This window comes from Exiguobacterium sp. s166 (assembly GCF_018618855.1).
Lineage (GTDB): Bacteria > Bacillota > Bacilli > Exiguobacteriales > Exiguobacteriaceae > Exiguobacterium_A.
On the sequence record NZ_JACSMU010000002.1, the window covers coordinates 228459 to 343801 of the forward strand.

Genomic DNA, 115343 nt, shown 5'->3' on the forward strand with positions numbered 1-115343 from the left:
AGTTAACTGTCGGGTTACAGACAGCTGTGAAGGCACGGGCGTGCTTCAGGATACCGGCTGTGAACGCACGGGCATCATCCGACAATTGCATGTTGCTGTTCGCTTCGTCGAAGAAGACGTTTTCGTTGCCTTTAAAGAGAGACATGTTGGCGTGCATTCCTGAACCGTTGACACCGTAAAGCGGTTTTGGCATGAATGTCGCGTGTAAGTTATGTTTCGCTGCAATCGTCTTAACAACGAGTTTGAACGTTTGGATGTTATCCGCCGTTGTGATCGCGTCAGCGTATTTGAAGTCGATTTCGTGTTGTCCCGGTGCGACTTCATGGTGAGATGCTTCGATTTCAAAGCCCATGTTTTCAAGCTCGATGACGATTTCCTTACGGCAGTTTTCACCGAGATCGACTGGTGCTAAGTCAAAGTAACCGCCTTGGTCATTGAGTTCAAGCGTCGGACGGCCGTTAGCATCCTTCTTGAACAAGAAGAATTCCGGTTCTGGACCGACGTTGAATGAAGTGAAGCCAAGCTCTTCCATTTCTTTAAGTACACGTTTGAGTTGACCACGCGGATCTCCAGCAAACGGTGTGCCATCCGGATTGTAGATGTCACAGATGAGACGTGCGACTTTACCCGTTCCGTCTTCTGTCCATGGGAAGACCACCCATGTGTTGAGGTCTGGGAAGAGATACATATCTGATTCTTCAATGCGGACGAATCCTTCGATTGACGAACCATCGAACATCATTTTGTTATCAAGTGCTTTTTCCAATTGGCTCACTGGAATTTCAACGTTCTTGATCGTACCGAGGATATCTGTGAACTGTAAACGAATAAAACGTACATCCTCAGCTTTAGCGATTTTCATAATGTCTTCTCGTGTAATGTTGCGACGTGTCATGTGACAAATCCCCTCTCCGGCTCTTTTTTATATGGTAACAGGTGCTTACTTGAAAAATCGTCCGAGCTCACCTTGGATGAGTGACGTTTTCCCATGTCGCCCTGCTTCCTGCAATTCATTTTTCAGGAGTTTATACAATTCGCCATCTGATAATTCCGGACGGGCCGTAACGACCTTCTCCGCAACTCGTTCGCGCTTGACAAGATCATTGTCAAAAATCATTTTGATCCCTGCGATATTCAATCCCTGGTCCAGATATTCCTTGATCGATAACAAGCGATCGACATCGTTGAACGAATAGAGGCGACGTTTCGTCTCTGTCCGCTCCGGCTTGATCAATCCTTGTTCTTCGTAATATCGGATTTGTCGGGCAGATAACGCGGTCAACTCTTGAACGACTCCGATGGGGAATAGTGGCTTGGACTGTCGTGATAAGTCTGCCATTTCGTTCCTCCTTTTTCCTTACCTCATGAGAATAAACCTCTGTGAGGCAAGTTGTCAAGAGATGTAAGGAAAGTTAACATGACTTTCTTACAAGTCAGACGTCCTGCGTAACAGAGGTCTTTTCACATCAAGCTATTTTTTTAAACCTGTTGCGGTTGAATCAATTGTTGTTCCATTAATTGATTGACGGCCGAGACAATCGCGATTCTGACGTGACTGTAAGTCAGTCCGCCCTGGACATAGGCCGTGTACGGTGCCCGGATCGGACCATCTGCCGATAACTCGATCGATGATCCTTGAATGAACGTTCCGGCAGCCATGATGACATCATCTGCATATCCCGGCATATAATCCGGAATCGGCAAGGCTTGCGCATTGACGGGAGACGCCGCTTGAATCGCCTGACAAAAGGCAATCATCGGCTCAGGTGCATGGAAAGAGACCGACTGGATCAAATCCGTCCGTTCTGCTGCATAGTGCGGTGCTGTATCGAATCCGAACTGTTCCATCATGCTCGAGGTGAACATCGCCCCCATCAGTGCCTGACTGACCGTATGCGGGGCCATGAAGAACCCTTGATACATGTCCTGCAGCGAATAAAGCGACGGACCGGCCTCGGCACCGATTCCCGGTGTCGTCATTCGGAACGACGCCCGTTCAATCAAATCGCGGCGTCCGACGAGATAACCGCCTGTCTTCGCGAGACCGCCACCCGGATTCTTGATCAGTGAGCCGGCCATCAAATCCGCTCCGACATGGGTCGGTTCGATCGTTTCAACGAATTCGCCGTAACAGTTGTCGACGAAGACGATAACGTGCGGATGTTGCGCCTTGATGGCTTCAATCGCTTGACCGATTTCTGCGACAGGCAAGCTCCGGCGTGTCGCATACCCTTTTGAACGCTGGATCCCGACGACTTTTGTCTTGTCCGTGATTCGGGCGAGGACAGCATCCAGATCAATCGTCTCTGCCTGTTTCATCTCGACGACGTCATACGTGACACCGAGTTCTTTTAACGAGCCGCGGCCGTCACCGCGGATACCGACGATTTCTTCGAGTGTATCGTACGGTTTACCGGTGATGTACAGCAGTTCGTCTCCCGGTAACAGCAAACCGAACAACGCGATGCCGATCGCGTGGGTCCCGCTGATGATCTGCGCCCGGCAGAGTCCGGCTTCCGCTCCGAAGACCGCTGCGTAAATCCGTTCGAGATTATCGCGGCCCTCATCGTTGTAGCCGTAACCTGTCGACGGCATGAAGTGAAAGTCACTCACTTTATGCTCACGGAAGGCATTCAGGACACGGAACTGATTCTGTTCCGCGACTTGTTGTGCCTTGCGAATACCGGGTGCGATTTTTTCTTCCGCCCGCTCGACGAACGGACGGATTGTTTCATAATGCGTTAACTCTGTAAACATGCTTACACCTCGTATTTTTTCAATGTCGAGTACAGACGTGTATCTTTGCGCAAGTAGCCTTTCAAGGTCACGGAGCCGTCCTCTTCATATTGTTCTGTTAAATTCATCATGACTTCTTTTGCCGGATTGTAATGGGCAAATGCGTTGACCGGAATCCGGATCTCGAGATATTCGAGAATCTCACTGATCGCTTTTTCGATTTCGACGGTCAGGCGTTCGATATCTGCCGGATCGAGTGCCGAAATCAACAGTTTTCCACCTGTGAACAAGTTCGTTAACCGGTCTTTTTTATTGAAGACTTCAAGTTGCGGGATATCCCCGGCACCGAGCTCATCGAGAACATCATTGGTCGTCTGCATCTGATTGAGATAATGTTCGCTTGACGCATCGATGACATGAATGATCAGGTCTGCCTCAAGCACTTCTTCGAGTGTCGACCGGAATGCGGCAATTAGTTTCGTCGGCAAATCCTGAATGAATCCGACGGTATCGGTCAGGAGGATCTGTCCGCCTTCCGGTAAGTCGAACTGACGCGTCAACGGATCGAGTGTCGCGAATAATTCATTTTTTTCGTACGTGTCGGCATTGGTCAACCGGTTGAAGATGGTAGACTTCCCGGCATTCGTATATCCGACAAGGGCGATTTGGAACGTCTGGTTTTCTTTCCGGCGTTCGCGGTAGCGGGCACGGTGGGCAACCGACGTTTCGAGCTGTTTCTTGATTTCGTCGACACGGCGGCGGATGTGCCGGCGGTCTGTCTCAAGTTTTGATTCACCGGGACCACGAGTCCCGATCCCGCCGCCGAGGCGGGACAATTGTGTTCCTTGTCCGCTTAAGCGCGGCAACAGGTAACTCATCTGGGCGAGTTCGACCTGGAGCTTCCCTTCCCGCGACTGGGCACGGCCGGCGAAGATGTCGAGAATCAACTGGGTCCGGTCGATCAATTTGATCGATTCCGGATCTTCGAGGGCAATCCGGATGTTTTTCATCTGCCCCGGCGTGACTTCGGCATTAAAAATAATCAAATCCGGTTCGAGTTCCTGTGCCAATGCAACCAGTTCCTCAACCTTCCCTTTTCCAATAAACGTGCGGCGGTCGATCGATTGACGTTTTTGATCGAGTCGTCCTACCACGACGGCGTGCGCAGTCGTAACGAGTGCTTCGAGCTCCGCGACCGATTCTTCATAAATATGATCCGGTACACCGGGGAGCTGACAACCGACGACGATAACGCGTTCTGACATAGAATCATTCCTTTCAAAATAACAAACCTTCTGCGTCCCTAATCATACCACACGGACCTGCCGTCTGAACATTTTTGGACAGGAAACATCCGTTCGGTTTATGATAAAGAAAAGTACTTTACACAGGAGGTCCGTGATGGCACGAGAACGACTCGACTATACCTTGCCGGAATTCATCGAACGGTATCTGTTTTTCCTCAGCGCGAGCGGCAGACAGGACTCGACGATCCGACGGTACCGTTACGATTTAATTGAAATTCATCGTTATATGACGGAAGTCGATCAGCCGCTCGAGACGATCGACGATTTCAAGGCAATTCCGCTCGAAACGTGGAAAACGTTCATCAACGACTATCTGATCGAGGAAAAATTGTACCAACAGGCGACGGTCGCCCGGATTGTCACCGTCCTCAATCAGCTGAACTACCAGATTCGTCAGACAAAATCGAAACTGATCGAGTATGCCCAGCCGACGCACGAGTTGACGCCGCAGCATGTTGCGTCCCTTGCCGAATATGAGCAACTGATCCGGACGAACCGGTCCGACCGGGGTTTGACGGACCATCAGCTCGTTGCGCGGCCGTATCTGATCGACCGCAATGAATTGATTTTACGACTCTTTTACCGGTATGGTCTTCGCGTCCACCATATCATTGGTCTGAAGATGCAGGACTTGAACTTTGCCCAACGGGAGATGACGGTTCATGACCGGCTCGGTAATGCCTACCTGCTTCACCTCGAGCGGGACGATCAGGATCTGATGCTCGCGTATTTAAAGACGATCCCGGAACCGGTTCGTCCGCGGTATCATTCGACCGATCCATTTTTTGTCGCTTTTGATTTCTCACGGATGACGTTCCGCTGGGTCTACAGCAAAAATGCCCCGAAACAATTGTCGATTGTCATGATCACGAAGATGATGCGTCAGTTAAACGAACGGTCGGACAATAAGCGGATCATCACCCCATCGATGTTGCGGAACAGTTTCATTCTCGGAACGTATCTCGAGGAGTTGACGAAAGAGGAACGGTTGACGAAGACCTGTCTGTATAAGGAAGTCTCCCTCCGTCGGTATGCGGAAGCAGTCGACGAACTGAAAGATTTACTGTAACAAAAAAAGGAACAACGCCATGGCGTTGTCCCATCGAGTAGGCGGCCCCCCGGCCGTCTTTTTTTAACGTGTGACTTCTTCCGTTTCCGCCTCTTGTTCATACAGCGTCACATTCCGTGCCGGTGCGAATGTCGAGATGGCATGCTTGTAAATCAATTGTTGTTTGCCTTCTGATTCCAAAATGACGGTGAAGTTATCAAACGACTTGATCAATCCCCGTAACTGATACCCGCTGATTAAAAATACTGTCGTCGGAACTGAATCTTTACGCAATTGATTTAGGAAATAGTCTTGAATGTTGTACGTTGCCTTCATAAGCCCCCGTGCCCCCTCTATTTTTATCTGTTTTTTTTACTTCAGGCTATTCCGATTTAACCGCTTTCAGAAACCCTACTGTTCTATCATAGATAATTTTGAAGTTTTCTTCAAATGAAAGCCTTCCCATTTCAATCCAATTTCCGTCAAATTGATGGCGGAACCATGTTAATTGCCGTTTTGCGAAGCGTCGGGTATTCCGTTTCAGTTGCTCAACAGCCGGTTCGAGCGGCGCGCCTTCAAGAACCGGGACGATTTCCTTGTAGCCGATTGCCTGCATCGCTTTGGTTTCTTTATAACCAGCTGCGACTAACTGTCCGACTTCAGGGACGAGCCCTTGATCGAGCATCAGATCGACCCGTTGATCGATCCGCGTGTACAGCTGTTCCCGGTCTTCCATATGTAAGACGAACAACAGACTGTCATACAAACTCGGTTCACTGCCGGACGTCTGCGTTTGTCCGCTCATTGCGACCTCAATTGCCCGGACGACCCGTTGAATATTGTTCGGGTGGATCTCGTCCGCCCGTTTCGCGTCCAGTTGCCGCAGGCGGTCATGAAGAGCTGCAGCTCCTTCCGCTTGTGCAAACTGTTCCAGTTCCTCGCGCAAGACCTTATTTTCTGCCTGAACGGTAAATTGATAATCATACAGGATCGCACGGATATAAAGTCCGGTTCCGCCGACGATGATCGGTAACTTGCCTTTTGCCGCAATCTCATCGATCGCCGTCCGGGCTAACGTCTGAAAACGGGCGACACTCATCTCGTCGTCCGGATCAACCAGATCGAGCAGATGGTGCGGTATCCCGTCCATTTCTTCATAGGTCACCTTCGCGGATCCGATATTCATCTGTTTATAGACCTGAACGGAATCCCCTGAAATGATTTCTCCGTTTAACCGTTTTGCTAATTCAATTCCTGTCTTGGTTTTTCCGACGGCAGTCGGTCCAACGATGACAATGACGGGCTGTTTACTCAATGACATCACCATTCCTAGTTCATACATTTTTGTAGTCAGTGTATCATATCCGGACAAGCGGACGACAGGACAAAAAAACGTCTCCCACTAAGGAAGACGACTCAGTTGCTTCTGTTAGACCCGACGAATAAAGTCGTCATATACTGCACTAAATACACACCATCCGCAAATCACTAAACCGGTCAGCATGATTCCCCAATCTGTCATGTCGGGCACCTCCTCGTTGTCTTTAGATACCTTTTGACAAATCCGGGATTTCGTAAACCCTTTCAAGCAGGTTTGACACCAATTACTGGAATCGCTATGATAAAAGTACGATTGTTACGTAGCGCAGAAGCTGACCTGCATCGGCTTCTTTTAAGAGGGATTCCCCTCTTGATTCCACGCAGATGCCCGACATCTGCAAAAAGTCCCTTTTCCATTACGGAGAAGGGACTTTTTTTCATTCAGGTTAAAATCAGTACATATCTTTTTGCGTAAAGTTCCAAAACGCGACGACCAATGCTCCAATTGTCCAGCAGAGGAGAACGGCGAGCGAGAACGGTAACGTCATCCCTTCGATTGGTGGTGCTTGTCCATCCAGGTAGTTGATTAATCCGAAGTTGACGTTAACGAGATATTTCGAACTCGTCCAACTAGAACCGAGTGTCGTCAACAAGGTACCGGAAATCAGGACAGCCATCATGATGCCGATCCCGGTTGCCGTGTTTTTGACCAATACGGACACCATCAAGGCAATCGTCGCAACGACTGCGGTCACAATCCAGGCAAGGCCAATCGCCATCAACAGATACTCCCACATCGGAATCGTATGCACGAATTCGGTCGAGAACGTTCCGCTCGGTGACGCTTGGAACCCGGTCAGAATCGGTGCGGTCCATCCGTCATATCCGAGGACGATACCGGAAATCGCATAACAGACGGCGGCAGTCAACGCCATCAGCATCGACGTATACAGCAACGTCGTCAGCCATTTCGCCATTAAGATTTTCCAGCGCCTTACGGGACGGGACAGCAACGTCTTAATCGTTCCGTCATTTTGCTCCCCGCTGACGATATCGGCCATGATGACGATGATGAACAGCGGCAGAATCAACGTCAATCCTTGCGAGAAGAAAATCCGGATGAAGGTCGGTGCCCCCGGATAGTTCGGATTGATATCATTATCGAGATAATACTGGTTTTGTTTTAAATCAAACTCCAAAAATTGTCGGAATTCGTCTTGAATACTGCTTGATGCCAAACGGTTTTGTGTGTCGACGATATCCTGTTGCAGTTCGACCCGCCAGTCGAGTGTGCCCTGTTTCTTGATTTGCTCCTGAATATCACGGTACTGGGCATACGTAAACATTGAAACGAGGACGACCAGGATGATCGCAACGACGGCAAAACGTTTTTTCGAAGCAATCTTCATGACTTCGTTTTGAATCAAGCCGAGCATGTTCGGATTACGCAATATGATCTCCTCCTGTCAGTGTGATGAAGAGATCTTCGAGTGTCTGGACTTTACGTTCGATCGTCCACACTTCGACACCCGCTTCGAACAGCTGTTTATTTAAGGATGGTGTCTTGCTGGCATCCATCAATGTATGGACCGTATTGGCATCGACGATTTCCGAGACCTGGACGTCAGGCGACGCCGACAGGATTTCGTTTGCTTTGAACGCATCGTCGACACGCCAGTCGACACCAGGTGCGAGCGACTCGACCAGTTCCTTGACCGTTCCGACCTGGACGATTTTTCCGTAACTCATGATGGCGACACGATCCGCCAGCATTTCGATCTCCGCCAGGATATGACTCGAGACGAGCACGGATAAACCGGTCTCATCAACCAGCTTCCGGATGAATTGTCGTAAATCACGAATTCCCATCGGATCCAGCCCATTCGTCGGTTCATCGAGAATCAGGACATCGGGACGTCCGAGCAGGGCTTGGGCAATCCCGAGACGCTGACGCATCCCGAGCGAATACGTCCGGACTTGATCATCGACCCGTGCTGTCAAATCGACCAGATCAATGACTTCTTGAATCCGGGCATCGTCAACACCTGGCAACATCCGTGAAAACACTTGTAAATTTTCACGTCCCGTCAAATATTTATACAGCTCGGGATTTTCAACGATCGAGCCAATTCGTTGCATCGCTTGGACAAACTGTTTCCGGACATCAAAGTCGCAGACCGTGATTTTACCGGATGTCGGTTTAATTAACCCGACAAGCATCCGGATCGTCGTCGTTTTCCCGGCACCGTTCGGGCCGAGGAATCCGAATACTTCACCGGGGAAGATTTCAAATGAAATATTGTCGATGATTGTCTTTTTTCCAATGACTTTTGTGACTGATTCTAATTTTACAGTTGGTTTCACGTCTCTCACCTCTTAGTATCCATTCTAGCGGAATAATGAATGATTTACCTTATCGGAACACTTCAAAACCGCACATTCCAAAAAGGTTTGCTACAATCATAGTAACAGCAAAAGGAGGAACGGTTCATGAAACGATATCTTTGGCCACTTTTTTTAGTAGTTTCTCTAATTTTAACGGCAGTCTTCGGGTACGGTTTCGCCAGTGCCTATAACGATGTCGTCAATCCACCGAAACGGGCCGTCTTGACGCCGACAAAGGAAGAACCCGTCAAAAAAGGCGGGACGTATGTCGCGCTCGGTGATTCATTGACGCGTGGTGTCGGTGCCTCAAACGGAAACAGTTATGCAGCCATCGTTGGTCGCGACCTTGTCAAAAACGACCGCGTCGAACGTTTCCAAAATCTTGCCGTCAGCGGTGCACGGACGGAAAATCTCTTAAAACAATTGGAACAAAAAGAAGTCCGTCGTACGTTGTCCCAAGCAAAAGTCATTTCCGTGACGATTGGCGGAAACGATTTGTTTAACCGTGGCGAAGGTGTCGCAAACTTTAATGCAAAAAAAACGGCCGCCACGATTGAAAAGGCTCAAGACAATCTGGCAAAAACGTTCCGCATTTTACGTGAAGAAAATCCGGATGCCGTCATTTTCTATGTCGGACTCTATAATCCGTTCCGCGCCAGCGAAAACGGAGAAGCATTTGACGCAATCGTTCAAGAGTGGAACGCTAAATCCCGGACACTTGGTCTAAAACATGATATCGAAATCATCGATACGTTTAACCTCGTCCGTGACGTCAAACGTGATCTTTCAAGCGACCAGTTCCACCCGAACGACTCGACATACGAAGACATTGCGAATGCAGCCATCCTCGCCGTCGAAAAACGGTTTTAATGGAACAACAAAAAAGGGTTACCCGGTGCGATTCAACTGCTCCCGGTAACCCTTTTGTCTCTTCATTTTAAGCGTTTAGCAAAAGCAATCAAGACCCACTGTAACGGCAAACGGCCCCATAATCCCCAAGCCGGCAATGTTTTCCCGTTAATCGGTTTCGGATTGACCGCCATGTTGATATTTGCCGGTAAAACGGCATATAAAAACGCCGGTAACGTCTTCCGGACGAGATCAACGCCACGTCCGGACAGCAACATCAAACCGTACAGAATTTCGATGACCCCCGTCACCTGGACGAAAAAACGTTTGAACGGGATGAAAGCGGGCATAATCTTAACAAATCCCTTTTCATTCCGGAAATGACCGATTCCGGCGAACAATAAACCGGCACCATATAAAATACGCAGTACATACTTCATCTGAATCTCTCCCTTTGCGACTAAGTCGGTTGCTTAAGTACGAAACACACTCAGTGTACCGAACTGACCGGCTCGACTCAACTGTTTGAGATTGTTGTCGAATTATGGGGAATGATGAGGCATTTTGGAAAAACCACCGTAATTTCATTCCGTTCGGTGAAATCTGATACATTAATCTTAGAAAAGACACCACATGAAGGGATGGATTTCGATGGCAGGAAAAACAAGACAACTCTTACCAGGACTTACCGGAGGCATCATCGGTGCTGTACTTACCGCGACGGTCGCCTTTCCGATTTTAATGGACCAAGAACAGCAAGTCGCCGATACACCACTCTCAAACGGCATGCCAAAACAAGTTTCGACGACAACAAGCGATCCGGTGACGAACGCTGTAGCGACAGCGCAAAAAGCCGTCGTTACGGTCACGAACTATCAGGCGGGTAATGCGATGAGTCAGGAAAAAGCAGCCGCAGGTTCCGGCTCAGGTGTCATCTATAAAAAAGCAGACGGCAAAGCCTACATCATTACGAATCACCATGTCGTCGACGGTGCGTCCAAACTCGAAGTCACGTTAAACAACGGAAAAACACTCAGTGCCAAATTATTGGGTAGTGACGAAACATATGATTTAGCCGTGTTGGAAGTCAACGCCAGTGACGTCCCGTCCGTCATCCCCCTCGGAAAATCGGCTGACTTAAAAGCCGGTCAAACCGTCCTTGCGATCGGGAATCCGCTCGGTGAGTTCCAAAACTCCGTCACCCGCGGAATCGTGAGCTCAAACGACCGGACCGTTCCCGTCGATACGAACAAGGATGGACAGGATGATTTCAATACGACGGTCATCCAGACCGACGCCGCTATCAATCCGGGGAACTCCGGTGGTGCCCTGATCAATGAACAAGGGCAACTGGTCGGAATCAACTCGATGAAGATTGCCGAGACCGGTGTCGAAGGAGTCGGTTTCAGCATCCCGATTGATGACGCTCTGCCGATTTTGAAACAGCTCGAAACAAACGGTGAAGTGAAACACCCGACGCTGGGTGTGTCCCTGCAGGACGTCTCGGCTTTCCCGGCCGGCTATCTGCTTGATCAAGTTAAATTACCGGAGTCCCAAAAAACAGGTGTCGTCGTCATGTCGGTTGAACCGAACAGCCCTGCTGCTTCCGCTAAATTAAAAACCGGAGACGTCATCACGAAAATCAACAAGGAAGAGATTAAAAGTTTTGTTGATATCAAGACGGCACTCATCAAATCTGACGGTAACGTCACCTTGACCATCATCCGTGACGGCAAACAAATGACAGTGTCGACGCAAACGACAATGACGGATCAACTGTAAAGAACTGACAAGATACGTTTCAACACCCTCCCATATCGGGTATTGTTTTATAACAATATCGATTGGGAGGCTTTTTTTATGTATGATTTGATTGGCGTAGGTATCGGACCGATGAATTTAGGCTTAAGTGCCCTGGCTCATCCGACACCTTTACGGACATTATTTTTTGATGAAAGCGAACAATTTTCCTGGCATCCCGGGATGATGATTAAGGATTCAATGATGCAGACGAGCTTCATTTCCGATCTCGTCACACTGGCTGATCCGACCAGTCCTTTTACGTATCTCAACTACTTACGATCCATCAACCGGTTGCATACGTTTTATTTTTATGAAAAACTACTTATTTCCCGACAAGAATATAATGCGTACTTGAAATGGGTTTCAACGCAGCTCGATGATTTACATTTTTCGACCCGTGTCATCGACATCCAGGATACAGGGGACAGTTACGAAGTATTGGTGGAAGAAGTCGCCACCGGGAAACGGACGACTTATGAAACACGCAACGTCGTGCTTGGAACCGGTTCAAAACCGTCGATTCCGGAGAGCTTCGATAAAGGTGTCATTCATAACACCCAATACGTCATGGAAAAAGAGACCATCCTGCAACAGGATAAAGTAAGTATCGTCGGTTCCGGTCAAAGTGCCGCCGAAATCTTCCTTGATCTGTTAACGAGTGACCGGAAAGAGACATTCGAACTCGAATGGATTTCCCGCTCGACGATTTTTGAAACGCTCGAAACCGGTAAACTGGGTGAAGAAATCTTCTCTCCGAGTTACGTCCGTTATTTCAACAGTCTGCCGTTAGCTGTCAGACAAGAAGCCGTCACAAAATTCGCTCGGTCGCAAAACGGGATTAGCCCGGAAACGTTGCAAGCTATCTATGAACATTTGTATGATCTATCAAATGAAGAACAGAATCGCGTAAAGATCCGTGCCAATTTGGAAGTCGATCAGATTTCGTACGAGAACGACTTTACCATCACGATGCGGCATACCGAACTGAATGACCAACGGACTTCAACAACCGGTGCCGTCGTCGCTGCGACCGGCTTCGTCCCGTCTCTCCCCCGCTTCATCAACCGACTCGAGATCGAGTTTGAAGGGGAACAAGCGTGGAAGGTCGATGCCAACTACCGGATCAGCCGAAGCGTTTCGGCGAATCATCACTTGTATGCGACAACGAACCTCGAACTGTCACACGGTCCGGCAGCCGATAACCTCGGCATGTCCGTTTCGCGCAATCAACTCATCTTAAATGATGTCGCCGGCAAAGAATTGTATCCGGTGGAACAACATGCCACCTTCACGACGTTTGATTAATCAGCAGACACACCAAAGGATCCTCGGTTGATTTTCCGAGGATCCTTTTGGGCTGTTGTTTTCATGGTTTTTTCGTCAGTTCCAGCGTCGCTAAAATCAGTAAGGCCGATTGCAGACGACTTTTGCCGCTTTTCGCGAGCAACAGATGAAACGCAATCAACCAGTTGACCTCATCTGAAAAGCGATTGCGGGACCGCTCCCGGTCGACGACACGCGTCACATAAATCATATCAACCCGTTCGGTCGTCTCAAGTAACGCCAGTAACGGAAAAATCCGATCCCAAATCCGGAGCTCCCGTTCTTCCATCATTTCGCACCAGACCTGAATCCGTTTTTTTTGACTGTCAATTGCGTTGGATGCAGCTAAAATCTGAGCTGTTATCAAACGTTCGCTTGAAGGGTTCATCCATCGTTCCAGCCATTTTTCGGCCTGTTCGACGGTTTCAACGAAAGAGTCAGGTAATTGCCCTGTCTCCATCAGCGTCGAAGTCACCACATATTGTTTTGCCAGATTGAGGACGGGACGTGTCTGTCGCAGTTGTTCCACGATCGGAAAGGCGTCGATTCCCTGCTCACGGTTTAAGACTTCACCAAGTGCAAAGAACGGTCGGACTGCCTTTTCTTTAATGAAGCGTCGTTTGATGTGTCGCTCCGCCTCGATGACCCGTTCGAGCAATCGCTCCGGTTCAGGACTGTTTAACTGGATATGTGAGATCAAGAGCGGCGTATACCGGCTGCGTAAGGCTGAAAACCGGGTCGTCTTTTGTTTGACGATCTGCATCATCCGATCAAACGCGGTTTTGTCAAAGACTGTATCATGAATCGTATAAGATAAGGCAAAAAAACGGTGGAAATCATGTGAAGATTCCCCGTGTAACGTCGAATAGGTCTCATCATAGTTTTCGCAAAACAAACCATACATCTTCCCATCCTCCCTTCCCTTATATGTTCCCGGTTCTTGTGAAATCATTCCGCCTTTCTTCCACGCTAATTAAAAAGATGACAAAACCGGAAGCCATGATCATCCTGATGATGAGTTGACTTCCGGTTTTTCAGACGCGTTGCCGGTCAAGGAGTCGTGAGAAATATCCTCCGTTTTCGACCAATTCTTCATGTGTCCCGTCTTCGACGATTCCATCTTTCGTCACGACCAGGATGCGGTCTGCTTGACGAATCGTCGCCAGGCGGTGCGCGATGATCAGCGTCGTCCGATTTTTAGATAATTCAGCAAGTGACTCCTGGATAATGGCTTCCGTCTCGGTATCAAGAGCTGACGTCGCCTCATCAAGAATCAGGATTGGCGGATTTTTCAAGAACATCCGTGCAATCGCCAGCCGTTGTTTTTGCCCGCCGGACAGCTTCAACCCCCGCTCACCAATCTCGGTATCGTATCCATCCGGTAAATCGGCAATCATCTGTCCAAGATGCGCCCGTTCTGCCGCCTGGATGATGTCCGTCCGGCTTGCCGTCAAATCCCCGTAGGCGATATTGTCAGCAATCGTCCCCGAAAACAGGAAGACATCCTGTTGAACGATTCCGATTTGTTGCCGCAACGACGACTTCGTCATCTGGCGGATGTCGATTCCGTCAATCGTAATCGCACCGTCCGTGACATCATAAAACCGCGGAATTAACGAACAGATCGTTGTTTTCCCCGCACCCGACGTCCCGACGAAGGCAATCGTCTGTCCCGGTTCGATGGACAGGCTGATGTCTTTTAAAATCAACCGTTCGGCTTCATAACCGAAGCTGACGTCATCAAACCGAATCGCCCCGCGTAATGCCGACACATGAATGGCATCCGGTGCATCCTTCAGTTCTTCGTCATGATCAATCATCTCGAGAAAACGTTTGAAGCCGGCCATCCCTTTCGGATAAAGTTCCAAAAGTGCCGTAATTTTATCAATCGGTTTCAGCAGGATATTCATATAAAGAATGAATCCAACGAGTTCCCCGTAAGTGAGTTTCTCTGTATAGCTGAGATAGGCACCGACGACGAGGACAGCAAGCGTCATCAGACGTGTCGTCAGATAAATGCCGGATAAACTTGTACTCATCACTTTATAGGCATTGATCTTTGATTGCCGGAACGTCGCATTATCTTTTTCGAACCGTGCGACCTCATGGGCTTCATTCGTAAACGATTGAACGACACGGATTCCGGACACACTGTCCTCAACCCGCGAATTGACTTCGGCAATGTTACCGTACATCCGGTCCCATGACCGGTTCATCCGGACATTGGCATAACTGATCAGCCAGATTAGGAACGGTACGGCAATGATCGTGACGAGTGCGAGAGGCACATTGATCGTCATCATGATCGAAAAGGCACCGAGCAGTGTCATGACGGCAATGAAAGCATCTTCCGGACCATGGTGAGCCAGTTCACCGATATCAAACAAATCGTTCGTAATCCGGCTCATGATATGCCCCGTTTTGGTGTTGTCAAAAAAACGGAATGATTGCTTTTGGACGTGACCAAACAATTGCCGCCGCATATCCGTCTCGATGTTGATGCCGAGCTTATGCCCGAAGTAGTTGACGACGAACTGCATCAGCGTACTGATGACATACAAGCCGAGCAATCCGACACTAACTAAAATAATCCAGTTCAACTCTCCATCTGGTAGCAATGAGTCGATGAACCATTTGACAGCAAGCGGAAAAGCCAACTCGAGCAGGCCGACGAATAAGGCGGACGAAAAATCAAGCCAAAACAACCGTTTGTGCGGTATGTAATACTGATAAAACCGTTTTAACATGCGAGTCCTCCTTTCAAATTACCTTTAGTGTACAGGATTACTGAAAATAATTCTCGTTTACAAACCGTCGTTCTTTTTTTGAAAACGAATCGAATTTCTTTCTCAAAAAATATATTTTAAAATCAGGTGAATTCCCGGCTTCTTATGACAAAATGGTAACAACGATTCGATCCATGATCGAACTAGATTCATCATTTGGAAGGGAGCCACACTACGTGAAAAAGACTTTTCTCACTTTGACGACACTTGCGCTGATCAGTTCAGCCACTGGCGTCGAAGCCGCATCAACGACACTCATCTTGACAGACAACGTCAATATCCGGACTGCTGCCACTACTTCCGCTCCTGTCATTACGACTCTCAAAAAAGGAACGACGGTCACCGCAGTCAAGAAGACCGGTTCCTGGTACGAGATTCGTCATCAATCCAAAAAAGCCTTTATCACTGCCGCTTACGTCAAAACCATTCCAGCAAAAGCACCGACAACCACGACCTACATAACGAACACCTCATCCGTCAACGTGCGCGAGAAAGCAACGACCACTTCGAAATCGCTTGGTAAACTTGCGAAGAATGTCAGTCTTTCCGTTAAAAAGAAAACCGGTGAATGGTACGAAATCAATTACAAAAATAAGTCCGCTTATGTCCATACGACACTCGTCACAGCTAAAACATCGACAGTGACGACAGGATCAAAACCTCCGGTCACGAAGCCGGTGACACCGCCTGTTTCCACTGCCGTCAAAGCAGTCGATTCGTCCAAACAATATGAAGTCAATGCAAAAGAAGGGTTAAATGCCCGTCTGTCAGCGTCAACGACCGCTAAAATTTACAAGACGTTAGCACATAAAACCGTTTTAAAAGTAACTGGATCGCTTGATAAATGGTATCAAATCCAGCTCGATGGAAAAGATCTGTATGTCGCTTCGAGTTATGTTTCAGCGACGGCCAAGGAGACACCACCGCCTACACCGGGTGTCTCGGTCACACCGGTCGATCAATCGAAGACGTATAAAGTGGATGCGCCGACCGGCTTAAATGTCCGGACGGCTCCAAGTACAACTTCGACGGTCTTTACGCAACTCGCACACGGATCAACTGTTCAAGTCTCCGGTGAAACGACGGGAGCATCTGCCGGCTGGTACCAGATTAAAATCGGCACTGCGTATTACTACGTCGCCAAAACTTACATTACGACAGGATCCGTCACGGCTCCTGTGACACCACCGGTCACGCCGCCAACGACGACAATTCCAGCGTCCGGCATCATGGAAAAAGCCATCTCCATCGGACAACAATATCTCGGTACTCCGTACGTTTGGGGTTCAAGCAGTCCCGTTAACGGTGGTTTTGATTGCTCCGGTTTCATCAACTATGCGTTGAATACGGCCGGCTACAAAGTGGCCCGAACCAATGTCAACGGTTACTGGAACAACGACGGCTACCTTGGTCAAAAGTTATCGAAATTACGCCAACCGGTCCGCGGCGATATCATTTTCTTCGAAAATACGTATGCAGCCGGTCCGACTCACATTGGCATCATGTTGAACAACGATCAGTTCATTCATGCCAATACACCGTCACTCGGGATCAGTCGCCTGTCTGAAAAATACTGGACACAAAAGTTACTTGGTTTTAAAGCACTTTAATCCAACAGGACCAATCGGGATGATACCCGGTTGGTCCTTTTTTCTTACGTTAATGCTGTCAAGGTTTGTTCAATTTTTTGTTTGAAATGACCGGGTGACAGTTGTGTTGTCAATTCTTCTACTTCTGCTTGACGGTCCAGTCCAACTCCGGCCCGCATGGCAAACGCGAGCGCATATAACATCATCGCATGATCGTACTCACCACCAGCCCGCCATAAGTGTGCATTCCTCCAAATTTTAGAAACGGCGCTTTGCAGGTCAAATGTGAGTTCCTCTTTTGAATCATTCCACAAACAAAGGTAGACTTCGAAATACCCGATGTAATGAAGGCAGGCTTCAATCTTGACTTCGATCAGCCGTTCCCGTGCCTCACGAATTCCGGCGTAATCCTTCCGGTGGACCGCGATGGATCCTTTTGTCAGGTCGACAAGGATTTGATCAAACGCTGTCGCTTCCGTAAATAAAAAGAAGTGCCGCAATTTTTCGAGTTCAAATTCTGCTGCTTCATAGTCCTCTTCTAAGCTTAAAAATAAGGCGAGGAGCCGGTGGTAGTTCCTGACATCACTGTAGACGCCCTTTTCCCGCATATAGCTGATCCCTTCCCGTAAGAAAACGATTGACTGACTCCAGTTATCGTTAATCACACTGACACGAATCGCCTGTAACATTTGATAGTCCAAAAACGTTTCGTGCGCGAGCGGGACATCCTGAAAAATCATCATCCCGTCAATCTTTCGGTACGCTTCTTCATAACGGCGCAGGAAAAATAAAAAATAGACTTTTGAAATCTGTACTTTAATCTGTTCATCCCGCAATCCGAGCTGTTTAAATACGTCTTCTGCCAGATCGAAGTAATGTAAGCCTTTTTCCTTATCGGAAAAACGTAAAGCACTTCCATACTCGTAATATATTTGTCCTTGCCAGTAAGAATTGATGGCGGGCTCCAAATACGGTGCGAGCATCATCGCAATCTGTCCCTCTGCATAATAACCGCTTGCGGTCGAATTGATTTTTTCAATCACTTGCTTCATTTCAACGGCGCGCGGATCAATCAATAACTCGTCGATTGAGACATGCAGACGATTGGCAATCGACTGTAAGGCCGGTAAGGACGGTGTCGCCTTTCCGTTCTCGATCATACTGAGCATCGACTTCGTCATGATGCCGTCTGCGACATCAGACTGCGTCATTTTTTTTGCTTTCCGTAAACTTTTAATGCGTTTTCCCAGCATCGTTGTCACCTCAATATATTAAATAAGTTAAATTAAATTTAACTTTTACATTTACAATCTTTCCCTATTCCTCTAGTATAAAGGAAAGTTCAATTTAATTGAACAAAAAGGAGGAATTATGACGTCTAAAAATTTACAAAGGTTATTATTCGGTAAGTTTTGTTCATTGTTCGCCGCCAGTCTGTTTACGTTCGTCGCCGGTCTGACTGTTTTAGGGGAAACGTCATCCGGGCTTCAATTCGCACTTGTCTTACTCGCAGGGACACTGCCGCGGATTCTGTTATCTCCCGTTGCCGGCGTTCTGTCTGATCGCTGGAACCGGAAAAAAATCATCGTCACGACCGAGGTATCAAGTGCCTTCATACTTGCCATATTTGCAGGTTACGCGACCTTTTTCCCTGTCCACACGATGCATTACATGATCGTCAGCGCCCTTTTGACTGCTCTTTCAACTTTCCTTTCCGTCACCTTAATGAGTTCGTTGACACGATTGCTTGATGATGCGGAATTACAGCGTGGTAATTCCCTCATTTCAAGTATCAGTTCCCTTTCATCAATTGTTGCTCCGATGCTTGCCGGTTTCCTGTTAGCCTTTGCACCGATTCATCTCTTCACCCTCTTACCGTTAAGCTTGTTTTCCTTCGCCGCACTTTGGAACATGCGGCTGACGTTCCGGGTCATCCCTTTTGCCCGTGAAGAAAGTTCGCCTTCACTCTGGACAGACTTTCAATCAGGCTACCGTTATTTGTTCAAACAACGTGTCCTGACGACGCTCATCTTAATGGCCCTTGTTTTGAATTTCTTTTTCATCGCCTTGGAAGTCATCTATCCGATCATTTTACTCGATCATCTCAAATTTACACCCTTCCAGTTCGGAACAATTGAAGCCGCTTTAGGTGCTGGTCTCTTACTTAGTTCACTGATGCTTGCTCTGCCTCGCTTTACGATCAAACGTCCGTTGATGACTTTATTTCAGTCAATCGCTTTAGTCGGTATGCTGTTTCTTTCACCTCTGTTGCCGTTACTCGACATCGTTCCATCGAACTGGACATTTGGTTATTTTCTCATTTTCTCCTTCACGGTAGGGTTCATCATCCTCCGCTCAAACATTCCGATTCAACTGCTCGTTCAACGTCAAACAGACCCTGCATACTTAGGTCGTGTCATGGGTGTCATGGAATCACTCGCGATGGGGATCATTCCGCTCGGTATGTTGTTATTCGGCTTCTTAAGTGATCACGTCTCGCTCACTCTGATACTCGGGATCAGTTCATTCGGTTTACTCGTGACCGTCAGTATCGGATTCTTTCATTTGCGGCATGATGTTCGGGCAGAACGCTCAGAAGAACTCACGTCGCTTGAAACAAAAAAAACGTCCACCTCAGCGAACTGAGATGAACGTCCTTGATCACATTATTCGTTTAAACCTTTGCTTTGACTGCGTCCATGATCAGACGGAGTGAGTCTTGTTTCGCTTTTTTATCGGCAATCATCGAAGCAATCATCACTTCATCTGTTCCGTACGAATCGGCGAGATTCTGTAACTGACGCGCGACGTCTTCCGGATTTCCGACGATCATCCGTTTCCGATTTTCGGCAATACGGAACTGGTCTTGGAACGAGTACTGGTAAGCGGCTGCTTCTTCCGGAGTCGGTGTGCCTGTTGACGAGATACCTTTCTCAAGCAGGAGCAATGACAAATCAAGACTCGAAGCCAATCGTTCCGCTTCTTCCGTTGTCTCCGCACATGTCACGAAAATCGAGACGAGCGTTTGCGGTGTCTCGTTGAACGACGTCGCCATGAAGTTATGACGGTAGTAATCCATTACTTCCTGACCGCCCTGTCCGTTGATGAAGTGGGCAAAGGCGAATCCGAATCCGCGCTGCGCCGCATTCAAGGCACTGCCGCCGCTTGATCCGAGCAACCAGGCTTCCGGTGTCGTATCGATTTCCGGTGTTGCGACGAGTCCTGCAAACCGGTGATCAGCCGGGGCCCCGTCTTTTAAATAATCGACGAGATCATCCAGTTGTGCCCCGTAGTCTGCTCCGCCGAATCGTGGGGACGATCCTTCCTGGAGTGCACGGGTTGCGAGCGGCATACCGCCCGGTGCCCGGCCTAGTCCTAAATCAATCCGGTTTGGTGCCAGTCCTTCGAGGACACGGAAGTTCTCTGCGACTTTGTACGGACTGTAATGTGGTAACATGACGCCCCCTGAACCGAGACGAATCTGTTTCGTGACCGCTGCCATGTAAGCGATTAAGACTTCCGGGCTTGATCCGGCAAGTGTTTTGGCAAAGTGGTGTTCCGATACCCATAATCGTGTATATCCGAGTTCATCGGCAATCTTCGCAAGTTCAACTGTTTCATGTAAAGCTTCTGACGGGGTCTGTCCTTTTGAGACCGGTGATTGGTCTAAAATACTTAATTTCAATATAATCTCTCCTCTGGTGTTGACTTCATGTCTAAACTGTACGCCTGTCTGATAATCGAATGCAATTAAACTGCCTGTTTACCCGATGGCGACGTTTTCAATTTGAAATTCAGGGAACATTCTTAAAGTAGCAGCAATTAAAACTTAGAGGATGAGGTGTTTTTCATGTCAACGAACCATACATCAAATCAAGAAGCCGTTGAAACGGTCAAAAAATTAATCGATAAAATCGAAACAGCCATGCTGACGACGATCTCTGATGAAGGTCTTGTCTCACGTCCGATGCAAACTCAGGATATCGAGTTCGATGGCGATCTCTGGTTCCTTACATCAAAAGATACAGGCAAATATAATGAAATTCTTAAAAATCCGAACGTCAACGTCGCCTACGTTGATAAATCTTACGTTTCGATTCGCGGGAAAGCAGAATTCGTCGAAGACGTGGCCCGTAAAAAAGAATTATGGAGCCCGCGTTATGAAGCGTATCTCGGAACGACATATGAAGATCCAAAAGTCGTCTTGATCAAGGTCAACACGGAAGGCGCTGAATATTGGGAAACCGGCAACACAACAAAATCCGTTAAGCAACTGTTGAAAAAAGCAGTCGGCAACGATGACTCGAACGAAATCAACAAAAAAGTAGATTTGACATAAGTCTCTTTTAGACCAAATCGTCTTTCGGCGATTTGGTCTTTTTTTGTTTGAATTGGTTTTATCGGGACCATCTGGTGTAACATACTACTATTAGTAATCAAGTTTATTAGCTAAAGGAGACGCATCATGGGAGAATTCATTACATTATTAAAACGGGGCAATCGTTCTGCTCTGACGGCCGGCATCGTCAACTCGGTCATCGCCATCATCAAAGCCGTCGCTTATGTCTTAACCGGCAACGTCGCGATGTTTGCGGAAATGATGCACACGATTGGGGACGCCGCCAACCAATTTTTTGTTTTCATCGGTTCCGCCCTCAGTAAAAAGGCACCGACGAAACGGTTCCCGAACGGGTTTGGCCGTCTCGTCAACCTCGTGTTGCTCGGCGCGATTTTATTCGTCGGCATCATGGCCTACGAAACGATTCATGAAGGAATTGCTCACATCATCCAACCAACCGAATCAACCGGTTTCTGGATTACCTTGTCCGTCTTATTCGTCGGTGTCGTCCTTGAAAGTGGTGTCTTTTATAAAGCGATGCAGGAAATCGCACATGATGCCCGTATCACGACAAAAGGTCCGAAATTGATTCTCGACAGTTTCCGTGCCTTAAAGCAGGCAAAACCGGCGACACGCCTTGTCTTCCTCGAAGATTTAGTCGCAACGGCCGGCGGACTTGTCGCAATGATTGCCGTCATCATCTCGCATCTGACACCGTTTCATCAGGCGGAAGGCATTGCCTCGATCATCATCGGACTGATGATGTTTTATGTCGTCGGCAACGTCTTTTTACAAAATGCAGCCGGCGCCCTCGGAGAAGCAGACGAAACGATGGCAGCACGGCTCGGCGGGCTTATCATGCAAGATGCCGATGTCCGGGACATCAGCAAACTCGAAGTCATCAAGGAAGGCGATCATTTCCATGTCGAAGTCGAGATTGAAGTCGATCCGGCGTTGACGATTGCCCAGGCCGATGACATCAAAGACCGGCTCGAACTGCAAATCCGGCTTCAGCAAGGAATCACTGATGTCACGATTGGATTTGACGAAGATGACAAGATTCAACAATACATCGTCTCGACCAACGAAACCCCTTGATTCCGTTCACACAAGAAGTCGTTGAGGTCATTCGTTCAATTCCGGCAGGACGCGTCATGACGTACGGTCAAATCGCCCGCCTTGCCGGAAATCCGCGGGCTGCCCGACAAGTGGCCCGGATTCTTCACAGCCTCAGCCGGACGGAACAGTTGCCCTGGCACCGCGTCTTGAATGCGAAAGGTGAGATTTCACTCGACGGTGACGAACAGCAACTGGCACTCGAGGCGGAAGGCGTCGTCTTTGAGCATCCCGGGAAACTATCATTATCCCGTTATCAGGTCTAACAAAAAGGAAGTAAACCGCATCGATGCGGCTTACTTCCTTTTTTTATGCTTTTTCCTTCATTTGGCGTACTACTTCTGCCTCGAGCTGCGGTTCCGGCGGCAACCAGCCGTCCGGTTTCATGACCTTTTGGTCGGATTCCCGGAAAATCGGCTGACCGTCCGGACCCAGTTTCGCCATGTTCGCCTGTTGGACGATTTCAAACAACGGACCCGGTTCAAGACCTGCTTCAACAAAACTGCCCATGATGAAGTACAGGGCATCCGTCAACGCATCGCCTTGACCGACCAACCGTTCGACTTCCGTCGTCGGGTAGGTTTCCTTCAATGATTTTTGAACCGCCTGATCAAGTCCTGTCTTAAACGTCTCGATGGCTGCCAAAAAATCGGTTTCGTTTTGCGACGACTGGTGGAGAAACTCAACGACTGCTTCTTCCGCTGTCCAGGTCGCCCGTTTGACACCCCGTTCGAGCGGAATCGCTGTCGGCTGTTCAGCACCCGGATGACGGAACGTCTGATGAAATTGTTTGACGTCCTGATAATAATTCGGTTGTTTCATATCGATCACTCCCCTGTTCCGTATCACTTTCACACGGTTTCCATTCTAACAGGTTTCAGGAGATTTCTCGATGCCTGAATTACCGGACAAAATCCAGCAGGCGCATTCCGCGGCTGATCAGCTCGTCCCGTTCGGCCGACGTCTGCTTCAGACGGTCTAAATCCGCGATTAACCGGGGCTGATCGACTTCATCCGCCAGTTCCAGTAATTCAAGACGCAACAACCAGGCATCCGGTAATTGAGTCAACGTCCGGTCAATCAGTTGCGGCAACAGTTGACGATCGGCCCGTCCTTCCCGCATTTCCCGAATGGCTTCAAAAATCGGATCAGCAGCTGTCAACGGACGTTCGATCCGTTCGAATTCGACTGTCTCCGGAATCGGTTTTAACGCTTCGACTTCTGTTCCCGGGAAAGCCGACGTGATGTCTCCGACGACTAACTCCATCCGGTCCATTGCCGTCGTTTGACCGTCGTTCGTTAATTGAGCGTCTTCCAAGACGACGAGTGCCCGGTGACCGTTGACGTTTTGAATCGCTGAAATTTGTCCTGTGACGTGAACTGCACCTTCTGTCCAGTCCAGCTCTTCCCCGACTTTGACCTGGAGCAAGACTTCGTTCAGCTCCGGTCCGTGAAGGAGTGTAAATCCTTCTGGATGATCAGCCAGCCCTTGACCTGTCATGACTTCACCTTTCGCAGCCAGCGCCGTCGGACCGGTCAGCTTGACGATGTGCAGGGTTTCATGGATTTCCTGTGTTGCCGGTACACCGACGAGCGAGACGCCGCTGTCAAAGACAAGCGTCGAAAGGTTGCCTGACTCGACGGCTTTCGTTAATCCGTGGATGCCACCGCGGACGTATGACATCGTCTGCGCGAACTCTTCCAGGGCTTCCCGGAGCTGTTCGAATGATTCGCAGACAAACAGTTCTTTTTGCATGCTCGTGACGTCATGTTTCGTCGCCAGTGCTTTTTCAAGTGAAAACGGATGTTTGACGACCGCGTCTGTCAGACAGTGACGGCTCTCGCCGACCGATGACAGGAGACCAGCTCCGTAGATTTGTGGATTGTCGATATCGCCAATCAGACCGAATTCGACCGTCCACCAGAACAGACGTGAAATTTCATTCGCTTCCGAGATTCCCGTCACATGGGTCCGGGTTTCAGCAAGGGCGATTTCCGCCTGCTCGATGTCAGCCGGTGTCGAAAACGGGCTTTCTTTGACAATCGTCAATTTTTTTAACGCTTTGAAGACGTCGTGCTCCGCTTTATGGTTAAAGGCATGGGCACCGATCTCACCGAACCGGCGAACGAATTCTGCGTACGTCGGATTCATCAGGATTGGTGCATGTCCCGCTGCTTCGTGCAAGATGTCCGGTGCCGGTGTGTAGAGAATGTTATCGATCTTGCGGATATCCGTTGCGATCGGTAACAAGCCGTGTCCCTGGAAGTCAAAGAATGCGACGCCCGGTATCAGACCGTCAACGGCGACCGTTCCCCAGCCGCCCCGGCTCAAGTTGGCCGTCATCTCCCGGACATCCGGAATCCGTTCCGGACTGATGCCGGATGCAGCGAGTCCTTCGAGGTATGCCGGATGGGCTGTATCTTGTAACGTCTTTAAATTCAGTCGCATGACGTAACGCCAGACCGCGTGATCCGTCGGCGTGTAATCGTCGTAGTGTTGCGGTGCAACGTGTGGTTGTAAGTGACTTGGAATGATTGGTGTAGACATATGAATTCCCCCTTGAAAGTAGATGAACAACAAAAAGTCCCTGCCGAACAAAGATGTTCGACAGGGACGACAAAAGGCCGCGGTACCACCCTGATAATCTACGTAGACATAGATCGCTTCATTACGGGATAACGGTTTTCTCCGCTTGCATGGCAAGAGACTCGGAAACTGTAATTCGATTCAATCTGTGTACACGTTCGCAGCGCCACGTGCTCTCTGAAACAGGGAGATTGTTTCTACTTCGGTTTCGTCTTCGTCCAACTTCTTTTGTTCTGTTATGCTGTTATGCTGTTAGCAACTAAAGTGTTGTTAAGAAGGACTATACGCTTACTTTTGACTTTCGTCAATCGCTTTTTTTCGTTTAAAGCGGTTAAAGGTTTTATCACGGACTGATTTCTGTTCGATCGACAGCGACGTCACATGGCGACGAAGCGCCCCGTTCAGCCGTTTCTCAAACAATTCCAGTTCCTGAATCCATTCGTTCATCGCAACGACGATCGGCAGGATTTCCATGATGATTTCTTCTTCCAGTTCATCCCGGTCGAGAAACGAGTGTTTGACGAAAGCGATATTTTCTTTGACGAGGTCTTCCATCGCGAGTGGTTCTTCCGTCAGTAACAGATCGTACGTCAGCAAGACTTTTTCCTGACGCTGGGCAATATGCATCAGGTGATAGAACAATTCGCTCCGTAACTCGTCAGCAATCGAATTCAACGCCTTCTCCCGCTCCCGGAACCGTTCAGCGGTCGCAACCCCCCGTTCCAGACACGACTGCATATGTTGCAAAATGATCAAATTCCGCAATAACGAGACGTGCCGTTGCCGGGATCCGCGAATTTCTTCCCGGTGCAGATTAAATAACGTCTTTGTCTCGAGCATCGAACGGCTCATTTTGTCGATCGCTGACCGGTACGGTGTGACTTTCCCTTCAAAGGCAATTGCCCGGGTCACGACAAGCAGCTTCTCGAACAGTTTCGAGGCTTTCTGATAATAGACGTTCCCGTAACGCGGCGGGAAAATCAGCGCATTGACACCGAGGGCACAACCGATCCCGAGCATGACGAGTAAGTAACGGATCAGGACGATTTGCCACAACGGATCCGTCGCCCCTTCAATACTTTCCAGGATGACGATGATCATCAAGACGACGTGGGGAATCGTCCGGCCGAAACCAAATGCCAGTAAAATCGAGATGGCAGCCATGATGACGATTCCGATTGCCAGTGGATTGGCCGGGTTGTCACCTAGAATCCATAACGAGACGAGTGTCAGGAAGGCTCCGATCAGGTTGGCTTCCGCTTCCTCGAGGAATTGTTTCCATGTCTGATACACGGACGGTAATAACGTTGTAGCTGCCGAAATCGCAGGTAGGATCGGGCTTAGATTAAACAGGTTACTGATAATCAGCGCCAAGATGACCGCAAGTCCGGTCTTGATGGTACGTGGTCCGATTTGTAAAGACTGACCGCCCATATACAAACCTCCTTCATAGTGGGGATACGCCCCCTATTCTTGCTCTAATACCCGAAAAAGGCAATTAAAAAATCACTCCAAGAAGTCTTGGAGTGATTTTTATCGAATCTTTTTTTCTTATGAAGCTTTTGTTCCCGTACCAGAAGTCATTTCTTTTTTCGCAACTTCTTGATCGACGAGCGGTTTTTTCAAGATCGAGAGGATAGCGGCTCCGACAAGTGATCCGATTAAGATGGCACCTGCGTAGCTGAGAACGGCCATCCATGTGCCTGATGGTCCGTCAAGTAATGGGAAGACGAACACACCGCCGTGTGGTGCCGGAAGCAACACACCGAAGACGATTGTCAATGCACCGGCGATTGCTGAACCGATGACGCTTGCCGGGATGACACGAAGTGGATCGGCTGCTGCGAATGGAATCGCACCTTCTGTGACGAATGACGCACCCATTGCGTAAGCAGCGATACCCGCTTCGCGTTCTTGCGGTGTAAATTTCTTACGTGCGAACAATGTGGAAGAGAAAGCGACGAGAAGCGGTGGAACCATACCACCTGCCATGACGGCTGCCATGACTTCCGTGTTTCCTGCTGTTAAAGCGGCTGTTCCGAAGACGTAGGCCGTTTTGTTGATTGGACCACCCATATCGATTGCCATCATTGCTGCGACGAGCATACCGAGCAGGATGGCGTTACCGCCACTTAGACCGTTGAGTGAATCTGTTAACCATGTCATGAAAGCAGCGATTGGCTCGTTGATGACAAGCAACATGATCATACCTGTGATGAATGAACCGAACAGCGGGTAAAGCAAGACCGGTTTGATCCCTTCAAGAGCTTTCGGAAGACCTTGCAAGACTTTGATCAGTAAGAGAACAACATAACCGGCAAGGAAACCGGCGATCAATCCACCGAGGAATCCGGCATTCCCTTGGCTTGCGAGGAATCCGGCAATCAAACCTGGTGCAAGACCCGGTTTATCGGCGATCGACATCGCTATGAATCCGGCAAGAATCGGAATCAGAAGACCAAAGGCTGCTTTACCGATCGACATCAATTGAGCGGCAAATTCGTTGTATGATGGATCTTCCGGGTTCGCTGAGTTGATGCCCCAGAAGAAGCTGATTGCGATTAAGAGTCCGCCGGCAACGACGAGTGGCAACATGGCGGAAACCCCGCTCATCAGGTGTTTGTAGAAACCGCCACGGGCTGGTTTCGAGCTATCGCTTGATCCACTGCCTTTATACACCGGTGCATCCTGTTTAACGGCACGGTCAATCAGTTCTTTTGGTTTCCGGATTCCCTGAGCGACCGGAACTTCAACAACGTGTTTCCCGTTGAAACGATCCATCTCGACAGCTTTATCCGCAGCGACGATGATTGCTGTCGCTTCTTGAATATCTTGACTTGTCAGACCGTTTTTCACGCCGGTCGAACCGTTTGTTTCGACTTTGATGCGGACACCCATTTCTTCCGCTTTTTGACGGAGAGCATCTGCTGCCATATACGTATGGGCGATACCGGTCGGACACGCTGTGACGGCAAGAATGTATGGTGCGTCCTGTGCGACGTTTGGCGATGAGACGTCGACCGGACCTTCTTCTTCCCGTTCTTTTGCTTCGATCGCAGCGATGACTTCATCTTCCGAACGGGCGGAAAGAATCGTATCACGGAACTTCATGTCCATCAGGTAGACAGAAAGTTTTGATAATGTTTCAAGGTGCGCGTTGTCGGCATTTTCGCCGGCAGCAATCATGAAGAACAAGCGGCTTGGTTGTCCGTCGAGTGCTTCGTAATCGATTCCTGTCGAACGTCCAAAAGCGATGGCCGGTGATTTGACGGCTGCCGTCTTCGCATGCGGAATCGCGATTCCTTCACCGAGTCCGGTCGTACTTTGTGCTTCCCGGGCCAGGATGGCTTCGCGGTAAGCCGAGCGGTCATTTAATTTCCCGGCACGATCGAGTACATCCACCAATTCATCGATGACAGCTGCTTTATTCGACGAACGTAAATCGAGTTGGATCGTATCACGGGTTAACAGATCTGTAATTTTCATGAGTTTGTCACTCCTTTTAGGATTGAATGAGTTCAACGACTTGGACATCGGTCAATAAACGGTCAATATCTTCTTTTGTACATAAACCAAATGAGTAAGCGGACGCACTGCCTGTCGTGACCGCATAGCGAAAAGCTTCTTCCGGCGATCGCCCGAGGGCGTAACTGGCGACGAATCCTGCGACGAGTGAATCTCCGGCACCGACTGAATTAATCAGCTTACCGGCCGGTGTGTTCGCCGTGTAGGCCCCTTGCTTGTTGACAAGTAACGCTCCGTCACCTGCAAAAGAGATGATGACATTTTCCGCACCGCGTTCAACGAGTTGTTGCGCATACGGGACAGCCATTTCTTTTGACGTGATGTCGACATCAAAAATTTCACCGAGTTCATGATGGTTCGGCTTGATCATGAACGGACCGAGCGGTAAGACTTCAAGCATGGCTTCCTTCGTCGTATCGACAGCGAACTTCACGCCTCGTTCCGTCAGGACTTGCGCAATCTTCCGGTATAAATCCTGCGGCAGACTGCTTGGAATGCTGCCGGCGAAGACGACGATGTCACCCGGCTGCATCGTTTCGAACGCTGCCAGTAACTCCTGCAATTCTTCATCCTTGATTTGAGGACCTGCCGCATTAAGTTCCGATTCCTGATCGGCACGGATCTTAACGTTGATCCGCGTTTCATCGGCAATCGGTGTGAAGGCTGTCAGGACGCCTTGTTTTTCCAGTTCGTCACGAATGAACTTTCCCGTACTGCCACCTAAAAATCCAAGAGCTTCCGTCTCGACGTCGTAATTTCTTAAGACCAACGAGACATTGATTCCTTTACCGCCTGCTACTTTTTCCGCTTTTTCCACACGATTGACTTGTCCGGCCTCAAATACGGGCAACGTGACGTAATAATCGATCGATGGGTTGAGTGTCAGTGTATAAATCATTTCGCGTTCACCACCTCTGTATATTGACTGTATTTCGCTTCCTGTTCACTGGATGTCATCGTGATAATCGTTGCCGCCCGCAGTGACGCGACCCGGCTGAAACTGATGTCATCCAGTTTCGTCTCATCGACTAATACATAAGACTTTTTCGCTAACTCAATCGCGGTCTTCTTAACGAGTGCCTCTTCCGGATCTGGTGTCGTGAAACCTTGAGTCGGATGAACACCGTTCATCCCAAGGAAAGCGACATCAAAATGGTAAATCAACATTCCTTCACGCGCATTGTAACCAACAAGTGCTTGGGTCGAATGCTTGAGTTGCCCTCCGACGACGAACGTCGGGATACGGTGATAGAGTAACGTGTTCGCTAGAGGAAGACTGTTCGTCACGACTGTAATCGCCTTTTGTTCGAGATAAGGGACGATGGCTAGTGTCGTCGTTCCTGCATCGAGATACACGTACATTCCGTCTTCGATCAGGTCGGCCGCTGCTTTTGCGATCCGGTCCTTCTCTTCGACGAAACGGTCACTTTTCTCGAAATAACTCGGTTCATCAATCTGCATATGGTTGGCGGTTGCCCCGCCGTGAACCCGCCGTAAGTGACCAGCCGATTCAAGTTGTGATAAGTCGCGGCGAATCGTTGATTCACTGGCTCCCGTCTGATCAACAATGGTTTGCATTTTGACGACTTCTTCCCGGGCGAGCAGCTCGAGAATCAGTTGATGGCGTTTTTTCGTTAACATGAGTTTCCCTCCACATCCTTAATATAAAGCGTTTACATTCAAAAATCAATCAAAAACATTCACTTTTTTATGTTTTTCGTTAAAAAACCTTCAAAATATGACTTTATTCGACAATAACATCTTGTTATACGTCTATTATACATCAAAAACGGTCATAATATGACCGTTTACGCAAAAAAACCGCTCATTCTCTGAGCGGTTTTAAACAAGACGGTCATCAAGTATTCATTTTTAGGCTTTGACGTGATTTTGCAGATGACCGATTCCTTCAATCGAAACATCCACGACGTCCCCATCCTGAAGATACGTCGGCGGCTTCATCCCGTGTCCAACGCCGGCCGGTGTTCCTGTTGCAATGATATCCCCTGCTTCAAGGGTCATCCCGCGGGAAACTTCCGTTAAAATCGTCACGACATCCCGGAGCATCAGCTTCGTCGAACCCGATTGCCGCAGTTGACCGTTGACGCGCGTCTCAACCAGTACATCGGCCGGATCAAAACTGTCTTCCGTCACGATGACCGGCCCGAACGGACAAAAACCGTCGAGTGATTTACCGCGGAAAAATTGAACATGCTCTTTTTGCAGATCACGTGCCGTCACATCATTGACGATACTGTAGCCGAAGACATGATCCAATGCATTTTCCGGTGTCAGGTCACGACCGGTTGTCCCGATGATGATTGCGAGCTCTCCTTCATAGTCGAGTTGCTGTGTCAGATCAGCATGCCGTTCGATTGCCTCAAACGGACCGACGATGGAACTCGGTGCTTTCGTAAATAAAACGAACTTCCCGGCACCTGCCGTATCCATCTCCTTGATATGATCGGCATAGTTCTTCCCGACACAAATCACATTACGAGGCGGTATGTACGGTGCGAGTAACCGGATCTCATGGTTCAGCCTCGGTGCGACATCCAAATCAAGATCCATCTCGAAGCCCCGTGCGATGACTTCAAGCAACGAATCCGTATAGACCTGCGCTGTCACGTCATACCGGTAACCTGCTTCCTCGATCCCAATCCGTGACTCTCCTTCTTGCTCAAACCGAAACCATTTCATGACTATTCCCCCTTTTTTTCCAGTATACCGAAAAGTCTCTCCAATCGTCTGCTTTCACGAAAAAAGAACCATCCGAAATACGTCTCGGACGGTTCCTCTTCAGGCGATGCGACGGGCTAACCGGTCAACAAGCGCCTGTGATTCTTCATTTAAGGAAACCAAGTCGACTGACACACCTGCCGCCTGATATTTCAAGACGACCGTTTCAATCGCCTCCGTTGCCGAATCATCAAACAGATGGGCTTGCGTAAAATCAAGCGTAATCTGTTCGAAGTCGCGATCTGCCGGCAAATCGAATTGTCCGACGAACGCCGTCGTCGACGCAAAGAAGATCGGTCCGTTGATCCGGTAGACGACGTTTTTCTCTTCGGCATGTCGTTTCACATCAATCCGCGAAATTTTCGACGCGAACAGAATCGCGGCGAGCAGAATCCCGACCAGCACACCCATCGACAAATCATGTGTCAGGACGGTCACGAGGACCGTCGCCAGCATGACGGCAGAGTCACTTTTCGGAGAATTTTTCAGCATTTTAAAGGATCCCCAGTCAAATGTCGCATAGGACACGAAGAACATGACACCAACGAGTGCCCCCATCGGAATCGTCATCAGTAAATCATTCATCGTCACCATCAACAGCATCAGGAAAGCCCCTGCCGTAAACGTCGACAATCGGCCCCGTCCGCCTGACGTGACATTGATGACCGATTGACCGATCATTGCACAGCCCGGCATACCGCCAAAGAATCCGGCCACGATGTTGGCGATTCCTTGTCCGCGTGACTCGGTCGCTTTATTCGATGTCGTATCAGTCATCTCATCGACAATCCGCGCCGTCAACAACGATTCAATCAGACCGACGAATGCGAGTGACAAGGCATACGGGAAGATGATTTGCAGTGTCTCAAGCGAAAACGGAACATTCGGCAGGAAGAAACTTGGGAGTGAAGCTGAAATTTGTCCCATGTCGCCGATGACGCGGGTATCCAGCGAAAAGGCAACCGTCAGGATCGTCATGATTGTAATCGCGACGAGCGGTGCCGGAATCACTTTCGTAAACCGCGGGAAAATCAGGATGATGGCGAGAGATGCCGCGACCATCGCATACATGATCCAGTTCTGTCCTTCAAACTGCGGCAATTGTGCCGAAAAAATTAAGATCGCCAAGGCATTGACGAATCCGACCATGACGGCGCGGGGAATAAAACGCAATAACTTGGCGACACCGGCGACGCCTAAAAGAATCTGGAAGATTCCGGCGAGAATTCCTGCTGCCAGTAAATAATCCACACCATGATCTTTGACGAGTTGGACGACGACAAGTGCCATCGCACCGGTCGCTGCCGAGATCATCCCCGGGCGGCCGCCGGCAATCGAGATGATGATGGCAATGATGACGGACGCATATAAGCCGACCATCGGGTTGACGCCGGCAATCAAGGAAAACGCGATGGCTTCCGGAACCAGTGCCAAGGCAACCACGATTCCGGATAACAAATCCGCCTTCGGTTGCAGGACCCATTCTTTTCTCCATTGTGATAACATCTAATTCCTCATTTCTTGGTTTGAACATATTTTTTCATTATAAGACGTTTCACCTGAAGCGATAAGCCCTTATTGTAACAGTGTCCGGATCCGGACGATTTCGTCGACCATGTCCTGATAACGGACCATGATTTCCTGACCGGTGAAGATCGGATCTTCCTGCAACGTTTCGAGTGCCCGCTTCAACAGATGGATCTTCGGTTTTTTCCGTTCCAGTAATTCTTCATAAATGAAATCGAGCACTTCATCATGCGCTTCTTTTGATTCGTCTGAAATCGCGGACAGCGTGATCAGCCGCTTCATATGGGCATTCGTCTTTTCGAATAAATCTTTCCGGATGACGACCTCATCTTGCGGACGATCGAGCCAGACCGATAAAAACCGCGGCGGAATCAATTGTTCTTCCGTCCGGCTGACATCTTCGACGAGATGGGTCAACCGGTTAAAGACATACCGGACGACCCGTTCCGGTTGCGTGTTTGGTTCCGATTGCCGGAAGAAGTACATCGCATACTGTAACATTCCGGTATAGATGACAGCTAAATCGAGCAGATACGGTGTTTTCGCTTCCCCGAATAAATCACGCAGACGATGGTACGTCCATTCGATTTCAAGCAACCGGTTATTTTCCATGAATGCTTTTAATTCTTTTTCATTAGAAGCAATCGCTTCTTCAAACAACGTATACAGTTTATATTTCTGCATCAATTCGAGGTAACAGTTCCCTTGCCGGATAAACGTTTCATAATCCGAGACGTCTCGGCCGACTAAAATTTCTTTGCGGGCATTACGCATCTTTTCGAAAACCGTATTGAAGACATCAATGAACAATTCATTTTTTGATGAAAAGTAATTATAGAACGTTCCTTTGGAGACGACACTTTGATCGAGTATGTCCTGGATCGAAGTCGACTGGTAACCTTTTTCGACGAACAGTTGGTAGGCAGCATCAAGGAGCTGTTTCTTTTTCGGGTTCATAACATTATCCTTTTCTTTAAATGATCTGTTTTTCAAAAACCACTCATTTACTTTAGTGTATAAAGCAAATAATTTGTAATGTTTTGCTTGAGACGGTAAGATAGCTAAGTTGTAGAATCAGTGTATAACAAACTAGACTTACTGTACAAAAGGAGCATAACGAAATGCAATCAACGAAGCAATCATCTCGTCTTTATTTAATTTTAGCGGTCTTGATGGCCGGCGCCTTCGTCGCTGTCCTGAACTCGACGCTGTTAAATATCGCTTTACCATCCATCATGAAATCATTCAACATTGAAGCAAGCACCGCTCAATGGCTGACAACGGGTTACATGCTCGTCAACGGAATCATGATTCCGACGTCCGCCTTTCTTGTTCAAAAGTTTTCGACACGCCAATTGTTCTTAACGGCAATGGGATTGTTCTCGATCGGCACAATCGTCGCCGGTCAAGCCGATCTGTTTCCGGTCCTGCTTGGTTCGCGGATGTTGCAAGCATCCGGTTCCGCCATCATGATGCCGCTTCTCATGAACGTTCTGTTAAACGGCTTCCCGATTGAGAAACGTGGACAAGCGATGGGCATCTTCGGTCTTGTCATCACGTTTGCTCCCGCCATTGGCCCGACGTTGTCCGGCTGGGTGCTTGAACATTACGAATGGCGGATGCTGTTCCATATCGTTACACCGATTTCCCTGCTGGTCCTCGTCATCGGATTCTTCTTATTAAAGAAAGAAGTCGTCACGAGTACACTGCGTCTTGAAAAACTTTCACTGGTCTTATCAAGCTTCGGCTTCGGCGGATTACTGTACGGTTTCAGTTCAGCCGGGTCTGCCGGTTGGGGATCTTGGACCGTCATCGGTGCTCTCGCCATTGGTGTGATCAGTCTCGCTTCGTTCATTATACGCCAATTCCGGCTCGATGAACCGATGCTTGAGTTCCGAATCTTTAAATACCCGATGTTCGCTCTATCGCAAGGCATTTCAATGGTCTTGAACATGTCGATGTTCTCCGCCATGATCCTGATGCCGATTTACGTCCAGACGATTCGCGGTATTTCACCGTTCCATTCCGGTCTCTTGATGTTGCCGGGTGCACTCGTCATGGCATTCATGTCACCAATTACCGGTCGTCTGTTTGACCGCTTTGGTGCCCGGGTCCTTGCCATGATCGGTCTGTCTTTGACCGTCCTGACAACTTTCTTCTTCAGTCGTCTGACGGCGGATACAGCGTATTCGTTCCTCGTCATCATGTACACATTACGCTTCCTCGGGATCTCAATGGTCATGATGCCGGTTATGACAAACGGATTGAACCATATCCCGCAACATTTGACACCGCACGGAACGGCACTTAACAATACGTTGTCGCAAGTATCCGGTGCGATCGGTTCAGGACTGCTCGTTACGGTCATGACATCACGGACCGCTGACTATGCCAAAGAACTGACGGCAAATGCAACGCCCGGGACGAATCCGCAAACGATCATCACACAATCGATGGTCGAAGGCATCAATGATACGTTCTTCATCGCCACGTTGCTCGCCTTACTGGCTTTAGGATTATCGTTCTTCATTAAGAAACGGAAAGTCGAGCAAGACGTCGTTCACATTGATGAAGCACGTGAAAAGAAATATGCTTAAACCTCAAACAGGTCGTTTCCTCTCTATCATGAGAAGAAACGACCTGTTTTTTATCCTAGAAAAGTCTGAAGCTGTTCCCTCGTCAAGATACGTTGATTCGTACTGCCACGAATCGACAGGGAAGAATCATGAAGGGTTTTGATATACCGCCCGTCAACTAAACCATCAATCTGTGACAGAATCTGTCGGGCTTGCGCATCTTCCAGCAACTGTTCAATCCGGTAACCGGTAAACAGATAGATGTCGCAGCCGGCTAACGCGTGAACCAGTTCTGCCAGGGCAGTACGTTGCAAAAACGGTTCCCCGCCGGAAATCGTAATCCGGCGTGAACCGATGCCTTCAATCTGTTCCAGGACTTGGCGAACCGTGTAGTCTGCGCCGCCATCCATCGCCCAAGACTCCGGATTATGGCACCCCGCACACTGGTGGGGACAACCGGCAAAAAAGATGACCGTCCGGAGGCCGGGTCCGTCGACGACGGAATCAGCGAGAATGTGGAGTAGTCGCATGTTTCACCCGATCCCGTTCTTCCGCCCGCTTCGCAGGATTCCACCGGTCCATCGTTCCGACCAGGTATCCGGTAATCCGGCGAATCCGTTCAATCTCTGTTCCGCCGCACACCGGACAGGAGGTTTCAATCGTCTGCTCCGTCCGGCACGTCAGACAGCGGTCAATCGGATGATTGATCGACCCGTATCCGATACCGGCTTCTGCCATCAGGCGGACGATGTCTTCGATTGCTTTTGGATTTTCCGCGAGAGCCCCGTCCGTCTCGACATACGTGATATGTCCACCGTTGCATAAGGCATGAAATGGTGCTTCCAAACGAATTTTTTCACGGATGGTCACCGTCGTATCGACCGGCAGATGAAATGAGTTCGTATAATACGGTTTATCGGTCACACGTTCCATTACACCAAATCGCTCGGCATCCGCGGCCGTGAATTTTCCGGATAGTCCTTCCGCCGGTGTTGCGAGCAGAGAAAAATTCAGTCCGGTTTTTTCCCCGTACTGATCGACAACCGTCCGCATCAATCGAATCAAGGCTTGACCGATTTCGTGGGCAAGTTTCGACTCCCCGTGATGTTGCCCCGTCAGGACGATCAACGCTTCCGCCAAACCGATGAACCCGACGGATAACGTTCCTTGCCGTAAGACCGGTTCGACCCGGTCTGATTCAGCCAGCGTCTGTCCGTCCCGCCAGATATGCCGATATAAAAAGGTAAACTCGTCTGCCGTCCGGTTGGCTTGGTAATGATAGCGTTCCAGTAATTGTTCGCAAATCACTGCCGTATAAGCGGAGACCGCTTCAAACATCCGATCGAGACTCTGCGTCATCAAGGCAAGGCGTACAAGATTCAGACTCGTAAATGACAGATTTCCCCGTCCGACGACAGAAGCTCGACCTTGCCGGTTCTCAAGCACACGTGTCCGGCACCCCATGTAGGCCACTTCTTCGTCCGGTGTACCAGTCGATTGGTTAAACGGCGCATCGAGAAAAGCAAAGTTCGGAAACAGACGTTTCCCGGTCACTTCCGTCGCCAGTTGAAACAAATCATAGTTCGGGTCCTCCGACTGAAAATTGACTCCTGTTTTAACCTTAAAAATCTGGATCGGAAAAATCGGCGTCTCCCCTTTTCCAAGTCCTGCCCGAGTGGCTTCAAGCAGTGCCCGAATCAACAGCCGGCCGAACGTTGAGGTATCTGTTCCGTAATTGATGGAAATGAACGGCACTTGGCCGCCACCGCGTGAATGCATCGAATTCGTATTATGAATAAACGCTTCACATGCTTGATAGGTCATCTCATATGTTTCAGACATCGCATAGGCCCGCTTGCGTCGATTTGACCATTTCGGAACCAGTTCCCGGATTTTCTTCAGTTGCCGCTGAAAGGTTTTTTCGACAAACGGAGCCAGATCATAATCAAACATCGGATAGGACTGTCCGCCGTGTTGCATATTTTGATTCGCCTGCATGATGATGGCAGCGAGTGCCAGGGCCGACCGGATATCCTGTGCCGGACGGATCGATCCGTGGGTCATCGTAAAACCGTCCGTTAACAATCGCCCGAGCGGCAGTTGAACACAGGTCGTCGTCCCGGTCACATAATAGTCGGCATCGTGGACATAGATGATATTTTCAACAAGTGCCTGTTTCGCTTCTGCTGATAACAACATGTCCTGCATCATCTGTTTTGCCGCGACACCGGCAAGACGGTTCAGCTTTCCGAGCGGCGATTTCCCATCGACATTCGCATTTTCCTGCATCTCATCCGTTGACGGATCCTGAACGATTTGTTCATATAACGTCTGTATGTCCATCTTCATCTCTCCCTAAATCGTGTGGTTTCTATCTGTATCCCCACTATAGCGAGAGCTTTCCAAGACCGACAATCCCTGCATATCTGAAACGATTTGCAAGGAAAACAGCCGTTTCGTCACCAAATGTTTTCAGAAAATCGCATGGAATTTGCTCTCATCCACTTTTCTTCTATCCTCTCCCGGTATGAGAAACCTCACTGTTCACGAAAAACAGGACAGGATACGCGGATGATTCTTTTCCGCACTTCCTGCCCTGTCCTATTTGATTTAATTCATTTCAATCAATGTATCGGAGACACTTGGTAACAACACCTTAAACACGGTACCTTCCCCTAAAATGGATTCGACATCAATATTGCCGTCATGTGCCCGGACAATTTCTTTACAGATCGAGAGACCTAAGCCCGTTCCGCCGATTTTACGGCTGTCGGAATTGTCGACCCGGTAAAACTTGCTGAACAGATGTGGCATCGCACTGCTTGGAATCCCTAATCCAAAGTCACGGACACTTAACTCAATCTGATTGTGGTGATGCGTCAGCGAGATGACGACATCGCCGCCGTCCGGTGAATATTTGATTGCATTATGAAGTAAATTACCGAGCAGTTGTTTCATGCTGTTTTTATCCGCATGAATCAAAAACTCATGGTTCTCATCGACATCCAGCTGCAGACGATGTTGTTCGGTTGACGCCTGATAAAAACGTGTCTGTTCCCGGACCGTATCAATCAGATCAAACACTTCTTTATCGTAGGACTGTTTCCCGGACTCCATCCGTTGAACATTTAAGAAATCGCTGACAAGATCCGTCAATCGTTTCGATTCATCATGAATCGTCTGCAGGTAGCGTTTGTTCCGTTCCGGATCCAACTTCCGTTTCAGCATCAGTTCCGTGAACCCGTAAATGGAAGAGAGCGGTGTCCGCAGTTCATGTGAGACGGTCGAGACAAGTTCCGACTTCATCCGGTCAACTTCCGTTTCCGCCGTCACGTCCCGGAACACAAGAATCGTTCCTTTCGCTTGTTCACTGAGCATGATTTCTTCCGCGTAGACCTGAATGAAGTATTCCCCTTGATCAATCGATAACGAAAACATCCCTTCCGGAATCTGACCCGATAAGACTTCTTCAAAATACGCTTCAAATGCCTCTTTTTGATCGACCTGCTCAAACATCGTCTCCGGCCGTACTTCGAGGAATGTCATCGAATCGTTGTCTTCTTCGATCTGTAACGATTCGAAGATATCAAATAACGCCTGATTTCCAAGAATCGTTTTTTCGTCATGTTTGATATAGAGGATGGCTTCCCGGACTGAATTCAGCAGTTGGGCTGTCTCTTTTCGTTCGTATTCCATTTGTTCATACAGTGACATCCGCATCAAGGAAATTGCAATCTGTTTCGAAAACGATTCCAGTTCATTCAATTCTTTTATGTTAAAGGATTGATCGAACCGTGCCAGATAGAGACAGGCAATCAGTTCATCTTTCGCCTGATCCATGACGGGGATGACGGCTTCATAAATGTAATACGGGAAACCAATCAAACTGTCATTGGCGACTTTTTTCGAAGAATTGGCACGTTCTTTCGAAATCATGACCCGTTTGAGCAGTAACGATTCGGTTTTCAGGCTCTCCTGCTGTTCTTCCGTCATTTCTTTTGGAACAACGGATGAGATCACATTGTTTTTAATCAATAACAGGGCTCCAAACTCGGTTTTCGTCAAACGGACAATCGTACTGATGACCGATGAATAATCAAACAAACTTTCCTTCGAAGCAAGTGTTTCAATCAGTTCATTGCGGTCCTGCAGATGCAGTTCGTTCGAACGTGTGACTTCGAGTGCCTGTTCCAGTTCCGTTTGTTTACTTTTAAGGGCTTCTTGATTCTGTTCCATCAACTGATTTTTTCGTGACAGCTCCGTGTGTTGCGAGGAGATTGAACGGGCCATCCGATAAAAGGATTCCGTCAGCTGTCCGACTTCGTTCTCCACCAGTACATCGTGTTCAAGCGAAATTGATTTTCCTTCCGCGAGCCGCTGACTTTTGATATTCAGTTCATGTAACTGCATCGTCAGCCGGCCAATCAACGGTCGGACGATGAATAATAAGCATAAAAGAAAAATCAATAAGTTCAAAAACCAGAACCACTGGGTTTGTTGAAGTTGAGCAAGTACTTGTTCCTTCGTCTGACCAGCTGAATTGTCGATATAAAGATAACTGGCGACAGATGTGAGTACACTCCAGGCAAACACGCTGTAAAATACCGCCATCAGCTGTCTCCCTAGTTTTTCAGTCATCCATTGTTTCATATTGCTAAAGCCTCCTACTAAAACTATAAAAATAAAGGTGTGATGCGAGACTTTCGTTTCGCATCACACCTTTATTTCCCTCAATCCTGCCGTTTCAATCCTGTCTCTTACGCTCCGTGGCGGCAATAACCGGAGATTACAGACTAATCCGATGGCATCGACGATTTGCTGTTTCGACATCCCTTCCGTCTGGACATGATGCGAGAAGAGCGGATGGGAAAGCTCACGCAACCGGTCCTCGGCTTGTTTCCCGCCCCAGGACTGTCCGCGTTCAAACCGGCTTCGCAACCGTCGTCTGACGGTTTTCGGACTCGCCATCAATGCTACATGGTGAACATGGTGTCCGTTTTTTCTTAACGTCCCGATGATTTCTTCAAAATACGTACTATTTGTTAACGTCATCGGTACGATGATGACGGCAGAACCTTGATCCAGTTGTTCGAGCATTAACAAATTCAACCGGCGCCAAAGCGGCTCATCTTGAAAATCATCAGCCTGGTTCTCTTGGGGAAGCTGTTGGCGTAACAGTTGACCTGTCAACTCAGGGTCAAATAAATACGAGCCTGTGATTCGTTGCTGTAATCCTCGGGCAGCCGTCGTTTTACCGACACCGAATGTACCATTGACCCAAATAATCATTGTCCGGATATACCACCTTTATCTTTCCTTGGCAGGAGTTTCCTTTAATATACAATTTGAATGATCCACGGTGCAAGGACGCTGGCGAGAATTGCCGTCAAAATCATCGTCAGTAAACCAACCGCCCCTTCCCGCTGATCGAGACTCATTGATTTCGTCGCTCCCATGACATGGGCAATCGATGCCAGTCCGACACCGCGTCCGACAAAATGACGAATCCGGAGCCCTGTCATCAGGCGCGGACCGACAATCGAACCGACAAGCCCTGTCACAAGAACAAAGGTCGCGGTTAAAGCAAGCGTGCCGCCGGATCGTTCCGAAATCGCCAAAGCAACAGGCAATGTCACCGACTTTGGTAACAAAGCAAGATTGGTCGTCCGACCAAGATGCAATAACAGACCAAGCAGTAAGTCGGATGTCAGGGCAATGATGGTTCCAATCCCGACACCAAGTGCGATTTCCGGTAAAAACTTCCGGACATGATGCCGGACCTGATACAACGGAATCGCAAATGCTGTAATGGCCGGTCCGAGCATCCGTGATAAATACTGTCCGCCTGACATGTATACAGCGTGCGTCGTACCGCTGAGCGATAAGATGACAATCACGGCCGCCGTCACGGTCAAAATCGGCAGCGTCCAGACAAACGGAAACGCCCGGTACAACCAAAACGCGCCGCCAAACAGCAAAGTCGTCAATACCAGCCAAAATAGTCCTTCACTCATGGGCATCGACCCCCTCTTTGCGTCGGGCCAATCGATCGACGAGAAAAGCGGATCCGGTTAATGTCAACAGACTGCTGATGATCAGGATGATCAGGACCTGAAGGCCGGATTGACGCATGAAAACCGTGTAATCCATGATACCGGATAAGGCCGGTACAAAAAATAGCGGCATGACGAGCAACAGGACCCGTCCCCCGTGCTCGACGTAGCTGATTTTGAGCAGCCGGCTTTTTAATGCCAGATACAATAAAATCAAGCCGATGATATTTCCGGGTAACGGCAACTGCAGTCCTGTACTCACAACATCCCCGATCATGGCGAAACAGGAAATGAGGACAATCTGCAGTAGGATTGTCACACTCAATAATAATTTTGAACGCATAATGATTTCCCCTTGTTTAACGTATTCGGGTCCTATTATCCGCCTCAGTTTGTGAACAATCAATGAAATTACCCGGATTTATATAAGTAACCGTTCTCACAGCAGTTCCCTTCTTTTTCTGTCCTAGCACAAAAAAAGAAGAGCCTCCTGTCGTAAGACAGATGCCTCTTCTTTCGTCACATAATCCGTTTAAACAGTTTTTCGAGTTCATACGTCGTCCATTCGATGATGACCGGTCGGCCGTGCGGACAAGTGAACGGCATCTCGGTTTTAGCGAGGTCGACGATCAACTGCCGCATCATCTCATGATTCAGCGGATGATTGGCTTTGATCGATTTTTTACATGCCATCATGATCGCCGCATCTTCCCGGTACGTTTCCAGGTCGACTTTTCGTTTCATCAGGGCTTCATCCATCAATTCCTGGATTGTCTCTTCCTGCCGGTGCGACGGGAACCAGGTCGGGACTTCCCGGACGATGAAGCTTTGTGGACCAAAAGCTTCGAGTTCGATCCCGACATCACGCAGTAGCGGCAAAACTTCCTCCATCCGCCGCATATCGTCACTCGCAATCTCAAAAGTATACGGCAACAACAACTGTTGCTTCTGCTCAAGCGGACGACCGAACATGACCTTATAGGTCTCATATTTAATCCGTTCCTGCGCGGCATGCTGATCAATCAGATACATCCCGTCCGCTCCCGAACAGACGATATAAGACGAATGGAGCTGTCCGATGACATCGAGATGCGGAAACTTCGGACCCGTCGCGGCCGGCTGTTCCACTTGTTCCGGGACTGGTTCATGCAGTACTTCGATTGATTGGTCCGGTTTTTGAATCCGGCTGCCTGACGGGACAGGCTCGTTCCCGGCTTCGGTCCGTTTCGGAATCGGATAATTCCAGACAGACCGGGAAGACAATTCCTCGACCGGCTCCGCCACATAGGAAAATTCTAATTTTTCCTGCGCACTCGGATCTTTTTTAGGTTTCGGCGGTGTCACTTTCGGAATCAACGTCTGCCGGCTGAGCGTTAAGCGGATTGTCTCCTGAATCAATTGACAGAGTTCCGCCTCCTTTGACAGACGGACTTCCCGTTTCGCCGGGTGGACATTGACATCAATCAACAACGGATCCATCGTCACTTCGATGACAGCAATCGGAAAACGCCCAATCGGCAACAACGTGTGATAGCCGTTTAAAACGGCTTGCGTCAGGGCAAAGTTTTTGACCGAACGTCCGTTTAAGATCAAGGTGATGTAATTTTTCGATGCCCGGGTCACTTCCGGCTTCACAAGATGACACGTCAACTGATAATCAGCCGTCGTACCGGTTGCGACAAGCGTTCCCTGAATCGTCTGATGCCCGTAGACACTGGCAAGTGCCTGCCGGACGTCACCCGAACCATTGGTCTGAATCAAGACTTTTCCTTCGTGAACCGCGTACAGTTTGACTTCCGGATGGGCAAAAGCGACCCGGTTCAAAATGTCCGTGATGGCGGCCAGTTCCGTATGTGTCGTCTTCAAATACTTCAGTCGGGCCGGTGTATTAAAGAACAGTTGCTCGACCGTCAGCTCCGTCCCCCGGTTCATGGCAATCGCCGACCGATTCGTCAGCCGTCCGCAGTCAAGTGTCAGCTGAATCCCTTCCTGCTCTTCCCGTTTCGTCTTTAAGGTGACTTTACTGACAGATGCAATCGACGCCAAGGCTTCGCCGCGGAATCCAAGCGTCTTGATGCGGAATAAATCGTGTTCATCCTTTATTTTGCTTGTCGCGTGCCGGACAAACGCCAGTTCCGCGTCTTCCGGATAAAAACCGTGTCCGTTGTCGCGGATCGTCATCCGCTTCATTCCCGCTTCTTCCAGTTCGACATCGATTTGTGTCGCACCCGCATCGAGCGCATTTTCAACCAGTTCCTTGACGACGGAGGCAGGGCGTTCGACGACCTCACCTGCCGCAATCCGGTTCGCAAGCGAATCGGATAGTTCCCGAATGATTCCCATGCCTGACGTCCTCCTTATTTTCTCGCTTCCGCCTGCAGACGGTACAGCGTGTTTAATGCTTCAAGTGGTGTCATATTGATTAAATCCAGTGTCTGTACCGTCTCCCGGACCGGATCCGTCTCAGCAAAGAGACTCAGTTGATCAACGGGTTCCGCCTGAACTGTCGTTTGTTTGGGTGGTACGACCATCCTTTCATCGGCTTGTTCAAATTCAGATAACAGTACTTCCGCCCGGGCAATCAAGGCATCCGGTAAATCGGCTAAGCGCGCGACATGGATACCGTACGATTGATCGGCTTTCCCGTCCCGGACTTCGTGTAAGAATACGACCCGTCCATCCTGTTCGACAGCCCGGACATGGACATTCGCGAGACGCGGCATCGAGTCCTCAAGGACCGTCAGTTCATGATAATGGGTCGAGAACAAGGTTTTTGCGCCGACGTGCTCTGCAATATGTTCGACGATGGCCTGTGCGAGCGCCATTCCATCGTACGTCGACGTTCCTCGGCCAATCTCGTCCAGGAGAATCAACGATTTATCGGTTGCCCGTGTCAACGCTTCTTGCGTTTCGACCATCTCGACCATGAAGGTCGATTGACCGCTGACTAAATCGTCCGCTGCCCCGATTCGCGTGAAGATTTGATCGAAAATCGGTAACTCGGCCCGGCTTGCCGGGACGAATGATCCGATTTGATGCAGTAAGGCAATCAAGGCAAACTGGCGCATATACGTCGATTTACCGGACATGTTCGGTCCTGTGATTAACAGCATTTCCCGGTCTTCATTCAGATTGATGCCGTTCGCAACATACTCCCCGCGTGGCAATACCGTCTCGATGACGGGATGTCGCCCGTTTTCGATCGTTACATTCCGGCCGGTCAACGTGATTGGTCGGACGTAATCATACCGTTCGGCGGTTTCCGCCAAAGCGACGAGAACATCGAGTTCGGCAATCCGCCGGCTGACCCGTTGCAGACTTTCGATGTGTGTCTTCACCTGATCACGGACCTGACAGAACAGTTCGTATTCCAACGTGATACTTTTTTCCTCAGCTCCGAGAATCAGTGCTTCCTTCTCTTTCAGTTCCGGCGTCACATACCGTTCCGCATTCGCAAGTGTCTGTTTCCGTTCATAACGCCCTTCCGGCAACAGTTTGGCATTGGCCCGTGATACTTCGATGTAATAACCGAAGACGCGGTTGTATCCGATTTTCAACGTCTTAATCCCCGTCGCTTGCCGTTCGCTTGCTTCAAGCGTCGCCAGCCACGTCTTCCCGTCTTTTGACGCCACCAGTAATTCGTCTAGCGCCGGATCAAATCCTGTCCGGATCATTCCGCCATCTTTCGTCGAAATCGGTGGAGCCTCGACAAAAGCACGGTCGAGCAGATCGGTTAATTCATCGTGCGGATCAAGTCCAAGTGCAAGCTGTCCGAGCCGGTCACTGAGTAATTCTTCAAGTGCCGCTTGAATCCGCGGAATCAGACGCAGCGTTGACTTCAACTGGACAAGATCGCGGGCGGAAGCGGTCCCGTACCCGACTTTTGCGACCAATCGTTCCAAGTCATAAACTTCCCGCAATGTATCCTTCAACTGTTGTCGCTCGAAATAATGTGCCAGCAGTTCTTCGACGGCGTCCAGCCGCTCGGCAATCGTGTGTTGTGACAGCAACGGTTTTTCGAGCCAACGCTTCAGCATCCGGCCGCCCATTGCCGTACCCGTGACGTCAAGCAGTCCCAGTAACGATCCCTTTTTATCGCCGGTCCGGGCAGACCGGACCAGCTCCAGATTTTTGACCGTATTCGGTTCGAGCTGCATGAAGTCGGCCGCTTCGTAAACGATGGCCGGTTGCAAGTGGGCAAGCGACCGTTTTTGCGTATCATGCATGTAGGCATAGAGCACAGCAAAGGCGTCTGCTTGTGCCGTATCAATCGCCCGGTCACCGTGAGGATGGTTTTCCCGGCGTGCACTCTGCGTCAATGGAATCTGTAAATGGCTGAGTGCTGCCTCATGTTCACTTGTCGTCACGATGATTTCTCGCGGCAGGATGATGCTCAGCTCCTTCGCGACCGCATCAAGCGTCGCAACGCTCGTCAAGGCACTTTCGCCGGTCGAGACGTCTCCGCGGGCAATACCGAACCGTCCATCCTGCTCGACGACGGCGACCAGGTAGCGGTTTTCTTTTTCCGTCAACGATGACATCAAGGTTCCCGGTGTGATGACTTGGACGACTTCGCGTTTGACGAGCCCTTTCGTCAACTTCGGATCTTCGACCTGGTCACACAGCGCCACCTTGTATCCCCGTTCAATCAATTGTTCGATGTAACCGTTCGCTGCGTGATGCGGGACACCGCACATCGGAATCGGATGTTCGGCATTTTTGCCGTTTTTCGCTGTCAGCGTCAATTCGAGTTCATGTGCGACTTGTTTCGCATCTTCGAAAAATAATTCGTAAAAATCACCTAACCGATAAAACAAGAAGGCATCCGGATAGTCGGCCTTAATCGAAAAATATTGTTTCATCATCGGCGTGTTATGGACTGCTTCCATGCTGTTCACCTCATTCGCGTAAAAAGCCGACGGGAATCCGTCGGCTTTTCCAATTCAATTCATTGATTAATAGCCGCAACCGCCGCTTTTATTTTCTGCATCCATGCCGCTGCCTGTTTTCCCCGCCAAGACATCGCCGTCAGTCGCTTCGATGATTTGATCCGTGATGCCGTTTGAAATCGTCACCGTCACGTATTGAAGAAGTCCGTTTACTTCTTCCTGTGATTCCTGGAATTGTTGCACGACGGGCATTTCGTCGAGTTCAGCGAATAATTTATCCAGTTTTGCTTCGACACGTGCCAAGGCTTCCGTTTTACCGTAATGCTGGCAGTTAACAGCTTCTTTTTGCAGGAACTTGATTTGTTTCATCATCTTTTGAACTTTTTCGTTCCCGTTGATGTTTGCTTCAGCAGCTTTGAATCGTTCTACTTCTGATGTCTCAGAAATCATTTTCGCGATCTCATTGGCCTTTTCGATGATTTGTTCATCTGTGTACATAAACATTCGTCCCCTCTATCGGAAGCGGTGATCCCGCTACGCTTATCATATCTACAAACGATGACTCGTTCTTAACGCATTTATTATACCGTTCTCTTAGAGGGGTGACAAGAATAGTTCCTTATTCAATCGAGCGCCACAGCAGATAGGCGGCGTGACTACGGTATGGGGCAAATTCTTCCGCCAGTGAAACTGCCTCTTCAACACTCGGCCGGGTCCCGTGCAAGTGCTCAAACGCCCGTAAAATGCCGATGTCCGACGCTGGAAACAGGTCCTCCCGTCCGTATCCGAACATCAAAACGTTTTGTACCGTCCAGGGACCGACTCCTTTTAAGGCAATCAATGTCTCCGCGATCGTTGCGTCGGATGCTTCCGTCAACCGGTCAAAATCAATCCCGGCCCGCGCTGCTCCCAGGAGGTACTCGACTTTTCGTCCGGACAGTTGCAGTACCCGAAGCTGTTCCGGTTCAAGCTTCCGTAATCGGTCTGCCGTCGGGGGGAAAATCACCCCGTCCTGTTCCGTTCCGAATGTCCGGCAAAACCGTTCCATCAGGACTTGCGCAAAGGCCAGATTGATTTGTTGATGGATGATTGACCGGATGAGTGCAGTGAACGGACTAATATCCAGCACAAGCCGCTCCGCTCCGAACGTGGCCACGACTTCTGAAAGCGAGGTGTTTGATAAGTGCTGGCTTGGATTCGTCGTATCCAGACGAAACCGGCGGCGCAATTGCTGCACCATCGGTTTCTGTGGACCGTTTCCGGACAAGAGCAGTGTCCGCGGACCGGATGCTTCCATCTGACCGATGAAGTTTCCTTCCGGCAACAAGAGCGGAACAAACAACCGACCGTCCTGTTCGACCTGTAACCGGTCACCCCGAAGGCGTTTCCGGATACCGGCAAAGTCATAGTCGTCTTCTAACAGTAACTGTTCCTGCCACATACAATCGCTCCCTCAACCAATGAATAGTTTGATCCCACCAAGAATCAGACCAATGAAAAATCCGCAAATCGCGCCGTTGACGCGAATCCATTGCAAATCGTTCCCCACCTTGTCTTCAATCATATGAATCAACGTTTCCGTATCAAAACGGTTTAAGTTTTCCCGGACCAGGCCGCCGATTTTTTGGTGGTTTTGATCCACGAACCGTACGAGCTGATCTTTCATCCAGCGGTCACTTTCTTCTTTGAACGTCGGATGCTGATCCCACTCGTTCAGCGCTTGGTTCATCAACGGTAAAGCACGATTTTCCCAGAAAGAATCAGATGCCAAGTACGTTTTCAGCTCCTCGATTCCTGCCGTGTAGGCCCGGTTCAAGACCGGTTGCAAATCAAAACGATCAACTTCTGCTGCTTTCCATTGATCAATTTTTGCAAGCCGCTCTTCATCTTGCGTCAATTGCGCCAAATTCCGGCGTACATGATCAAGAATCGCCAGACGGTTCGGGTGATGCACCTGCTTCATATCTTCAATCACACTCAGCAGGACGGATTGAATGACAAGGCTCAACCGTTCTTCCGAGTAGACTTTTTGTACCGTCTTCGCCGTAACGCGTAAAAAGGTGTTTTTTTCCTGATCAATCATGGCGTGATACGCCAAACGGCCAATTTGATCACGGATCACGGGATCTTCGAGCAACCGTTGCCCGTACCCGAGCAATTGGTCGATGGCGAGTTCATCAAGACGCCGTTCCTCGTTTAATCCCATCAGCCGTTCTGCCAATCGTTTGGATGGATACGCTTTGACCGTGTCGGAAATCCGTTCATCGACGACCTTCAGGATCGCTTCTTTCGGCAGTTTGTGTAGAATACCGGCCAACAGTTCCGTGACCGTCGAACGAAACGCCGGTAACAGGACAATTGAACGCAACAATTTGATGAAACGGTCGGCGAGCGTCATATGCCGTAACTTTTCAACGATACTCTCTTTATTGAGCAAGTCTTTTTCGAGCATCTGGACGATCGACTCGATGACCCGCTCCCGGTTTTTCGGCAATAGGTTCGTATGGGGAATTTTCAATCCGAGCGGGTGCCGGAATAATGCCGTGATGGCAAACCAGTCTGCAATTCCGCCGACAAGCCCTGCTTCAAAACCGCTCTGCAACCAAAATATCCAATCGTTTTCTTTAAACGGCAATGAGGCGATAAAGCCGACTGCCATGAAAATCAAGGACACGGTCGCCAGACGCCGGGTCGATGATTTTGGTTTTAATTGTTGTTGCAAGATGGTTCCTCCTTCTCGCTGCATGTTTTGTCATACTTCGTATACGTTCAAAAACGCATCCAAGTTTCGACATGAAAGAGTCCCAGCCTCAACCGGACTGGGACTCATTATGTAGTTAAAACGTAAATTCACCGAAATTTTCGCCGTCCCATGTTGCTGTCGCTGTCGACACAAAGTAGACGAGTCCGTTTCCAAATGTATTTTCCATCAATGAAACGATTTGATGACCGGCTGTCTGTTCGACGAACGCCAATCGGACTTCTTCTTTTCCTTGATAAATTCGTTCATATACGCTTAATCCCCGGGCATTGATGAAGGTGCGGGCGTTTGTAAAAATCAACGGACCAGCTTCCGGGCGACGTTCTTGAATGAAATCTTGACACTTGTCTTCAAACTGATTCAATCTCGTTCACTCCTTCTCTCTCTTTTTTCGCTCATGAATAACTACTTCCCGTCTCGCCTCAATCATAATCCTGTTCTCAAAAAAAAGCGACCATCCGGCCGCTTCTTTCATTATTTCCCAAACTCTTTTCTAAATCTTCACACCGAACTCCCGGGCCACATGAATGGCGGAAGTCGTCGCTCCGATTGTTCCGGCACCCGGAAATACAGTATCGCCGATGATATAAAGTCCCGGGACACCCGTCCGAAACGAGGCAGCGCGAAACAAACTTGTCGACGGCAATTGCGGATATCCGCCGACACCGCCATCCGGACGTGATGTATAGCGGACCCAGGCACCCGGTCCACCGGGATGGCGTTCAATGACTTGATCTTGAAAACCGGGGAATTCTTGTTCTAAAATCGTTTCGAATTTTTCCTGCATGGTTTCGACTTGCCGGTCATATTGCGCGCGGTCGTCGCGTGTGAACTGACCGATCGGAATATGGCAGGACATCGTCAACGTCCGACACCCGATTGGTGCCCGCTCGATGTCTCCCGTCCGGGATAAGGAGATGAACGCATGACCCGACGGTAGAAGCGGATCGTGAATTTGCCGAAAGGCGTGATCCTCTTGAATGATTGTCTCAGGAATCGCTGCGTAATACGTAAATGTTGCCCACTGCGTTAAGTCAGCTTGTCGCTTGTACGTCCGGCCCAATGCAAGTCGCAATGACGGTTCGACCAGTTTCTGCATCGCTTCGATCGGCAAGGCACCGATGACGGCATCGGCAAGTAAAAGTCGTCCCCGCCGGTCTTCCAGTAAAAATCCATCCGCCGTTTGACGGACAGAGGTGATTTTACGACCGAGCAATACTGTTGCTCCGTCCGCTTCAGCAGTAGCTTTCAGACGTTCTGCGACTTGATACAGTCCACCCGGAACGTAATACGCGCCGTCATGATAAATCGACAATGCAACGGCTCCAAGCAACGCCGAAGCTTCTTTTCCCGTCTGCATGCTATCGAGTAAAATCCCGTCGATCAGTTGTGCAAAAACCGTCCCGTCCAACTGATGTTTCCGGAGAATGTCACCAACCGTCCGCGCCAGATAGGGGAGTAGCGGCAGACTTGCTTTTGTTTCCCGGACAATCATCCGCGCATCACGCAACGTTTTGAGCGGTAACGCCGGTAATGCCTGCATTAACGGTTGGACGTGTTGCTGGATCCGGTCCAGTTCATCAAAAAAGTGTTGAATCGCATCTGCCTGCTCAGGAAACTGGTCCTTTAAATGCGCAATGAAACGGTCCCGTTCCCGATAATAGAAGATATCATGCCCGTCCAACTTGATTGTCATGACGGTTTCGAGTAATTCGACAGGCTGGTCGATTTGCAGGTGCTGCAGCACCCGGTCATGAATACCGCCGGACTCAAAACCCATTCCGAGTGTCGCACCGACCGGATAGGTAAAGTCTTTGCGGGTAAACTTACCCGCTGACCCGCCCCATTCACGGCTTCCTTCGTACAAAGTCACATCATGCCCGTTTCGAGCGAGTAACGCCGCAGCGGTGACTCCCGCTATTCCGCCTCCGATGATGACAATCCGTTTCATGACGGTTCCTCCTCTGTCTCTGTGACCAAATTTTCTTTAAACAAAAAATTGCGGACTTCTTTGAAAACCGGTTCCCGGCGATGGATCGTAAAATGATCATACTTATAGGATTTCGTTTGAATGTTATCCGTATACGCATCAAGCGCAAACGAGCTTTTGAGCGGAATCAAATTGAAGTCTCCACCTTTCGCTCCAAAAGAATAGACCAGCACATCCCGGGGCCATGTCTCCAAACGATCCTTCAGATTTTTCATCGCCGCCGAGTTTTCAGCCAAATCCTGAATCGCCGGACTGTTTGTATTCGTACCGAACGGAGCAAGCGTCAGCCCGAGCGTCGCATAATCCGAGCCGCTGATTGGTGCATCGAGCGTCACGACTTTTCGGACATGGTACGGGATATCTTCTTTCAGTATATAGGCGACGACATCGACTCCGCCCATACTGTGACCGACGAGTTGGATGTCCGTAAACGTCGCCTGTTGCTTTTGGTCATATTGTTCAATTGCTGTACTGAGCCATTTTTGTTGATTAGCAAGACTTGCTTCATCGTCTTCAAAGACAATCCGGACAAGCGGATAACCGGTCGTAGACGGTTTGACGTCACAAACTACTTTCCCATTTCGTGACACATCACATCGTCCGCCGTCATCTGCCAGCTTCTTTTTCGTGAAGTTCTCCATCATCGGCAGGAAGGTCCGCTCTGTCCCGAACAGACCGTGAACCATGAATGTCGGCGTGATTTCGCCGACCTGTTGCGCGACAATCTGTTTTGTCGGCGGTGGTGCACTCGACGTCTCGTCGGCAAAGAACCACCAGGCACTGCCACCGACAAGCAGACAGACGAGTACCGAGATACCTATGGTCTGCAGTTGTTTGCGGCGTAATTTCCGGACGTGATGAACAATCCAAAAGATAAGCAGACAAACCCCGATCAACAAAACGATTCCCGTGACGATCCAGCCGGTCGGATTCGGAACATAGGCGATCAGCTGTAACTCGTTAGCCTTTGTCCCGTACAGTTTCCACGAGACATTATTATGATTCGACCAGTCGATTTTTTCCCCATTTTGCAGACCAATCACTTTCGGTCCATGAAGATTGATTTCAATATCTGCCTGCCGGAGATAACGATCGGCTAATTTTTTAACCTGTCCGGTCGGCTGATAGCCTTTGATGTTCAACCGGTCGATACTTAAATCAATGTTCGTATCCAGTCGATACGTATTAAACCAAAATCCTTTTTCCTGTTTGACTTCATACGTCGTATCCGGCGGGATGAGGATACCACCGATCCCTGTTTTCCATTCATCTTTAATCGTTGCCAAATCTTCGAATTTGGCAAATTTCTTTTCCATCCGGATGCCTTCGTAATCATCCTGCGTCTTGAACGTCTTTGCCGCGTACCCGTTCTTCTCAGCCTGTTTGACATACGTATTCCAGTCCGGGTTCAGATTAAGTAATCGCGCTACAGGATGCTCTTTTGCCGCGTATGTCGTTTTCAAGGTGACACTTTTGTCGGTATGGACCGTCGCATCGTATTGGATCCGGATACATCCGCCAAGTACCATTGCCATCAACGCGAACGACAGGACAATAAGTTTTTTTCGTTTGCTGATCAAATCGTCACACGCCCTTTCTCTCTGCTATCAGCTCGTTTTTCTTTTCCCTAACTCGGAAGTCCTCATGCTTCAAAATGAGAATGTCCAAAAAAATGTAACAGACTTTAAGCCGTCACGCTCTAGTTGTTTATACATGAAGAAGTCACTTCAGTCTTTGTCCTTCTACTTTTCCAGAAAAATATCCGACGCTTGTATCTGTTGTGAACAAATACATTCATTCAACTTCTAATCATTTAAATTCTGTTGTTTTTATGATTATATCAGCTGATTTGACCGTTATCAGCAAGTGATTGCTGCTTTATTAACATATGAATTTTGTAAAATACTTCGAGATTTTTATTTCCGTATAGTTTATAGAAATAAAAAATCGGAAAGTTCAGCAAACAAAAATTGTCATTGCATCTCCAATTTTTGTTTGCTATCATTCAACTTGAAGATGACAATGATAATCATTATCAGTTAATTCGTGAAAGAAAAACACATACATATTCACGTTTGATGCATTGTCTAAAACCAAAAGGAGATGAATTAAAATGGGGACACTCAAAACATCGATGGTGATGAGCTCACTCGCCGTCTTACTTGCCGCTTGCGGCACAGCGAACGAAACGACTACAGACAGTAAACAATCTGCTACAAAAACGGTCGAAATCACGGATGCACACGGTACGGTCAAGGTACCCGTACAACCGAAGAAAGTCGTTGCACTCGATAACCGGACATTCGAGACACTCGCTGCCTGGGACGTCGAGCTCGCTGCCGCTCCGGTCGGACTGTTGCCGGCTGAATCGCCGTACGCCAAAGACAAGGAAATCGTCGACGTCGGCATGCACTTCGAACCAAACCTCGAAGCCATCGCCGGTGTCAATCCGGATGTCGTCATCGTCGGTCAACGTTTTGCGGATTACTACGACGAGATCAAAAAGTTAGTCCCGGAAGCTGCCGTCATCGATTTGGACATCGAATTGCCTGAAACATCCGGAACACCGGGTGAACTGTTAGTCAAAGGTCTTGAAGATACGACACACACTCTCGGTCAAATCTTTGCCAAGAAAAAAGAAGCCGACCAACTCGTCTCGACCTTCGAACAGTCGATTCAGGATGTGAAAAAATCCTATAACGGAAAAGACAGCGTCATGTCGGTCATCGTCTCGGGTGGAGACATCGGTTTCTCCGCTCCGATGAGCGGTCGTGTCTTTGGACCGATGTATGACATCTTCGGCTGGAAACCGGCACTTGAAGTCAAGCAGAAATCAGGTAACGATCAAGGAGACGAAGTGTCGGTCGAAGCCATCGCGCAAAGCAATCCGGACCGTTTGCTTGTCTTAGACCGTGACGCTCCGCTCGGAAACGCCAAAGATGCTGTTCCGGCGGAAGATGTCATCGATCGTGCTCCGGCGCTTCAAAAGACGACAGCCGTCAAAGAAGACCGGATTGTGTATACACCAAAGGACATGTACTTAAACGAATCAATTCAGACCTATTCAGAATTTTTTCAAAGTGTGTCGAAAGCATTTGTGAAGTAAATGGACCAGATCAAGCCGCAACAAGTGAATGGAAGTGTTGAGCCGATTGCTCGACCTTCCTTTTCTGTCGTTTGGACGCCACCGTTTATCATCGCCCTGCTGATCATCGGTCTCCTTGCCGTTACTTCCCTGTTTACCGGAGTCTATGATCTCGGGAACACGGCAAATGACTTTTCTATGTTTTGGATTACACGTGTCCCGAGGACGATTGCCCTGATGCTGACAGGTGCAGCCATGGCGATGGCGGGACTCGTCATGCAACTGATTACACAGAACCGGCTCGTCGAACCGACGACGACCGGCACGATTGAATGGGCGGGACTTGGACTATTGACCGTCTATCTGCTTGTTCCGGCACCGACATTGATGATGCGGATGACCGGTGCGATCGTGTTCGCTTTCGCCGGCACGATGGTGTTCTTTTGGTTCCTGCGTTCAGTCCAGCTCCGTTCTTCATTGATCGTACCGATCATCGGACTCATGCTCGGCGCTGTCATCTCAGCCATTTCCACCTTCTTAGGTTTATATTTCCGGGCGAGCCAGGCGCTGGAGGGATGGTTTGTCGGATCGTTTTCATCCGTCCAGATCGGGCGCTATGAATACTTATGGATTATTGTCGGGGTCACGATGTGTATTTTCTTTCTCGCCAATCGTTTGACAGTAGTCGGTCTCGGCGAGGATATCGCGACGAGTCTCGGCATTCATTACAACCGTCTGATGATCATTGCAACGGGTCTGATCGCCTTGTCCGTCGGCATCGTCGCGACGGTTATCGGAAACTTACCGTTTCTCGGTCTGATCGTGCCGAATCTCGTCTCGATGATGCGCGGGGATGACTTGCGCAGTAACTTGCCGTGGGTCTGTATCATCGGGATGGGGACGGTTCTCGTCAGTGATTTAATTTCGCGGACGTTGATTCAACCCTTTGAATTGCCGGTCTCACTGATTCTCGGAACGGTTGGTGCAGCCGTCTTCATTCTCATCCTGTTGCGGCAACGAAAAAGAGGAGGTATTCGATGAGTACAGTCATGCACAGAAAACCGAAACCTTCCCCAGCTGAACGAACGACCGCTCATAAGAGCAGCCGGAATGCTTCGGCCTTCCCTTCTAAGCGACTTGCGCGCCGCTACTGGATTTTATTGTCCCTGTTTTTGTCCGGTGGACTGCTCTGTTCGCTTGGTCTCCTGCTCTACAACAATCCGGTTCCCGTTCAATCACCGTCCTTTTGGCCGGTCGTCGAACGCCGGATCACAGCCATCGTGACAATGGCGATTGCCGCACTCTGCCAAAGCCTTGCCACCGTCGCCTTTCATTCGGTCACGAATAACCGGATTATCACACCGTCCCTGCTTGGATTCGATGCGCTGTACTCGACGATTCAAACGTCGATGATCTTTTTCTTTGGTGCAGGGGCTCTGATCGGTTTTTCAGGGACGGGAGCATTTTTGACCCAAGTCGGTCTCATGCTCGTGATGAGTCTGCTCCTCTATGGATGGCTATTATCCGGAAAATATGCCGATTTACAGCTCATGTTGCTGATCGGCATCATCCTCGGCACCGGACTGAATTCTCTCGCAAGCTTCATGAGACGAATGCTCGATCCGTCTGAATTCGATATTCTGCAGGCGCGACTGTTCGGTTCAGTCACAAATGCCGATGCTGCCTATTTTCCAATCGTTATTCCGGTCGTTCTGATCGTCAGTATCTTGTTGTTTCTGTCGGCGAACCGTCTGAATGTCATCGCCCTTGGAAAAGACGTCGCGACCTCGTTCGGCGTCAATCACCGCCGAAGTGTCATCTATGTCCTCATCCTCATTTCCTTACTCATGTCGATGTCGACGGCACTGATTGGACCACTGACGTTTTTCGGTTTTCTCGTTGCCACACTCAGTTATCAGGTCGCTTCTACATACGACCATAAATACGTCTTACCGATGGCATTTTCGATCGGCTTTCTCGTTCTGACGAGTGCCTATTTCTTCATGTATCATATATTCAATGCACCGAGCGTCGTCTCCGTCATCATTGAACTCTTTGGCGGTCTGATTTTCTTAACGGTGTTATTACGAAAGAGGTCCCTATGATTAAATTAACGCAAGTCAAAAAAACGTATTCGGATCATGTCCAAATCGGTCCGCTTGAACTTGAAATCCCGCAAGCCGGGCTGACCGCACTGATCGGACCGAACGGCGCCGGTAAATCGACGACACTGATGATGATCGGTCGTCTGTTGCATCTCGACGAAGGACAGATCCAGGTCGCAGGACTCGATGTCTCAAGTACGAAGTCCAAGGATCTGGCAAAAATCCTGACGATTCTTCGTCAGGAAAATCATTTTGTAACCCGGTTGACGGTTCGCCAACTGGTCGGGTTCGGCCGTTTCCCCTACTCCCAGGGGCGCATGACGCCGGACGACGAAGCCATCACATCAAAATACATCGACTTTCTTGACCTGACACCACTCGAGAACCGTTATCTCGACGAACTGTCAGGCGGACAACGTCAACGGGCTTATGTCGCAATGGTCTTATGTCAGGAGACGGATTACGTGTTGCTGGATGAACCGCTCAACAATCTCGATATCGCCCGGTCCGTCCAAATGATGGGGTATCTTCGTCATGTCGCGGATGAGCTCGGACGAACAATCATTACCGTCTTACACGACATCAATTTTGCAGCGAAATATGCCGACCATATTTGTGCCATGAAACATGGACAGATTGCTGCGTTCGGTACGGTACAGGAAATCATGGTCGCGGACACGCTATCCGATATTTTTGAGACCGATCTCGAAATCATGGATGGACCATACGGACCGATTGCCGTTTACTGAGATAATCCAGCAGGAAACATATCAAAAAGAAGGACGGCGCATCGAGTGATGGCCGTCCTTCTTTTTAGTTTCAGACTTTCTTATTTAATCAATTCTAACTCTTGTCCGACTTGCTTAAATGCTTCGAGTGCCTGCTCTAAATCTTCGCGTTTGTGTTCCGCTGTGACGATTGTCCGGACACGCGCTTTGCCTTTCGCGACCGTCGGGAAAGCAATCCCTTGTGCAAAGACACCGTGTTGACGCAGACGGTCTGACAGCTGATGACATAATGCTTCATCACCGACGATGACCGGTGTGATCGGCGTCGTTGACGTGCCGATATTAAAGCCGAGTTCACGCAAACCATGTTTGAAGAATTCCGTGTTTTCCCAGAGACGGTCAAACAGTTCCGTTTCTTCTTCCATGACGCGGAGCGCTTCCCGGTTCGCTTCGACGACTGCCGGTGGATGCGACGTCGAGAACAGGAACGGACGGCCTTTATGGATCAGATAGTCTTTGACGTGTTGTTCACACGCAACATATCCCCCGAGAACACCAATCGCTTTTGAGAGTGTCCCGACCTGTAAGGCGACTCGTCCGTCGAGACCGAAGTGATTAACGGTTCCACGGCCACTTTTTCCGAGAACACCGGATGCATGGGCATCATCGACCATGACGAGGGCATCGTATTTTTCAGCCAGTTCGACGATTTCCGGGAGTGGCGCAATGTTACCGTCCATCGAGAAGACGCCGTCCGTTACGACGAGACGTGTCCGCGCATCTTGTGTTTCCTGCAGCGCCGCTTCCAGGTCCGCAAGATCAACATGATTATAAATACGGCGTTTCGCTTTTGTCAGACGAATTCCGTCGATGATTGACGCATGGTTCAAGGCATCAGAAATGACGACGTCTTCCGGTCCGAGCAAGGCTGACAACACACCGAGGTTTGTTGCGAATCCGGATTGGAAGACAAGTGCCGCTTCCGTATGTTTAAAGGTCGCCAGTTCCCGTTCGAACGCCTGGTGCATTTCGAGTGTTCCGGCAATCGTCCGGACCGATCCTGTTCCGGCACCGAATTCAAGTGCTGCGTCCGCTGCCCGCTTCGCGAGACGCGGGTGCGCTGCGAGTCCGAGATAGTTGTTCGACGACAGTTGAATCAATTCTTTCCCGTCGACCGTCACCCGGTTGTGCTGGGCACTCTCAAGTGCGACGAGTTCGCGGAACGTTCCCGCTTGTTTCATCTCTTCTACTTCTGTCCGTAAATGCTCAAAACCCATTAATTTGTCCCCCTTGGTTGTAGTACGACCTTTCCACATTTCCCTTGTCGCATCAATTCGAATCCTTCTTCAAACCGTTCGAGTGGTAACGTATGCGTAATCAACGGTTTCACATCGACTTTTCCGCTCGACAGGAAAGCGGACACCTGACTCCATGTCTCATACATCTTCCGCCCGGTAATCCCCTGAACGCGGACTCCTTTGAAGACGACATGGTTCGTCAAATCGATTTCAACCGGTTTGACCGGCAGACTCAAGATGTTAACGTCTCCTCCTGCTGTCACCATCTCGAATGCTTGACCGATCGCGACCGGATGACCGCTCATTTCGCAGACGACATCAATGCCGTCTCCGTCCGTCATCAAACGGACCCGTTCTAGGACATCTTCATGACGCGAATCGATGACGACATCTGCACCCATCGTCTTCGCAAGTTCCAAGCGGTACGGATTGACATCGATTGCGATGACTTCCGCAGCGCCTGCCGCTTTCGCGACGGATACGGCCATCAGACCGATTGGACCACAGCCGACGACTGCCACCGTTTTCGCACTGACATCACTTGCAAGAACCGTATGGACGGCATTGCCCATCGGCTCTTGAATCGATGCGATGCTGGCCGGCATGTCGTCCGGATTGACCCAGAGATTTTCTTCAGGCATGACGACGTACTCCGCGAAACAGCCTTGCGTATCGACCCCGATGATTTTTGTGTTTTTACAAATATGATATTGACCACGTAAACATTGTTTACATTGATGACAGACGATATGTGTTTCCGCCGAGACGTGGTCCCCGAGCTTCAGACGTTTTGTCCCTTCCCCGAGTTCCACGACTTCGCCTGAAAACTCATGTCCGAAGACGTACGGTGGATTGACACGGGACGCTGCCCAGGCATCCCATTCGTAAATATGGACATCCGTCCCGCAAATTGAAGTCGCCTCGACGCGGATCAAGACTTCACCGCGTTTTGGTGACGGAACCGCCACTTCTTTTAAAACGGCGCCAAATCCCCGTTCTTCTTTGACGAGTGCCCGCATCGTTTTTACTTTCGTCGTGTCTTCTACAGCTGTCACTAGTTTTGTCATCATTCCCCGACTCCTTCGTGGTCCTTGCCTCTTTCTCTAATCGGTCCAGACCAAGTATTGAGCATCCCCAACTAACCAAACAATCATTCACTTCTAGTTTACATGAATTCAGCCGCAAGTTTACCAAATGTTTCTTCATTCATGTCGAGATTTGCAAAAGTCAGCCCCTGATCGGCATACCCGTCGATTTGGGACTGATAATCCGGACGCGAATCGTCCTGATAAATCAAGCCCATGACGAGACCGTTATGTTCGTGGACGATCCGTTTCGCGAGATCAAGATTCGTCGCATCATAGTCATCGAGATCATCCAGTTTCGTCAGATTCTGTTTGAACCAGTCGTACGTGTTGACTTTATTGAACGTCACACACGGACTGAACACGTTGATAAAGGCAAATCCTTTATGTTGCGTCGCCTGTTCAATCAGACTCGTCAATCCTTTCAAGTCATTCGAAAAGCTTTGGGCAACGAATGTTGCGCCTGCCGTCAATGCTAGTTCGACCGGTGAGACACTTTTTTCGATGGATCCTTTCGGTGTCGACTTCGTCTTAAAACCGAGCGCCGACGTCGGGGATGTCTGTCCTTTTGTCAAACCATAGATTTGATTGTCCATGACGATGTACGTCATATCGACATTTCGTTTGAATGCATGAATCGTATGTCCCATCCCGATGGCGAATCCGTCCCCGTCACCGCCGGACGCGATGACCGTCAACTCACGGTTCGCCATCTTGACGCCCTGGGCAATCGGTAACGACCGGCCGTGGACACCATGAAATCCATACGTATTGATATAACCGGAAATCCGTCCCGAACAGCCGATACCGGAAATCAAAGCCAGTTCCTCCGGCTCCAGTCCGACGTTTGCGACCGCCCGTTGAATGGCCGCCTGAATCGAAAAGTCACCGCAGCCGGGACACCAGTTCGGTTTGACATCGTTTCTGAAATCTTTAAAGGTTGCCATGGAAAACCCCTCCTGCAACGACTTGTTCCACCACTTCCGCCGGATAGAACGGATCGCCGTTGAATTTTAAAATATGTTCAATTTTTTCTGCAAAACCGCAGTTCATCTGAATCAGTTTCGCCAGTTGTCCCGTCGCATTGTATTCGACGACGACGACCTGTTTGGCCCGCTCGAGGTGCGGACGGACGAGTTCACTCGGAAACGGATGCATCTGCCGGATATGGAGATGATCGACATGAATGCCCTGTTCTTCAAGACGCGGCATCACTTCTTCAATCGTTCCGCGCGTCGAGTTAAAACCGACAAACAGAATATCCGGTGTGGCATGCTGTTCTGTGACAAGGACGGCATCCTTCATCCGGAACCGGTTTAACTTGCGGAGACGTTTCGTCATTTGATCGACCCGATTCTTCGTCGCTTCCGACGGACGGCCTTCTTCGTTATGTTCGACTCCCGTCACATGATGAATACCGTGTTTCGTACCCGGGACGACACGCGGACTGATTCCGTCTTCCGTCACTTCATAGCGTTTGAAGTACGCTTTTCCTTCAAGTTCCGGCAGTTCATCAAGCATCAATTTCCCGCGGCGGATTTCAACGCGGTTGACATCAAGCGGTTCGACAGACTGTTTCCCGAGCGATAACATCAAATCCGTCAAGAGAATGACCGGACATTGGTATTCTTCCGCGATGTTGAATGCTTCCGCTGCATCATAAAAAGCTTCCTCGACTGTCGACGGCGCCAAGACGACTTTCGGAATCTCACCGTGTGTGCTGTAAATCATCGCCATCAAGTCGGACTGTTCCTGTTTCGTCGGCAGTCCGGTCGAAGGCCCCCCCCGTTGTGTATCAATGATGACAAGCGGCGTTTCCGTCATTCCGGACAAACCGATTGCTTCTGCCATCAGCGACAGACCGGGTCCGGCTGATGCCGTCAAGGCCCGGACGCCGGCGTAGTTGGCACCAATTGCCATCGTAACTGCGGCCAGCTCATCTTCCGTCTGAACGACGGTTCCGCCGAACTGCGGTAATTTTTTAATTAAGTACTCCATGATTTCCGACGACGGAGTAATCGGATAAGCTGCCATCAGACGGGCACCCCCTGCAACTGCACCAAGCGCAATCGCATCATTGCCGATCATAAACATCCGTTGCTGTCCGTCTGCCGGATCGAGGACGAAACGTTCCGCTGTTCCAGCCATCGCTTCAAATGCCGCTGCCCCTTCGCGAATCGCCGATAAGTTTTTCTCGACCATTTCCGGTCCTTTGCGGCCAAAAATCTGTTCCACGACCGCCTGGAAACGTTCCGGTGCAATCCCGAGAATCGCACTCGATGCCCCGATGGCAACCATGTTTTTCATCAACGACGTTCCGAGTCCGGACGCAATTTCCGTAAAAGGAATCGGATACAGGACGGCACGTGTCTGATCCGGGTTGGTCGGATTGAACTTCGCATCGGCAATGATGATTGCCCCTTGACGCAACTCATGGAAATTGACATCGATCGTTTCCTGGTCAAAGGCAACCAGAATATCGAGATCGTCGGCGACGGTCCGGACTTCGTGTGTCGCGACCCGGATTTTGTTGTTCGTATGTCCACCTTTGATGCGTGAAGAAAAATGACGGTATCCGTATAAGTAATAACCAAGGCGGTTCAAGGCAATGGCAAAGATCTCACCCGTCGATTCGATCCCTTCCCCCTGCTGACCGCCTACTTTCCATGACAATTGATTGTACATCGACGTTCGCTCCTTTAATCCCCTGAAATGATTGAAGCTGTCTGCTTCACTATCCTCCCCCATGATACCGATTTCCCGATGCTTGTACAATGCTCCGCTGACGAATCCGTTGATTTTTTCCTGTAATCCGTCATAAAAAAAGGCCATCTACTCCAACGAGTAAATGGTCTGGTTTAGCGTAGGACCTATGTCCAATGATGCATCATCGTGGTTCAATGATTAATTTGATTGCCGTCCGTTCCTCGCCATCAATCATGATGTCGGTAAATGCCGGAATACAGATCAAATCCATGCCTGACGGTGCGACAAATCCTCTTGCGATTGCAACCGCTTTGACGGATTGATTGAGTGCACCTGCTCCGATTGCCTGAATTTCGACAGAACCTTTCTCTCGAAGTACACCTGCGAGCGCTCCGGCGACCGCATTCGGATTCGATTTAGCTGATACTTTCAGGACGTCCATGCATGTACCTCCCAATCAAAAATCAAAACTCAATCAAAGAAAATCGATTGATCCGTTAAATGGATGCGTTCAATCTTCGTTGCTTTTTTTGATACATCATCAATATGAATCAAGACTCCATTTAATTGTTCCCGTCCTTCAGCAACTTCAAACCGGGTTGGGAGCTGTGTTTTAAATTTTCGCAAGACATCTTCTTTGCGCATCCCGAGAACACCGTCGAGTGGACCTGTCATGCCGACATCCGTGATGTAAGCCGTTCCACCTTCAAGAATCCGTTCATCCGCCGTCTGGACGTGCGTATGTGTCCCGACAACCGCCTGGACACGACCTGCCAAGTGATAGCCCATCGCGATTTTTTCACTCGTTGCTTCCGCATGAACGTCAACGAAGATTGCATCGACTTCACCCTCGACTTCAGCAATCAGTTCATCGACTGTCCGGAATGGATCGCCGAGCGGCGGTAAGAAGACCGTCCCTTGAACGTTGATGACGGCGATTTTCTTGTTGCCGACTTTTAAGACCATCATGCCACGACCCGGTGTACCTTCCGGATAGTTCGCCGGACGGACGATCCGATCCGCGTCATCGATCCAGTCAAAGATGTCCCGGTTATCAAACGTATGGTTCCCCATCGTCACACCATGGAATCCAAGTTCAAGTAACTGATGATAAATCGATTTCGTGATCCCGCGGCCATGCGCTGCATTTTCTCCATTGACGAGCATGACAGTCGGATTATATTTGGATTTAATGCGTGCTGTAAACTGCTGTAAGATATGACGGCCGGGTGCTCCGACGACATCTCCGATAAATAAGATTTTCATGAAACATTCCTCCAAGTAATTAAAAAAAGTGGCGGTCGCCCGCCACTTTGCTTATTTTGCGTATTCGACCGCTCGTGTTTCCCGAATGACCGTGACTTTGATATGACCCGGATAATCGAGTTCTTCTTCGATTTTTTTCCGGATATCGCTTGCCATCTTATGGGCAAGGACATCGTCGACGACATCAGGACGAACGATAATCCGTACTTCACGACCTGCTTGAATCGCAAAGGACTTCTCTACCCCGTCAAATGATTCTGAGATTTCTTCCAGACGTTCGAGACGTCGGATGTAACTCTCGAGTGTTTCTTGACGTGCACCTGGACGGGCGGCAGATAAGGCATCTGCTGCTGCGACCAGAACGGAAATGACAGATGTCGCTTCCGTATCCCCGTGGTGGGAAGCAATCGCATTGATGACGGTTGGATGTTCTTTGTACTTCGTACCAAGTTCCACTCCGATTTCAACGTGACTTCCTTCCACTTCGTGGTCAATCGCTTTCCCGATATCGTGGAGGAGACCAGCGCGTTTCGCAAGTGTTACATCCTCACCGAGCTCTGCTGCCATCATACCGGCAAGATGAGCGACTTCGAGTGAGTGGAACAATACGTTTTGACCATAACTTGTCCGATACTTCAAGCGGCCGAGAATTTTGACGAGATCCGGATGAATCCCGTGAATCCCGACATCATATGTCGCTTCTTCACCGATTTCACGAATCCGTTCGTCGACTTCCCGACGTGATTTGTCGACCATCTCTTCAATTCGTGCCGGGTGAATCCGACCGTCTTGAACGAGTTTTTCAAGGGCCATCTTCGCCACTTCGCGGCGAATCGGATCAAATCCGGACAAGATGACCGCTTCCGGTGTGTCATCGATGATTAAATCGATACCCGTTAACGTTTCGAGGGTCCGGATGTTACGGCCTTCACGACCGATGATCCGGCCTTTCATCTCGTCATTCGGCAAGTTGACGACCGAAACCGTCGTCTCTGCGATATGTTCCGCGGCGAACCGTTGAATCGCAAGTGAAAGGATGTTGCGTGCTTTTTTGTCTGCTTCTTCTTTTGCTTTTTGTTCGATTTCTTTTTGAAGAATGGCTGCATCGTGCATGGCAGCTTGTTTCGTCTCATCCATGATGATAGCTCTGGCTTCGTCTTGCGAAAGATTCGCAACACGTACGAGCTCTTGGCGTCCCTGTTCATACAGGTCCTCTACTTTGCGTTCTAACTCTTCAGCTTGATGCTTCCGTTTCGCGATCTCTGCATCACGCGTATTGATTTGTTCTTCCTTGCGGTCGATGGAATCAACACGGCGATCGAGTGTCTCTTCTTTTTGGAGCAATCGTCCTTCTTGTTTCGTTAACTCTTGACGACGTTCACGAAGCTCTTTTTCGACTTCATTCCGAAGTTTAAAGGCTTCATCTTTCGCTTCGAGCAATGCTTCTTTTTTCGTTGCTTCCGCTGATACTTGTGCACGTTCCACGATTTTCGTCGCTTCTGTTTCCGCGCCTTGAATCTTTGCTTCTGCAATCGATTTCCGCAAGAAGTAGCCTACGATGAATGCGATCAGTATTGCGAGGAGAAGTATGACAATCCAAGTTGTTGTACCCATGGGTTCACCTCCCCTTTACAAGGTGTTTCTTAGTTCATTTCGGTTATTCATCGAAGCTGTCTAAAAAACGTACATCTATATTGTAAGGATAGCACTCGTTCATTGTCAACGAACGGGCGGGAAAGAATTCCTATGTTTTCCTCTTTTCAACAAAAAAAGAGCAGAATCTGAATCGATTCCACTCTCTTTCGGCTTATTCTGCAAACAGATCTTCGTCTTGACCTTCTTCAAAGTCAACCGGTTCTTTCCGATCGACGAGACCGTGATGTTCACGAATCAATCGTTCGACCTCATCCGCAACATCCGGATGTTCGATCATGTATTGTTTTGCATTTTCACGTCCTTGACCAAGACGCTCTGAATTGTATGAATACCAAGCACCACTTTTTTGGACGATATCAAGTTCTGTTCCAAGATCAATCAATTCACCAAATTTCGAGATACCTTGTCCATACATGATATCGACTTCCGCTTGTTTGAACGGCGGAGCGATTTTGTTTTTAACGACTTTCAGTTTCGTCCGGTTTCCGACGATATCTGTACCGTTTTTCAAGGCTTCTGCACGACGGACTTCAAGACGGACAGATGAGTAGAACTTCAAGGCACGTCCACCTGGAGTCGTTTCCGGGTTACCGAACATAACACCAATTTTTTCACGAATCTGGTTGATGAAGATGACGATTGTTTTTGATTTGTTTGTCGCACCCGACAATTTACGTAACGCCTGACTCATCAAACGGGCTTGCAGACCCATATGCGAGTCACCCATTTCGCCTTCGATCTCGGCTTTCGGAACAAGTGCAGCTACTGAGTCGACAACGAGGATATCGACAGCTCCCGAACGGACTAAAGCTTCCGCGATTTCAAGTGCCTGTTCTCCTGTATCCGGTTGCGATAACAGTAACTCATCGATGTTGACACCGAGTTTGCTGGCATAAGCAGGATCTAGTGCATGCTCGGCATCGATGAATGCTGCCTGCCCGCCTTGTTTTTGAACTTCAGCAATCGCATGAAGCGAGACTGTCGTTTTACCAGAAGATTCCGGACCATAGACTTCGATTACCCGTCCACGTGGATATCCACCTGCACCGAGCGCTATATCTAATGTGATGGATCCAGAAGAGATTACGGATACTCTCTGATCTGGACTTTCACCTAGTTTCATGATTGAACCTTTACCAAATTGTTTCTCAATCTGGCGTAATGCCATCTCAAGTGCTGCTTTACGATCACTCACGTAGCAGGCCTCCTTTTATTTATCTTACTGAGATTATTGTACTTCTTTTGAGACCGAATAACAAGCTTTTTACGAACATTTATTCGCATAGTTGAAAGAAATCATCTTTTGCCTATTTCGTCCGTCAGGCTGATATTTTGAATGAGCATGAAGTACGCATCTTTGACAGAACGTAATCTAATCATACCACGGTCGAAGGCGGGATATGTCAGTTCAAGTACTTCCGTACCGCCTGAATGTGCCAGGGCACAATAGACCGTCCCAACCGCTCGTCCGCTGTTGCTCGTCGGACCTGCTTCACCGGTTAAAGCGATCGCGAGATCCGTTTGATACAGTTTGCGTGCCCCTTCCGCCATGGCAACGGCAACTTCTCTGCTGACGGCAGTCTGTTCATCAAGTAAGGTATGCGGTACACCTAAGACGTTCACTTTAGCGGTATCCGCATAGACGACGGCACTGCCGCGGAAAACATCACTTGCGCCTTGAATATCGGTCAAACCGCTCGCAAAAGCACCTCCGGTCAGTGACTCCGCTGCAGACAGGGTCAGACCGGCTTTCCGGCAGCGGTCGAGGACGACCTCGGGTAAACTCGTTTCGCCGTAACCGTAAAAGTGACTCCCGACTTCGGCAAGTATCTGCTGCTCCAGCGTGTCAAGCATACCAAGGGCGACTTGTTCATCAAGCGCCTTTGCCGTCAAACGAAGACGGACTTCTGCTAATTCGGCATACGGTGCGACGGAAGGATTACGGGCGGTCCGGATGAGATTCGCCAACTGATCGTTTAATGCCGACTCTCCGATGCCGAAGAAACGTAATGTTCTCGATTTAATCGTTTCCTTGCCTAAAAGATGATCGAAATGGTCCGCAATGATCCGTTTCATTTCCCGCGGAACACCCGGTAGCAGAATGTATTGATGGTCCGGTGTATGAACGGACATACCCGGTGCAAGTCCCGCCTGGTTCGTCAAAACATCGGCTTGATCGATGACAAGAGCCTGTTTTTTTTCGTTCTCCGTCATCGTGCGTCCCCGCGTTTTTAAAAATGCCTCAATCCGGTCGTAGGCCGGTTGATCCACATGAAGCGTCCGTCCGAGCAGGTCCGCCACGACCTCTTTCGTCAAGTCATCTTCCGTCGGTCCAAGTCCTCCGGTAATGACAATCAATTCCGCCCGTTCCTGGGCCCGTGTGACGACTTCGACCATCCGGTCCCGGTTATCTCCGACGACCGTATGGTAATGCACGTCAATGCCGCATGTCGCAAGCCACTCCGATAAATACTGGGCATTCGTATTCGCAATTTCCCCTAACAACAATTCACTTCCGACAGCAATGATTTCTGCTTTCATCCTACATCCCCGCTTTCTTAACTATACGAAAAGACTGTTCGGTTTGACGAACAGTCTTGTTTGATCCACCTTACATGGATTTCGTAATTAATTTGATATTTTTCGAGAAATACTCGAGACCTGAATAAATTGTTAAAATCAACGCCAACCACATCGTGATTTCCGCAAAAGGAATGTTGAATAACGCAAATCCGATATCGTGCAGTAAAAAGGCGATGATGGATGTCAACTGGACCCAGGTCTTTGCTTTTCCAGAATTTCCGGCCGCAAGGACGATCCCTTCATCTGAAGCGACAAGACGGAGTCCTGTCACAGCAAATTCACGGCATAAGATGATGACGACGACCCAGGCAGCTACGAATCCGAGTTCGACTAAATAGACGAGTGCCGCAGCGACAAGCATCTTGTCGGCGAGTGGATCCATAAATTTACCGAAGTTCGTGACCAATTTGTTTTTCCGGGCAATATACCCGTCGAGCCAATCGGTGATGGCGGCGACGGAAAAGATCATCGCGGCGACGAAGTGGGAAACCGGGAGTTCCGCTCCTAAGACATCCCACTGTCCCCAGTCTGGATTGATGGCTAAGACGGCAACGAACACGGGAATCAGTAACACGCGTAAGACCGTCAATTGATTGGGCAAGTTCATTCTCGTATCCCTCCTTTTCGGGTTATGTATGTCAGCAAAACGGCTGACATGAAGAAGACACGCCTTATGGCGTGGCTACTTTCTTCAAGTAAATATTTTGAACGAGGAGGGAGCGGTTAAGCTTAAGCTCCTGATTGTTGACGAGAATCCGGTCGATTCCTTTGATGGAGCCGACCCGAATCCGAATCACGTCCGTTTTGGCATTTTTGACGACGATCGGGTTTGGATCTGACGCATTGATATGGTCAGGTGCGAGTGCTTGTCCTTCTAAAGAAGTATCCCGTACACCGACGAACGGTGACGGTGATGCATCTTTTTTGATCCGGATGGATACACTCATTGTACCATCTGTCGGGACTTCATAGGTGATGTCTTGACCGACTGTCGTCTTGACTGCCAATGGTTTTTTCGTTTCTTTTTTTACAGGTTCTTCTTTTTTCGCCGGTTCGTCTTTCGGTTCTTCCGCTACCGGCGCGTCTGCTTCCTCACTCGGTGCGTCACCTTCATCAATCGTGACCTCACTTTGTTTCGGTGTCGCCGTTTTCGTTCCGTCACCATCCTGGAACGCCTGGAATCCGTAATACAAGGCTACCCCGATTGCAAAAATCAAGGCAATGATGATGATATTCGGAATCCACCGTTTGGCGACACTTTTCTTCGGTGCCGTTGATTTCGAATACGTCGCACGCCGGGACAGCTCAACGACAGGTTGCGCTTCCGGTTCCGGCAAATCACGTTTGTAAGTCGTAAACACTTCATCGACATCAAGACCGAGTGCTTCCGCGTATGTCTTGATAAAGGCACGTGCATAAAACGCACCCGGCAATTGTTTATAGTCGCCCTCTTCAATCGCAACAATGTAACGTTTTTGAATTTTTGTTGTACTTTGAATTTGTTCAAGAGAGATTCCTAGCGTCTCCCGTTGTTCCTTTAAGTAGGTTCCGAGCTCAGTCATCGGTAACACACCTTCCATTTTCAATACTTATTCGAAATTGAACCAATCGTTCCCGCCATGGGCACGAGGTGGTTCGGTGACAATGATTTCTTCTGTCGAGTTGCGTAATTCAATGATGTAATCAAAATCATCCCACGTGTATTCGCTCGATTTAACAAAAGCATCTGGATGTTCAACGATTTTTGTAGCGGGAAGTCGCATGACTTCACGTAAAATCTGCCAATGCCGCTCGTCGAAATGGCGCTGTGAGACAAGCGCATCGATGATATAAACATAATCGCCTGTCCGTTCATCATCGAACAACGAAGTCCGGACCGTCTGTTTGATTAACGTCGATGAAAGAAATAACCATTTTTTATTGGCACTGACACTCGCCGCAACGATTGATTCGGTTTTCCCGACACGCGGCATACCGCGAACGCCAATCAACAGATGTCCATCCTGTTTGCAGAGTTCGGCCATGAAATCGACGAGAATCCCTAAATCTTCCCGGACAAAACGGAACGTCTTGATTTCGCCGCTGCTGTGGTCGATGTAACGACCATGGCGAATCGCAATCCGGTCCCGGAGTTTCGGTTTACGAAGTTTGATCACGTCAATCGTCGTCATCGTCTTCAGGATGGCTGCGAGTCGCGGGATTTGATCCGGTTGCTTGGTTTGAAGCAACATGCCCCGACGCTGGTGATCGACACCGTTAATCGTGACAATCGAAATATGTAGCATCCCCATGAGTGACGCGATGTCCCCTAATATACCAGGACGATTGACGTTCAGTTCGTACTCCAGATACCACTGTTCGAATTCACTCACGCGCCCAGCCTCCTCTTCAAATCGATTATCCATCCCTCATGTTAAATGATTTTTTGAAAAATGAAAAGCATTCCCCTAAGCAAATTTCACCGGATTACATCCAACCTCCGTCAATTTTGAGAACGGCACCATTCATATACGCCGAATCTTGTCCCATTAAATACGTTATGGCGGATGCCACTTCCTCGACCCGTCCAAAGCGACCGGCAGGTATTTCAGCGAGTGCCAGGTCCCGGTCTTCTGCGGAAAAGACGGCATTCATCGGGGTCTCGATCCAGCCCGGCGTAACGGCATTCACCCGTCCATTCATCGCACCGAGCTCCTTACTGTATGACTTGACGAAACCGAGTTGTGCCGCCTTACAGGTCGAATAGACGACTTCACCGGCGGCACCGAATTCACCTAATACACTGCTGACGACGACGATCGAAAGTGATGCTGAAAAAGCTTTTCGGCTCGTCAAAGTCTGGGCAATCCGAATCAGGGATTCGACATGCAAAGTCATCATCGCCTCGATCGAGGAACGGGACTGATCAACAAGCAGACCACTGAAACTCGTTCCGGCAATGTGAACGAATCCTTCAACGGACGGTAATTTCTCACAAAATGCCGTCAAGTTCCTCCGGTCAGACAGATCGCCTGTGACGATCTCCGCCGTCACAGGCAACTGCTTCACCATCTGTTCAAGCTCATGTTGTTTTTGGTGGGTGTGGAGGACGAGTTCATGCCCTTCCGCCGCTAAGCGGAAGGCTGTCGCCCGACCAATTGCTCCGCTTGCCCCCGTAATTAAAATCCGCATCGGTCAAGCATACGGTTTAACGATGGAAATCGCACGATTTTCAAGCGCGAACAATTCATCGAACCGGGCTTCGATTTCTTCTTTTGTAATCGATGCAATCAAAGTCGGTAACGTAAACAGATTCGTTCCGGCAAGAGCATGACGTGAGAATTGATTTGCGATGAATTCCGGTGAGTTCAACGAACGGAGGAACTTCCCTTGCATCATGTTCCGCTTCCGGACGACTTCTGTTTCTTCAAAGTCGGGACGGACAGCCAACAGTTTTTCATAGGCTGTGATGAAACGGTCCGGATCTTCCGTCTCCATTCCGAATGTCGCGAAGGCAAATTCTTCTTCACTCGAATAATCAAAGCTGAACGTATCGTCGATCAAACCGTCTTCGTACAACTCGAGATATGTGGATGACGTCTGGTCAAATAACAGGTGTAACAACAGTTCGCTTGTCAGTTCACGACGCAATTGTTCCTGTCCGCCGAGTGAACTGTCTTTATAACCGATCAAGACTTTTGGTGTCTTGACGTCCAGCTCAAGTTCAAATCGTTTACGGAAGACATTGTCTGGTTCGACGCCGTAATCGCGTTCGATCGCCGGACGATCCGTATAATCTTTTTTCGCCTGGTTCGCTTTGATCAAGGCAAGCGTCTCGGCAGGATCGATATTACCGACGACGAACAGCACCATATTGGACGGATGATAGAACGTCCGGTAACACGTATAAAGATCATCCGCTGTAATCTGATCGATTGATTCCGGTGTCCCGGCGATATCGATCCGGACCGGATGTTTCGCATACATCGATTCGATCAGACCGAAGAATAAGCGCCATCCCGGATTATCCTGATACATCTGAATTTCCTGAGTGATGATGCCTTTTTCTTTTTCGACACTCTCTTCCGTGAAATACGGATCCTGGACGAAATCAATCAGCGTTTCAAGATTTTGTTCAATCAACGATGTCGCCGAGAACAGATACGCAGTCCGCGAGAACGATGTAAAGGCGTTTGCCGATGCACCGAGGCGTCCGAATTCTTGGAAAACATCCCCTTGCTCCGACTCAAACATCTTGTGCTCGAGAAAATGCGCGATACCGTCCGGAACATTGACCCACTGTCCATCCTTTTTAAAGCGGTTATCGATTGATCCGTAACGCGTCGTAAACGTCGCATACGTCTTTTCGTAGCCTTTTTTCTGAAGTAAATAGACAGCAAGTCCGTTATCGAGCTGTTCAAAAAATACTGTTTCGTCTGTATCGTGATACGTCAACTGTTCCATTATTCTTCACCTCGCAATAGATAAACTGCCTCAAGCTCGATCGTTGCCGCTAAACGGACGACATCCTCACGTGTTGCCGTCTCGATGAGATGAATCTCATCTTCAAGCGTCAGTCCGCGCATCTTTGATCCATTCAACCAGCCGATTAATTGTCCCGGCTGATCCAGAATTTGCCGACGGGCATTGATTAACATCGCCTTCGTCTGCGTCAGTTCCTGATCCGTGAACTGCCCTGCCTTGAGATCCTTCAGTTGTTCGCCGATAATCGTCTCGGCCCGTTCCGCCTGTTTCGTCTCTACGCCGGCATAGACATACAATGCACTGTTCAGTGCGGCATAACGGGATGCCGCGTAATAGGCGAGACTTTCTTTTTCACGGACATTCATGAACAGCTTCGAATGCGGGAATCCTCCGAATAGGCCGTTCACGATTTGCATCCGAATCGAATCGACGGACGTCGGATCGACACTGACACGATATCCTAAATGCAATTTACCTTGTTTGATCGGTTGCGTCTCTGACGAACGTTTGACACCTGCCACCTGTTTTTGAGCCGGAATGTAGTGACTCGCCTTTTCATCATGGGAAGGTAAGAACGATAAGGCATCTTCCATCTCATTTTGCGTGACATGACCGACGACAAATACATCAATCCGGTCCTGTTCGACCATCGAGCGGTATGTATCACGTAAGGAAACCGGCGTGATTTGTTCGAGTGCTTCAAGTGTACCAAGTGAAGATAATGAAACCGCTTCTCCCGGTGCCATCAGCTCGAGCAAACGCTGCTGGGCAAAACGCATCTTATCATCGTATAACGAGCTGATCCGGAGAGCATGCAACCGTTTTTCTTGTTTGACGAACTGTTCCCGGAATCCACCCTCTGTCAAGTCCGGATAAAAAATCATCTGCTCCAGTAAATCGAGCGCTTCTTCAAGCAGCGTCTCATGACGTACAAGGTCACCGCGGACGACATCGAGCTGGAACGAGATGACGTGTTCTTCCCCGAATTTCGAAGCATCGGCATACAGACCTGCGTCATATAATGTTTCGAGCGGCTCACGTAATGCCTTCATCGAAGGATAGGCAGCTGTCGACTTTTCCATGATGTAGGGCAATAAGGCGCGGCTCGTCAGTGTCTTCTCTTCGAGTGGTGCTGAAAACGTCACGAGGACCGTCGTCGTCTTGAATTTATCGGTTGGAACGAGATGAAAGGTCGTTCCTTGTTTGTTCCACGTTTGAAATGACTGACTCATGCTTCTCCATCCTTTCGTTTAAACACATGGGCACTGCGTAAATATTCGATGTCCGCTTTTTCATTGACCGCATTTTCATAACGGGCCGCTGTAAAGAAGAAATCGCTTAGACGGTTGATGAACGGTAACAAATGATGTGCCTGTTCGACATCTATCATCGCCCGTTCGACACGCCGACAGACCGTACGGGCAACGTGCAGGCAAGCCGCTGCTTCCGTGCCTCCCGGTAAGATGAATTTATCGAGCGGCGGCGACAATTCCGTCAGACTGTCAATCCAGCTTTCGAGATCTTCCGTCGCAGTCGTGCTCAGACGGGATGCTTTCGGTTCGACGTACATCAAGTCACTCCCGCAATCGAACAGGACATGCTGGATGACCGTCAATTGTTCTTTGACTTCGATTGATGTCGCTTTTGTCCGGGCCAGTCCGACAAAACTGTTCAGTTCGTCCAGTTCGCCCATCAGCGTAATCCGCACATCATTTTTTTTGACACGTCCACCGACGAGTGACGTATCTCCCTCATCACCTGATTTAGTATAGATTTTCAAACGACTCACTCCTATAGCGAAAGGAAGCGAATCATAAAGTTCGCTTCCTTTGTTTTTTTGGTAATTGAATTCGGAAAACGGATCCTTTGCCCAGTTCACTTTCGACCTGGACTTCTCCATCGTGCGACCGGACGACGTTTGCAACAATCGCGAGACCGATTCCGGTCCCTGTCTTGCCGCGTGTCCGGGCTTTGTCCGCCTTGTAAAAACGGTCAAAGACAAACGGGACATCCTCTTCCGGAATACCGTCCCCTGAATCAATTACAGATAAAGATATAGTTTCCCTATCTTCTGTGATTTCAATCTTGATTTGTCCATCTTCCGTATACCGTAACGCATTTCCAAGCAGATTTGTCATCACCTGATCCATTTGATCCGGATCAGCTTCAAACTGCACGTCGGGACCGGTCACTTCAAACGATACCCGCTTTTCAAGTCCCATCTGCTTAAACTTCTTGATCATCCGGTTCGCGAACGGAACGGCATCAATCGGTTCAACCCGTTTTTCCTGATATCCGGCTTCCATCCGTGCCAGATCGAGCAAATCATTGACGAGGCGGGACAACCGTTGCGACTCATCGTATATGATGGACGCAAACTCTTTTGTCGCTTCATCACTTTCGGTCATACCGTCGACAATCGCTTCCGAATAACCTTGCAGCATGACAAGCGGTGTCCGCAGTTCGTGGCTGACGTTTGCGACGAAGTCGGCACGCATCTTCTCGAGTTGCTGCGCTTCCGTCATATCACGCAGGACAGCAACTGCTCCGATTTGTTCTTCCTGCTCAAGCAACGGACTGACGATGATGATATAAAAGCGGCCTTCCCGTTCAAAGGAAACCGTCATTTCTTTTTCTTTGCGCATGACCGTCTGGAACAACTCAATCAACTCATCCGGAACCGGTCCACCTGCCAGGAACGCTTCGGCCGGCGGATTAGTAGCCAGTAACTCACCTGATTCCGAGAAGGTCAAGACACCGTCCGCCATACACCTTAAGATGGACGATAACAAATGACGTTCCTTATCAAGATCCGTGACGTACTGATTGAGCTGACTGCTCATCTCATTAAACGCAAGCGCCAAATCCCCAATTTCGTCGCGCGAGCGCTGGGTCAGACTCTGATCAAACTTTCCTTCACCGGCCTCGACGACCGCTTGACGAATCGTTCGGAGCGGAGCCGTAATCCGGGTCGACAGGAAGAAGGCAAAGACGGTCGTTCCGATGATGGCCAGCAGGACACAAAGCTGAATGATTTGACGCGCTCCTTCATTGGCCTGTTCGATGTTCGTCAACTGTTCGATCAGATACATCGTCCCGCTTCCGCTTTCCGTGATGAACGGAGCACGGTAAGCAAGAGCTGCTTTTCCGTTAAACGTCTCGTAGTTCCCGATCGCGGTCTCCCCTTCTTCACCGTCAACGGCTTTCCAGTTCTGACGTTCGAGTTCCTTGATGATCCGCTTTGCTTTTGTTTCCGAGATATTCGTTTCGACCGTATTATCCTTCGTCGTCGCAATCAAGGTCGCCCCGTAAATATCGGTAATCTCGATCGCGGTCGCAGATCCTTCTTCGAGACCGCTGTGGGCCTGGAAGACCGTTTCGACCTGTTGCCCGAGTTTTGCCAAATGGCCCCGTTCCTGTTCGATATGGAACGAGTTGAAAAATTCGAGTAATAAAATCGTCAAGGCAATCAAGACGACGGAAACGAGTAATAAAATCGTTCCCCACAATTTAATGACGACGCTCTGTAACCATTTCATCGTCAGGCGGGATTATTCTCGAACTTGTAACCGACACCCCAAACCGTCGTAATCATTTGGGCTGCATTTGGTGACAGACGGTTCAGTTTTTCACGCAGTCGTTTGACATGTGTGTCAACGGTCCGTAAGTCGCCGAAAAACTCATAGTTCCAGACTTCTTTTAATAACTGTTCCCGCGAAAAGACTTTGTCCGTCTGCTTCGCCAGGAAATACAGCAATTCATATTCTTTTGGTGTCAAATTGACTTCCTGCGATTCGACTGTGACACGGTGGGCATCATTATCAATCGTCAAGTGCGGGAAGACGATGACATCTTTTGTTTTCGCATCCGTATGCAGGAACTTCGTTGCGCTTGCCCGGCGCAGGATTGCCTTGACACGTAAGACGACTTCGCGGGGACTGAATGGTTTGACGATATAATCGTCCGCCCCCATTTCAAAACCGTGGACCCGGTTCGTCTCTTCGCCTTTTGCCGTCAGCATGACGATTGGTGTCGCTTTCGTTTTCCGCAGTTCTTCACAGACCTGCATGCCATCGAGCTTCGGCATCATCAAATCAAGTAGAATCACATCATATTCCGTTTCAAGTGCCATCTCGAGAGCCGTTTCTCCATTGTCGGCTTCTTCAATCGTAAAGTTCTCACGTTCGAGATACATTTTTAATAAACGTCGAATCCGTTCTTCGTCATCGACGACTAAAATACGCGCTTCTTCTGACATCAGTTGATTCCTCCCATAAACTAATCTGTCTCACTCTATCCTACTACTCTTCTAGTATACTATGAAACAAAAGAAATAGCGTCTCTGACCGTGGAAATCAATCGTCTCGCCTAAAAAAGGATGGACAGCGGAAGTTTCCTTCCACCGTCCATCCTTGACTGATGATTCCAGTAATTGATTTCGTTACTTACGCGTAAGAGTGAAGACCTGCAACGACCAAGTTGACGAAAACGAGGTTGAACATGATGACGGCAAATCCGCCGACACACAACCACGCTGATTTTTTACCAATCCAGCCGCGCTGGATCCGCATGTGCAGGTAGAAGACATAGAACAGCATCGTGATCAAGGCCCATACTTCTTTCGGGTCCCAACCCCAATAACGGCTCCAAGCCATCTGTGCCCAAATCATCGCGAAGATCAATCCACCGAGAATGAAGACCGGCAAACCAATCGCAATCGCACGGTAGCTGATTTCATCTGCTGTCTCGAGATCAATCTTACGGGCGATCGGTTTCAGGCTCTCCGCCAAACGTTTCCGTAAAATGACGAAGCGAAGCAGAATATATAAGACTAAACCGCCGATCAATGACCATAAGACCGTATTGACTTTATTGGCATTGAGGAAATTCGGTAATTCAACGACAGCACCAGAACCGGAAATGATCTTTCCGTTTTCAGGACCAGTCAAAACTGGCATCGTGTAGTCATGTTGCATCGTCGCACCGTTTTTCGCGACATACTCGATCGTCGAGTTCGTTCCGAGTGCATTGAACAATAAACCGACGATGATATAACCGACGACACATGCAAGTGAAAACATGACAACTTCAAGCCATGTCCGTGTTTTCGATTCTTTGTTGAAGTCTGTCGCATGGATCAGATACAGCAATCCGGTTGCGAAGCTGACTGCAAGAATCCCTTCTCCGAGTGCTGCCGTCGTCACGTGGATTTTCAACCAGACACTTTGAAGTGCCGGAATCAACGGTTGAACTTCATCCGGGAACATCGACGCGTAAGCGATGACAAGCAACGCGACCGGCATCGCCACAAGTCCGAGGACATTGTTGCGATAAATCCCGTAGACGATCAGGAAGCCGAGTACCATCATCATTCCGAAGAATGTCGTGTACTCATAAAGATTCGAAACCGGAACGTGTCCAGCTCCTGCCCAGCGTGTGAAGAAGTAGCCGAGCTGGGCCACAAATCCCAAAAGAGCAAGTGAGAAAGCAATTTTCCCGGAACGGCTTGGTCCCTTTTTACCACTTGTTGCGACGGCAAAGAAACCGGTACTGATCAGATATAAGATGAACGACGTAAGCAGTAAATTACCGCTTAAACTAAGCAGATTCATTTCGATTCCCCCTCTTCCCGCAACTTCTGCCGGTCTTCCAGTTGCGGAAGTCCCACTTCAGTCAAGGCGAGATTGACTTCTTTTTGAAGTCCAAGTGCATTTTTATTCGTAAATCCGGCAATGTTGATCTGCCCGTTTGTTTCTTTCAACCAAAGTCTGCGGTGCGGCCAGTACATGCCGAGCAGCAACCCGATCATGAATATCATACCGCCAGCGAACAGGAACGGCAGCGTCAGATCTTTTTTAATCCGGACGCCGGAAATGTTCGACAGTTCCGTACCGGCGAAGCCCATCTTATACTGGTTTTCATCGCCGCCGACATTCAGCTTAATTCCGATCAGACTCCGTTCCCCTTTTGGATGTTCCGGTGATTTGATCGTAAAGACAAACGCCGGATTGACGGGACGGGACGAGTTCGTTGTCGGTTTTCCATCCTTGACGACGAAGTCCGGCAAGAAGTCTTTCAGTTCGACGTCATAACCGTTCTTTAATTTGTAAGTTTCCTGCGGATTGCGCAAGTCGACTTTAATCGTATCGACGACTTTACCCGTTTTTTGATTCTCGATGTTGAATGACATCGTCTTGAATTCCGGATCCGCTGCATACTGCTCTTGGAAAACTTGATAATTACCGAACTCGAACGGTTGGTTGACGGCTGTTTCACCGGTTTTGACTTTCTCAAGTTTCGGTTTAAAGTCGTCCTTCATGCCGGTTTTTTTATACAACGTCATCTGGGTGTCATAGTTTTTCGGAACACTTCCACCGGCCCGTTTTAGAGCTTCTCTGAATTTCTCGGGTTCTTTTGCCGGATCATAAAACTCAATGTTAAACGAGTTATTCTCGAGATAATACTTATTGTCCGTCGCTTCGACCGGCAACGTTTCGCCTTCACGGATCCACATCAGCTCATCTTCGTGCATGCCGGGAACGATGCGTAACATCGCTCCACCGAAGAACAGGACAAGCCCGATATGGTTGATATACGGACCCCAGCGCCCGAATCGTTGTTTCTCCGCGAGCAAGGAACTGTCTTGACGACGGACCTTGTACCCTTTTTTCTTCAGTAACGGTTCAATGGCATCAATCTGTTTGACCGTTCCAGTCGCTTCAGCGCCAAATCGCTGACCGCCCATAAAACGGTCGGACTGGATGACCGGTTGTTTCTTCAACGCACGATACAGCGGGAAGAAACGGTCGATCGATACGATGATGATGGATAACAGTAATAATGTGATTAAGCCGATGTACCACCAGGATTCAAACAAATTATGGAAGCCGAGGGCATAATAAATCTCCCCGGCCGTCCCGTATTCTTTTCCGTAAAATTCTTCCGGCGGAATCGCTTGCGGAATGTACATCTCCTGCGGGAAGATGGTTCCGACGCCGCTTGCAATGATGATTAAGCCGATCAACCACAAACCGACTTTAACGGATGAAAAGAATGTCCATGTCCGGTCGATCCATGATTGATTTTTTCGTTTTGAACGAAGCTCGGCTTCCTCATAACGCATATCCAGTTGCTTATATTCCTGCTGCATCATAAATTCCCCCTCGATGCGTTACTCGTTTGCTTTTTTGATCATTTCCTCTAACTTCGCTTGGTCAATTTCACCTTCATACTTTTCAACGACCTTACCTTCTTTGTTGATGATGAAGGTCACAGGCAGGTTGTAGATCCCGTACGCCTTCTCGACGGCACTGTTCGTATCCATCAGGACCGGATAGTCGGTTCCTCCGATTTCCTTGATGAAACTGGATACTCGGACCGGTGTCTCACCGACGTTTACTGCCGCAAAATTAACACCTTCTTTTTGCATCATGTCGTAATTGTCGTTGATCAACGGCATTTCTTTTTTACAGGGCTCACAGAATGTCCCCCAAAAATTGAGTAAAAGTCCTTTGCCTTTGTACTCGTCCATCGTATGTTGTTTTTCTCCATACAAATCGACAAGTGCAAATCCTGGCGCGTCATCTCCGGCAAGGACACGACCGTCTTTATCCCGTGTCGCCTGATCGACAAACTGCATGATAACGACCGCACCGGCGAATAATACCATCGTCATGATCATTAACCGCCAAAATGAACGTTTTTTCTTCTTTTGCTTCGCGGCTGCTAGCCGCTCGTCCGGGTTCTGATTCGTTTTTTTCATGTTGCACCGCCTCCACCCATATTGTACTTGAAATCGCTTAATTGTTGACAGAATGTGAAATACGTTAATCGTTTTGTCACAAACAAAGAAAACTCAACCCGCAGGCTGAGCTTCTCGCTTTACAAATTAACGTTTTTTTGTGTTCTTACGTCTTTTCGTAGGGGGAGCAACCGGATCCGCCAGCTCACGCAATTGATTGACTTCTTTTTTCGAAAGTTCACGCCAGTCGCCTGATGTTAATCCAGCAAGCGTCAGGAAACCAAACTGTTCCCGTTTCAACTTGATGACTTCTGCGCCGAGTGTTTCGACCATTTGACGGACTTGACGGTTATGGCCTTCATAGATGACCATTTCTAAAATCGCGGTATTTTTTTTCTTATCGACATCGCGCATCTCGACGCGTGCTTTACCGGTCTTGAATCCGTCCGGCAAGACGACACCTTTTTCAAGACCTTTGACATGATAGTAGTCCGGCACGCCTTTGATTTTGACGATGTAACGTTTCGGTACTTTGTATTTCGGGTGGAGCAGGAGATTCGAAAACTCGCCGTCGTTCGTCAACAGCAGTAATCCGCTTGTGTTGTAGTCAAGACGACCGACCGGGAAGACGCGGTGACCCGGGGGAACAAGATCGACGACCGTTTTACGGCCTTTATCATCTTCTACCGTCGAAACGACACCTGTTGGTTTATACAGCATGTAGTAAACGTGTTCTTCCCGTTCCAGCTTCACTCCGTCGACTTCGACTTCTGCACGTCCGCCGACTTTCGTCCCGAGTTCCGTGATGACTTTCCCGTTGACTTTGACACGACCTTCTGTGATTAGTTCTTCTGCCTTGCGTCGTGATGCGACACCGGCCTGGGCAATAATTTTTTGTAGACGTTCCATTAATTTATTCTCTCCTCTAGTGACGGTTCATTCCGGAAAAACAAATCCCCGTCCGCTTCAAGTGTTTCTTCAAACTCAAGCGGCGGCAATTCTTCGATACTGTTCAGTCCGAAGTGATCCAAAAAATGATCCGTCGTCTTATACAATTTGGCACGCCCGACGCCTTTGGCACGTCCGGCTTCATCAATTAATCCTTTTGCACTTAACGTGTGGATGACACGTTCCGTCTTCACACCACGAATGACTTCAATGTCCGCCCGGGTAACCGGCTGTTTGTAGGCGATGATGACGAGTGTCTCCATCGCAGCGCGTGACAGGCTGTCCTCTGCAAGAGAACCGGCATATGCCTGCACATACGGTGACATCTCTTTCCGGGTGACCATCTTGAAGACACCGCCGGATTCGACGATTTGCAACACCCGTTCGTCCGCTTCAAATGCCGTCTGAAGAGCATGTAGCTGTTCCCGAGCCGCTGCCTCACTGATTTCAAGGACTTGACTCAGACCACGCGGATCGATTCCGTCGTCTCCGACGACGAATAACAAACTTTCAATGATTCGCTCATACGCCAATCTGATTCTCCTCCTTCACTAAGGCACGCAACAGGATATCATCGTTCATTTGCTCACAGGCGACGACCCGTTGTTTGACCAGTTCGAGTACGGCCAAAAAGCTGACGACCAATTCTTCAACGGTCGGTTGTTCCGTGAAAAAACCAAAAAACGTCGTTCCTTCATTGGCAAAAACATATTCCGAAACGTGAACCATCTGTTGTTCAAGTGTCCGTTCTTCCCGTTTGACGGTTTTTGAACGGCGTACTTTCCAGGCGACGCGTTGACGCATTTTCTCATAAGCGCGCAACAAGTCACTAAAAGACAGGTTTCCACTGTAATCCTGATTGTCCGCATCCAGATACGTCATCAAGTCTTCCGGCTGTTTTGAAAACAGTTCGAGCCGCGCTTCTTCCTTTTCCTTTAAGACAAGTGCAGCTTCTTTGTATGCTTTATATTCGATCAGTTGCTGAATCAACCCTTCACGTGTCGGATCCTCTTCAAAATCCGGAACTTCTTCGAAATCCGTCTGTTCGACAGGTAACAGTTGTTTACTTTTTAATTGCAGGAGCGTCGCTGCCATGACAAGGTATTCACTCGCAACATCCAGTTCGAGATGTTGCATGGCCTGAATATAGGACACATACTGATCCGTCACGATTGAGACGGAAATGTCATACAGGTCAATCTCCAGTTTACCAATCAAATGTAACAACAAATCCAACGGGCCTTCAAACGCATCCATCTTTACACTGTATGATTCCATGATTCTCCCTGCCCATCAACGTTTTTTGCGCCTTAGTATACCACACATCACCTGATTTCGACTATGCTATATTAAAAGGAAAGGAGATCCATCCATGCATCCAATCGAACAATTTGCCTTTGAATTCAACGTCCAACATGACTATTTCGAATGCCACGAAGTACTTGAAGAGCTGTGGCAGGCCGGGCAACGGCAAGATGAATCCCTCGTCGCCTTGATTCAGCTCGCCGTCGCCCGCTATCATCATCGCCGCGGCAATGTACAGGGAGCGATGCGGACCTACCCGAAAGCTTTCCAAAAACTCGAACGGCATGCCGGATCACTGTCCGCCCAAGGAATCGACGTCCCCCGTCTGCTTGCCTTACAACCAGTGTTCATGCAGCCGGACTACGAGCATATTCCGTTACCCCTCGCACATGACTTGGACCAACGGATCAACAGTCTGCCGATTGAACAGTTGCAGGACCTGTCGTTCTTGCGACATAAACACGTCATGCGGGACCGGCAGGATGTCATCACGGCACGACAAGCGGCACTTGCCGCGCGGCAGAAAAAATGAAAAACCGGTCCGTAACTACATGGACCGGTTTTTATTGATTTTTCCATTTCTCAACAAGTCGACTCGTTTCGTCCGTTGCACCCGTGATTTCTGTCCGCAACATCTTTTCGGCTGCATCCAGTAACATATACGACATCCGTTCCCCGCGGAACGATGGCGACAAGGCGATATGTTTCAATTCAGCGTGGCCATCCACTAATTGAAATCCGATGATGCCGATAAAATCTTCATCCTGTTTATAGAGATACAACTGTTGATTCTCGTCTTGTTCATAGGTTTGAACCGTTTCAAGCAAATACTTCGGATCCTTCACTTCGCACGAAAAAGCGATTAACCCCATCGCGGTCCGTTCATTCAACTTTTTATATTTTACTAGCATCTGATTCTACACCTTCCTAGTTTCAACAACTCTCAGGAACATGATCAACTGAGACTTATTTATTCTACACCTTCTCGACCTGAAATGCTTCACTTTTCGTCAAATCCATCAAAAAAGCGGACTCCTGTAAAACAAATGCCTCTGCCCCATTTCAAACAAGACCTCCCTGTCCGGTGACAGGGAGGCGCGCTTTTTAGACGATACTGTTTTACTTCGAATCTTCCAGTACTTTAATGAATTCGCGCATATAGTCCGGTAAATCCGGTGGACGACGGCTTGAAATGATGTGTCCGTCAACGACGACCGGTTCATCATGCCACGTTGCTCCGGCATTTGTCATATCATCTTTGATTCCCGGTGTACTCGTGACATTGACACCATTCAAGACACCTGCTGAAATCAGAACCCATCCGGCGTGACAAATCTGACCGATCGGTTGTTTCGTTTGGTCAAAATGACGGACCATGGCGAGGACGGAATCAAACCGGCGCAATAGATCGGGTGACCAGCCACCCGGTACTAAAATCGCATCGTAATCTGCCGGATTGATTTCGTCAAACGTTTTGTCCGACACAATCGGGACACCATATTTTCCGATGTATTTTTCATCGGCCTTCTCACCAACGATGTCGACCGTGGCGCCCTCTTCGCGTAACCGGTGGACCGGATACCACAGCTCTAAATCTTCAAAATCATTACTGACAAGTTGGATGATCTTTTTTCCTGCTAAACGCATGATGCATCGCTCCTTCGTTTTTCGGTTCTGTTGTCACTTCCCGTATTGAACGAAAAAAAAACTCCCCTTCTTTCATCAAAGAAGGGAAGAAATCACTTACGCTTCGACACGAATTTCTTTAATGCCAGCGCCTTGCTTCATTTTTGTCGCATGTTCAAGACCTGATGTCACTTGTCCGAAAACTGTGTGCACGCCGTCGAGGTGTGGTTGCGGCTCATGAACAACGAAGAATTGGCTTGATCCTGTGTTACGACCTGCATGTGCCATTGAAAGTGAACCGGCTTTATGCTTGTGCGGGTATGATGTTGACGTTTCACACGGAATCGTCTTACCTGATCCGCCTGTACCGTTTCCGATCGGGCAACCGCCTTGTGAGACGAAACCAGGGATGACACGGTGGAAGTTCAATCCATCATAGAAGTTCGAGTTCGCAAGGTTCTCGAAGTTTTCTGTTGTGATCGGTGCATCGTCGTTAAACAGTTCAAACTCAATTTTATTTCCGTCTTCCAATAAGATATATCCAGTTTTTTGCATCGTATACCAACCTTTCGCGCTTTTCAGCTGTGGTGTTCGCCACGACATTCGCGGCTCCGTTACCTAGTGTATCAAATCTTTACAAAAAACGCAGGTTTTTTACTCACTCGACCGCGGATTCGAGAATTTCGAGCACAACCGTTTCACCGGCAGTAACCGATGCCTGAATGCCGTTCGGTAACGGGAAGACCGGATCCGTATGTCCGAAGTCTGCCTCAAGCACAATCGGGAAGTCATATCCACGGGTCGCCCGCAGGAGGATGTCCTTCAGCGTGAAATCCGGATCAAACTCGACTTTTCCGTGAAAACGTCCGACGACAATCCCCGAAATCTTTTCATACGCCCCGAGATGACGCAGTTGCGTAAAGTACCGGTCGATCGTCGCCGGTGTCTCACTTTCATCATCCTCAAGCATTAAAACAGCACCGTCGAACGACGGCATATACGGTGTCCCGGCAAGCAACAGTAGCGTCCCGAGATTGCCGGCGATGATCGGTCCTGTCCCTTCTCCTGCGCGGGCGACGACGTATCCGTCGTTGACGACATGCGTCCGTTTCCGGTCATCGTTGATGTCCCAGCGCAAGCCTTCATCCGTCCATTCATCCGATGCTTCGATTTGACCAATCGGTCCGGTCTGCATCAACGTTTTTTCAAACCACTTCTGCGTATATGCATCCAGTCCGTGCAGTTGACCAAACTGCGGTAAGATCGCGGGCCCGACGAACGTCGTCAAACCGGTTTTCGTCTGGATGCCGGAAAGCAGAGCCGTAATGTCACTGTACCCCATGAAGATTTTCGGATTATTCCGAATCAAGTCGTAATCGAGTTCATCGAGCAATTGATGTGAGTTAAAGCCGCCGATCGTCGCAATGATCGCTTTGACATCCGGATTTCGGAATGCCATATGTAAATCTTGAAGCCTTTCCCCGATTGTTCCTGCCGTATGACTGTAGATTACTGTCGTATTCGGCATCACGAGGACTTGAAAGCCCATCCGTTCAAGCGTCTCGATCCCCCGTTGCAGACGACGCGGTACGTACGCTGCGACAGCAGAAGCCGGTGAAAGAATCGCAATCGTATCCCCGACATTTAATTGAGCTGGTTTCATCTGTTTTCCCCCCTCACGTTATTGTTTTTACTATACCAAAAAACAACCGACTGGGAAAGAAACCCAGACAGTTGTCAGAAAAAACCTTATTGAATGACCGCGTGAACGAGCGGACGTGCTTCCGGCTTCGTATCACTAATATGATAGGCATGATCCATTTTTTCGATCGCTTGATCGAGTGTTTCTTTGTTCGAACGGAGTGTCGCGATGACATCGCCGACTTCGACTTTGTCGCCGACTTTTTTGAACAATGTAACGCTTGCTGCGTGATCGATGACATCCGTTTTCGTTGCCCGGCCTGCACCGAGAATCATTGCTGCGACACCAACTTCATCGGCAATGATTTCTGAAACGTATCCGGCTTTCGACGCGACGAAATCTTTTTCGAACTTCGTTTCGAGTGCTTTTGACATATCATCGACGAGTGAGGCGTCGCCGCCTTGCGCTGCGATGAACTTCTTGAAGACGTCGAGAGCTGCTCCGTTTGCGAGACGTGTCTCGAGATCCGCGTATGCTTCGTCAAACGTCGGGTAGAACTCACCAAGGACTGCCATGTGTGATGCAATCGTCAAGGCGATGACTTTCAAATCGCGCACATCTTTCCCTTGGAGCACTTCAATCGCTTCCTTGACTTCGTTCGCATTTCCGATTTCGTTTCCGAGCGGCTGATCCATGTCCGTGATGACGGCAATCGTCTTCCGGTTAACACTTTTCCCGATTGATACCATTTCTGTTGCAAGTGCTTTCGCGTCTTCAAATGATTTCATGAAAGCGCCTGAACCCGTTTTAACGTCAAGGACGATACTGTCCGCACCGGCTGCAATTTTTTTCGACATGATTGAGCTTGCGATCAATGGAATCGAGTTGACCGTCGCTGTTACATCACGTAACGCATATAATTTCTTGTCAGCAGGTGTCAGGTTGCCCGTTTGTCCGATGATCGCCATCTTGATGTCATTGACTTGTGTCACGAAAGCTTCTTCCGATAACTCGACATCAAATCCAGGGAACGCTTCGAGCTTATCGATTGTTCCGCCTGTGTGACCAAGACCACGTCCGCTCATCTTCGCGACAGGAATTCCGATTGACGCGACGAGTGGCGCGACGATCAGACTGATTTTATCGCCGACACCGCCTGTTGAGTGTTTGTCGACTTTTTTACCGTGGATGCGTGATAAATCAATCACGTCACCTGATTCGACCATCGCCATCGTTAAATCCGCGATTTCGCGGTCTGACATGCCTTGATAGAAAATCGCCATCGACATCGCTGACATTTGGTAATCCGGGATGTCACCGTTCGTGAATCCTTCAACCATCGCTTTAATATCGGCTGTTGGTAACTCGCCGCCGTCTCGTTTTGTTGCAATCAAATCTACCATACGCATAATAAGTTCCTCCTCAGGGGGTCGTTCGTATTTTATCGGGCTTCAATTCTTAATCTTACATTTTTTTGATCGAACCGCGGACAAGTGACAGGAAGTGCGCACGGACACGTTCCGTCGTTTCCATGACTTCGTCGTGGTGAAGCGGTTGATCGAGAATGCCGGCTGCCATGTTCGAGACACACGAAATACCAAGCACGCGCATATCCGAGTGACGGGCGACGATGACTTCCGGAACTGTCGACATACCGACGACATCTCCACCGAGCAACCGGGCGAGTTTTACTTCTGCCGGTGTTTCGTAGGTTGGACCTGTATTGCCGAAGTAAACGCCTTGACGCACTTGAATACCAAGTTCGTCTGCTGTTTCTTGGGCAAGACGCAACAATTCAGCGTCATACGGCTTCGACATATCCGGGAACCGTGGTCCCATCTCATCAACGTTTTTGCCGATTAACGGGTTTGTGCCGAAGAAGTTGATGTGATCCGTGATCAGCATCAAATCTCCCGGTTCAAATGCTTCGTTACACGCACCGGCTGCATTCGTGACAATCAGTGTTTCGACACCGATTGCTTTCATGACACGGACCGGGAAGGTAACCATTTCCATCGAATAGCCTTCATAGAAATGAAAACGTCCTTGCATGGCAACGACTTGTTTGCCTTCGAGCGTTCCGAAGACGAGCTGCCCGGCATGACCTTCTACTGTCGAGACCGGGAAGTTCGGGATATCGCTGTAAGGAATCGCAATCGGATTTTCGATGTCATCCGCCAGGACACCGAGTCCTGAACCGAGAATCAAACCGATTTCCGGTTTCGCCTGCATTTTGCTTTCTAAATACGACCGTGTTTCATTCCAATTGACTGTCATCTGAATCGCTCCCTTAAATTAAAGTTCTGACAAGAAACTCGTACCGTGCGCCGGCAGCTTCACGTTGAAGTTATCGGCAACTGTTGCTCCAAGGTCGGCAAACGTCGAACGGATACCAAGATCTTTTGCAGCCCCGTTTTTCGAATAGACCAACAGCGGAACGTACTCACGGGTATGATCTGTTCCCGGATGGACCGGATCATTGCCGTGGTCTGCTGTGATGATCAATAAATCATCTTCCTGCAGGCGGTCAAAGACTTCCGGCAGACGGGCATCAAACTCTTCTAATGCCTGACCGTATCCTTGCGGGTCGCGACGGTGACCGAACAACGCATCAAAATCGACGAGGTTCAAGAAGCAAAGTCCTGTAAAGTCACGATCGAGCTGGTTGACGAGTTGATCCATACCGTCCATGTTCGATTTTGTCCGAATCGCGTCCGTGACACCTTCACCATCAAAGATATCTGCAATTTTACCGAGCGAGATGACATCAAGACCCGCTGTTTCGAGTTCATTCATGACAGTCCGGTCAAACGGCTTCAGCGCATAGTCATGACGGTTTGAAGTCCGGACCCATGCTCCCTGCTCACCGAGGAACGGACGGGCAATGATTCGACCGAGCATATACGGGTCGTCGCGTGTAATATCACGGGCATACTCGCAAATCCGGTAGAGTTCTTCAAGCGGAACAACTTCTTCATGCGCTGCGATTTGAAGCACGGAGTCTGCTGATGTATAAACAATCAAAGCACCGGTCTCGACATGTTCCTGTCCAAGTTCATCGAGAATTTCTGTTCCGGATGCCGGTTTGTTCCCGATGATTTTTCGGCCCGAGAATGTTTCCAGGCGACCGATTAAATCTTCCGGGAATTTCTCAAAGACGCGGAACGGCGTGTCGATCCGCAAGCCCATGATTTCCCAGTGACCAGTCATCGTATCTTTTCCGGCTGAAACTTCTTCCATCTTCCCGTAAGAAGCAAGTGGCGCAGCATCTGCTGATATACCTTGAACAGGTTCGATATGCGACAGACCAAGCTGAGCGAGATGCGGCATATTCAGACCATCACGTTGTTCTGCGATATGCCCGAGTGTGTGCGCACCAAGGTCACCGAATTGTTCTGCATCCGGTGCTTCTCCGATTCCTACCGAATCCATGACGACTAAAAATACGCGTTTGAATGGTTGAGCCATATTAAAATTCCTCCTATATGCTTATTACTAAATATAAATCCCGTTAGAATTTTCCCGTAAATGGACTAGACAAAACACCCTATTTGTCTGAAGTCAGACCTTTTAAGCGTAAAACCATCATGCACGGGGATGATGGTTCTTATAGACATCATGCAGCCTGGCTTTATTGACATGTGTGTACATTTGCGTCGTCGATAAATCGGCATGCCCTAACATTTCCTGAACGACACGCAAGTCTGCTCCGTTCTCAAGAAGATGGGTCGCAAACGAATGACGCAAGACGTGGGGAGTGATGTCTTTTTCAATTCCCGCTTCTTTTGCCCGGCGTTTAATCATCTTCCAAAAACCCTGCCGCGATAAACGATCGCCGCGACTGTTGAGGAACACATAATCCGTTTGCCGTCCACCGAGACTGTTGCGGGCCAGCTCAAGATAAGTCGAGACGCTGTCAATCGCTGTCTGACTGATCGGGATAATCCGGGTTTTGTTACCTTTTCCAAGACAGGACAAGTAACCAAGTTCAAGTTGCAGATCACTCAGTGTCAACTGTAACAATTCACTGACACGCATACCGGTTCCGTAGAGCAATTCAAGCATTGCTGCATCCCGTCGGACAAGCGGATCATTTCCGACGACCGAATCAAGCAAACGGACGATATCGGTTTGACTCCAAACGACCGGCAGTTTTTTATCCGGTTTCGGCAAATCAAGATGACGTGACGGATCATGGCGGACAATTTGACGTTCCACTAAAAACTGATGGAACGATCGAATCGAGCTCGTCGACCGCCGGACCGTCGACCGTGATTTTTGCGCCTGTAACAAGGATTCAATATGAAGGACAATATGGTGGCGTGTGACTTCTTCCGCGGACGAAATCCCTTGCTGTTCAAGCGTCGTCAAATACTGGTTTAAATCATTTCGATAAGCAGCTGCCGTGTTCGCTGACATCTGCCGCTCAATCACTAAATAGTCGATAAATGTCTCCAGTTGTTGCCTCACTGAACTCATCCTCTATCATTAAGAAATCGCTTACTTTCCAATCATATCAAAGGTGTAAACCGTTGTGAAGAGGTCTGACCTATATTTTTCAAAAAGAAAAACCGTCCCCTTTTTGATGAGGACAGTCAGACGGTTTGTGTTTGTGATTGTTCCAGTGCTTCGCGTGCATGCCGCTCCTGGCAAACGCGACATACACCATGGAACGTCAAGCGGTGATCTTTGATTTTAAATTGGAAACGCGTGACGATTTCTTTTTCGACTTCTTCTAACATATCATCTAGGATTTCCTCGACAGATCCGCATTCGATACAGACGAGATGATGATGCGAATGGCTCGCACCTTCCTGCCGTAAATCAAATCGGGATACGCCGTCTCCGAAATTGACTTTATCAACGACTTCAAGCTCCGTTAATAATTCAAGTGTCCGGTAGACCGTCGCAAGTCCAATGTCTGAGTTTTTTTCTTTGACCAATAAAAAGACATTCTCTGCACTTAAGTGGTCCGACTCATGCTCCAGTAAGATCCGTACGGTCGCTTCACGTTGGGGAGTCAGCTTATATCCTTTACCGCTCAGCTGTTTTTTAATGCGTTCAACACGACTTTCCATCATAGCGCCCCCTTTGGTCGAAACTGATGGTTTTATCATAGCCGATAATCTACTGTTTTTCAAATTAAAATGATTATCAACTGAAAATCATTCGTTTTAGAATGATTTTAATGTACGAATGTGCCAATGCTGAATCGCCATGATCGTTTTGGCATCGACAATCGTCCCGTCTGCGACAAGTTCAAGTGCCCGTTCAAGCGCCAACGTTTGGTTCTCCAAGAATTCATCCGGATCGAGTTGGCGTTGTCCCGCAGTCAAACCCGTTGCTTCATAAATATGTACGCGTTCGCTGCAAAAACCGGGTGCTCCGTAAAAATCAAACACATGCGTCAGCTCATCTGCCGCGTATCCGGTCTCTTCCTTCAATTCACGTCCTGCGCACTCTTCCGGATTTTCCCCTTTTTCCAGTTTTCCGGCCGGGATTTCAATCGATAATTGTTCAAACGCTTTCCGGTATTGCTCGACGACTAACAAATCTCCCTTTTCGTCAAACGCAATGATTGCGACTGCGCCGTTATGATAGACCAATTCACGGACAGATGTATTACCGTTCGGAAGACTGACGACATGTTTCTCGACGTTAAAGACTTTTCCTTCATAAATAACTTCCCGCTCTAATGTTTTTTCTTCCATCATAGACACCTCTTCTAATCGAATTTCTTCTCTTTCACAGTATGCCTGTTTTTTGATTCCCGTTGCAAGTCTGTTTCCTTTTCCTACGGAATGCCCATTCCTTACAAATCCATCCGGGAACATCCTGTATCAAATATGCTAAACTGATACACAGTAGCACTAGTCGAAAGAAATGAGGGATTGATATGACACTAGGTTTAGGTACGATGACGATTTTAAAACGGGGTCAAGAGGAAGCAACCGAGATACTTCGGACAGCGCTCGACGAAGGCATCGTCCACTTCGATACAGCAGATGTCTATGCCAACGGCGCAGTCGAGTCACTGATTGGACAGACTTTTTCACCGGAAGATCGCAGCCGGATGTTTTTGGCCTCAAAAGGCGGCAACCGGATGAATGATACGGGGACCGGCTGGACATGGGACCCGAGCTACGACTACCTGAAAAAAGCGTGTATTGAGAGTCTGAACCGTCTCGAAACACCGTATCTCGACCTCTATTATGTCCATGGCGGAACGATGGACGATGATTTGGACGCTTCAATTCGTGCCATGAAAGACTTGCAGGAAGAAGGACGGATCAAAGAATACGGCCTCTCGTCACTCCGTCCAAACGTCATCAACTATTGGCTTGACCATAGTGATTTCAGTTATTTGATGACACCTTATTCTCTGCTCGACCGACGGATTGAAGAGTTGTTGCCGCGACTTCAAGAGCGAAACATTAAACTCGTTGCCCGCGGACCGCTCGCCAAAGGTCTTCTGACTACAGAGAGCACGTCTCGTCTTCAATCGGTCGACCGGTTCGAACAGTACGATAAGGAACAGCTGGAACACATTTTATCGACGTTACAAGACTATCCCCTCCCGGCCATGGCACTGCAAGCCATTGATCAACAAGCTGATATCGTGCTGCCGGGTGCGTCAAGCGTGTCGCAACTGCAGTCGAATCTGCACGCGATGCGGGAACCGTTGACGGCTGAACAGATTGCGCATGTCTTATCACTTCTTCCCGTCCATACGTATACAGAACACCGGTGAGGTTTGATTTTTTCAACAGCAGGGAAACTTCTTCTTTGTAACGTTATTACAGAGGAGGAGTTTTTATCATGTCAAAAATTTTAATCGTATCTACAAGTGCTGACGAAATGAACGGCCATAAAACCGGTTTATGGTTCGAGGAGTTTGCTGCACCATATAACCTGTTCAAAGAAGCCGGTCATGATGTCACGGTCGTTTCGGTCAAAGGCGGCGACGTTCCGATCGATAAGGCATCAATGGTGAAAGAAATCCTGCCTAAATTCCAGGAAGCACGCCGTGCCTTACACGACACGACGCCACTTGCGGATGTAGATGCTGCATCATTTGATGCTGTTTACTTCCCAGGCGGTCACGGGGCAGTCGTCGATTTCCCGAATAATCCGCTCGTCGCAGGTGCAATCGAAGCGATGGTCAAAAAAGACGGTATCGTCGCATCCGTTTGCCACGGTCCTGCTGCCTTTGCCCACGTTACGATTGATGGCAAACCATTCGTATCAGGTCGTCAAATCAACGGCTTCACGGATGAAGAAGAAAAATCAACAGGACTCGAAGACAAAGTTCCGTTCTTACTTGAAACTACATTACGCGGTGAAGGGGCAACCTTCCTGACTTCCGATGCCGGAAAAGAATTTGCTGTCATCGACGGTAACGTCATCACAGGTCAAAATCCTGCATCAAGTGAAGCTGTCGCTAAACTCGTCATTGCTAAACTCGCAACCGTCTAACTCAATCCTGCAAGTGAAAACCCCTTTCCGGTGTCTGCACCGAAAAGGGGTTTGTTGTTTTTACTTTATAGTAAAACCCGCTCATACGCTGCGATTTCACGACTCAGTTCTTCAAGTTTCTGTTTTTGTGTTTCGTATTGTGGTGTCAGCTCGAGATGTTCCTGCTCTAAACTCGTTTGTTCCGCCGGAGTGAACGCACGGGGAACAACCCGTTCCCGCCGGTACCACCGTTTTGGGATAATCGTCGGTTCCGGCCCCGTCTTCAGGAGATGACCGACCTGATTGTATGCCGACCGGACTTCTTCAAACTGATCTTTGACAGATGGATGCTCCTGACGCAATTGTTTGAGGCGTGTCGCGACGAACGGTTGCGACTTCAGCACCAGCTGTTGTTTAATCGATTGCTTCAGAATCTGTTTGACTTGTGACCGTTGTACATCTGATTCTGCTTCGTCTGCTACGATTTCAAGATTCAGCTCTCCCGCTTCATCTAAAATCTGTTCCATTTCCTCAAACGATAACCAGACCAACTGTTGCGTGACAAACCGGTCAATCAATCCGGATTCTTCATAATAGTCACCGATCTCTCCGCCTAATTTCAGTTCTGCGACGGCGTAATGCACTTGATGTTCAATCATCTCATCCGTGACTTCATCCAACCATTCTTCATAATCTGTAAATACACTCACGTTCGTAGTCCTCCTCTAATCCCTTTACAATTCATTTACTGTACCATATCGTCTGTCTCGAATGCTCTTTTGACGACGCAAAAAAACAATCCCCTGTTTTGACAAAGGATTGATGACATCACTGTATGGTTCAGACATTCGTCTGACTTTTCTTTATTTCCTCCATCGCCCAGTCACACCAGTCGAGATAATTCAGCATCATGCGTAAGCCGTATTCACTCGTCAAGGTTTCCCCGAGCGTTGCCCCGTTTTCTAAATGATCTTTCCGCCACACCTTCATCATATCGACGGCAAACTGATGATGTCGCTTCGATTCCTCCAAATACAGAATCGCTTCATCCGGCGGCAAGAGATGCAATAATGACACCCGCATCAAATTTTCATCTTTCATCTTCGGCTTGAATTCGCTTGGTGCACGCAACCAGGCGACAAGTGCCGTTTGACCGGCTTCCGTAATCGAATAGACTTTTTTATCCGGTAAGTCTTCTTGGACGATATAGACGCTCGTCACAAGCTGATCGTCTTCCATCTTCAATAATTCACGGTAAATTTGTGTATGATGCGCCGTCCAAAAGTGTGTCATCTGTTTTTTGAACGTCGTACTTAAATCATATCCGGTCGCTTCTCCTTGAGTTAGCAGTCCGAGCAATGCAAATCGTAACGCCACTGGCTGCACCTTCTTTCATCAAATGTATATATTGTTAATTATCTCAAAGAAATGTCCATTATGCTACTTTTTGCCTAGCTTTACCACAAAAAAAAGACGAAAGGACTTCCGCAGAAAATAGCGTGACCGTCCTTTCGTTACATTTGTTGTACACGATATGCTTGAATCCCTTCGCTCACACGTCTAAAGTATGCAAGCGGATGCGGGACGAATTGATTTCGCCGGAGGATTTCTTGATCAACTGTCTCAAACGTTTCTGCTGTCCCGTCTGCCAGTCGTACAAATTCAGAAAATGGTAAGGCGATCAATCGACTGACCTCTTCTGTTTGCAGGACATAATGTTCGAGCGGCATTGGTGAATCCGCCAGGAACAGATGGACTCGTTCACGATCTTTCAAGTCCCCTACTATCAACTCTTCCAGGAAAACGCCAAGGGGGAACAACTGATTAAACTGCCGGACAAGCCCAATCTCTTCTTTGAGTTCGCGGATTCCATCCCTTGGCGTCTCACCTGCGAGCAGATGTCCGGCAGCCGTGATATCAATCAAATCCGGAAAATCCTTTTTCTGCTTCGCCCGTTGCTGTAACAAAACGTGTCCTTTGTCGAGATCAATGACAAAGCAATGAAACGTTTCATGCCATAATCCATCCCGGTGTACCGTTTCCCGGGTCTCCGGATACAGCCGCTGACCGGATGAATCGACGACCATCAACTGTTCCGATTCACTCATCGCAACACCTTCGACGCTTGATAAAACCGTTCGCCGACTGTGTACAATTCAGCAATCAAAAAGATGACGGCAATCCAAATGATGGCGCTTGGGAACAGTAACATTGCAGTCAGGAAAAGAAATCCTTCCGTCCGTTCGACAAGACCCGGCTGATACTGAAATGATTTGAATCCGTAATTATCGCTGACTGCACCGATTGCAAGAAACATCGTCATACCGATGACGAATGAAGCGACGAGTAATAAAATAACGACCTGCGTCTCCGGAAAGCGCAGGGCAATACCAATCAGGACGGATAATTCCACGATCCGGTCGAGGACTAAATCAAGAATCGTTCCGATCGGCGTTGTTTTTTCCCGTCGTGCCATCGTGCCATCGACGACATCAAGCGCTCCCGACAGCCATAATAATAAAATTGCAATTCCCATCATATCGTTATAGACAAAGAAACCGGTCGAAGCACCGATGATGCCGGAAATGATTGTCACTTGGTTGGCTGAAAGCCCCATCTTCTTCAATAATGTCGCCATTTGCTCAAAAAGGGGCTGGACGACTTTTCTGGCGCGCGTATCTAACATGCTACCCCTCCTTCCTCACAAGATAAGCTGTCACTTTCTCATTGAACGTCTCTGTCGTTTGAACGACAAGCCGCTCTCCCGTCTGGCGTTCAACTTCATAAAATCGAACACCGTACTGTGTCAGCTCTTTCGTAATCGTAACACGTTCCTGTAATCCGTTCGTCGGTCTTAAGACCAACTTCACTTCGGATAACGGATACCACTCTCCGTCCAGATACAATCCGTCACCAAAAAATGGACTTTTTTGCGCTAATTCAATCGGATGTCCCTGATCAATGATTTGTCCCTGTTCCATGACGTAAACATAATCCGCCATCGCCATCGCTTCCTCACGGTCATGCGTGACAAGTAACGTCGTCACACCTTCTGCGACCGTTAAGCGCCGAATCAGCGTCCGCAGTTCACGGCGGCGTGGTAAATCAAGACTTGAGAACGGTTCGTCAAGCAACAGGAAATTCGGTCCGCTTGCCAAAGCCCGTGCAAGACTGGCCCGTTGTTGCTCTCCGCCGGATAATTCATGGACATAGGCATCGGCCCGCCCTGTTAATCCGACTTTGGTCAACCACTCTTGGACGTCCTGTTGACGACCTGTCGCCATACCAATCCGGATATTTTGTCCGACTGTCAAATGAGGGAACAGTAACGGACGTTGGAACAACATCGTCACCCCCCGTTGATTTGGAGCAACGTGCGTCATGTCGGTTTCACCGAAACGAATGATACCGCCTGATACTTTCTCAAGACCTGCAATCAATCGCAGCAGCGTCGTTTTCCCGCTTCCACTCGGACCAACAAGTGCAACACATTGACCGGACGGAATGTGTAAATCAATCGCCTGCAGGACTTGTTTTTGGCCAAATCGTTTATTGACGTGCTGAATCGTAACGTCCATCTAACAGCCTCCGAACTACTTGCACCCATCCTTCTAATAAAATGAGTTGCACAAAATAAATCAAAAAAGGTAAAACCAATAACCAAATCGTCGCTTCTTTAGCGGCAACCAAGGAATTGCCGGAATAGAGCGGAAACGCTTCAAGGGCAATCATTTGAACGACTCCGCCCCCGATTAAGGTAACGAGCGCATACTGACTCAAGGCGATGACCGTTACAAGTAACGTGACAGACTGGATCGCAGAACGCATCATCGGTCCTGTCAAAAAAAGAAACCGTTTCAACCGGCTTGGTTCAATCAACACCATTTGCTCCATCATCTGTTCACCCAGTGCTTGAAACGCATTCGTATACATCCGGATCGTGTACGGTAACGTCGGAAGCAGTAAAACCAACAGTACACCGATAAATTGATCGGCGAGCCCTAACCGGATCCACGTCAGATAGAGACCAAACGACAATAATAACACCGGCAGGAAAAGTGGCAAACTGATCAACAGTTCCATATACCGGATGAGTCGTCCCGCCCGAAACGCAATCGCCTTTCCTGTGACATAACCAATCAAATGATTGAGCAATGTCAAGACCGCAATCATTGAAACCGTTGTCGTCAACGTTTCGAATAATCGCGGGTTCCAGGTCCAGGTCGACGGAATCAATCCGAGTAACGGAACGAGTACTAGCAATCCGATTACTGCTGTTATTGCCCTTCTCTTCATTCTACCCGCCCCTTACTGATCCGCTCCGTTAACGGACGAATCGTACGTGTAAAGATCACTAACAGCAAAAATAAGATTCCGGTCAAAAGAACACTGATGGCAAAGGCTTCCGGTTGACGGGATAAATCCCCTTGCGTATATAAATCAAACGCATAGACGCCAATCAGCTTCGGATACGTCACACCGAGCAGCGCCGGGACTTCGTAAGCAAATAAGGTAAAGGCAAAAACAATGAACGCTGCCTCGAGGACAGGAAACAGTAAAAATACGCCTTTTCCATGCCAAAACCGTTTCAGTCGCGACAGCCCGAGCATTAATCCGAGTTCTTCATACCGGTGATCAAGGCGCCGGTAAACCGGTAACAAATAAAAAAAGACAAACGGAATTTCTTTGTAGAGATACGTCAGGATGATGCTGAATTGATTCACTTCATGCGGACTGATGACCGGTAAATCACTCAAATAAAGGATGGCCAAATAGGCGGCGCCAAGATGGGGTAAAAATAACGGAACGGCCAAAACCTGTGCCGTCCATCCCGTTTGTTTGGCAAAAAATCCAGCCAGCCAGGCCCCGATCAATACAGACAGTATCGTACTGCTGACTGCCACGTATAAACTAATTCCAATACTTTCCAAAAATACCGGATCTCGGAACAATCGACTGTAATCTCTCCAAGTCGTCATCGACAGACTGACGAAAAGACCATAGCCGACCATACCGGTAATCAGCAACGTGGCAGGCCAGGCATTACCGCGCCACACGTTCCGGCCAGTCTTTCCGGATCAAATCAAAGAATGCCGGATCCAGTTCCGCACGGACTTTGCCGTCGAATGCTGCCGGTTTCGGTGTTGACGCAGCTGCCGGAACGTCTTCAAATGCCTGTCGTTCCGTTGAGCTTACTGTCGTCAAATCTAAACTTGTTCCGTCTCCCCAATACGTGCCATCAAATTTCTTGAGTTGAGCATCCGGCGACAACAACGTGTTGATCGTAACGAGTGCTCCATTCGGATTCGGCGCATTAAACGGAATCGACAGGAAATGGGTCGAAGCGATCGAACCATCGGTCAAGACGAGCGGACGTGTCTCTTTCGGGAATGTCCCTGACTTCACTTCCTGTTCCGCCCGGCGTTCGTTGAAGCCCATCGTGAACGCAACACTTCCTTTAGCGTACAACTGGTCAAGCTGTGCCAGTGTTTTCGGATACGTTTTGCCCTCTTTCCATAAATAAGGCTTCAGTTCGTTTAAATACGCCCAGGTCTTCTTAAAGTCTGCTTTCGGATCTTTTAACGTTTCTTTTGACTCCACCCCATACATGACATGGCGGACGAACGCATTCCCCGTAAAGTCCGTCACTTCCGGATACGTGAATTTGCCCGGATTTTCTTTCACCCAACTTTTGAGTTCCTGGAGGTCCTTCGGTGGGTTCGCGACACTCGCCTTGTCGTAATGGAACGTATATTGAACTTTTCCCCATGCCGCTTCCAAATGATCGGTCGGCGTCCCGCTGTCTGACCCTTGTGCCTGTGGATCGACATATTTCATGTTTGGCAACACTTTCGTGATCTCACCGTATAACAAGCCGTCCTTTTTCGCATTCCGGAAGTTGTCGCCGTTAATCCAGACGACATCAATTACGCCCGTTTCTTTCCCGGCTTTCTTTTCCGCCCGGAGCTTTTGAATCAAATCGGCTGTTTCAATCGGAACCCGCTTCAGCGTAATTTTATGCTCTTTTTTTACTTTTGGTGCCACGTATTCATCGATATAGGCATTGATTCCCTCATCGCCGCCCCACATATACATCCGGACAATCGTTGCGTTTGCGTCCTTTTCAATCGATGTATAGGAAGAACCTAATACTTTTTCCTGAACCGGTGCTGTTGGAGACGCACATCCGGCAAGAAGCAGGCCTGTTGCTGCGATTGCAGTCATTTGTTTTATCATGTGTGAAAATCCCCTTTATTTTTTATCAAAGCCTGACTTACCAAGCCATTCAATGACCCGCGGAAACAATCCGTAGGCTTTTGCCGAACCTTCCATCCACAAAGGTGCATTGACCTCGCGTTTTTCGCGGATGATGGCCCGGGTAACCGTTCGTGCTAATTTTTCTTTCGACAACACGATGCTCGCAACGTTATTTTCGTATTTCCGGCTGAGATCCGCCCGAACAAAAAATTCCGTCGCAATCGGGCCAGGATTAACGGTCATGACATGAAGCCCCTTCGGCCTCAGTTCAAGACGCAAAGCATTGGAAAACTGATATAAGGCGGCTTTTGTCATACAATAAATCGTCGACTTAGGTGTAGGTAACTTCCCTGCCTGACTTGCCACGTTGACAATCATGCCATGTGGACGAAACAGCGGGAGACAGGCTTTCGTCAATCGAATCGGCGTCAGGACATTGACCCGGTTCATTGATTCGATGGTCTCAATCGTCGTCTCCTCTAAAAAACTGAACTCCCCGAACCCGGCATTGTTGATTAATACATCAATCATGCCATATCGTTCAGCTATTTGATCAGCCAGACGCTCCGGTGAATGTTCTAAATCATAAACCACGTATTCCGCTTGAAGTGTCTTTGCAATCTGTTGCAACCGATTTTCCCGCCGGGCGACTAAGATTAAGTTCACCCCCTGCCGGTTCAGCTCGTATGCAAGAGCTTCCCCGAGTCCACTGGAGGCACCGGTCAAGATGACCGTTTTATTCATGAGATTCATGTTCACTGCCCTTTCGCGTATACCGTAAAATTCCGTCCTGTTTTTCGACAAGGATCTGTCCACTGGCCACGAGGTAGTCGAGGCGGGCTTTCATCTCACTCATGACGAGCGGGAACGATTTCTTTAAACGGTTTCCGTACGTCACTTGTGCGAGTTCAAACAGCGTTTTCGTACCTACGATATGCTTCAGCAACTGTTCGCCGCGCGCTTTACGTTGCAACAAACGTTCTTCAATCAAGGACGGAACATCGCGAATCGGCTCACCGTGTCCGGTGTAGGCAATCTCGATCCGTTCTCCCTGCAGTTTGCGCAAAGAGCGCATATAAGCGAGAACCGGCCGTTTCATGTCCGATTCATCTCCGGGTTGCGGTTGCTCGAGCAACGGATTCGGTTCGACACGCGCCAGCAGATGATCTGCTGCAAACAGAACTCCCGACTGACCGAGAATACCGATTTGATCGCTCGCATGTCCCGGCAGTTCAATGACTCGATAGGCGCCTGACGTCGTAATCGCGTCCCCTTCTTGCAGGACATGATCCAGTTGTCCCTTCCCGAGCCATTTCAAAGCGGATAAATAACTTGGTAAAAGCGCCCGTATTTCGTCCGGCACACCAAACGACAAGGCCAATCGTTGCAGGAAATCATCCCCCCTGCTCAAAAACGCTTGATCTTGTTCTAAGTAGGGTCTTAGTCGGGCATGTCCATAAATCGGAATCCCCTGTTCGGAAAAACGATAGGCAAGCCCGGCATGATCCGCATGGTGGTGCGTCACGATCACTTTATCGAGCATCGAAACCGTCACTCCGATTTTCCCGAGACCATCTTGCATCGCTTGCCAGGCTTGATCCGTATCCGGACCACAATCGATTAAAATGGTTTCCGTATCGGTCCGTAGCAGATAACAATTGATATCTCCGACAGGAAATGGTGTCGGAATCGGTAACGTAAAGATTTCATCTTCTTGTCGCATCGGTAAACCCCTCTTCTCTCTGGATGGTTTCCTTCATTATAGAGAGAAAGAAGCGACAGCGGCAAACTTTGTCGCCCTCAAATCACTAAAGTTCTAAAAAGAATACGGCTGACGACAGCATTTGGATGCAAAAAGAAGCGACCTTTCCGCAGATTGAAAGGTCGCTTCCATAAAAATTGTTCTTATTTTAAGTTGAGCACTGTTACTTTATCGCGTGTCATCGAAGCGAGGCTTCGTCCGACACCCTGTACACCAAGACCCGATGATTTTACACCGATGAATGGGAAATGATCGGGACCACGTTCCGTCCGACCGTTAATTTGGACAGAACCCGTTTCAAGCGCATCGGCGACACTGAATGCTGCGTCGATGTTTTCCGTGAAGACACTTGCTTGAAGACCGTATTCCGATTCGTTCGCATAGGCAATCATTTCCTCGACCGAGTTGACACGGATGACGGGTAAGACCGGTCCGAATGGTTCTTCCCATGCAATCCGCATATCGCGTGTCACGTGGTCAAACAGTGTCGGCTCAATCAGGTTCGCCGTCCGGTTTCCGCCTGTAACGAGCGTTGCCCCTTTTTCTTTTGCATCTGTAATCAATCCTTCGACGAAATCAGCTGATTTCGCATCGATCAACGGGACGACAACACTTTCGTCTTCCGGCGAACCGACTGTCAATTTCGCGATCCGGGCAGACAATTCTGCGACAAGCGCATCCGCCTGTTCTTCAAGAACAAATACTCGTTTGATGGCTGTGCAACGTTGTCCGGAATACGAAAACGCACCGCTGATGATGTGATCTGCCGCTAGCGAGAGATCCGCATCCTCAAGAACGAGGGCCGGGTCTTTCCCGCCAAGTTCGAGAACGAGTGGAATCATCGCGGATTGACGTGACAAGTGTTGTCCTGTTGCTGTACCACCTGTAAAAGTAATCATGTTGATGCCCGGATGCGCTGTCAAATAATCTCCGATGACTGAACCGCGTCCTGTCACGAGGTTAACAAGACCTGACGGCAATCCTGCCGCGACAAGTGCTTCAACCATCAACGTACCACTGATTGAACCTTGTGTTGCCGGTTTGAAGACGACGGCGTTTCCTGTCATCAAAGCCGGTGCAAGTTTCGCAGCCGCAAGATTGACTGGATAGTTAAACGGTGAAATCGCCAGTACGACGCCGAGCGGTGCTTTTTTAATGATTGCGATTTTTTTAGCACTTCCACCCGGGAATGAGTCTCCTTGCATCATTTGACCGTCAAAACGAAGGCCTTCTTCTGCTGTATAACGGATGATTTCCGCCGTCCGTTTGACTTCTTTGATTCCGTCAGCAAGCCCTTTACCAACTTCACGCATGATGACTCTACCAATTTCGTCCGCACGTTTTTCTAACTCCGTTGCCCAGGCATGAAGCAATTCGGCCCGTTTGTTGGCAGGGACTTTCGCCCACTGCGCTTGTGCTGTTTTAGCAGACGAAATAGCCCGGTCTACTTCTGATTTTGTCATCGCTTGAACGCGACCGACTGTATCTTCTTTATAAGGGGAAGAAATTTCAATGGTTTCATTGGATTCACTTTCCTGCCATTGCCCGTCTAATAAGTATGTGTATGTTGTTGCTGTAGTCATTCCACTCGACCTCCATTTATTTTTTCTCTCTCACTTCAGTGTGTGGCTGCATAGCCTATTGTAATCAATTGGTCAGACAAATGCCAAACTTTTTGCTTAACATAAAATGAAAGCGATTTCAATAACTTTTTTATTCTTTTTGATGTGGAAGAATCGCTTCTTTCTGCCGATAACTAGTCAGAAGTGCAGTGCAGGATGGAAAGGGGCTCAATTACGTGTACAATCAACACGATATTTTATTAGAAGCTGGAACAAATGAATTGGAAATCGTTATTTTTCATTGCGGACCGTATACGTTCGGCATCAATGTCATGAAAGTCCGGGAAATCATCGTTCCGTTACCGATGACACCATTACCCGGAACACCGGACGCCGTCAAAGGGTTGATCGAGCTTCGGGGTGAAGTCATGACGGTCATCGATTTACCGACTGTCATTGGTGTGGCCCACGAAGAAACAACGGATGATCGCTTGATCATCTGTGAGTTTAACGGCGAGAAGAGTGTCCTCCGTGTCGATTCCGTAACGGAAATCCGTCGTATTTCATGGGAACAGATTGATACACCAAACGAACTTGCCCGCGGCATCGAAGGATTGACGAATGGTGTCGTCAAGACGGGAGACAAGATGATTATCTTGCTTGATTATGAGAAAATTGCGCTGGAACTTTCCCGCAAAGACATCTTTGCCCGCGAAGAAGGCCGCCGTGTTTCACCCCGCAACCGGTCGAACAAAACGATTTGGATTGCGGAAGATTCGGAAATGCTCCGGACTCTCATTATTGAAACGCTGGAGGAAGCCGGTTATCATGGCTTGAAATGGTTCATCAATGGTAAAGATGCATTGGACGCGTTTGAGGCAGGCAGCGACTGCGATCTCTTGATTACCGACATCGAGATGCCGAAGATGGATGGACTGCATTTGACGAAACGATTGCGTGAAGATGATCGTTATGCGGAGTTACCAATCGTCGTCTTCTCATCCTTGATTTCGGATGACCTCCGTCATAAAGGCGAATCTGTCGGTGTGAACGCACAGATTACAAAACCAGAAATCGGTCGACTGATTGAAACCGTCGATACATACGTGCTCTGACTAATAGTTTCCTAAACAAATAACCGTCTCCTGACTAATCAGGAAACGGTTATTTGTTTAGACGTATTTTATTAAACGAAATCACTGTTTTTTCCGAGAAATACATTCAGCCAAATTTTTCTGAAATCTACCATGCAGTCTTCAATCCGGGTCAAAACACCGGCCGCATTCTCGACTGAGCCTGTCTCCGCCTCTTTTTCCAGCAATTCAAAGTCATCCGCTAAGTCATCCGCCGCAACGGAATAGGAGGCACCCTTAAGTAAATGAGCTAATTTTTCCGTCTGTTCGGCATCGTTTGCTTCGACCGCATCCTTCAATTCCGGAAACTTCCGATCAAACTGGGCAATATACGTCTCACCGATTTTTTGCAAGAATACATCATCACCGCCTGCAATCAGACGTAGTTCTTCTAACTTCTTTTCATTAAAAAAAGGCATCTTTTCCCCTCCTCTTTTCTATATTATCACTATTCGTTTTAAAAAAAAATCTGAGAATCATTTACACGGTCGATATAGTATTCCTATAATAAAAAAGTGAAGAGCAGGAGGGATAGACAATGTTGACGATTTATCGAAGTGATGTGACGGGGGCAGTCAACGAAATTCAGGAGTTTACGAAAGGTTCCTGGATTCATCTTGTCAATCCGACAAAAGACGAAGCCGATCAAGTCATCGCTGCTACGAAAATTCCTGAGGATTTTATTTATGACCCACTTGATGTCGAGGAAAAACCTCGTTTCGAGAAAGATGATGAAGGTTTGTTGATGATTGTCGACGTTCCTTACATTGAAGAAGAATCATCCGGACGCCGTTACAATACGATTCCACTCGGTATCATCGTGACGTCAAGACACTTCATCACCGTCTGTTCGCAACAGTTGGATGTCCTGACGTTATTCTCAAGCGGAAAACTCCGCGCGTTCCGGACGAATTACCGTTCCCGATTCGTCTTTCAAATCTTATATAAAGTCAGTTCTTCGTATCTCCGGTTCCTGCGGCAAATCGACCGCCGGATGGATGAGCTCGAGGAAGAATTACAACGTTCGATGCGAAATCAAGAAATTTTCCAATTAATGAATTTACAAAAATCACTTGTGTATTTCATGACTTCCTTGAAGTCAAACGACGGAGTACTCGACCGGATCATCAAAACACCGAGTCTTGAAAAACACGAAGACGATGAAGACCTGCTCGAAGATGTGTTCGTTGAACACCGCCAGGCCATGGAAATGGCCCAAATCTATAAAGATATTATCAGCTCAACGATGGATACGTTTGGTTCCGTCATCTCAAACAATGTCAACTTCGTCATGAAGTTTCTCGCGTCGATCACGATTGTCATCTCGATCCCGACCATGATTTCCGGAATGTTCGGGATGAACGTTCATGTGCCGTGGGAAGGCGAAGTCATGGGCTTTTGGATTGTCTTCGGCATGATGATTTTCTTCTCTGGCTTAGCCGCCTTTATTTTATGGCGCCGCCGTTTCTTTTAGTGCGTATGAATGGATGGACAAAAAACCACTTACTTTTGAATGCCTTAGCCTAGAAACGCGTGTTGAGACGACTGTCTCTTCGGCCCTCTACCTAAGTCCATCAAAAGGAAAGTGGTTTTTTTGCAGATTAGTTGATTTCGATGGTCACGAGACATAAATCGTCCGCATCATCACTTTGATCCGGTTGAATCAATTGATGAATCGCCGGTCCCTGTTCCTGAATCAATTCACGAATCGCACTGATTCCTTCATCGATTCCCTTACTGTACAATTCCATGAAGCCATCTGTATACAAGTAGACACAACCTGGCGAAACGAGGTCAATCGTCTGGCTCGTATACTCAGAATCTTCGAACATCCCGACTGGTAATCCCGTATTTTCAAGCGGAATGATTTGATTCCCCATCCGCAGCAAGCCCGGTGGATGCCCGGCATTTGCATAACTGAGTTTCATCTCATCCAGTTCGATGTACAAGTACACGGCCGTAAAGTAAATTTCTGTTTCATCGCCCGGGAACAGGCGGCTCATCTGTTTGTTTAATTCCTCGAGAACTTTCGCCGGATCTCCGATGCGGTGCACGAGTTCAAATAAAATCGAACTCATTCCCATCGTAATCAACGCAGACGATACACCGTGTCCCATGACATCAAATAAAATGATTCCGTATTTTTTCGGCGAAATCCGGTACCAGGCATACATATCGCCTGCCAGCTTTTTCGACGGAATGTATGTCGCCATGATCCGGATGTCTTCGTCCTCGATGTTTGCACTTAACACGCTTTGCTGAAGCTTTTGTGCTAAATCAAAGTCTTCCTGCAAGACTTTTTCGTAGCGCTTTCGGGCGTCAATCGCCTGTTTGAGCGACATCGCATTTCGGACACGGGCGAGCAGTTCCGTTTTCCGAATCGGTTTCGTCGTGTAATCGGAAGCACCGGCATCAAGTCCGTCTGCAATATCTTCCTCATTCGATCGACCTGATACGATGACGATCGGTAACTCATCCAGGCCAAACCGTTTACGAATCAGACGTGTCGCATCAATGCCACTGATTCCAGGCATTTCGACGTCAAGTAATACAACGTCCAGTGTTTCAATGAACAACGGATCTTCCATCAGCTCTAGCGCTTCTTCCCCGCTCATCGCCTTGACCACATCGTATCCTTCATTTTCAAGCAATCGTTCTAAAATCATCAAATTCGTAAACTCATCATCTACGACCAGTATACTCATGTCGTCACCTCGCTCTATCCACATATTCATTGAAAATAGTTTAGCATACAATTTACATTTTCGTTTAGACGAAAGCTGCTTTTTCCGTCATACTATAGAAGAATGAAAGGGGGAATGGATCATGTGGCTTTATGTCGTCTCCATTCTAATCATTGTCTTCGTCTTAGTCGCTTCAATCCTCGTGATTTCAAAGGGTTACGGCTATAAAGGCAACAAGGATGACATCGAAATCGATTACGATGAAATCAACCGTAAATTAACTGAAAAGCACGATGACAAGCACCGGCCGTAACACCATCAAATCGTCTCAGACCATCATATCATTGGATGGTCTTTTTGTTGTATTACAAATGCATGTTTTTAGTTGTGAGATAAGGGTATATTCCTATCATGGTGTCAAATCATACTTTAAGGGAGTGTCAATCATGCAACCAAACTTACCAAACGATCCTCATGCTGTACATGCCGAAAATCCGAATCGCCAGTTCGATCAGGAAACTTCATCTGGTCGTCAAGTCAGTTTACTTACAGGAATGCTGCTAGGTGCAGTCGTCGGCGGTCTTCTGACGTTACTCAGCTCATCTAGCCGTCAAAATACGAAACAAAGCCTGCGCGGTGCTAAAGACTCTGTCTCAACGCTCGCTTCATCGATTAAAGAAGATCCGTCAGGCAAAGCATCACAAGTCATCAACCAAGTGAAAAGCGCTTCAAGCATCATCCAGGAAGTCGCATCCGACGTCCAAAACGTGTATGACAAAGTCAACACGGAGCTTGATACCGTCAAGACTGATGCGTCGTCCGTCAAAGATACGGTCACTGAAGCTAAAGGAGATCTCAACTCGATCAGCAGTAAAGTCGTTGAAGCGAAAGATGTGGCACTCGGAAAAGAGGAGGCGCCTCCTGAGCACCAACCGAACAACACGCAACACGATGATTCGAAACAAGATCAGTCACAGCAAAATAAATAATTTAATGAAACCTTTCCGGGACAATCCGGGAAGGTTTTTTTTCATTGGAAGTATTTTACGACAATCGCAACACGTTCCCGCATTCCGTAACGCAAGACGCCAGACAGTGGTGTCTCAGCCGGAACGGCGTCGGTCTTTAAGTCCATCTGTTCCGCCTCTTTTCGGGCACGGTACAAATGGAAGTCCGACGTCACGATCGAGACACGGTTTTCCGATTCCGGTAACAGTCGTTTTGAAAACGTCAGATTTTCAGTCGTCGATGTCGATTGATCTTCCAGCAACAACCGTTCTTCACTGATTCCACCTTGAAGCATTCCCCGTCGCATCGCTTCCGCTTCCGAAATCGCTTCTCCGTCCCCTTGTCCTCCGCTTAAGATGAATGTTGTATCCGGAAATTGTTTTCCGTACCGGACAGCTGCCTCAATCCGGTTGCTTAAAATCAACGAGGGTTTCTCCCCTTTGACACCGGCTCCAAGCACGATGACGTAAGGATGTTTTCCGTTCGCAAGCGGTCGTTCCCCCTTTGCGACGAACCAACCGATACTGAACCAGAATACGGTGAGCAATAAGAGTAATCCAAGACCGGTTTTATAAAAACGGCGTATGATATGTTTAACTGTATTCTTCATAATTATGTCCCCTCAGTGGTAAGATCCTGCTGTCTTTTTATCACCTCTTTCTATACGCCTCACCACTCAAAAGGTTTCAACTCGTTTTCTCAGCAAAAAGAGCGACACTTCCGCAAAAAATCGGTGTGTCGCTCTTCCTTATCTGCCTGACATTAATTTCCCCAAATTGATGTCACGTATTCCGGGTGATCGATAAACGGATTCCGGTTTTTCTGCCACTTCTCAAAGATGATATCGTTTCGTCTGATTTCCGTCGCATCGACCGGATCAAGTTTGTTCCATGCTTTTAGCGTCGACAATTTGCCATGAAGTGGATTCGTGCCGTTGCTGACGTTTTCTGATGCTTCTAAATCAATTTCACCGCCGCCTTCATAGCGTACTGCCATGTAGAAGATCATGCGTGCGATATCGCCTTTGACACGTGTCGGTGGTTCCCATGAATCGCTGTCGCGGTAGCAGTCACACCCGGCATACTTCGTTCCGCCGTTATCAAAATCAAGATTCCCCCGTGCGCTGTTGACGACGACGTCTTCTGCCCGAAGATGATGCAGATCTGTTCCCGGTCCGTTGCTTGTTCCAAAATCACCGTGCGACTTTGCCCAGACATGCTCCCGGTTCCATTGACCGACGTTCCCACCATTACTGCTCTTGGCAATCGATTTACCCGTGTAAAGTTCGATGACATTATTTGCATTGTTCGGATCTTGATCCGTTTCCTTCAGAGCAGTCCAAACCGTATCGTATGATACTTGCGTATGGTTATCGATGATATCGTGCAGTGAGGCTTTTAATGCTGCTCCTGTCTTACCCGACGCTGGTAGGTAGTACGCGTCGATTGTCGATTGTGACGTGACCATCTGAGGTCCGGCAACGATTTTCGTTGGTTCTGTTTTAGCGATGACTGGTGTAAACGAAATTGACCCGAGTGCAAGTGCAGCGACAAGCGCCCCGCTGATTTTCGACTTCCAATTCATACTGTGTTTCCCCCTTGGTTACATATGTATGTGCTCGTCTTACCTCCTCATTTTTACACCTCCTTTCGCATCTGAGAAGCTGGACAAAAGACCTTAAAATCCCTCGAACTAAACTGAATCAAAATTCATTCAGTTATTCAAGAGTCCGATGGTCCTGTTTTTTTCTTGAGAACAGGTCAACCGGCTGATTATTCTTCTCCACAAAAAATATTCCAGGTTCAAAAGTCACGAAAACAAGATGTTCAGAAATAAACGCCACGGTTGATACAGCAACTTTCAAGACTTGATATACTATAAATGCAAACGCTTTCATAAAATTATAGGAGGTCTTTTCATGAAACAAAAACGCTTGATTGTCGCGACACTCGCGACCGCTACTTTTTTAGCGCCACTTGTGCAACCGATTGCAGTAGGGGCAACGGCAGATAACGGCACGATGATGCAGTATTTTGAATGGTATGTTCCGAATGACGGCAACCACTGGAACCGCCTCGGCAGTGATTCAACAAAACTCGATCAACTCGGGATCACCTCCGTCTGGATACCCCCCGCTTACAAAGGGACGACCCAAAACGATGTCGGATACGGCGCTTATGATTTATACGATCTCGGGGAATTTAATCAAAAAGGAACCGTCCGGACGAAATATGGAACGAAAGCTCAACTGAAAACAGCAATCAGCCAACTACATACAGCCGGCATCGATGTATATGGCGATGTCGTCATGAATCATAAAGGCGGCGCCGATTTCACAGAAGCCGTGACAGCGGTCGAAGTGAGTGGCAGCAACCGCAATCAGGAAATCTCGGGGGATTACCAGATTCAAGCCTGGACCGGTTTTGATTTCGCGGCGCGAAACAATACGTATTCGAACTTTAAGTGGAAATGGTATCACTTTGACGGAACGGACTGGGATCAATCCCGTTCGAAAAGTGCCATCTACAAATTCCGCGGGACCGGAAAAGCATGGGATACTGACGTCTCGACCGAAAATGGAAACTATGACTACTTGATGTATGCGGATATCGATTTCGATCATCCGGAAGTTCAGCAGGAAATGAAGAACTGGGGCAAATGGTACGTCAATGAACTGGGTCTCGACGGATTCCGCCTTGATGCCGTCAAACACATCAAACACGGTTATCTCGCAGACTGGCTCGCGAACGTCCGTCAGACGACCGGAAAGCCGTTATTCACGGTTGCTGAATACTGGCAAAATGATCTCGGCACTTTGCAAAACTATTTGAGCCGAACGAACTATCAGCAATCGGTCTTTGATGCTCCGCTCCACTATAAGTTCGAGCAGGCGAGTAAAGGCGGCGGCTACTATGACATGCGGACAATTTTCGACGGCACACTCGTCAAGACGAATCCGGTTCAAGCCGTCACACTTGTTGAGAATCATGATTCCCAGCCGGGGCAATCACTTGAGTCGACCGTACAATCGTGGTTCAAACCGCTTGCTTACGCCATGATTTTGACGCGTGAACAAGGATATCCGTCGGTCTTCTACGGCGATTACTACGGAACAAAGGGCACGTCGAACCGTGAAATCCCGGCGCTTGCCTCAAAAATCGATCCGCTGTTAAAAGCGCGAAAAGACTTTGCCTTCGGAAAACAAAACGATTATCTCGATAACGCCGACGTCATCGGCTGGACCCGTGAAGGTGTGACGGATCGTACAAAATCAGGTCTTGCGACGATTTTGTCGGACGGTCCGGGCGGCAGTAAATGGATGTACGTCGGGACACAAAACAAAGGCGAAGTCTGGACGGACATCACCGGCAACAACACGGCTTCCGTCACGATCAATCAGGACGGTTACGGTCAATTCTTCGTGAACGGCGGCTCGGTTTCTGTCTACCGCCAGCAATAAGTTCAAAAAAAAACCGGTTGTTCACAGGACGTTTCCGTCCACTGAACAACCGGTTTCTTTTTATTCGGCGAGTCCGATGCTGCTGCGGACATGTTCGTCCTGTTCGATTGCTTCCAGTAAAAAGTGAGCGACATCTGCCCGGTTGATTTGTTTTGCCTGCTCCGGGACCCCGCTCTCTGTTTGGCGATACAAGCCGGTCAACGGACCGTTCATCAGACGAAGCGGCCGGGCGACCGTATAGGCGACGTCCGCCTGTTTCAACAGTTCAATCGCCTGCCGGTGATCCTTTAAGGGATTTTTTAGAATCTGTTGAGCAAGTAACCCCTGAGCACCGGGCAGTTCCTGGTCGACTCCCGCAGAAGCGACGTATCCGATCCGTTCGACCCCGTTCACCTTCATCGCATTCACGATTCGCAAGAGGCTCCGTTCTAAAAATCCACTGTATGCGAGACTCTCGGTCCCTAAGGCCGTCAATACTGCCTCTTGTCCCTGCATCGCTTGATTCACTGCGTCCTGGTTAAGTACGTCTCCTTCCATGACACGCAGTTTCTCGTCCGTCAACTCGAGTTTGTCTGCATTACGGACGAATGCCGTCACCGTATGTCCATGGGCAATCGCCTGTTTGACCAACTCCTGCCCGGTTTGTCCGGTTGCTCCGAAAATAATCAGTTTCATAAAAATGGCCTCCCTTTATCTGTTCTTTTACTCATGTACCCTTCCCTTTCAGTCAGTAATCGTCTGGCATTTTATAGTGAATCAGAAATAGTTTCTTCTTGTTTTCGATTTGTGCTAAAATTCAGTTAATAATATTGGGTATTTTTTCCTTAAGTTGCTTTGTTTCTTAAATCCTTTTCAAAACGGCTGTTTGAAGTTCATTCCACTAGACGGAGGCGTACATATTGAAATTACAACAATTAAAAGACCAGCTCAATACGATCTATCTCGGAAAGTCTGATGTCATCGATTTGTGTTTAACGGCATTGATCGCCGAAGGTCATATCCTCCTTGAAGATGTACCGGGTACCGGAAAAACGATGCTCGCTAAAGCCCTGGCCAACAGTTTCGACAGTGCCTTCTCCCGGATTCAGTTCACGGCCGACCTGCTGCCGTCTGACGTCATCGGTTCCGACTTCTTTAACATGAAAACCCAGGAGTTTGAGAATAAGCGCGGTCCTCTGTTTGCGAACATCGTTTTGATTGACGAAATCAACCGGGCTGTTCCGCGGACCCAGTCTGCTTTGCTCGAAGCGATGGAAGAGCGTCAAGTCTCAATCGGCGGGACAACGTACCAGATGCCGGCTCCGTTTTTTGTCATCGCCACGCAAAATCCAATTGAATCCGCCGGAACCTTCCCGCTTCCGGATGCCCAGCTCGACCGCTTCATGGTGGCGATTGAAGTCGGATATCCTGATCTTGAACACGAACGCCAACTGTTGAACGAAGTATTGGCGAACGTCCGGAAACAAGCCATCGGTATCGCGACAGGCGGCGACTTGATTACATGGCAGGAAGAAGCACGGCGCGTTCATGCGTCTCAGGATGTACTCGATTATCTATTGTCGATCGTCCAGGCAACCCGTCACCATGCTCTCGTCGAAGTCGGCGTCAGTCCCCGTGGTGCGATTGCTTTACTTCGGGCATCACAAAGTTATGCCTTCCTCAACGGACGCGATTTCATCATTCCGGAAGACATCAAATACTTGGCGAAACATGTCTTGTCCCATCGTTTAATGTTAACGCTTGAAGGCGGCATCAAAACGACGAAAGCCGATTTATTACTGCATCTGCTTGATGACATTCCGGTCCCGGTTGAAATGGGGTGATGTCATGCACATCGAACGTTCGGTTCCATTTTGGCTGGAACGCCGGCTCTTTTCCGTTTATGTCATTTTAACGTTCGTTTTCTTATTCATCCCGGGATTGTCCTTACTCGGTTTTTTATTCGCAGCAATCGCCACCGTTCACTACGTTGTCGGGCAGACTGAAAAACAATTGAAGCGCGACGTTGCCTTGGAATGGAAACATTACGAACCGCTGATGTTTAATCAGGAGTCGACTGCGTTGCGTTTGCAGCTGTTCGGTCTTGAAGCCCTTGAAAAATTAGGACTGAAGACCACCCTTCGGCTGCACACGGATAACGGTCTCATTTTCCCTGACATGGATCCGCTCCACCCGCATACGTATCATGCCGTCATCGGATCGGACGAACAAATTGAAATCCCGATTCAGGCGATGCGGCGGGGACCGGCGCATTTTGACGAACTCAACCTGACAATCCGGCTGCCGTGGCGGATGGGCGTGTATCTGTTTACCTTTGATGCATTTCCTCATTTCACGGTCTTACCTTCGCTGACGGCACAGGCGACACCACTCCTGTTGCATCGGCTTCGGATCGGGGATCGTGCCGACCGGTACTCTCCACTGAAAAATAAGCTCGTTCAACTGGGGGCAAAACCGTATACGGCTGAGCCGTCGAAAGAAATCGACTGGTATGCGACAGCCAAGACCGGCCGTCTGCAGACCAAGGTCTTTGAGACGAGCAATCAGGATACGTTCAGCCTCGCCTTGAATCTGTCCGGACCAAGCGGTTACGGACTGCATACGAACTTTGAGACGTTCATTGATCAGACAGCGTTTCTCGCAAGTGAGCTGATTAAAGAAGGCTGTAAAGTTGAACTGTTTTTAAACCATCTCGACGCAAACAACCGGATGACCCATTTAAAGCTTCAGGAAGGGCAGCCTCAACTGAAACAAATCCTGTTGACGTTATCGACCCTGTCGACGCGGGACACCTATATTCCAACCGGTCAATTCGAACGGTACGTCACACGTCGAAAACACCGAAATAGCCAATTGATTCAAATTGGTAATGATCATATTCAAGCTATCGGTTAAACCGTACTTGCAGGAGGGACAATATGCCGTCATTTCTCATCCGTAAAACCACTCAACTCGTGTTCGCCTTCTTTGTTCTGGTCGTCATCAGTGCTTTACCGCATCTGATTGTTCAGATGCGACCGGATTTCCCGAAGTATTTCAACGCAGTGCAACAACAGCTCAGTCTGTTGACGTCTTCACATCCATTAACGTATTACAATGCAACGGCTGGAGAAAACAGACTGTTACTTCCGGATCTTCAGCCGTTCATTCAGGAGACGCTCGTCATCTTCAGTAGCGCTCTGCTTTGTTCATCGATTGCGGCTTTACTTTATGCGTTTTTATTTTACCGGGCCGGAGCAAAAATCCGTTCCGTCTTGACGCAAACTGCCCGACTCCTGGAAATGATTCCTGATTTATTTTGGATCATTTTTTCACAATTCATCATCGTCATTTTATTCAAGACGACCGGATTTGATCAAATCGAGATTGCCGGCGGATTTAGCGATTCAATCCGGTTCCTGCCGATTTTGACATTATCCTTAACGACCGTTTTTTTCTTCATCAAATGGCTGACCGGTCGGATTCAGGAAGAACAGCATGCAAGCTACCTGGAGTTGGCCCGCGCAAAAGGTATCCACTCGTCCCGGCTGTTTTGGCAACATTTGATGCCAAATCTGTTTTATCGTTTTTATCTGTTTTTCCGGACGAACATCATTACGATTCTTTCGAGTCTGGTCGTCATCGAGTATACTTTTAACGTCCAGGGACTGTTTCGTTTTATCTTAATCAATCAGGATTTTTCGATACTGCTTGTTTTATTGCTTTTAATCTATCTGCCCTTTTTCATATTAGATACGGTGGCAGAACTTTGTATCCCCCGCTCGTGGAAAGGAGAGATTTCATGAGACGTGTTTTGAGATATGACTTCATCTTTTGGATGTGCCTGTTGTTCTTTGGAACATTGTTGTTACTCAGTTTCGGTAATGCCGTGTTTCGTGACGGACAGGTCGATCAAATTCAAAATCTCTATTCGAAAGACGGAACATTTATCGCCACCTCACCACTCGAACCCTCCACGGATCGTTGGTTTGGGACGGACCGTTCCGGAAACGATTTGTTTCAGGTGATGATTGAAGGGGCCAAGTGGACGATTGGTGTTTGTGTCAGCGTCGCCTTCGCCCGAATCGTTCTCGCCTTGCTGATCGGTGTCCCGCTCGCTTTCCGGGGAAAACGGCTGTATACGGCATTACGTCTTTTGCTGGACGGTTTCTTGATCATTCCGATTTCGTTGCTCGCCTTGTTTATTTTATTGCCGGCTTTCCTATTTATAGATCCCGCCTCGGTTCCGTCCGCGTTCTCGCGTGTCTTCCTCGAAGTCAGTGTCTTAACGGTACTCGGTTTACCGGCATTGGTGCTGTATTTAATCGGTGAGACCCGGCAATTGCTTGCACAAGAATTCATGCTTGTCGCCCGCACACTCGGCGGACGTCCTGGACATCAGTTTCGGGTACATATTTGGCCGCATCTGTTGCCGACGCTAACGATTGTCTTCATGCAACAGTTCGTTCAGACATTAATGGTCCTGATCCATCTCTCGTTGTTCGGCTTGTTTTTTGGCGGAACACTCGTCTTATTCGAAGGTGGCGCGGCCCCGA

At 48.7% G+C, this 115343-nt stretch carries 112 protein-coding genes and 1 other annotated feature (2 of these 113 cut by a window edge); of the genes, 26 read left to right on the plus strand and 86 right to left on the minus strand.

All coding sequences use genetic code 11. The features are described from left to right. From glnA to hflX, 4 genes are all read right to left on the minus strand, one after another. Positions 1 to 895, minus strand: partial view of a type I glutamate--ammonia ligase gene (gene glnA, locus KNP93_RS05620; RefSeq protein WP_114596190.1) — the 5' portion only. 452 nt of this gene lie to the left of the window's left edge; only the first 895 of its 1347 coding nucleotides appear in the window; its start codon is at positions 893 to 895; the stop codon falls past the left edge of the window. Between the two features lie 45 nt (positions 896 to 940). Then, entirely contained in the window at positions 941 to 1339 is a 399-nt protein-coding gene (locus tag KNP93_RS05625) for a MerR family transcriptional regulator (protein WP_012369985.1), read from the minus strand. Between the two features lie 140 nt (positions 1340 to 1479). After that, positions 1480 to 2757: a methionine gamma-lyase family protein gene (locus KNP93_RS05630; RefSeq protein ID WP_131502983.1), complete on the minus strand. Its 1278-nt coding sequence runs from the start codon at positions 2755 to 2757 to the stop codon at positions 1480 to 1482. A gap of 2 nt (positions 2758 to 2759) precedes the next feature. Beyond that, positions 2760 to 4001, minus strand: a complete 1242-nt coding sequence (gene hflX, locus KNP93_RS05635; RefSeq protein ID WP_214853848.1) for a GTPase HflX — start codon at positions 3999 to 4001, stop codon at positions 2760 to 2762. A gap of 136 nt (positions 4002 to 4137) precedes the next feature. Here hflX and KNP93_RS05640 point away from each other — a divergent pair, with 136 nt between their 5' ends. Then, positions 4138 to 5112: a tyrosine-type recombinase/integrase gene (locus KNP93_RS05640; RefSeq protein WP_114596192.1), complete on the plus strand. Its 975-nt coding sequence runs from the start codon at positions 4138 to 4140 to the stop codon at positions 5110 to 5112. A 63-nt stretch (positions 5113 to 5175) separates the two neighbouring features. Here the strand turns inward: KNP93_RS05640 and hfq are convergent, their stop codons facing one another. From hfq to KNP93_RS05660, 4 genes are all read right to left on the minus strand, one after another. Then, on the minus strand, positions 5176 to 5427 hold the full coding sequence (hfq, locus tag KNP93_RS05645) for an RNA chaperone Hfq (RefSeq protein WP_114596193.1): 252 nt from the start codon (positions 5425 to 5427) through the stop codon (positions 5176 to 5178). 46 nt (positions 5428 to 5473) lie between these two features. Continuing rightward, positions 5474 to 6412 carry a tRNA (adenosine(37)-N6)-dimethylallyltransferase MiaA gene (gene miaA, locus KNP93_RS05650; RefSeq protein ID WP_214853852.1) on the minus strand — a complete coding sequence of 313 codons (939 nt, stop codon included), beginning with the start codon at positions 6410 to 6412 and terminating at the stop codon, positions 5474 to 5476. A 451-nt stretch (positions 6413 to 6863) separates the two neighbouring features. After that, positions 6864 to 7862 (minus strand): ABC transporter permease, encoded by a 999-nt coding sequence (locus KNP93_RS05655; RefSeq protein ID WP_131502986.1) that lies wholly within the window; start codon positions 7860 to 7862, stop codon positions 6864 to 6866. Then, the gene (locus KNP93_RS05660; RefSeq protein WP_131502987.1) at positions 7855 to 8775 is read right to left on the minus strand and encodes an ABC transporter ATP-binding protein; all 921 of its coding nucleotides are present in this window, start codon (positions 8773 to 8775) and stop codon (positions 7855 to 7857) included. The genes KNP93_RS05655 and KNP93_RS05660 overlap by 8 nt, the downstream gene beginning before the upstream one ends. A gap of 126 nt (positions 8776 to 8901) precedes the next feature. Between KNP93_RS05660 and KNP93_RS05665 the strand changes: the two genes are divergently transcribed. After that, entirely contained in the window at positions 8902 to 9666 is a 765-nt protein-coding gene (locus tag KNP93_RS05665) for an SGNH/GDSL hydrolase family protein (protein ID WP_131502988.1), read from the plus strand. A 62-nt stretch (positions 9667 to 9728) separates the two neighbouring features. On the opposite strand, the gene KNP93_RS05670 is transcribed toward KNP93_RS05665, so the two are convergent. After that, entirely contained in the window at positions 9729 to 10085 is a 357-nt protein-coding gene (locus tag KNP93_RS05670) for a DoxX family protein (protein ID WP_188005314.1), read from the minus strand. Between the two features lie 211 nt (positions 10086 to 10296). Between KNP93_RS05670 and KNP93_RS05675 the strand changes: the two genes are divergently transcribed. Next, complete coding sequence (locus KNP93_RS05675) at positions 10297 to 11427, plus strand: S1C family serine protease (protein ID WP_214853856.1); 1131 nt, start codon at positions 10297 to 10299, stop codon at positions 11425 to 11427. A 78-nt stretch (positions 11428 to 11505) separates the two neighbouring features. After that, positions 11506 to 12753: a lysine N(6)-hydroxylase/L-ornithine N(5)-oxygenase family protein gene (locus KNP93_RS05680; protein ID WP_131502991.1), complete on the plus strand. Its 1248-nt coding sequence runs from the start codon at positions 11506 to 11508 to the stop codon at positions 12751 to 12753. Positions 12754 to 12814: 61 nt separating this feature from the next. On the opposite strand, the gene KNP93_RS05685 is transcribed toward KNP93_RS05680, so the two are convergent. Both KNP93_RS05685 and KNP93_RS05690 read right to left on the minus strand, forming a co-directional pair. Beyond that, positions 12815 to 13675 carry a DUF4003 family protein gene (locus KNP93_RS05685; protein ID WP_214853858.1) on the minus strand — a complete coding sequence of 287 codons (861 nt, stop codon included), beginning with the start codon at positions 13673 to 13675 and terminating at the stop codon, positions 12815 to 12817. A 130-nt stretch (positions 13676 to 13805) separates the two neighbouring features. Continuing rightward, positions 13806 to 15518, minus strand: coding sequence for an ABC transporter ATP-binding protein (locus KNP93_RS05690; RefSeq protein ID WP_131973109.1), 1713 nt, complete (start codon positions 15516 to 15518; stop codon positions 13806 to 13808). 215 nt (positions 15519 to 15733) lie between these two features. Here KNP93_RS05690 and KNP93_RS05695 point away from each other — a divergent pair, with 215 nt between their 5' ends. Further along, positions 15734 to 17167 (plus strand): C40 family peptidase, encoded by a 1434-nt coding sequence (locus KNP93_RS05695; protein WP_131973110.1) that lies wholly within the window; start codon positions 15734 to 15736, stop codon positions 17165 to 17167. 44 nt (positions 17168 to 17211) lie between these two features. Here KNP93_RS05695 and KNP93_RS05700 read toward each other — a convergent pair whose 3' ends face one another. Beyond that, positions 17212 to 18399 (minus strand): helix-turn-helix domain-containing protein, encoded by a 1188-nt coding sequence (locus KNP93_RS05700; protein ID WP_214853859.1) that lies wholly within the window; start codon positions 18397 to 18399, stop codon positions 17212 to 17214. A 118-nt stretch (positions 18400 to 18517) separates the two neighbouring features. Between KNP93_RS05700 and KNP93_RS05705 the strand changes: the two genes are divergently transcribed. Continuing rightward, on the plus strand, positions 18518 to 19792 hold the full coding sequence (locus KNP93_RS05705; RefSeq protein WP_214853861.1) for an MFS transporter: 1275 nt from the start codon (positions 18518 to 18520) through the stop codon (positions 19790 to 19792). 28 nt (positions 19793 to 19820) lie between these two features. Here the strand turns inward: KNP93_RS05705 and KNP93_RS05710 are convergent, their stop codons facing one another. Next, positions 19821 to 20834: an LLM class flavin-dependent oxidoreductase gene (locus tag KNP93_RS05710; RefSeq protein ID WP_214854264.1), complete on the minus strand. Its 1014-nt coding sequence runs from the start codon at positions 20832 to 20834 to the stop codon at positions 19821 to 19823. 162 nt (positions 20835 to 20996) lie between these two features. Between KNP93_RS05710 and KNP93_RS05715 the strand changes: the two genes are divergently transcribed. The 3 genes from KNP93_RS05715 (at position 20997) to KNP93_RS05725 (ending at position 22867) form a co-directional block, all read left to right on the plus strand. Continuing rightward, positions 20997 to 21485 carry a pyridoxamine 5'-phosphate oxidase family protein gene (locus KNP93_RS05715; RefSeq protein WP_131502998.1) on the plus strand — a complete coding sequence of 163 codons (489 nt, stop codon included), beginning with the start codon at positions 20997 to 20999 and terminating at the stop codon, positions 21483 to 21485. A 126-nt stretch (positions 21486 to 21611) separates the two neighbouring features. Beyond that, positions 21612 to 22583, plus strand: coding sequence for a cation diffusion facilitator family transporter (locus tag KNP93_RS05720; RefSeq protein ID WP_131502999.1), 972 nt, complete (start codon positions 21612 to 21614; stop codon positions 22581 to 22583). Next, the gene (locus KNP93_RS05725) at positions 22580 to 22867 is read left to right on the plus strand and encodes an MGMT family protein (RefSeq protein WP_131973114.1); all 288 of its coding nucleotides are present in this window, start codon (positions 22580 to 22582) and stop codon (positions 22865 to 22867) included. The genes KNP93_RS05720 and KNP93_RS05725 overlap by 4 nt, the downstream gene beginning before the upstream one ends. Before the next feature lie 43 nt (positions 22868 to 22910). Here KNP93_RS05725 and KNP93_RS05730 read toward each other — a convergent pair whose 3' ends face one another. The 9 genes from KNP93_RS05730 to KNP93_RS05770 form a co-directional block, all read right to left on the minus strand. Continuing rightward, positions 22911 to 23423, minus strand: a complete 513-nt coding sequence (locus KNP93_RS05730) for a pyrophosphohydrolase domain-containing protein (RefSeq protein WP_131973115.1) — start codon at positions 23421 to 23423, stop codon at positions 22911 to 22913. 79 nt (positions 23424 to 23502) lie between these two features. Then, positions 23503 to 25149: an aromatic amino acid hydroxylase gene (locus KNP93_RS05735; protein WP_214853863.1), complete on the minus strand. Its 1647-nt coding sequence runs from the start codon at positions 25147 to 25149 to the stop codon at positions 23503 to 23505. 59 nt (positions 25150 to 25208) lie between these two features. Next, positions 25209 to 25412, minus strand: a binding site (T-box leader). 64 nt (positions 25413 to 25476) lie between these two features. Continuing rightward, a complete protein-coding gene (locus KNP93_RS05740) occupies positions 25477 to 26622 on the minus strand; it encodes an FUSC family protein (protein ID WP_214853865.1) in 1146 nt (381 codons plus the stop codon). 117 nt (positions 26623 to 26739) lie between these two features. Then, complete coding sequence (locus KNP93_RS05745) at positions 26740 to 28674, minus strand: PTS fructose transporter subunit IIABC (protein WP_131503003.1); 1935 nt, start codon at positions 28672 to 28674, stop codon at positions 26740 to 26742. A gap of 16 nt (positions 28675 to 28690) precedes the next feature. Beyond that, positions 28691 to 29611, minus strand: a complete 921-nt coding sequence (pfkB, locus tag KNP93_RS05750) for a 1-phosphofructokinase (protein WP_214853867.1) — start codon at positions 29609 to 29611, stop codon at positions 28691 to 28693. Beyond that, on the minus strand, positions 29608 to 30354 hold the full coding sequence (locus KNP93_RS05755) for a DeoR/GlpR family DNA-binding transcription regulator (RefSeq protein ID WP_012369959.1): 747 nt from the start codon (positions 30352 to 30354) through the stop codon (positions 29608 to 29610). Before KNP93_RS05755 ends, pfkB begins: the two co-directional genes overlap by 4 nt. Positions 30355 to 30585: 231 nt before the next feature. Continuing rightward, the gene (locus KNP93_RS05760; RefSeq protein ID WP_131973118.1) at positions 30586 to 31413 is read right to left on the minus strand and encodes a fumarylacetoacetate hydrolase family protein; all 828 of its coding nucleotides are present in this window, start codon (positions 31411 to 31413) and stop codon (positions 30586 to 30588) included. 99 nt (positions 31414 to 31512) lie between these two features. Then, positions 31513 to 32958: a SulP family inorganic anion transporter gene (locus KNP93_RS05765; RefSeq protein WP_214853870.1), complete on the minus strand. Its 1446-nt coding sequence runs from the start codon at positions 32956 to 32958 to the stop codon at positions 31513 to 31515. A 69-nt stretch (positions 32959 to 33027) separates the two neighbouring features. After that, the gene (locus KNP93_RS05770; protein ID WP_114596216.1) at positions 33028 to 33936 is read right to left on the minus strand and encodes a TetR/AcrR family transcriptional regulator; all 909 of its coding nucleotides are present in this window, start codon (positions 33934 to 33936) and stop codon (positions 33028 to 33030) included. A 164-nt stretch (positions 33937 to 34100) separates the two neighbouring features. Here KNP93_RS05770 and KNP93_RS05775 point away from each other — a divergent pair, with 164 nt between their 5' ends. Then, positions 34101 to 35576, plus strand: coding sequence for a DHA2 family efflux MFS transporter permease subunit (locus tag KNP93_RS05775; protein WP_131973120.1), 1476 nt, complete (start codon positions 34101 to 34103; stop codon positions 35574 to 35576). Between the two features lie 50 nt (positions 35577 to 35626). On the opposite strand, the gene nrdG is transcribed toward KNP93_RS05775, so the two are convergent. The 14 genes from nrdG to KNP93_RS05845 form a co-directional block, all read right to left on the minus strand. Continuing rightward, positions 35627 to 36085 (minus strand): anaerobic ribonucleoside-triphosphate reductase activating protein, encoded by a 459-nt coding sequence (nrdG, locus tag KNP93_RS05780; protein ID WP_131503007.1) that lies wholly within the window; start codon positions 36083 to 36085, stop codon positions 35627 to 35629. Then, a complete protein-coding gene (locus KNP93_RS05785; protein WP_131503008.1) occupies positions 36060 to 37898 on the minus strand; it encodes an anaerobic ribonucleoside triphosphate reductase in 1839 nt (612 codons plus the stop codon). The genes nrdG and KNP93_RS05785 overlap by 26 nt, the downstream gene beginning before the upstream one ends. A 267-nt stretch (positions 37899 to 38165) precedes the next feature. Then, on the minus strand, positions 38166 to 40205 hold the full coding sequence (locus KNP93_RS05790) for an ATP-binding protein (RefSeq protein WP_131503009.1): 2040 nt from the start codon (positions 40203 to 40205) through the stop codon (positions 38166 to 38168). Positions 40206 to 40268: 63 nt separating this feature from the next. After that, entirely contained in the window at positions 40269 to 40844 is a 576-nt protein-coding gene (locus tag KNP93_RS05795; RefSeq protein ID WP_214853873.1) for an AAA family ATPase, read from the minus strand. Positions 40845 to 40888: 44 nt separating this feature from the next. Beyond that, the gene (locus KNP93_RS05800) at positions 40889 to 41569 is read right to left on the minus strand and encodes an LrgB family protein (protein ID WP_251138678.1); all 681 of its coding nucleotides are present in this window, start codon (positions 41567 to 41569) and stop codon (positions 40889 to 40891) included. Further along, complete coding sequence (locus tag KNP93_RS05805; RefSeq protein ID WP_131503012.1) at positions 41562 to 41951, minus strand: CidA/LrgA family protein; 390 nt, start codon at positions 41949 to 41951, stop codon at positions 41562 to 41564. Before KNP93_RS05805 ends, KNP93_RS05800 begins: the two co-directional genes overlap by 8 nt. Positions 41952 to 42127: 176 nt before the next feature. Next, on the minus strand, positions 42128 to 43951 hold the full coding sequence (mutL, locus tag KNP93_RS05810; RefSeq protein ID WP_214853876.1) for a DNA mismatch repair endonuclease MutL: 1824 nt from the start codon (positions 43949 to 43951) through the stop codon (positions 42128 to 42130). 14 nt (positions 43952 to 43965) lie between these two features. Next, on the minus strand, positions 43966 to 46497 hold the full coding sequence (mutS, locus tag KNP93_RS05815) for a DNA mismatch repair protein MutS (RefSeq protein ID WP_131503014.1): 2532 nt from the start codon (positions 46495 to 46497) through the stop codon (positions 43966 to 43968). A 66-nt stretch (positions 46498 to 46563) separates the two neighbouring features. Continuing rightward, complete coding sequence (locus KNP93_RS05820; RefSeq protein ID WP_188005300.1) at positions 46564 to 47001, minus strand: YlbF/YmcA family competence regulator; 438 nt, start codon at positions 46999 to 47001, stop codon at positions 46564 to 46566. A 115-nt stretch (positions 47002 to 47116) separates the two neighbouring features. Beyond that, positions 47117 to 47938 carry a DNA-3-methyladenine glycosylase family protein gene (locus tag KNP93_RS05825; protein WP_131503015.1) on the minus strand — a complete coding sequence of 274 codons (822 nt, stop codon included), beginning with the start codon at positions 47936 to 47938 and terminating at the stop codon, positions 47117 to 47119. 12 nt (positions 47939 to 47950) lie between these two features. Further along, positions 47951 to 49219 (minus strand): DUF445 domain-containing protein, encoded by a 1269-nt coding sequence (locus KNP93_RS05830; RefSeq protein ID WP_214853879.1) that lies wholly within the window; start codon positions 49217 to 49219, stop codon positions 47951 to 47953. A 115-nt stretch (positions 49220 to 49334) separates the two neighbouring features. Beyond that, positions 49335 to 49622, minus strand: coding sequence for a hypothetical protein (locus KNP93_RS05835; RefSeq protein WP_214853882.1), 288 nt, complete (start codon positions 49620 to 49622; stop codon positions 49335 to 49337). A gap of 129 nt (positions 49623 to 49751) precedes the next feature. Continuing rightward, positions 49752 to 51209: a phytoene desaturase family protein gene (locus KNP93_RS05840; protein ID WP_214853884.1), complete on the minus strand. Its 1458-nt coding sequence runs from the start codon at positions 51207 to 51209 to the stop codon at positions 49752 to 49754. Then, positions 51206 to 52828 (minus strand): DUF3153 domain-containing protein, encoded by a 1623-nt coding sequence (locus KNP93_RS05845; protein WP_214853886.1) that lies wholly within the window; start codon positions 52826 to 52828, stop codon positions 51206 to 51208. Before KNP93_RS05845 ends, KNP93_RS05840 begins: the two co-directional genes overlap by 4 nt. Before the next feature lie 533 nt (positions 52829 to 53361). Here KNP93_RS05845 and KNP93_RS05850 point away from each other — a divergent pair. Genes KNP93_RS05850 through KNP93_RS05865 form a run of 4 tightly spaced genes read left to right on the plus strand, consistent with a single transcriptional unit; the run spans position 53362 to position 57187 of the window. Next, a complete protein-coding gene (locus KNP93_RS05850; RefSeq protein WP_131973129.1) occupies positions 53362 to 54354 on the plus strand; it encodes a siderophore ABC transporter substrate-binding protein in 993 nt (330 codons plus the stop codon). Beyond that, positions 54355 to 55374 carry an ABC transporter permease gene (locus tag KNP93_RS05855; protein WP_188005297.1) on the plus strand — a complete coding sequence of 340 codons (1020 nt, stop codon included), beginning with the start codon at positions 54355 to 54357 and terminating at the stop codon, positions 55372 to 55374. A gap of 8 nt (positions 55375 to 55382) precedes the next feature. Then, positions 55383 to 56438 (plus strand): iron chelate uptake ABC transporter family permease subunit, encoded by a 1056-nt coding sequence (locus KNP93_RS05860; RefSeq protein ID WP_370528996.1) that lies wholly within the window; start codon positions 55383 to 55385, stop codon positions 56436 to 56438. Then, the gene (locus KNP93_RS05865) at positions 56435 to 57187 is read left to right on the plus strand and encodes an iron ABC transporter ATP-binding protein (protein WP_131973132.1); all 753 of its coding nucleotides are present in this window, start codon (positions 56435 to 56437) and stop codon (positions 57185 to 57187) included. Before KNP93_RS05860 ends, KNP93_RS05865 begins: the two co-directional genes overlap by 4 nt. A gap of 80 nt (positions 57188 to 57267) precedes the next feature. Here the strand turns inward: KNP93_RS05865 and KNP93_RS05870 are convergent, their stop codons facing one another. From KNP93_RS05870 to KNP93_RS05985, 24 genes are all read right to left on the minus strand, one after another. Further along, entirely contained in the window at positions 57268 to 58443 is a 1176-nt protein-coding gene (locus tag KNP93_RS05870) for a glycine C-acetyltransferase (protein WP_214853888.1), read from the minus strand. Further along, positions 58443 to 59534 carry an L-threonine 3-dehydrogenase gene (gene tdh / locus KNP93_RS05875; RefSeq protein WP_131503024.1) on the minus strand — a complete coding sequence of 364 codons (1092 nt, stop codon included), beginning with the start codon at positions 59532 to 59534 and terminating at the stop codon, positions 58443 to 58445. The genes KNP93_RS05870 and tdh overlap by 1 nt, the downstream gene beginning before the upstream one ends. Positions 59535 to 59629: 95 nt before the next feature. Continuing rightward, positions 59630 to 60496, minus strand: a complete 867-nt coding sequence (locus tag KNP93_RS05880; protein ID WP_131973134.1) for a 2-oxoacid:ferredoxin oxidoreductase subunit beta — start codon at positions 60494 to 60496, stop codon at positions 59630 to 59632. Beyond that, on the minus strand, positions 60483 to 62234 hold the full coding sequence (locus KNP93_RS05885) for a 2-oxoacid:acceptor oxidoreductase subunit alpha (protein ID WP_131503184.1): 1752 nt from the start codon (positions 62232 to 62234) through the stop codon (positions 60483 to 60485). Before KNP93_RS05885 ends, KNP93_RS05880 begins: the two co-directional genes overlap by 14 nt. Positions 62235 to 62436: 202 nt before the next feature. After that, a complete protein-coding gene (locus KNP93_RS05890; RefSeq protein ID WP_131503025.1) occupies positions 62437 to 62697 on the minus strand; it encodes a stage V sporulation protein S in 261 nt (86 codons plus the stop codon). A gap of 29 nt (positions 62698 to 62726) precedes the next feature. Next, positions 62727 to 63521 carry a TIGR00282 family metallophosphoesterase gene (locus KNP93_RS05895; RefSeq protein ID WP_012369931.1) on the minus strand — a complete coding sequence of 265 codons (795 nt, stop codon included), beginning with the start codon at positions 63519 to 63521 and terminating at the stop codon, positions 62727 to 62729. Between the two features lie 51 nt (positions 63522 to 63572). After that, on the minus strand, positions 63573 to 65135 hold the full coding sequence (gene rny, locus KNP93_RS05900) for a ribonuclease Y (protein WP_012369930.1): 1563 nt from the start codon (positions 65133 to 65135) through the stop codon (positions 63573 to 63575). A 193-nt stretch (positions 65136 to 65328) separates the two neighbouring features. Further along, positions 65329 to 66372, minus strand: coding sequence for a recombinase RecA (gene recA / locus KNP93_RS05905; protein ID WP_131503026.1), 1044 nt, complete (start codon positions 66370 to 66372; stop codon positions 65329 to 65331). Positions 66373 to 66473: 101 nt separating this feature from the next. Next, positions 66474 to 67718: a competence/damage-inducible protein A gene (locus tag KNP93_RS05910; protein ID WP_214853890.1), complete on the minus strand. Its 1245-nt coding sequence runs from the start codon at positions 67716 to 67718 to the stop codon at positions 66474 to 66476. Positions 67719 to 67788: 70 nt separating this feature from the next. Next, the gene (gene pgsA, locus KNP93_RS05915) at positions 67789 to 68367 is read right to left on the minus strand and encodes a CDP-diacylglycerol--glycerol-3-phosphate 3-phosphatidyltransferase (protein WP_114596239.1); all 579 of its coding nucleotides are present in this window, start codon (positions 68365 to 68367) and stop codon (positions 67789 to 67791) included. Between the two features lie 64 nt (positions 68368 to 68431). Further along, entirely contained in the window at positions 68432 to 69322 is an 891-nt protein-coding gene (locus tag KNP93_RS05920; RefSeq protein WP_131503028.1) for a helix-turn-helix domain-containing protein, read from the minus strand. 27 nt (positions 69323 to 69349) lie between these two features. Continuing rightward, positions 69350 to 70132, minus strand: a complete 783-nt coding sequence (locus tag KNP93_RS05925) for a DUF3388 domain-containing protein (protein ID WP_012369925.1) — start codon at positions 70130 to 70132, stop codon at positions 69350 to 69352. A gap of 94 nt (positions 70133 to 70226) precedes the next feature. Next, the gene (gene ymfI, locus KNP93_RS05930; RefSeq protein ID WP_214853892.1) at positions 70227 to 70931 is read right to left on the minus strand and encodes an elongation factor P 5-aminopentanone reductase; all 705 of its coding nucleotides are present in this window, start codon (positions 70929 to 70931) and stop codon (positions 70227 to 70229) included. Between the two features lie 3 nt (positions 70932 to 70934). Next, on the minus strand, positions 70935 to 72206 hold the full coding sequence (yfmH, locus tag KNP93_RS05935) for an EF-P 5-aminopentanol modification-associated protein YfmH (RefSeq protein ID WP_371819887.1): 1272 nt from the start codon (positions 72204 to 72206) through the stop codon (positions 70935 to 70937). Continuing rightward, the gene (gene yfmF, locus KNP93_RS05940) at positions 72203 to 73456 is read right to left on the minus strand and encodes an EF-P 5-aminopentanol modification-associated protein YfmF (RefSeq protein ID WP_214853894.1); all 1254 of its coding nucleotides are present in this window, start codon (positions 73454 to 73456) and stop codon (positions 72203 to 72205) included. The genes yfmH and yfmF overlap by 4 nt, the downstream gene beginning before the upstream one ends. Further along, positions 73453 to 74004, minus strand: coding sequence for a cob(I)yrinic acid a,c-diamide adenosyltransferase (locus KNP93_RS05945; protein WP_114596244.1), 552 nt, complete (start codon positions 74002 to 74004; stop codon positions 73453 to 73455). Before KNP93_RS05945 ends, yfmF begins: the two co-directional genes overlap by 4 nt. A 31-nt stretch (positions 74005 to 74035) precedes the next feature. Further along, complete coding sequence (locus KNP93_RS05950; RefSeq protein ID WP_131503032.1) at positions 74036 to 75763, minus strand: ATP-binding protein; 1728 nt, start codon at positions 75761 to 75763, stop codon at positions 74036 to 74038. A 2-nt stretch (positions 75764 to 75765) separates the two neighbouring features. Next, entirely contained in the window at positions 75766 to 76482 is a 717-nt protein-coding gene (locus tag KNP93_RS05955; RefSeq protein WP_012369919.1) for a response regulator transcription factor, read from the minus strand. 187 nt (positions 76483 to 76669) lie between these two features. After that, positions 76670 to 77836, minus strand: a complete 1167-nt coding sequence (gene ccsB / locus KNP93_RS05960; protein ID WP_131503033.1) for a c-type cytochrome biogenesis protein CcsB — start codon at positions 77834 to 77836, stop codon at positions 76670 to 76672. After that, positions 77833 to 79374 carry a cytochrome c biogenesis protein ResB gene (resB, locus tag KNP93_RS05965; RefSeq protein WP_251138679.1) on the minus strand — a complete coding sequence of 514 codons (1542 nt, stop codon included), beginning with the start codon at positions 79372 to 79374 and terminating at the stop codon, positions 77833 to 77835. Before resB ends, ccsB begins: the two co-directional genes overlap by 4 nt. A 21-nt stretch (positions 79375 to 79395) precedes the next feature. Further along, positions 79396 to 79986 (minus strand): redoxin domain-containing protein, encoded by a 591-nt coding sequence (locus KNP93_RS05970; protein WP_026828810.1) that lies wholly within the window; start codon positions 79984 to 79986, stop codon positions 79396 to 79398. A gap of 126 nt (positions 79987 to 80112) precedes the next feature. After that, positions 80113 to 80874 (minus strand): pseudouridine synthase, encoded by a 762-nt coding sequence (locus KNP93_RS05975; protein WP_014969990.1) that lies wholly within the window; start codon positions 80872 to 80874, stop codon positions 80113 to 80115. Continuing rightward, on the minus strand, positions 80874 to 81446 hold the full coding sequence (scpB, locus tag KNP93_RS05980; RefSeq protein WP_131973138.1) for an SMC-Scp complex subunit ScpB: 573 nt from the start codon (positions 81444 to 81446) through the stop codon (positions 80874 to 80876). The genes KNP93_RS05975 and scpB overlap by 1 nt, the downstream gene beginning before the upstream one ends. Continuing rightward, the gene (locus KNP93_RS05985; protein WP_214853904.1) at positions 81436 to 82191 is read right to left on the minus strand and encodes a segregation/condensation protein A; all 756 of its coding nucleotides are present in this window, start codon (positions 82189 to 82191) and stop codon (positions 81436 to 81438) included. The genes scpB and KNP93_RS05985 overlap by 11 nt, the downstream gene beginning before the upstream one ends. Positions 82192 to 82285: 94 nt before the next feature. On the opposite strand from KNP93_RS05985, the gene KNP93_RS05990 reads away from it, so the two are divergent. Beyond that, complete coding sequence (locus KNP93_RS05990; protein WP_214853906.1) at positions 82286 to 82750, plus strand: DUF309 domain-containing protein; 465 nt, start codon at positions 82286 to 82288, stop codon at positions 82748 to 82750. A gap of 31 nt (positions 82751 to 82781) precedes the next feature. Here the strand turns inward: KNP93_RS05990 and KNP93_RS05995 are convergent, their stop codons facing one another. From KNP93_RS05995 to KNP93_RS06040, 10 genes are all read right to left on the minus strand, one after another. Further along, the gene (locus tag KNP93_RS05995; RefSeq protein WP_026828814.1) at positions 82782 to 83129 is read right to left on the minus strand and encodes a GNAT family N-acetyltransferase; all 348 of its coding nucleotides are present in this window, start codon (positions 83127 to 83129) and stop codon (positions 82782 to 82784) included. A 208-nt stretch (positions 83130 to 83337) separates the two neighbouring features. Then, positions 83338 to 83865 (minus strand): type 1 glutamine amidotransferase domain-containing protein, encoded by a 528-nt coding sequence (locus KNP93_RS06000; protein WP_131973139.1) that lies wholly within the window; start codon positions 83863 to 83865, stop codon positions 83338 to 83340. Positions 83866 to 83961: 96 nt separating this feature from the next. Continuing rightward, positions 83962 to 84399, minus strand: coding sequence for a peptidylprolyl isomerase (locus KNP93_RS06005; protein WP_012369909.1), 438 nt, complete (start codon positions 84397 to 84399; stop codon positions 83962 to 83964). 103 nt (positions 84400 to 84502) lie between these two features. Beyond that, a complete protein-coding gene (locus KNP93_RS06010) occupies positions 84503 to 85507 on the minus strand; it encodes a S66 family peptidase (RefSeq protein ID WP_214853908.1) in 1005 nt (334 codons plus the stop codon). An 86-nt stretch (positions 85508 to 85593) separates the two neighbouring features. Beyond that, positions 85594 to 86895: a pyrimidine-nucleoside phosphorylase gene (locus tag KNP93_RS06015; protein ID WP_114596253.1), complete on the minus strand. Its 1302-nt coding sequence runs from the start codon at positions 86893 to 86895 to the stop codon at positions 85594 to 85596. Between the two features lie 55 nt (positions 86896 to 86950). Continuing rightward, positions 86951 to 87763 carry a purine-nucleoside phosphorylase gene (locus tag KNP93_RS06020; RefSeq protein WP_026833469.1) on the minus strand — a complete coding sequence of 271 codons (813 nt, stop codon included), beginning with the start codon at positions 87761 to 87763 and terminating at the stop codon, positions 86951 to 86953. 18 nt (positions 87764 to 87781) lie between these two features. Beyond that, positions 87782 to 88954, minus strand: coding sequence for a phosphopentomutase (gene deoB, locus KNP93_RS06025; protein WP_188005288.1), 1173 nt, complete (start codon positions 88952 to 88954; stop codon positions 87782 to 87784). Positions 88955 to 89071: 117 nt separating this feature from the next. Then, entirely contained in the window at positions 89072 to 89956 is an 885-nt protein-coding gene (gene xerD / locus KNP93_RS06030; RefSeq protein ID WP_114596255.1) for a site-specific tyrosine recombinase XerD, read from the minus strand. 125 nt (positions 89957 to 90081) lie between these two features. Next, positions 90082 to 90564 (minus strand): ferric iron uptake transcriptional regulator, encoded by a 483-nt coding sequence (fur, locus tag KNP93_RS06035; RefSeq protein ID WP_026828821.1) that lies wholly within the window; start codon positions 90562 to 90564, stop codon positions 90082 to 90084. A 96-nt stretch (positions 90565 to 90660) separates the two neighbouring features. Next, on the minus strand, positions 90661 to 91197 hold the full coding sequence (locus KNP93_RS06040) for an NUDIX hydrolase (protein ID WP_131973142.1): 537 nt from the start codon (positions 91195 to 91197) through the stop codon (positions 90661 to 90663). A gap of 185 nt (positions 91198 to 91382) precedes the next feature. Here KNP93_RS06040 and KNP93_RS06045 point away from each other — a divergent pair, with 185 nt between their 5' ends. After that, positions 91383 to 92237: an aldo/keto reductase gene (locus KNP93_RS06045; RefSeq protein ID WP_131503041.1), complete on the plus strand. Its 855-nt coding sequence runs from the start codon at positions 91383 to 91385 to the stop codon at positions 92235 to 92237. 68 nt (positions 92238 to 92305) lie between these two features. After that, positions 92306 to 92962, plus strand: a complete 657-nt coding sequence (locus KNP93_RS06050) for a type 1 glutamine amidotransferase domain-containing protein (protein WP_131503042.1) — start codon at positions 92306 to 92308, stop codon at positions 92960 to 92962. A gap of 65 nt (positions 92963 to 93027) precedes the next feature. Here KNP93_RS06050 and KNP93_RS06055 read toward each other — a convergent pair whose 3' ends face one another. The 11 genes from KNP93_RS06055 to KNP93_RS06105 all read right to left on the minus strand — a co-directional run bounded on the left by KNP93_RS06055 (position 93028) and on the right by KNP93_RS06105 (position 102544). Beyond that, a complete protein-coding gene (locus KNP93_RS06055) occupies positions 93028 to 93651 on the minus strand; it encodes a hypothetical protein (protein WP_214853910.1) in 624 nt (207 codons plus the stop codon). A 130-nt stretch (positions 93652 to 93781) separates the two neighbouring features. Continuing rightward, complete coding sequence (locus KNP93_RS06060) at positions 93782 to 94318, minus strand: PadR family transcriptional regulator (protein WP_026828826.1); 537 nt, start codon at positions 94316 to 94318, stop codon at positions 93782 to 93784. A gap of 137 nt (positions 94319 to 94455) precedes the next feature. Next, positions 94456 to 95049 (minus strand): NUDIX hydrolase, encoded by a 594-nt coding sequence (locus tag KNP93_RS06065; RefSeq protein ID WP_131973143.1) that lies wholly within the window; start codon positions 95047 to 95049, stop codon positions 94456 to 94458. After that, the gene (locus tag KNP93_RS06070) at positions 95046 to 95627 is read right to left on the minus strand and encodes a CDP-alcohol phosphatidyltransferase family protein (protein ID WP_026828828.1); all 582 of its coding nucleotides are present in this window, start codon (positions 95625 to 95627) and stop codon (positions 95046 to 95048) included. Before KNP93_RS06070 ends, KNP93_RS06065 begins: the two co-directional genes overlap by 4 nt. 1 nt (position 95628) lies before the next feature. Further along, the gene (locus tag KNP93_RS06075; protein ID WP_214853913.1) at positions 95629 to 96519 is read right to left on the minus strand and encodes an ABC transporter ATP-binding protein; all 891 of its coding nucleotides are present in this window, start codon (positions 96517 to 96519) and stop codon (positions 95629 to 95631) included. After that, positions 96491 to 97237: an ABC transporter permease subunit gene (locus tag KNP93_RS06080; RefSeq protein WP_214853916.1), complete on the minus strand. Its 747-nt coding sequence runs from the start codon at positions 97235 to 97237 to the stop codon at positions 96491 to 96493. Before KNP93_RS06080 ends, KNP93_RS06075 begins: the two co-directional genes overlap by 29 nt. Then, positions 97234 to 97998 carry an ABC transporter permease gene (locus KNP93_RS06085; RefSeq protein ID WP_214853919.1) on the minus strand — a complete coding sequence of 255 codons (765 nt, stop codon included), beginning with the start codon at positions 97996 to 97998 and terminating at the stop codon, positions 97234 to 97236. The genes KNP93_RS06080 and KNP93_RS06085 overlap by 4 nt, the downstream gene beginning before the upstream one ends. Continuing rightward, on the minus strand, positions 97985 to 99178 hold the full coding sequence (locus KNP93_RS06090) for an ABC transporter substrate-binding protein (protein WP_214853921.1): 1194 nt from the start codon (positions 99176 to 99178) through the stop codon (positions 97985 to 97987). Before KNP93_RS06090 ends, KNP93_RS06085 begins: the two co-directional genes overlap by 14 nt. A 15-nt stretch (positions 99179 to 99193) precedes the next feature. Continuing rightward, entirely contained in the window at positions 99194 to 99952 is a 759-nt protein-coding gene (locus KNP93_RS06095; protein ID WP_214853924.1) for an SDR family NAD(P)-dependent oxidoreductase, read from the minus strand. Continuing rightward, positions 99936 to 100922 (minus strand): MBL fold metallo-hydrolase, encoded by a 987-nt coding sequence (locus KNP93_RS06100; RefSeq protein WP_131503050.1) that lies wholly within the window; start codon positions 100920 to 100922, stop codon positions 99936 to 99938. Before KNP93_RS06100 ends, KNP93_RS06095 begins: the two co-directional genes overlap by 17 nt. 182 nt (positions 100923 to 101104) lie before the next feature. Continuing rightward, positions 101105 to 102544, minus strand: a complete 1440-nt coding sequence (locus KNP93_RS06105; RefSeq protein WP_214853927.1) for an NADP-dependent glyceraldehyde-3-phosphate dehydrogenase — start codon at positions 102542 to 102544, stop codon at positions 101105 to 101107. Between the two features lie 215 nt (positions 102545 to 102759). Here KNP93_RS06105 and KNP93_RS06110 point away from each other — a divergent pair, with 215 nt between their 5' ends. Continuing rightward, entirely contained in the window at positions 102760 to 103638 is an 879-nt protein-coding gene (locus KNP93_RS06110) for a chemotaxis protein CheV (RefSeq protein WP_131503052.1), read from the plus strand. A gap of 71 nt (positions 103639 to 103709) precedes the next feature. Here the strand turns inward: KNP93_RS06110 and KNP93_RS06115 are convergent, their stop codons facing one another. After that, on the minus strand, positions 103710 to 104075 hold the full coding sequence (locus KNP93_RS06115) for an Hpt domain-containing protein (RefSeq protein ID WP_188005281.1): 366 nt from the start codon (positions 104073 to 104075) through the stop codon (positions 103710 to 103712). Between the two features lie 119 nt (positions 104076 to 104194). Here KNP93_RS06115 and KNP93_RS06120 point away from each other — a divergent pair, with 119 nt between their 5' ends. Further along, a complete protein-coding gene (locus KNP93_RS06120) occupies positions 104195 to 105130 on the plus strand; it encodes a magnesium transporter CorA family protein (RefSeq protein ID WP_131503054.1) in 936 nt (311 codons plus the stop codon). 127 nt (positions 105131 to 105257) lie between these two features. On the opposite strand, the gene KNP93_RS06125 is transcribed toward KNP93_RS06120, so the two are convergent. Then, positions 105258 to 106361: a PP2C family protein-serine/threonine phosphatase gene (locus tag KNP93_RS06125; protein WP_131973148.1), complete on the minus strand. Its 1104-nt coding sequence runs from the start codon at positions 106359 to 106361 to the stop codon at positions 105258 to 105260. Between the two features lie 121 nt (positions 106362 to 106482). On the opposite strand from KNP93_RS06125, the gene ytzI reads away from it, so the two are divergent. Both ytzI and KNP93_RS06135 read left to right on the plus strand, forming a co-directional pair. Further along, positions 106483 to 106653 (plus strand): YtzI protein, encoded by a 171-nt coding sequence (gene ytzI, locus KNP93_RS06130; RefSeq protein ID WP_131503056.1) that lies wholly within the window; start codon positions 106483 to 106485, stop codon positions 106651 to 106653. Between the two features lie 133 nt (positions 106654 to 106786). Continuing rightward, a complete protein-coding gene (locus tag KNP93_RS06135) occupies positions 106787 to 107329 on the plus strand; it encodes a hypothetical protein (protein WP_131973149.1) in 543 nt (180 codons plus the stop codon). Between the two features lie 41 nt (positions 107330 to 107370). On the opposite strand, the gene KNP93_RS06140 is transcribed toward KNP93_RS06135, so the two are convergent. Together KNP93_RS06140 and KNP93_RS06145 are read right to left on the minus strand one after the other, a co-directional pair. Next, positions 107371 to 107958: a YdcF family protein gene (locus tag KNP93_RS06140; protein WP_131503059.1), complete on the minus strand. Its 588-nt coding sequence runs from the start codon at positions 107956 to 107958 to the stop codon at positions 107371 to 107373. A 152-nt stretch (positions 107959 to 108110) separates the two neighbouring features. Further along, positions 108111 to 108932 carry an endonuclease I family protein gene (locus KNP93_RS06145; RefSeq protein WP_131503061.1) on the minus strand — a complete coding sequence of 274 codons (822 nt, stop codon included), beginning with the start codon at positions 108930 to 108932 and terminating at the stop codon, positions 108111 to 108113. A 334-nt stretch (positions 108933 to 109266) separates the two neighbouring features. Between KNP93_RS06145 and amyS the strand changes: the two genes are divergently transcribed. Then, on the plus strand, positions 109267 to 110808 hold the full coding sequence (amyS, locus tag KNP93_RS06150; RefSeq protein WP_131503062.1) for an alpha-amylase: 1542 nt from the start codon (positions 109267 to 109269) through the stop codon (positions 110806 to 110808). A 60-nt stretch (positions 110809 to 110868) separates the two neighbouring features. On the opposite strand, the gene KNP93_RS06155 is transcribed toward amyS, so the two are convergent. Then, positions 110869 to 111483 carry an NAD(P)-dependent oxidoreductase gene (locus tag KNP93_RS06155; protein WP_131973150.1) on the minus strand — a complete coding sequence of 205 codons (615 nt, stop codon included), beginning with the start codon at positions 111481 to 111483 and terminating at the stop codon, positions 110869 to 110871. 224 nt (positions 111484 to 111707) lie between these two features. Here KNP93_RS06155 and KNP93_RS06160 point away from each other — a divergent pair, with 224 nt between their 5' ends. The 4 genes in view from KNP93_RS06160 to KNP93_RS06175 are tightly spaced (at most 23 nt apart) and all read left to right on the plus strand, a layout consistent with a single transcriptional unit that may run on beyond the window. Then, positions 111708 to 112631 carry an AAA family ATPase gene (locus tag KNP93_RS06160; RefSeq protein ID WP_131503065.1) on the plus strand — a complete coding sequence of 308 codons (924 nt, stop codon included), beginning with the start codon at positions 111708 to 111710 and terminating at the stop codon, positions 112629 to 112631. 4 nt (positions 112632 to 112635) lie between these two features. Then, entirely contained in the window at positions 112636 to 113703 is a 1068-nt protein-coding gene (locus KNP93_RS06165) for a DUF58 domain-containing protein (protein WP_188005280.1), read from the plus strand. Positions 113704 to 113726: 23 nt separating this feature from the next. Beyond that, complete coding sequence (locus tag KNP93_RS06170) at positions 113727 to 114593, plus strand: ABC transporter permease subunit (RefSeq protein ID WP_188005279.1); 867 nt, start codon at positions 113727 to 113729, stop codon at positions 114591 to 114593. After that, positions 114590 to 115343: the 5' portion of an ABC transporter permease gene (locus KNP93_RS06175; RefSeq protein WP_188005278.1), read on the plus strand. It continues 278 nt past the right edge of the window; 754 of the gene's 1032 nt are visible here — the first part of the coding sequence; the start codon lies at positions 114590 to 114592; the stop codon falls past the right edge of the window. The genes KNP93_RS06170 and KNP93_RS06175 overlap by 4 nt, the downstream gene beginning before the upstream one ends.

Coding starts and splice junctions, on each gene's coding strand:
- KNP93_RS05625 (WP_012369985.1), bottom strand. CDS start 1,339: ATGGCAGACTTATCACGACAGTCCAAGCCACTATTCCCCATCGGAGTC.
- KNP93_RS05630 (WP_131502983.1), bottom strand. CDS start 2,757: ATGTTTACAGAGTTAACGCATTATGAAACAATCCGTCCGTTCGTCGAG.
- hflX (WP_214853848.1), bottom strand. CDS start 4,001: ATGTCAGAACGCGTTATCGTCGTCGGTTGTCAGCTCCCCGGTGTACCG.
- KNP93_RS05640 (WP_114596192.1), top strand. CDS start 4,138: ATGGCACGAGAACGACTCGACTATACCTTGCCGGAATTCATCGAACGG.
- hfq (WP_114596193.1), bottom strand. CDS start 5,427: ATGAAGGCAACGTACAACATTCAAGACTATTTCCTAAATCAATTGCGT.
- miaA (WP_214853852.1), bottom strand. CDS start 6,412: ATGTCATTGAGTAAACAGCCCGTCATTGTCATCGTTGGACCGACTGCC.
- KNP93_RS05665 (WP_131502988.1), top strand. CDS start 8,902: ATGAAACGATATCTTTGGCCACTTTTTTTAGTAGTTTCTCTAATTTTA.
- KNP93_RS05670 (WP_188005314.1), bottom strand. CDS start 10,085: ATGAAGTATGTACTGCGTATTTTATATGGTGCCGGTTTATTGTTCGCC.
- KNP93_RS05675 (WP_214853856.1), top strand. CDS start 10,297: ATGGCAGGAAAAACAAGACAACTCTTACCAGGACTTACCGGAGGCATC.
- KNP93_RS05680 (WP_131502991.1), top strand. CDS start 11,506: ATGTATGATTTGATTGGCGTAGGTATCGGACCGATGAATTTAGGCTTA.
- KNP93_RS05685 (WP_214853858.1), bottom strand. CDS start 13,675: ATGTATGGTTTGTTTTGCGAAAACTATGATGAGACCTATTCGACGTTA.
- KNP93_RS05690 (WP_131973109.1), bottom strand. CDS start 15,518: ATGTTAAAACGGTTTTATCAGTATTACATACCGCACAAACGGTTGTTT.
- KNP93_RS05700 (WP_214853859.1), bottom strand. CDS start 18,399: ATGCTGGGAAAACGCATTAAAAGTTTACGGAAAGCAAAAAAAATGACG.
- KNP93_RS05705 (WP_214853861.1), top strand. CDS start 18,518: ATGACGTCTAAAAATTTACAAAGGTTATTATTCGGTAAGTTTTGTTCA.
- KNP93_RS05715 (WP_131502998.1), top strand. CDS start 20,997: ATGTCAACGAACCATACATCAAATCAAGAAGCCGTTGAAACGGTCAAA.
- KNP93_RS05720 (WP_131502999.1), top strand. CDS start 21,612: ATGGGAGAATTCATTACATTATTAAAACGGGGCAATCGTTCTGCTCTG.
- KNP93_RS05730 (WP_131973115.1), bottom strand. CDS start 23,423: ATGAAACAACCGAATTATTATCAGGACGTCAAACAATTTCATCAGACG.
- KNP93_RS05735 (WP_214853863.1), bottom strand. CDS start 25,149: ATGTCTACACCAATCATTCCAAGTCACTTACAACCACACGTTGCACCG.
- KNP93_RS05740 (WP_214853865.1), bottom strand. CDS start 26,622: ATGGGCGGTCAGTCTTTACAAATCGGACCACGTACCATCAAGACCGGA.
- KNP93_RS05745 (WP_131503003.1), bottom strand. CDS start 28,674: ATGAAAATTACAGATCTGTTAACCCGTGATACGATCCAACTCGATTTA.
- pfkB (WP_214853867.1), bottom strand. CDS start 29,611: ATGATTTATACACTGACACTCAACCCATCGATCGATTATTACGTCACG.
- KNP93_RS05755 (WP_012369959.1), bottom strand. CDS start 30,354: ATGTTAACGAAAAAACGCCATCAACTGATTCTCGAGCTGCTCGCCCGG.
- KNP93_RS05760 (WP_131973118.1), bottom strand. CDS start 31,413: ATGAAATGGTTTCGGTTTGAGCAAGAAGGAGAGTCACGGATTGGGATC.
- KNP93_RS05765 (WP_214853870.1), bottom strand. CDS start 32,958: ATGTTATCACAATGGAGAAAAGAATGGGTCCTGCAACCGAAGGCGGAT.
- KNP93_RS05770 (WP_114596216.1), bottom strand. CDS start 33,936: ATGAACCCGAAAAAGAAACAGCTCCTTGATGCTGCCTACCAACTGTTC.
- KNP93_RS05775 (WP_131973120.1), top strand. CDS start 34,101: ATGCAATCAACGAAGCAATCATCTCGTCTTTATTTAATTTTAGCGGTC.
- nrdG (WP_131503007.1), bottom strand. CDS start 36,085: ATGCGACTACTCCACATTCTCGCTGATTCCGTCGTCGACGGACCCGGC.
- KNP93_RS05785 (WP_131503008.1), bottom strand. CDS start 37,898: ATGGACATACAGACGTTATATGAACAAATCGTTCAGGATCCGTCAACG.
- KNP93_RS05790 (WP_131503009.1), bottom strand. CDS start 40,205: ATGAAACAATGGATGACTGAAAAACTAGGGAGACAGCTGATGGCGGTA.
- KNP93_RS05795 (WP_214853873.1), bottom strand. CDS start 40,844: ATGATTATTTGGGTCAATGGTACATTCGGTGTCGGTAAAACGACGGCT.
- KNP93_RS05800 (WP_251138678.1), bottom strand. CDS start 41,569: ATGAGTGAAGGACTATTTTGGCTGGTATTGACGACTTTGCTGTTTGGC.
- KNP93_RS05805 (WP_131503012.1), bottom strand. CDS start 41,951: ATGCGTTCAAAATTATTATTGAGTGTGACAATCCTACTGCAGATTGTC.
- mutL (WP_214853876.1), bottom strand. CDS start 43,951: ATGGGAATCATTCGGGAACTATCCGATTCGCTTGCGAACCGGATTGCG.
- mutS (WP_131503014.1), bottom strand. CDS start 46,497: ATGGAAGCAGTCCATAACACGCCGATGATGAAACAATATTTTTCGATT.
- KNP93_RS05820 (WP_188005300.1), bottom strand. CDS start 47,001: ATGTTTATGTACACAGATGAACAAATCATCGAAAAGGCCAATGAGATC.
- KNP93_RS05825 (WP_131503015.1), bottom strand. CDS start 47,938: ATGTGGCAGGAACAGTTACTGTTAGAAGACGACTATGACTTTGCCGGT.
- KNP93_RS05840 (WP_214853884.1), bottom strand. CDS start 51,209: ATGAAACGGATTGTCATCATCGGAGGCGGAATAGCGGGAGTCACCGCT.
- KNP93_RS05850 (WP_131973129.1), top strand. CDS start 53,362: ATGGGGACACTCAAAACATCGATGGTGATGAGCTCACTCGCCGTCTTA.
- KNP93_RS05855 (WP_188005297.1), top strand. CDS start 54,355: ATGGACCAGATCAAGCCGCAACAAGTGAATGGAAGTGTTGAGCCGATT.
- KNP93_RS05860 (WP_370528996.1), top strand. CDS start 55,383: ATGCACAGAAAACCGAAACCTTCCCCAGCTGAACGAACGACCGCTCAT.
- KNP93_RS05865 (WP_131973132.1), top strand. CDS start 56,435: ATGATTAAATTAACGCAAGTCAAAAAAACGTATTCGGATCATGTCCAA.
- KNP93_RS05870 (WP_214853888.1), bottom strand. CDS start 58,443: ATGGGTTTTGAGCATTTACGGACAGAAGTAGAAGAGATGAAACAAGCG.
- tdh (WP_131503024.1), bottom strand. CDS start 59,534: ATGATGACAAAACTAGTGACAGCTGTAGAAGACACGACGAAAGTAAAA.
- KNP93_RS05880 (WP_131973134.1), bottom strand. CDS start 60,496: ATGGCAACCTTTAAAGATTTCAGAAACGATGTCAAACCGAACTGGTGT.
- KNP93_RS05885 (WP_131503184.1), bottom strand. CDS start 62,234: ATGTACAATCAATTGTCATGGAAAGTAGGCGGTCAGCAGGGGGAAGGG.
- KNP93_RS05890 (WP_131503025.1), bottom strand. CDS start 62,697: ATGGACGTCCTGAAAGTATCAGCTAAATCGAATCCGAATGCGGTCGCC.
- KNP93_RS05895 (WP_012369931.1), bottom strand. CDS start 63,521: ATGAAAATCTTATTTATCGGAGATGTCGTCGGAGCACCCGGCCGTCAT.
- rny (WP_012369930.1), bottom strand. CDS start 65,135: ATGGGTACAACAACTTGGATTGTCATACTTCTCCTCGCAATACTGATC.
- KNP93_RS05910 (WP_214853890.1), bottom strand. CDS start 67,718: ATGAAAGCAGAAATCATTGCTGTCGGAAGTGAATTGTTGTTAGGGGAA.
- pgsA (WP_114596239.1), bottom strand. CDS start 68,367: ATGAACTTGCCCAATCAATTGACGGTCTTACGCGTGTTACTGATTCCC.
- KNP93_RS05920 (WP_131503028.1), bottom strand. CDS start 69,322: ATGACTGAGCTCGGAACCTACTTAAAGGAACAACGGGAGACGCTAGGA.
- ymfI (WP_214853892.1), bottom strand. CDS start 70,931: ATGCGGATTTTAATTACGGGGGCAAGCGGAGCAATTGGTCGGGCGACA.
- yfmF (WP_214853894.1), bottom strand. CDS start 73,456: ATGAGTCAGTCATTTCAAACGTGGAACAAACAAGGAACGACCTTTCAT.
- KNP93_RS05950 (WP_131503032.1), bottom strand. CDS start 75,763: ATGAAATGGTTACAGAGCGTCGTCATTAAATTGTGGGGAACGATTTTA.
- KNP93_RS05955 (WP_012369919.1), bottom strand. CDS start 76,482: ATGTCAGAAGAAGCGCGTATTTTAGTCGTCGATGACGAAGAACGGATT.
- ccsB (WP_131503033.1), bottom strand. CDS start 77,836: ATGAATCTGCTTAGTTTAAGCGGTAATTTACTGCTTACGTCGTTCATC.
- resB (WP_251138679.1), bottom strand. CDS start 79,374: ATGCAGCAGGAATATAAGCAACTGGATATGCGTTATGAGGAAGCCGAG.
- KNP93_RS05970 (WP_026828810.1), bottom strand. CDS start 79,986: ATGAAAAAAACGAATCAGAACCCGGACGAGCGGCTAGCAGCCGCGAAG.
- KNP93_RS05975 (WP_014969990.1), bottom strand. CDS start 80,874: ATGGAACGTCTACAAAAAATTATTGCCCAGGCCGGTGTCGCATCACGA.
- KNP93_RS05985 (WP_214853904.1), bottom strand. CDS start 82,191: ATGGAATCATACAGTGTAAAGATGGATGCGTTTGAAGGCCCGTTGGAT.
- KNP93_RS05990 (WP_214853906.1), top strand. CDS start 82,286: ATGCATCCAATCGAACAATTTGCCTTTGAATTCAACGTCCAACATGAC.
- KNP93_RS05995 (WP_026828814.1), bottom strand. CDS start 83,129: ATGCTAGTAAAATATAAAAAGTTGAATGAACGGACCGCGATGGGGTTA.
- KNP93_RS06000 (WP_131973139.1), bottom strand. CDS start 83,865: ATGCGTTTAGCAGGAAAAAAGATCATCCAACTTGTCAGTAATGATTTT.
- KNP93_RS06005 (WP_012369909.1), bottom strand. CDS start 84,399: ATGCAAAAAACTGGATATATCTTATTGGAAGACGGAAATAAAATTGAG.
- KNP93_RS06010 (WP_214853908.1), bottom strand. CDS start 85,507: ATGAAACCAGCTCAATTAAATGTCGGGGATACGATTGCGATTCTTTCA.
- KNP93_RS06015 (WP_114596253.1), bottom strand. CDS start 86,895: ATGCGTATGGTAGATTTGATTGCAACAAAACGAGACGGCGGCGAGTTA.
- KNP93_RS06020 (WP_026833469.1), bottom strand. CDS start 87,763: ATGACAGTCAATTGGAATGAAACACGGTCGTATTTAGAAAGCAAAATG.
- deoB (WP_188005288.1), bottom strand. CDS start 88,954: ATGGCTCAACCATTCAAACGCGTATTTTTAGTCGTCATGGATTCGGTA.
- fur (WP_026828821.1), bottom strand. CDS start 90,564: ATGGAAAGTCGTGTTGAACGCATTAAAAAACAGCTGAGCGGTAAAGGA.
- KNP93_RS06040 (WP_131973142.1), bottom strand. CDS start 91,197: ATGGAAGAAAAAACATTAGAGCGGGAAGTTATTTATGAAGGAAAAGTC.
- KNP93_RS06045 (WP_131503041.1), top strand. CDS start 91,383: ATGACACTAGGTTTAGGTACGATGACGATTTTAAAACGGGGTCAAGAG.
- KNP93_RS06050 (WP_131503042.1), top strand. CDS start 92,306: ATGTCAAAAATTTTAATCGTATCTACAAGTGCTGACGAAATGAACGGC.
- KNP93_RS06065 (WP_131973143.1), bottom strand. CDS start 95,049: ATGAGTGAATCGGAACAGTTGATGGTCGTCGATTCATCCGGTCAGCGG.
- KNP93_RS06070 (WP_026828828.1), bottom strand. CDS start 95,627: ATGTTAGATACGCGCGCCAGAAAAGTCGTCCAGCCCCTTTTTGAGCAA.
- KNP93_RS06075 (WP_214853913.1), bottom strand. CDS start 96,519: ATGGACGTTACGATTCAGCACGTCAATAAACGATTTGGCCAAAAACAA.
- KNP93_RS06080 (WP_214853916.1), bottom strand. CDS start 97,237: ATGAAGAGAAGGGCAATAACAGCAGTAATCGGATTGCTAGTACTCGTT.
- KNP93_RS06090 (WP_214853921.1), bottom strand. CDS start 99,178: ATGATAAAACAAATGACTGCAATCGCAGCAACAGGCCTGCTTCTTGCC.
- KNP93_RS06095 (WP_214853924.1), bottom strand. CDS start 99,952: ATGAATCTCATGAATAAAACGGTCATCTTGACCGGTGCCTCCAGTGGA.
- KNP93_RS06100 (WP_131503050.1), bottom strand. CDS start 100,922: ATGCGACAAGAAGATGAAATCTTTACGTTACCGATTCCGACACCATTT.
- KNP93_RS06105 (WP_214853927.1), bottom strand. CDS start 102,544: ATGACTACAGCAACAACATACACATACTTATTAGACGGGCAATGGCAG.
- KNP93_RS06115 (WP_188005281.1), bottom strand. CDS start 104,075: ATGCCTTTTTTTAATGAAAAGAAGTTAGAAGAACTACGTCTGATTGCA.
- KNP93_RS06120 (WP_131503054.1), top strand. CDS start 104,195: ATGTTGACGATTTATCGAAGTGATGTGACGGGGGCAGTCAACGAAATT.
- KNP93_RS06125 (WP_131973148.1), bottom strand. CDS start 106,361: ATGAGTATACTGGTCGTAGATGATGAGTTTACGAATTTGATGATTTTA.
- ytzI (WP_131503056.1), top strand. CDS start 106,483: ATGTGGCTTTATGTCGTCTCCATTCTAATCATTGTCTTCGTCTTAGTC.
- KNP93_RS06135 (WP_131973149.1), top strand. CDS start 106,787: ATGCAACCAAACTTACCAAACGATCCTCATGCTGTACATGCCGAAAAT.
- KNP93_RS06140 (WP_131503059.1), bottom strand. CDS start 107,958: ATGAAGAATACAGTTAAACATATCATACGCCGTTTTTATAAAACCGGT.
- KNP93_RS06145 (WP_131503061.1), bottom strand. CDS start 108,932: ATGAATTGGAAGTCGAAAATCAGCGGGGCGCTTGTCGCTGCACTTGCA.
- amyS (WP_131503062.1), top strand. CDS start 109,267: ATGAAACAAAAACGCTTGATTGTCGCGACACTCGCGACCGCTACTTTT.
- KNP93_RS06155 (WP_131973150.1), bottom strand. CDS start 111,483: ATGAAACTGATTATTTTCGGAGCAACCGGACAAACCGGGCAGGAGTTG.
- KNP93_RS06165 (WP_188005280.1), top strand. CDS start 112,636: ATGCACATCGAACGTTCGGTTCCATTTTGGCTGGAACGCCGGCTCTTT.
- KNP93_RS06170 (WP_188005279.1), top strand. CDS start 113,727: ATGCCGTCATTTCTCATCCGTAAAACCACTCAACTCGTGTTCGCCTTC.